This window comes from Pseudomonas sp. CCOS 191 (genome assembly GCF_001007005.1).
In the GTDB taxonomy this organism is placed as follows: Bacteria; Pseudomonadota; Gammaproteobacteria; order Pseudomonadales; family Pseudomonadaceae; genus Aquipseudomonas; species Aquipseudomonas soli.
Genome location: NZ_LN847264.1, coordinates 4,726,098 through 4,840,357 on the forward strand (window position 1 = coordinate 4,726,098; position 114,260 = coordinate 4,840,357).

Below are 114,260 nucleotides of genomic sequence, written 5' to 3' on the forward strand. Positions count from 1 at the left end.
ATGCACGCCGATGCGGTTCCAGCAATCATCGATGGGCTGGTCGTCATTGGCGATCAGTTGCATATGGTATCCGCCGCTCATCGTTCAGACTCCCTGCCGGCCCGGGCGGCACGCTCCTGCAGGCGCCGGGCACCGGCCTCGTCCCCCTGCGCGGCCAGCAGCATGGCCAGGTGCATCAGTGCCTCAGGGTGCTGCGGCTCGAGGTAGAGCGCCTTGCGATAATGGGTGATGGCCTGCGCGGCATCGCCTTCGGTGTCACTGAGCAACCCCAGCCAGTAATAGACCTGCGCCTTGGGGGCGAACTGGCGCAGATAGCGTTCGCAGTCCGCCCTGGCCTGCTGGTTTTCACCGGCATTGGCCTGCCGGGCAATGAGGGCCAGCAACTGCGCTTCGTCTTGCGCCGGTACCGGCGCCGCTGGCACGGCGCTGGACCTGGTGACTCGGGGCGGCAGTGCCACGACACGTGGCGGCAGCGGCGCAGCGACCGGCTGGCGCGCAACCGGCAACGGCTTGGCAACAGGCGGTGGGGCATCATCCTGGCGCACGTAGGCGAATGACTGGGCAATCCCCAGTGGGCGCATGCCCAGGCGCGCCAGCAGGCTGCCCTCGGCGGGGCCGATGAACAGCACGCCCTGGGCGTGGATCAGGCGCTTGAGTACCTCGAACACCCGCTGCTGGGTCGGAACATCGAAGTAGATCAGCAAGTTGCGACAGAACACGAAATCGTACAGCCCTTCACGCGCCTTGAGCGCCGGGTCGAGCACATTGCCCGCCTGCAGGCTGACTTGCTGACGCACCCGCTCATCCAGGCGATGGGTATCGCCGCTTGGGCTGAAGTGCCGCTCGCGAAAGGCCAGCTCGCTGCCGCGGAAGGAGTTGCGGCCGTACAGCGCCTGCTCGCCCTTGGCCACCGAACTGGGGCTGATATCAATGCCATCGACGCGGAAAGCGCCCGGGCTCAGGCCACCGTCGAGCAAGGCCATGGCGATCGAGTAGGGTTCCTCACCCGTCGAGCACGGCAGGCTGAGGATGCGCAGGGGCCGTGCGCCGGCAAGTTCTGCCGCACGCTTGTGCGCCAGCCCCGCCAGCGCGGTGAAGGATTCGGGGTAGCGGAAGAACCAGGTCTCCGGAACGATGACCGCTTCGATCAGGGCCTGCTGCTCATCGCTGGACTGCTGCAAACGCAGCCAGTAGTCGTCGAGATCCGCAGCCTGCACGAGCGTGCAGCGCTGGCGCAGGGCGCGCTCGACCATCGCTGTGCCGACCGACTCCACGTCCAGCCCGATACGTTCCTGCAGGAAACGGAAGAAACGTTGCTCGCTCATGCTGGCTCCTGCCCGGGCTCGACGGGGTACAGCAGCTCACGCACCGCGTCCGACAACAGGTCGTTCACCTGGATGCGCTGCAACAACCCGCGGGCGTCCTGGCGCACCGGCCCGAGGTAGCGCGCGTCGGCATTGTCCAGGCCGTAGGGCTGGAATTCCTCGGGGGCACAGCGCAGCGTATCGGTGGCCTGCTCCAGGACAAGCCCCAGCTGCAGGTCAGGACGGCGCGAGTCAGCGCGGTAGTGCACCAGTACCATCCGCGTACTGCTGCGCGACTGTGCTGGCACACCGAAGCTCAGCGCCGACAGGTCGATCACCGGTACCAGCACACCACGGTGGGCGAGCACGCCGGCCACCCAGCCCGGCGCCTGGGCGATGGGCTTGAGGGTACGGCACGGCAGCACTTCGATCACTTCGCGCACGTCCAGGGCAAAGCGCTGGTCGGCGATGCGAAATTGCAGGTACAGCACGCCCTTGCCGGCTGATTCGCGATCCTCGCGAGGGGACGGTTCGTTCATCGTCGTCAGACTTTGAACCGCGAAACACCGCCACGCAGCCCGGCGGCTACCTGGCTCAGTTCGTCGATGGCGAAGCTGGCCTGGCGCAGCGATTCCACGGTCTGGGTACTGGCATCGCTGAGCTGGGCCAGTGCCTGGTTGATCTGCTCTGCGCCGGTGGCCTGGGCCTGCATGCCCTCGTTGACCATCAGCACCCGCGGCGCCAGCGCCTGCACCTGATGGATGATCTGGCTGAGCTGCTCGCCCACCTGCTGCACCTCGAACATGCCGCGGCGCACCTCCTCGGAGAACTTGTCCATGCCCATCACCCCGGCCGACACCGCCGACTGGATCTCGCGCACCATCTGTTCGATGTCGTAGGTGGCCACGGCGGTCTGGTCGGCCAGGCGGCGTACTTCGGTGGCGACCACGGCGAAACCGCGACCGTACTCACCGGCCTTCTCCGCCTCGATGGCGGCGTTGAGCGACAGCAGGTTGGTCTGGTCGGCGACCTTGACGATGGTCACCACCATCTGCGTGATGTTGCTGGCCTTCTCGTTGAGGATCGCCAGCTTGGCGTTGACCAGGTCGGCGGCGCCCATCACCTGGTGCATGGTCTCCTCCATGCGCGCCAGGCCCTGCTGGCCAGCACCGGCAAGGCTCGAGGCCTGGTCGGCCGACGAGGTGACTTCGGTCATGGTGCGCACCAGGTCACGCGAGGTCGCGGCGATTTCCCGCGAGGTGGCGCCGATCTCGGTGGTGGTGGCGGCCGTCTCGGTGGCGGTGGCCTGCTGCTGCTTGGAGGTGGCGGCGATCTCGGTGACCGAGGTGGTCACCTGCACCGACGAACGCTGGGCCTGCGACACCAGGTTGGCCAGGGACTCGGCCATTTCGTTGAAGCCGCCCTCGATCGCGCCGAACTCATCCTTGCGGTCCAGGCTCAGGCGCATGCTCAGGTCGCCCGAACGCAGGCCGTCGAGGGCGTGCACGATGCGTTGCATGGGGGCGGTGATCGCACGCATCAGCAGCAGGCCGCAAACGCCGGCAGCGACGATTGCCAGCAGCAGCGAGACGATCATGCTGCCTTTGGCGGTGGCCACGGCGCTGACGATTTCATTGGTGGCGTTGTCGGCCGACTCCCGGTTGCGCTCGATCACTTCGTTCAGGTGCAGGCGCCCTTCTCTCCAGGCGGGCGTCAGCACCTCGGCGATCAAGCGCTGGGCTTCGGCATAGTTCTTCTGGCGATAGGTTTCCAGGACCTGATCGACGATCTTGACGTAAGCCTCTTCCTGGCGCGTGAAATCGTCGAACGCGGCCTGGTCGGCCGGATCACGGATGGTGCCCTGGTAACTGGCCATATGCTGCTTGAGCCGGTCGTCGAAGCTCTTGAACAGTTCGGCATCAGTCGTGGTGAACTCGCGGTGGTTCGACAGGCCGACCAGTTGCTGGCTGGTCACGTAGCTGTCGACCCAGGCGCTGCGGATCATCGAGCTGTAGTAGAGCCCGGGAATGCTGTCGGACCCTACCGCCTCCTCGCTGGACTCGATCGCCACCAGCCGCGAGTAGGCGGCCACGATCATCAGCAGCATGATGGCGATGATCACGGCGAAACTTGCCAGGATCCGTTGGCGCAAGGTCCAGTTCTTCACATTCAGCCCTCAGGAATTCGATACGAGCGGGAAAAATCGCCGAAGTATAGCCCAGGCTTCCTACGTATTTGCGGCTGAATGCTGCTGTATTCAGGCCTCCGTGCCCATTGATATGGCCAATTGCAGGCTCATTGATCCGCGGCAAGCCTGACCTGGTTCTCCAACTCCAGGCGCAAGGCAGGGTCCAGGCGCAGCTGGCGCGCCAGTTCGTCGAGGTAGGCGCGCTCCATGAAGTTCTCCTGGTCGACCATCATCACGCTGGCCAGGTACATCTCGGCAGCCATTTCCGGCGTCTGCGCGGCGCGGGCCACTTCGGCCGGATCCAGCGGCTTGTTCAGTTCGGCGTGCAGCCAGTGCTGCAACTCGCGGTCGCTGTCCAGGCGAGTGAACTCGCCTTCGATCAAGGCCCGCTCACGGTCATCGATATGGCCGTCGGACTTGGCTGCCGCCACCAGCGCCCGCAACACGGCCTGGCTGTGCTGCTCGACCTGGGCCGGGGGCAGGCGATCCAGCGTCTGCGGCTGCTGATCGCCGGCGCCCTGGCGGGCCTGCCAGTTGCCATAGGCCTTGTAGGCCAGCACCCCGAGCGCAGCCAGGCCGCCATAGGTGAGTGCCTTGCCGCCGTACTTGCGGGCCTTCTTGTTACCCAGCAGCAAGCCCATGGCGCCGGCCGCCAGCGCGCCGCCACCGGCGCCCGAGAGCAGGCTGCCGAGGCCGCCACTGCCTCCGGGCTTGGGCCCCGCGCCTTTGCCAGCCTGGTTGCCGAGCAGTTCCTGGCCGGACTTGAGCAGTTGATCGAGCAGACCACGGGTGTTCATCTGACGTGCCTCCATGGGTACGAAAAAGAGGCCACCAGAGTAGGACGGCGCACGGGTTTCGCCACCCATGCAAATGCTTCCAGATGTTGCATCAACGATCGATAAAAGCGATCTAGACTCGATTCAGTCGCTGAAACTTCCAGGCAGTCCGCCGCATGGCTGCCCTGCGCCGCGCATATGCGCTCCACTGCTTTGCTTGACGTCTGCCCCCGACCACAACTTCCAAAAAAGAGGGAACACCATGTCAGTGCACAAGACCCTTCTGCTCGGTGCCCTGCTGGCCACTGCCGGCGCCCAGGCCGCCGGGCTGCCCCAGCAGCTCGGTGCCGGTGAAGGCCAGCTGGATATCGTCGCCTGGCCCGGCTATATCGAACGCGGTGAAAGCGACAAGGCCTATGACTGGGTCACCGGCTTCGAGAATGAGACTGGCTGCAAGGTCAGCGTCAAGACGGCCGCCACCTCCGACGAAATGGTCAGCCTGATGACCAAGGGTGGCTATGACCTGGTAACGGCCTCGGGTGATGCCTCGCTGCGGCTGATCGCCGGCAAGCGTGTGCAGCCGATCAACACCGCGTTGATCCCCAACTGGAAAAACCTCGACCCGCGCCTGCGCAACGGCGCCTGGTACGTGGTCAAGGACCAGGTCTACGGCACACCCTACCAGTGGGGGCCGAACGTGCTGCTGTACAACACCGACGTGTTCAAGCAGCCGCCGAGCAGCTGGAGCGTGGTGTTCGAGCCGCAGGACCTGCCGGACGGCAAGCCTAACAAGGGCCGCGTGCAGGCGTACGATGGGCCGATCTACATCGCCGACGCGGCGCTCTACCTCAAGGCCGCCAAGCCCGAACTGGGCATCCAGAACCCTTATGAACTGAACGAGGCGCAGTACAAGGCGGTGCTCGACCTCCTGCGCCAGCAACAGCCGTTGATCCACCGCTACTGGCACGACGCGACCGTACAGATGAGCGACGTGAAGAACGAAGGCGTGGTGGCCACCAGCTCCTGGGGCTACATGGTCAACGGCCTGAAGGCCGACAAGCAGCCGGTGGCCTCGGTGGTACCGAAGGAAGGCGCCACCGGCTGGGCCGACACCACCATGCTGCACAGCGAGGCCAAGCACCCCAATTGCGCCTACAAGTGGATGGACTGGTCGCTGCAACCCAAGGTGCAAGGCGATGTGGCGGCCTGGTTCGGCTCGTTGCCGGCGGTGCCCGCGGCCTGCACCGGCAACGCGCTGCTGGGTGACGAGGGCTGCAAGACCAACGGCTTCGACAACTTCGACAAGATCGCCTTCTGGAAGACCCCGCAGGCCGAGGGCGGCAAGTTCGTGCCGTACAGCCGCTGGACCCAGGACTACATCGCGATCATGGGCGGGCGGTAAGAGCCATCGCGGGCAAGTCGCACCGGTGCGACTTGCCCGCGATCAGCAGTAACCCAAGTGGAGCCCCGGTATGCCCCCAGCAGTCCAGTTCACCCAGGTTTCCCGTACCTTCGGCGAGGTCAAGGCCGTCGACCAGATCAGCATCGACATCGAGGATGGCGAGTTTTTCTCCATGCTCGGCCCCTCTGGCTCGGGCAAGACTACCTGCCTGCGCCTGATCGCCGGCTTCGAGCAACCCAGCAGCGGCTCGATCCGTATTCACGGCAGCGAGGCGGCCGGCCTGCCGCCGTACCAGCGCGACGTCAACACGGTGTTCCAGGACTACGCGCTGTTCCCGCACATGAACGTGCGCGACAACGTCGCCTATGGCCTGAAAGTCAAAGGCGTGGCCAAGGCCGAACGCCATGCCCGCGCCGCCGAGGCCCTGGCCATGGTCGCGCTTGACGGCTATGGCGAACGCAAGCCGGCGCAATTGTCCGGCGGTCAGCGCCAGCGCGTGGCCCTGGCCCGCGCCCTGGTCAACCGGCCGCGGGTGCTGCTGCTCGACGAGCCCCTGGGAGCCCTGGACCTCAAGCTGCGCGAGCAGATGCAGGGCGAGCTGAAAAAGCTGCAACGCCAACTGGGCATCACCTTCATCTTCGTCACCCACGACCAGACCGAGGCGCTGTCGATGTCCGACCGGGTGGCGGTGTTCAACCGTGGGCGCATCGAGCAGGTCGACTCACCCCGCAACCTGTACATGCAGCCGGCAACCACCTTCGTCGCCGAGTTCGTCGGCACCTCCAACGTGGTGCGTGGCGAACTGGCGCAACAGCTCAGCGGCAGCGCAGCCCCGTTCTCCATTCGCCCCGAGCACATCCGCCTGGACGGCCAGCCCGCCAGCGGCGAGGTGCAGGTCGGCGGCGTGCTGCACGACATCCAGTACCAGGGCAGCGCCACGCGCCTGGAGGTACAGCTGGACAACGGCCAACTGCTCGCGGTGACCCAGGCCAACGACCGCTGGCAGGCACAGGCGCAGCCCTGGCAGACCGGCCAGCGCGTACAAGCCAGTTGGCCACGTGAGGCGATGACGGTGCTGCGGGAAACCCAGCCATGAGCCTTGCCGTGAAGCGCACGGCCGGCAGTTCGGCGCTGCGGCGCATCAGCGACCTGTTGTACCGGCGCCCCAACCTGTACCTGCTGATGCTGCTGATCCCGCCGCTGCTGTGGTTCGGCGCAATCTACCTGGGCTCTTTGCTCAACCTGTTATGGCAGGGCTTCTACACCTTCGACGACTTCACCATGGCGGTGACGCCCGAGCTGACCCTGGGCAATTTCGCGGCGCTGTTCAACCCGGCCAACTTCGACATCATCCTGCGCACCTTGTGCATGGCTCTCGCGGTGTCGCTGGCCAGTGCCGTGCTGGCATTTCCCATCGCCTACTACATGGCACGCTACACCAGCGGGCGCACCAAGGCATTTTTCTATATCGCCGTGATGATGCCGATGTGGGCCAGCTACATCGTCAAGACCTACGCCTGGACCCTGCTGCTGGCCAAGGGCGGCGTCGCCCAGTGGTTCATCCAGCAGTTGCACCTGGAGGCCCTGCTGCAGGTGGTGCTGCAAATCCCGGGGGTCGGCGGCAGCACCCTGTCGACTTCGCACCTGGGCCGCTTCCTGGTGTTCGTGTACATCTGGCTGCCGTTCATGATCCTGCCGATCCAGGCCGCGCTGGAGCGCCTGCCGCCATCGCTGCTGCAGGCCTCGGCGGACCTGGGCGCCACGCCGGGGCAGACCTTGCTTCAGGTGATACTGCCGCTGTCGATCCCCGGCATCGCCGCCGGCTCGATCTTCACCTTCTCGCTCACCCTGGGCGACTTCATCGTGCCGCAACTGGTCGGCCCGCCCGGCTACTTCATCGGCAGCATGGTCTACGCCCAGCAAGGCGCCATCGGCAACATGCCCATGGCGGCGGCCTTCACCCTGGTGCCGATCATGCTGATCGCCGTTTACCTGTCCATCGTCAAACGCCTGGGGGCCTTCGATGCACTCTGAAAAAGCCTCGACCGGGCTGCGCCTGGCGGCATGGGGCGGGTTGCTGTTCCTGCACTTCCCGATCCTGATCATCCTGCTCTACGCCTTCAATACCGAGGACGCGGCGTTCAGCTTCCCGCCCAGGGGCTTCACCCTGAAATGGTTCGGCGTGACCCTCGCCCGCCCCGACGTGCTCGAGGCGATCAAGCTGTCACTGCAGGTGGCCTGCCTGGCCACCCTGATCGCCCTGGTGCTTGGTACCCTGGCCGCGGCGGCGCTGTACCGGCGCAGCTTCTTCGGCAAGGACGCCATCTCGCTGATGCTGATCCTGCCCATCGCCCTGCCCGGCATCATCACCGGCATCGCCTTGCTCTCGGCGTTCAAGCGCCTGGGTGTGGAGCCGGGGTTGTTCAGCATCGTCGTCGGGCATGCGACCTTCTGCGTGGTGATCGTCTACAACAACGTCATCGCCCGTCTGCGACGCACCTCGGCGAGCCTGATCGAGGCGTCCATGGACCTGGGCGCCGATGGCTGGCAGACGTTCCGCTACATCATCCTGCCCAACCTGGGCTCGGCGCTGCTGGCCGGCGGCATGCTGGCGTTCGCCCTGTCCTTCGACGAAATCATCGTCACCACATTCACCGCCGGCAACCAGCGCACCCTGCCGATCTGGCTGCTGAACCAGCTCAGCCGCCCGCGTGACGTGCCGGTGACCAACGTGGTCGCCATGCTGGTGATGCTGGTGACCATGCTGCCGATACTCGGTGCCTATTACCTTACCCGCGGTGGAGAAAGCGTCGCCGGCGCAGGCAAATGACCCTGGAGGAGTCCCCCATGCAAACCCGAATGCTGATCAACGGTCATCTGGTGAACGGCGAAGGCCCGGCCTGGACCGTGCTCGACCCGGCCAAGGGCAGCGCCCTGGCGCAGATCAACGAAGCCACCGAAGCCCAGGTAGACACCGCCGTGCGTGCCGCCGACCAAGCCTTCCAGCACTGGTCGCAGACCACCCCGAAGGAACGCGCCAGCGCATTGCTGGCGATTGCCGAGGTCATCGAACGACACGCCGAGGAACTGGCCCGGCTGGAGTCGGACAACTGCGGCAAACCCTATGCCGCGGCGCTCGGCGACGAGATCCCGGCCATTGCCGACGTGTTCCGCTACTTCGCCGGCGCGGCACGCTGCCTGGGTGGCCTGGCGGCGGGCGAGTACCTGCCCGGACACACCTCGATGATCCGCCGCGACCCGCTGGGCGTGGTCGCCTCCATCGCGCCGTGGAACTACCCGCTGATGATGCTGGCCTGGAAGATCGCCCCCGCGTTGGCTGCCGGCAACACCGTGGTCATCAAGCCATCGGAGTTGACCCCGCTGACGGCCCTGCGCCTTGGCGAACTGGTTCGTGAGCTGCTGCCGGCTGGCGTGCTCAATATCCTTTTCGGCCGTGGCCAGACCGTCGGCAACCCATTGGTCACCCATGCCAAGGTGCGCATGGTGTCGCTGACCGGCTCCATCCCCACCGGCGCGCACATCATTGGCGCCACCGCCGACAGCGTGAAACGCATGCACATGGAATTGGGCGGCAAGGCGCCGGTGCTGGTATTCGACGACGCCGACCTCGACGCGGCCATCGACGGCATCCGCACCTTCGGCTTCTATAACGCCGGGCAGGACTGCACCGCCGCCTGCCGGCTGTACGTGCAGGACGGCATCTACGAACGCTTCGTCGAACGCCTGGGCGCGGCGGTGGCGAGCATCAAGCCAGGCCCACAGCAGGCGGCCGACACCGAACTCGGCCCGTTGATCAGCGCCCAGCATCGCGACAAGGTCGCCGGCCTGGTGAACCGTGCCATCGCCCAGCCGCACATCCGCCTGGTCACCGGTGGCAAGGCACTGCCCGGCGATGGCTTCTTCTTCGCCCCGACCGTGCTGGCCGATGCGCTGCAGGACGACGAAATCGTCCGCCACGAGGTGTTCGGCCCGGTGGTGTCGGTCACCCGCTTCAGCGATGAAGCCCAGGCTCTGGAATGGGCCAACGACTCGGAGTATGGCCTGGCTTCGTCGGTGTGGACCCGTGACAGCGGACGCGCCCACCGCCTGGCCGCACGGCTGCAATATGGCTGCACCTGGGTCAACACGCATTTCATGCTGGTCAGCGAGATGCCGCACGGCGGGCAAAAACATTCCGGCTATGGCAAGGACCTGTCGATGTACGGGCTGGAGGACTACACCTGTGTGCGCCATGTGATGTTCAAGCACTGATGCACGACTAGCCGGTGGGGGAAACACTCACCGGCTTTTTTCCTGCAAAGCAACGCGATTTTTCCTGCCTATCGCCTGAGCTACACCCTACCGCCGATCTATTGAGTTCAATGGCGCTGGTATCACAGACTGATACCATGAATAATCGTCAACGTGCGTTACTCGAACTTGTCTTCAACAAGCCCGTTCCCCGAACGCTGGACTGGTCGCGCCTGGAATCCCTGCTGATCTCGCTCGGTGCCCGGGTTGTCGAGGGTAGAGGCTCACGTGTGCGCTTCGAACTCAACGGTGAGGTTGCGACCTTTCATCGCCCTCACCCCGATCGGCACGCCAAACCCTATCAGGTGCGCGATGCCCGCCAGTTCCTGGAGCAGGCAGGAGTTACACCATGAATGTGATGAATTACCGCGGCTACTCGGCGCGCATCGAATACAGCGACGAAGACCAGTTGCTGATCGGCCATGTCGCCGGGATCCGCGACGTGATCGGCTTCCATGGCGAGTCGATCAGTGAATTGCGCCAGGCGTTCGAGGAAGCTGTCGACGACTACCTCGAAACCTGTCGGCGCCTGGGGCGTGAACCGCAGAAAACCTACTCCGGCAAACTCAGCCTGCGCCTGGAGCCTACTCTCCACGCCAGCGTGGCGGCCAAGGCCGAGCTGGCGCAGAAGAGCATCAACCAGTGGGTCAGCGACATCCTCAGCCAAGCCGCCTGCAGCTGAGTCAGTCGCGCAAGTCCGATTCGTGGATCGGGTTGGCCCGGCTTGTCGCGCGTTGGTATTGCGCCGGCCAGGTCGCCTTGTTGCCGCCCAGGTCGTCGTCGGCGTGCAGTGGCCAGTAAGGGTCGCGCAACAGTTCGCGGGCGAGGAAGATCACATCGGCCTGGCCGGTACGCAGGATATGCTCGGCCTGGGCTGGCTCGGTGATCATGCCGACGGTGCCGGTGGCGATCTCCGACTCCTTGCGCACCCGCTCGGCGAAACGGGTCTGGTAGCCGGGGCCGGTGGGGATCTCTGCATTGACCGAGGTCCCTCCCGACGACACGTCGATCAGGTCGACGCCCAGGGCGCGCAGCCGGCGGGCCAGCTCCACGGTCTCGTCCGGGTTCCAGCCATCCTCCACCCAGTCAGTGGCCGACACCCGTACCAACAGCGGCAGTTCCTGTGGCCAGGCCTGGCGCACCGCCTCGACGACCTGCAGGGTCAGGCGGATACGGTTTTCAAAGCAGCTGCCGTACTCGTCGCGGCGCTGGTTGCTCAGCGGCGAGAGGAACTGGTGCAGCAGGTAGCCGTGGGCGGCGTGAATCTCGACCACCTTGAAGCCGGCCTTCAAGGCTCGCTCGGTGGCGGCGACGAACGCGTTGACGACCTCCTGGATCTCGTCCTTGCTCAGTTCATGGGGGACGGTGTGCTCGGGGTCGAAGGCAATCCTGGAGGGTCCTACCGGCTGCCAGCCGCCGTCTTCGAGCTTGACGCTGCCGTGCTTGCCCAGCCACGGCCTGTGGGTGCTGGCCTTGCGTCCGGCGTGGGCCAGCTGGATGCCGGGGACGGCGCCCTGGGCGGTGATGAAGCGGGTGATGCGCTGCAGCGCGGGGATCTGCTCGTCGCTCCACAGGCCGAGGTCTTCTGCAGTGATGCGCCCATCGGCGGTGACCGCGACCGCTTCACTGATCACCAGGCCGGCGCCACCGACAGCGCGGCTGCCCAGGTGCACCAGGTGCCAGTCATTGGCCAGGCCGTCGACGGCGGAGTACTGGCACATGGGGGAAACGGCGATACGGTTGGGCAGGGTCAGCTGACGCAGGGTGTAGGGTTCGAGCAGCAGGCTCATGGCGCACCTCCCAGGGACTCCAATGGTTGCCGGGCCGGCATTTGTAGTGGGGCGTGGGCCGGTACCGGTAGGTTTCAGCCTAGACCATGGCTCCGAGGGGCGTTCGCCCATCGCCCTGCGCCACGCGTTCCTCCTCGCGCAAGGTCAGCACCTCGACGCCGCTCTGCGTCACTGCCACGGTGTGCTCCCATTGCGCCGACAGGCTCCGGTCACGGGTAATCACCGTCCAGCCATCGCGCAAACCGCGGGTCCCGCGCCCTCCCTGGTTGATCATCGGTTCGATGGTGAACACCATCCCCGGTTGCAGCTGCATGCCCGTGCCACGCTGGCCGTAGTGCAGCACCTCCGGCGCCTCATGCATCTGCGTGCCGATGCCGTGCCCGCAATACTCGCGCACCACGCTGTAGCCAGCGGCCTCGGCATGAGCCTGGATGGCGTGGCCGATATCACCGAGGGTCGCGCCGGGGCGCACCTGCTCGATGCCCTTCCACAGCGCCGCATAGGTGGTGTCCACCAGCCGCTGGGCCTCTTCGCCGATCTGGCCGATGCTGTACATCTTCGACGAATCGGCGATATAGCCGCCCTGCTCCAGGGTGATGTCGACGTTGACGATCGAACCCTCCTTCAGCACCTCGTCGGCCTTGGGCATGCCATGGCAGACCACATGGTCCACCGAGGTGTTCAGGGCAAAGGGAAAACCATACTGGCCCTTGCTCGCCGGCCGCGCCTTGAGGGTCTGGACGATGAAGGCCTCGGCGCGGTCGTTGATCTGCATGGTCGTCACGCCGGGGCGGATGAAACCGTCGAGGTCGGCGAATACCCGCGCCAGCAACTGGCCGGCACGGCGCATCAATTCGAGCTGGGCGGGGTCCTTGAGGATGACCTTGCTCATTGCAGCAGCTCCTTGAGATTGGCCTGCTCCTGGCGCAGCAACTGGCGCAGCAGTTCCTGGTAGGTGGCCTGCGGGTGCAACTCGGCCAGCATGCCGATGCGGATCCAGTGCTCGGCCTGGGCGTTGATCGAGCGCGACAGCGCGGCGCTGGCCACGCGCAGGTCTTCGTGGAGGTCGTCGGCGATCTTGACGATGCCCATGTGCGGTTACCTATATATGAAACGTATGCGAATCATATATCCATAAGTCGACCGGCGCCATCCACTGGTGCACCGCTCCCCATATCGGTGCGCGCCCCTCGCCGGGCGAGCCCACTCACACCGCACAGACGCGCCCCACCGTGATATGGCCCGGGATTTGCTGCCGGCAAGGCATCGAGGCCATCAACGCCGATGGTCCTCCCTCCACGACAAAGGCGCCGTGTTGCCCCGCTTGCCACTTGCAGGCCGGGCAGCCGGCGCCTTTGTCGTTTCGTCAGCAGGAGATCGTGATGAGCGGCAGTGAAGTGCGCAGTGTTTGCCCGTATTGCGGGGTCGGATGCGGCATCGTCATGCACGTGAGCGAAGGCAAGATCGTCAAGGTCAGCGGCGACAAGCAGCACCCCAGCAACTTCGGGCGCCTGTGCACCAAGGGGCTGACCGCCCATGTACCGCTGGAGGCCGGGCGCATGGCCCACGCGTTCGTCCGTGACCAGCGCAGCCAGCAACCAGCCCGTCGCCCGCTGGAGACCGCCATCGCCGAGACGGCCAGGCGCCTGCGCACGATCATCGATACCCATGGCGCCGACGCCGTGGCCCTCTATGTCTCCGGGCAGATGTCGCTGGAGGCCCAGTACCTGGCCAACAAGCTGGCCAAGGGTTTCATCCGCACCCGCCATATCGAGTCCAACTCACGCCTGTGCATGGCCAGTGCCGGCAGCGGCTACAAGCAATCGCTGGGCGCCGACGGCCCACCCGGCAGCTACCAGGATTTCGAGCGCGCCGAGGTGTTCCTGGTGATCGGCGCGAACATGGCCGACTGCCACCCGATCCTGTTCCTGCGCCTGCTCGACCGGCTCAAGGCCGGCGCCAGGCTGATCGTCGTCGACCCTCGGCGTAGCGCCACTGCCGACAAGGCCGACCTGTTCCTGCAACTGCGCCCGGGTACCGACCTGGCCCTGCTCAATGGCCTGCTGCACCTGCTGCACGCCAATGGCCATACCGACGCGGATTTCATCGCCCACCACACCGAAGGCTGGGAGGCACTGCCGGCGTTTCTCGAGGACTACACCCCCGCACGCGTCGCGGCCATCACCGGGCTGGCCGAGGCCGACATCCGCGAAGCCGCCCGTCTGATCGGCGAGGCGGGCGAATGGATGAGCTGCTGGACCATGGGCCTGAACCAGAGCATCCACGGTACCTGGCACAGCAATGCCCTGTGCAACCTGCACCTGGCCACCGGCGCCATCTGCCGCCCCGGCAGCGGGCCGTTCTCGCTGACCGGCCAACCCAATGCCATGGGCGGCCGCGAAATGGGTTACATGGGGCCGGGCCTGCCCGGCCAGCGTTCGGCGCAGGTGGCGGCCGACCGCGCCTTCGTCGAAGCGCAATGGCAACTGCCCCCCGGCACCCTGCACAGTGAAGGGGGCGAAGGCACCGTGGCACTGTTCGAGCAACTCAAGCTTGGCGAGGTGAAAGCCTGCTGGATCATCTGCAGCAACCCGGTGGCCAGCGTCGCCAACCGCCAGCAGGTGATCGACGGCCTGCGCCAGGCACAACTGGTGATCAGCCAGGACGCCTTCCTCGACACCGAGACCAACCGCTACGCCGACATCCTGCTGCCGGCGGCACTGTGGGCCGAGGGCGAGGGGGTGATGATCAACAGCGAGCGCAACCTGACCTTGATGCCCCGCGCCGTCGAGGCGCCCGGCGAAAGCCTCGAGGACTGGCGCCTGATCGCGCGCATCGCCTGTGCCCTGGGTTATGCGCACGCCTTCGACTACCGCGACGCCGAAGCGGTGTTCGATGAGATCCGCCGCTTCCACAACCCGCACACCGGTTACGACCTGCGCGGCATCGACTATAGCGACCTGCGCCAGGGCCCGCGGCAGTGGCCAAGCGCGCCGGGGCGCAAGGATGCTCGCAGCCCGCTGCGCTATGTCGCGCCAGACGCCCCACAGACGCCGGTGTTTCCGACGCCCACCGGCAAGGCCCGATTCTTCGCCCGCCCCTGGCTGCCGCCGGCGGAGCTGCCCGACGATGCCTACCCCTTCGTGCTCAACACCGGCCGCGTCCAGCACCAGTGGCACACGCTGACCAAGACCGGCCAGGTACCCAGCCTGAACAAGCTGGAGCCCGGCCCCTTCGTCGAGATCCATCCCGACGACGCCCGGCGCCTGGGTATCGCACCCAAGGACCAGGTGGCGATCCGCTCGCGCCGTGGCCAGGCCGTGCTGCCGGCGCGGCTCAGCGAGCGGGTACTGCCAGGCAACTGTTTCGCCCCGTTTCACTGGAACGATCTGTACGGCGAGCAACTGGCAATCAACGCGGTGACCTGCGACGCGGTGGACCCAACCTCGCTGCAACCGGCCTTCAAGCATTGTGCCGTGGCCCTGGAGCGGGTCGCCGGCGAGCGCATCGAAGCCCTCGAACTGACGCTTCCCCCGGAGCCCATCGCCATGCCCACCGCCACCCTGTCCCGCCTTCTCGGCCTGGAGGCTTTGCCGGCTCCGGTCCTGGCCGAGGAAGAGCGCCATTACCTGCAAGGTTTCCTGCTCGGCCTGAGCCAGGCCAGCACCGAGAACGTGCCTTGCCTGCCGCCCGGTGCGCCCCTGGCGCCGGAACGACGCCTGTTCGTCGACGGCCTGCTGGCCGGCCTGTTCGCCCGGCCCGCGCCGGCGCCGCAAGCAGCGCTGGAAAGCCCTCGCCACCACGTGCTGTGGGCCTCGCAGACCGGCAATGGCGAGCACCTCGCCGAACGCTGCGCCCAACGCCTGCGCGAGGCGGGGCTGATGGTCGTGCTCAGTTGCATGGAGACGGTCCGTCCATCCCAACTGCGAGGAGCCGCCAGCCTGCTGCTGATCGCCAGCACCTTCGGCGACGGTGATGCGCCGGACAGCGGCACCGCGTTCTGGCGGGCGCTGCAGGACGACGAAGGCGCCAGTTGCGCCACCCTCCCTTACGCCGTGCTGGCCCTGGGCGATTCAAGCTACGATCAGTTCTGCGGCTTCGGCCGCAAGCTCGACCAACGCCTGGCCGACCTGGGCGCCCGGCGCCTGCTGGACCGGGTCGACTGCGAGCCGGATTGCGAGGCGGCCTTCGGCGCTTGGCTCGATGCCCTGTTGTCCGAGCTTGGCGGTGGCCCGGTAGCCCCTGCCGCGCCGGTCGCCGCCCACGGCAAACATCAGCCCTGGCCTGCCACCTTGCGGGAGAACCGCCTGCTCAGCGGGCCCGGTTCAACCAAGGAGACTCGCCAACTGGTTTTCGACCTGTCCGGTAGCGACCTGCGCTATCAACCTGGCGATGCCCTGGGCGTATGGCCGCGCAATTGCCCGGATCTGGTCGACGAGCTGCTCACGCTGATGCAGCTGGAAGGCCAAATCGAGATCGAACTCGAGGGCCATGCCCCAATGCCCCTGCGAACCGCGCTGGAGCGGCACCTGGACATCACCCAGGTCAGCCGCCAGCAGCTAGAAACCTTCAGCCAGCACGCTCCCGACCTGCAACGCCTGCTGCTGCCAGAATGCAAGGACGAACTCAAGGAATGGCTGTGGGGCCGCCAGCTGGCCGACGTGCTGCGCGAACACCCCCAGGCCTTGCCGCTGGGCAACTGGTTGTCGCTGCTCAAACCCTTGCAGCCGCGCCTGTACTCGATCAGCTCCAGCCCCCGGGCTCATCCCGGCCAGGTGCACCTGACCGTGTCCATCGTGCGCCATGGCGAGCGCAAGGGCGTCTGTTCGAGCTTCCTCGCGGACCGGGCAGCGGCGCTGGAGGTCGGGATATTTGCCCAGCCATCGAAACACTTCCGCCTGCCCGAGGACGACGGGGTGCCCATCGTCATGATCGGCCCTGGTACCGGTATCGCCCCCTTCCGCGCCTTCCTTGAAGAGCGCGAGATACGTGGGGCCAAGGGGCGCAACTGGCTGTTCTTCGGTGAGCAGCATGCCGCCTGCGACTTCTATTACCGCGAACAATTGCAGGCCTGGGAGGCCAGCGGGCATGTGCGTCTGAGCACTGCGTTCTCGCGTGACCAGCCGCAAAAGGTCTATGTGCAGCACCGCCTGCTGGAGCACGGCGCCGAGCTGTGGCGCTGGTTGCAGGACGGCGCGCATGTGTATGTCTGTGGCGATGCCCGGTTTATGGCCCGGGATGTGGACGCGGCTTTGCGTCAGCTCGTGGCGCGGCACGGCGGCCTGGACGAGGGCGCGGCAGCGGCGTTCGTCGAGGGGTTGGCGCGGGACAAGCGCTACCGACGGGATGTGTATTGATGCACCAGGCTGGTGAGGCTTGCACCTTCGTTGTGCCCGTAACGGCCTCATCGCCGGCAAGCCGGCTCCCACAAGGGTACGCCGCAAATGGGTCCGCAGCCCTGTGGGAGCCGGCTTGCCGGCGATGAGGCCCGTGAGGACTGCCGTTGAGTGGCCGCTTGGCACACTCCCTGCTTTTCAACGAAGTACAACAGCCCCAACGACCAACGGCGGTCGACAGGGGCCTCACACTGATGAGTACAGGCAAAGGCGCCTGGAGCTTCGGCTCCAGGCGCCTTTTTCGTTTTTCCGTGATCGAGGATCGGCTATGCAGGCAACAGCGAACGAAGCACAACGAGCGCGACTGGTCATCGTCGGCAACGGCATGGTCGGCCATCACTGCGTCGAGCAACTGATCGAGCGCGGCGCCTTGGCGCGCTTCGAACTGCACGTATTCGCCGAGGAGCGTCAGCGCGCCTATGACCGAGTGCACCTCTCGGAATATTTCACCGGCAGTTGCGCCGAAACCCTGGCCCTGTGCGACCGCGACTACTATGCGAGCAACGGCGTGCACCTGCACCTGGGCGAGGCGGTACTGGACATCGATCGCGAACGCCAGGAAGTGATCACCGCCGAAGGCCGCCTCGGCTACGACCAGTTGATCCTGGCCACCGGTTCCTACCCGTTCGTGCCGCCCATCGAAGGGTCCAGCGGCAATGCGCGCCTGGTCTATCGCACCCTCGAAGACCTCGATGCGATCCGCGCCGCCGCCGGCAGCGCCCGCCGTGGCGTGGTGGTCGGCGGCGGCCTGCTCGGCCTCGAAGCCGCCAACGCCCTCAAGTCGCTAGGCCTGCAAGCGCATGTGGTGGAGTTCGCGCCGCGCCTGATGCCGGTCCAGCTGGATGGCGAGGGCGGCGCGGCGCTCAAGGCGCGCATCGAGGCGCTGGGCGTGGGCGTGCACCTGGCCCGCGCCACCCAGTCGATCAGCGCTGGCGAACACTACCGCTACCGCATGAACTTCGATGGCGGCGAACACTTGGAAACCGACCTGATCGTGTTCTCCGCCGGCATTCGCCCGCAGGATGCCCTGGGCCGCGCCTGCGGCCTGGAGATCGCCCCTCGCGGCGGCGTGGTGATCGACAGTCAGTGCCGCTCCAGCGACCCACGCATCTTCGCCATTGGCGAATGCGCTTCGTGGAACGGCAGTGTGTTCGGCCTGGTCGCCCCGGGCTACGCCATGGCGCGTAACCTGGCTGCCCTGGTGATGGGCGAATCGGCGGGCGAATTCAGCGGCGCCGACATGTCGACCAAGCTCAAGCTGCTGGGGGTGGACGTCGGCTCCATCGGCGATGCCCAGGGCGTCACGCCGGGCGCGCGCAGCTACCGCTTCATCGACGAGGCCACGGCTTCGTACCGGCGCCTGGTGGTCGATGCCAGCGGCAAGCGTGTGCTTGGCGCGGTACTGGTGGGTGACAACAGCTACTACGACACCCTGCTGCAATACGCCCAGAACGGCATCAAGCTACCGGCCGACCCGGCCGCGCTGATTCTGCCCCAGGGCAGCGGCGCACCGGCGCTGGGCGCCGATGCCTTGCCCGACAGCGCAACCATCTGCTCGTGCCACAACGTCAGCAAGGGCGCGGTGTGCGCTGCCATCGACAGTGGCTGCGGCGACCTCGCCGCCGTCAAGTCCTGCACCAGGGCGGCCAGCGGTTGCGGCGGTTGCGCGGCGCTGCTCAAGCAAGTGTTCGAGCACGAACTGACTGCCCGCGGCGTGACCGTCGACAAGAGCCTGTGCGAACACTTCGCCTACACCCGCCAGGAGCTTTACGGGCTGGTGCGTGTGGAGGGCATCCAGACCTTCAGCGAGCTGCTCGAACGCCATGGCAAAGGCCAAGTGGGGTGCGCCATCTGCAAACCGGCGGTGGGCAACATCCTCGCCTCGTGCTGGAACCAGCCGATCATGGACCCGGCGCTGGTGCCGCTGCAGGACACCAACGACACCTTCATGGCCAACATGCAGAAGAACGGCACCTACTCGGTGGTGCCGCGCATTCCCGGCGGCGAGATCACCCCGGAAAAACTCATCGTGATCGGCCAGGTGGCAAAGAAGTACGACCTCTATACCAAGATCACCGGCGGCCAGCGCATCGACCTGTTCGGTGCCCAGTTGCACGAGCTGCCGCTGATCTGGGGCGAGCTGATCGACGCCGGCTTCGAGACCGGGCACGCCTACGGCAAGTCGACGCGCACGGTGAAATCCTGCGTCGGCAGCACCTGGTGCCGCTATGGCGTGCAGGACAGCGTGGCCATGGCCTTGCGCCTGGAGGACCGCTACAAGGGCCTGCGCGCGCCGCACAAGCTCAAGTTCGCAGTGTCTGGCTGCACTCGCGAATGCGCCGAGGCGCAAAGCAAGGACATCGGCGTGATCGCCACCGACAAGGGCTGGAACCTGTACGTGTGCGGCAATGGCGGCATGCGCCCGCGCCACGCCGAACTGTTCGCCACCGACCTGGACGACGAGACCCTGGTGCGCCTGATCGACCGCGTACTGATGTTCTACATCCGCACCGCCGACAAACTGCAGCGCACCTCGGTGTGGCGCGAGGGCCTCGAAGGCGGGCTCGACTACCTCAAGCAGGTGGTGATCGACGACAGCCTGGGCCTGGCCCGCGAACTCGAGACGCAGATGCAGCAGGTGGTCGACCGCTACGAATGCGAATGGGCCAACGCCTTGGGCGACCCGGAAAAGCTCAAGCGCTTCCGCACCTTCGTCAATGACCAACGCGCCGATCCGGATGTGCACTTCGTGCGCGAGCGAGGCCAACGCCGGCCGGCGGCGCCCCTGCAGCTGATTCCCACCCATGAGGAGACAATGTGATGAACCTGTCCAACACGGCTGTAGCAAGTGAAACCCGCTGGCAGGCGGTGTGCCAGGCCAGTGACCTGGTCGCCGACTCCGGGGTGGTGGTGTGGCATGAAGGCGAGCAGGTCGCGTTGTTCTACCTGCCGGGGCGGGATCGACAGGTCTACGCGCTGGAAAACCGCGATCCGCGCTCCGGCGCCAATATCATCGGGCGCGGGCTGCTGGCCAGCCTGCAGGGCGAACTGGTAGTCGCGGCGCCACTCTACAAGCAGCATTTTTGCCTGCACGACGGGCGCTGCCTGGAGGACCCGACACAAGCCTTGCGGGTGTGGACGGCGCGCCTGCGCGGCGCCGAAGTCGAACTGGCCCGTAGCTGATGCTCGCACGGAGCAACCAGACGTTGCAGGTCTGGCCTGCGCGGATACACTGCCGGGCATGAACCTCGATACCCGCATCAAGTTCCGCCATCTGCTGTGCTTCCTGGAGATTGCCCGGCAGGGCAGCCTGGCCAGGGCCGCCGACGTGCTGGCGATCAGCCAGCCAGCGATCTCCAAGACCCTCAAGGAGTTGGAGGATCTGCTGGAAGCTCGCCTGTTCGAGCGCAGCCACCAGGGCGTCGCCCTGACCCCGGCCGGTACCCGTTTCATGCGCTATGCCGGCCCCAGCGTGCAGGCACTGCGTGACGGGGTCGGCAGTGTGCGCGGTGAGGCTCGAGCGCCGTCGCAGGTGCGTATCGGCGTGCTGTCGACAGTCGAAGGGCTGCTGATGCCCGAGGTGCTGTGCCGCCTGCACCAGCAGCACGAGGCATTGGTAATCAGCGTGGTGACCGGGGCCAGCGCCCAGCTGCTTGGGCAGTTGCACCTTGGCGAGCTGGAACTGGTGATCGGTCGCATGACCGACAGCCCGCAGATCCAGGGGCTGTCGTTCGAGCACCTGTATAGCGAGTCGATGACGCTGGTGGTGCGCCCCGGGCATCCACTGCTGGCGGCCCAGCCCATTGACCACAGGCAGGTCGGTGCCTATCCACTGGTGCTGCCGCCACCCGGCACGACCATTCGCCAGCACGCCGACAGCTTGTTCGTGCAATGCGCCATCCCGCTGCCGGCACAACGCCTGGAAACCCTGTCGCTAGCCTTGAGCAGGCGCTACGTGCTGGGCAGCGAGGCGGTCTGGGTGGCCCCGCGCGACGCCGTGCTGATCGACCTCGGGCGGGGCGAACTGGCCGAACTCGACCTGGGCGTGCGCGAACCAGGCGGCTCGGTGGGGATCTGCCGCAATGCCGCCCTGGCACAGAGCCTGCCGGCGCAGTGGGTGTGCGAGGTGCTCCGGGAGGTGGCCGAAGCTTATCGGCTCGGGGCATACCCCTGACAACCCAGCCCGCGGATTCCTATACAATCCACGCCAGTTCCCAGCGCCTCCAGGACCCCTTTCATGGACGAAACCGCGCAGCACTGGCTGCATGCCCTCTCCGCCCCCATGGCCGCCCTCAACGGCGCCAGCTACACCGCCCCCGACTACTTCGAAGGCGAAGACCAGACCGATCTGGAGCGCTGGTGGGGGATCAGCGACCGCGCCCAGTTGCTGGACATGCTGAACATGGCCGACAACGGCCACGCCACCGAAATGAGCGAAGCCTACTGGCAGTACCAGCGCTGCCTGCCCAGCCAGTGGCAGGCCCTGCTCGACACCCTGCCCCCACGCGAACGCATCCGCCACGAATATGCCGCCCGCACCTTCCCCGACTGCGGCCCGGGCGGCACCCGCGCCTGGGACCTGGGGCGCATGAGCTTCCTGCTGCGCGCCGGGGTCAAGAAAGGCCTGATCGATCGCGACGAAAGCCTTTACCTGCACTACCGCCTGGCGCTGCGCGCCCGCCACTACTACAACCGCTGGGATTGCTACCTGGCCGGCTACCTGTTCGGCAAGGCGCTGTGGAATGTCAGCGACAGCAGCGACGAGACCCTGGCTGCCGATCTCGAGCGCCAAGGCAGCGAACACTGGAACCGCTGCATCCTGCTTAACCTGCGCCTCGGCGCCCATGAGCTGCTGGCCGGGCTGCCCTGGGACATGGACCTGCCGGAGCCGGCGCGCCCCACCACCCTGGAAGAGGACTGCTGGTCATGAGTTGCTGGATTCGCCTGGGGATCGAACCGACCCAGGACCTGGACGCCATCCGCCTGGCCTACCGCGGCCGCCTGCCCGCGCACCATCCGGAAACCGATCCGGAAGGTTTCCAGGCCCTGCGTGCGGCATACGAGGAAGCGCTGCGCCTGGCCCGCGAGCAGGAAACCCACGAGGCCGAGCCAAGGGTCGCCGAGGACACTCCCCATCCGGCGCTGCAGCACTTCCATCGCCTGCTCGAGGAGCCGTCCCTGCGCTTCGACCCACAAGCCTGGCAGGGCTACATCGCCGAGCTGGACGAACTGCCACTGGACGAACTGGACGATCTCGGCTGGCAACTGTTGCACACCTTGCGCGACTGCGGGCCGCTGTCCCATCACTGCGCGGGTCTGCTGGCCCGGCGCCTGGGCTGGGCCGAGCAATTGCTGCGCCTGGACAACCCCCACGAAGTGGAAGCCTTCCTCGACCGTCTCGCGCAGCCGGATCCCTTCGATACCGCCTGCGTGCGCGACTGGCCAGCCCCGGCGCAGATGGAGAGCCTGTGGTATTTCCGCAGCCTCGAGTACTGTTACCAGCACCGCCCATTGTTCGAGTACGAGCAGTTCGCCAGCGTGCATACCTGCCTGGCGATCCCGGACGACCCGGCACTGGTACAGCGCCTGCTGGTGCAGTTCAGCCAGGCCGGCATCGCCAGCCGGACCTTCCACGGACTGCTCCAGGCACAACAGGGGCAAACCCCGGACGATGCCGACCTGCTCTACCTGCTGGCCCGCCAGGCCGATGCCCTGGGGGCCGAGCAACAAGCCCTGGACTGCTGGTTGCGGCTGTACCGCCAACACCAGCATCCACAGGCCGAGCGCTGGCTGATCGACCTCTGTGCCCGCCATCAGCCCCAGCGCCTGCCCCTGCTGATCCAGGCCTTCGACCGCCTGCACACGCCAGCCGGCTGGCCCCAAGACCTTGGCGACCCGGCCCAGGCATGGGGCAGCCCGGGGCAGTCAGCGCAGACCTTGGCGCGCTGGTCCGAAGCCTCGCGCCTGGGGCTGGACGGCATCGCCAGCACCTTCGTCGACTGGCATCTGGACGGCGACGACGAACTGCCGCTGCTGGCCTGGCTGCTGCAGGAGCAGCCGGAGCAGAATCTGCACCGCTTGTATTGGCATGCCTGGGCCCTGCAGCGCGGCGAGGCCGGTTTGCTGCGCCTGGTCCTCGCCCAGCCACCGGCCGAGGACGCCCTCGACGCGCTGATCCTCGAAGGCTTCCAACGCCAGGCGAACCAGCAGTTGCATTGGCTCGACCAGGCTCCTGTGGTCCAGGCGCTGACGCAGCTCAGCGCCAGCGATGATCCGGCGGCTACCTTGCCCGAGGCCCTGACCGAAGATGCCATTCGCCCGGTCTGCCGTGAATGGCTGCGCCGCATGCGGGTCTACCCGGCCCATGCCCTGCACACGCTCAACCGTCAGTTCGACATGCGCCGCCTGTTCACCACGCCATTCGCCCTGCAACTGCAGGACCGCCTGGCCGAAGCCGGGGTCCTGTTACCCCCGATGCCCGAAGGGGAGGCACTGTGGCAGTGGCACCGCCAGCAGCTGTTCATGCTGGCGCTGCTGGAGCAACCTTCACGTTGGCTGGCAATGATCGAGCCGGCCTTGCCCGGGCAGTTGCACTACCCGGCCGAGCATCCGTTCGCTCCGACACACGCCCTGCTCGGTCAACTGCTGACCAGCCCCGAAGGCGCCAGCGGGCTGCTCGGCAGCCTGGATATCCGCGACCCGGTACAAGCCCTGATCTCGGCACGCCTGCTGACCTTGCAGCAGGCGCTCAACAGCACGCGCCTGCCAAACGCCGCGCAACTGCTGGCTTGCCTGGACAACGACGACGGCGGGCTACGTACCGATTATGCGCTGGGCTACCTGCTGTTCTGCGCAGTGCTGCACCACGATCCGTCGCTGGATGAACCACAACGCTGCGCGTTGCGCGACCGCATGCAGGCGTTGGACCTGCAAGACGACTGGTTCGAAGCACTGCGCCGGGGGCTGCTGGACGGCCAGGCCAAGCACCCGCCGGCTGCCGCGATACGCGCGCAAGGTCTCGACAGCCGCACGGTCGACGAGGTACTGGATGCGCTGCACAGCCTGCTGAACACTTGCACCCCACCCAAGACCCGGGTTCTGCGCGCCCTGCAAAAGATCAAGGACGACCCGGAACAGGACCCCGGCCTGCGCTGCGCGATCATGGCCGTGCTGTCATGGAGCGAACGCCTGCTGCTGGACATGGTCAAGGAGCCGCCGGCGCCGATGTGGGCGTTCTGGAAGCTCAAGAGTCGACTGAACCGCACGGGCCTGGCGGTGCACGTGGCAATCATCGCCTTGGGCGCCAGCCTGATGCTGCATATCCCGGCGATGTTGGTGGCGATCAGCATCCTTTCGATCAGCGGCTTCCTGCGCCGCCTGCGCGACCTCGGCCACGGCGTGCCGGCACTGCTGCTGATGATGGTGCTGACCCGCGTGCTGCCGTTCTCGTCACTGGTGCTGCTGGGCCTGCCCGGCGACAAGCTGCCAAACCGTTACGGCCCGGTACCGGGCAAAGGGCAGCCGCTGGAGGGCGGCCTACAGGCCACCCTGCGCCGGCTCAACGCTCAGTAACGCAGCTCGTCGAGCGCCTGGCTCAATGCCAGGCGCTCACGGCTGATCTCGCCGGCCTGCTGCCCGGCCAGCACGGCATTGAAGGCGTCCAGCCAGCTGCCGATCAGCTCGCGCTCGTCGCCCAGGCTCTGCATCCAGGCTCGCTCCAGGCGGGCCAGCAAGGTGCGGTTGGGCAGCGTGTCACGTGGGTGGATCTTCAATTTTGCCAGGCGCTCCTCACTGGCCTGGCGTGCCTGCGCATCCAGCCCGGTGGGGCTGCGGTCGATACTGTGGCTGTGCTTCTGGCCGCTCTCGAGGAAGGTCACGTCCACTTCCAGCAGGCCGTTGATGTCGTAGCTGAAGCGCACGTCCAGCGACTGGATCTCGCCGGTCGGCTGCAACGGAATCTCGAAACTGTCCACCAGGATGTTGTCCCGCACCCATGGCCGCTCGCCCTGGTACACGGCGATGCGCACGAACTTCTGTTCCGGGTGGCTGCTGTAGAAACGCTGCACCTTGGAGGTGGGGATGATCGTATTGCGCTCGATGATCGGCGAGAAGGCGCCGGTGACATCTTCGCCCCGGGACGAGGCCACGCCGAGGGTATAGGGACAGACATCGGTCAGGATCAGTTCGTCGATGGCCGCGTCGCGGGCCTTGCACGCTGCCTGGCTGGCGGCGCCTAGGGCGACGATGGTATCCGGGTCCAGGTGCCGGTACGGCAGGCGACCAAACAGCTTGGCCACCAGTTGCTGCACCTGCGGCATGCGCGTGGCACCGCCGACCAGCACCAGGCTGTCCAGCTCGCGCGGGCTCAAGCGGGCATCGCGCAGGGCCTGTTCGATGGGGGTGCGTACCCGTGCCAGCAAGGGTGCCCAGATCGCCTGCAGCTTCTGGTCGTCCAACTGCCACTCGCGGGGCTGGCCATCCATGCTCCAGGCAAAGGTGCGACTGCCCTCGCCCACTTCGCACTTGAGCTGCTCGATGGCGTCGTGCAGGCTGGCCAGGGCCTGGGGCTCCAGGTCTTCGGCCTTGAGGTTCCAGTCACGCAGGCAGGCCTGCAGCAGCGCCTCGGTGAAATCCTCGCCGCCCAGGTAGTTGTCGCCGGTAGAGGCATGCACCTCGATCAACGGCAGGGCGTACTCCAGCACCGTGACGTCGAAGGTGCCACCGCCCAGGTCGAACACCAGGGTGCGCTCGAACTTCTGCTCATGCAGGCCGTAGGCCATGGCGGCGGCGGTGGGCTCGTTGATCAGCCGCTGGACCTTGAGCCCGGCCAGTTCAGCCGCGAACACCGTGCGTTTGCGCTGCTCGTCGCTGAAATAGGCCGGCACCGAGATCACCGCTTCGCTCACCGGGCAGCCCAGATAGGCCTCGGCGTCCTGCTTGAGCGAACCCAGTACCAGCGCCGACAGTTCTTCAGGGGTGAAGCGGTGTTCGCCCAGGGCATAACGCTTGTCGCTGCCCATGAAGCGCTTGAACGCCGCGGCGCTGCGTTGCGGGTGGGTGGTCAGGCGCGCCCGGGCGGCCTGGCCGACGAGGATGCTGCCATCGTCATCGACGCTGACCACCGACGGCGTCAGCACCTCGCCCAGGGAATTGGCGATCAGCCGCGCTTCGCCATCCTGCCAGACGGCGATCAGGCTGTTGGTGGTACCCAGGTCGATTCCCAGCAAGGGAGTGGCGTGTGGCGGAGCGGGAGAGAGGCTGGCATCCTGCATGGTCGGTCTCTTGCTTGCGGTAGGAACCGGCGCAAGGCCTGCTGGCCACTTGCGGCGGACAGGGGGATTCTGACGCAACGCCAGAAACAAAAAAAGCGACCCTAAGGTCGCTTTCTCTGTTGCTTCCGGGTGTTCAGTGGGCCCTGGAAGCTTAATATGGCGCGGCGGACGGGACTCGAACCCGCGACCCCCGGCGTGACAGGCCGGTATTCTAACCGACTGAACTACCGCCGCGCTATACATCGAGTGGTGGGTGATGACGGGATCGAACCGCCGACCCTCTGCTTGTAAGGCAGATGCTCTCCCGGCTGAGCTAATCACCCTTCGTCTCGGTGTGGCGCGCATTCTACGGAGGACCTCCTACCCTGGCAAGCACTTTTTTCAAAAATTTTGAAAAAAATTTCCAGGCCTTTCAAAGACCTAGCCGCGCCGCGATTTTCTTCCTCTATATAGGACTGCTGGCCCTCTGACAGGGTTGGCCTGGAACCGTCGCTCGGAGAATAATGCCCGCCTTATGTATTAAGGAGAGATTCCCCCTCATGTGGTTCAAGAACCTGCTGTCCTATCGCCTGACCCAGGAAGTACCGTTCGAGGCCGAGGCTCTGGAGGCCGCCCTGGCCAGCAAGCCGGCCCGCCCCTGCGCCAGCCAGGAACTGACCACCTACGGTTTCGTCGCACCGTTCGGCAAGGGCGAGGATGCCCCCCTGGTTCACGTCAGTGGCGAATTCATGCTGATCGCCGCACGTAAAGAAGAGCGCATCCTGCCCAGCAGCGTGGTCAACGACGCGGTCAAGGAGAAGGTCGAGGAGATCGAGGCCGAGCAGATGCGCAAGGTCTACAAGAAGGAACGCGACCAGATCAAGGACGAGATCATCCAGGCCTTCCTGCCGCGCGCTTTCATTCGTCGTTCGATGATCTTCGCCGCCATCGCCCCGCGCCTGGGCATGATCCTGGTCAACTCGGCCAGCGCCAAGCGCGCCGAGGACCTGCTGTCGACCCTGCGTGAAGTGATCGGTTCGCTGCCGGTGCGCCCGGCCACCGTGAAGATCGCGCCAAGCGCGACCATGACCGACTGGGTCAAGTCGCAACAGGCCGCCGAAGGCTTCTACGTCCTCGACGAGTGCGAACTGCGTGACACCGCCGAAGACGGTGGCATCGTGCGCTGCAAGCGTCAGGACCTGACCGGCGAGGAAATCCAGCTGCACCTGAGCACCGGCAAGGTGGTCACCCAGCTGGCCCTGGCCTGGCAGGACAAACTGTCGTTCGTGCTCGACGACAAGATGGTGATCAAACGCCTGAAGTTCGAGGAGCTGCTGCAAGAGCAGGCCGAGCAGGATGGTGGCGACGAGGCCCAGCAACAGTTCGACGCCAGCTTCCTGCTGATGATGATGACCTTCACCGAGTTCCTGCCGGTGCTGTTCGAAGCACTCGGCGGCGAAGAGATCCCGCAGGGGGTCTGACCCTTCAGGCCGGCGCGGCCCAGCGGCGCCGGCTGAACTTCAGCCGCACCCGCAGCCTTCTATGCTGCTCCTGCGCCAGGGCGTCCTTGGGGATGCACTGGCTCTGGCTGAACCATTGCCCCTTGCGCACGAAGCGCAGCACTACCACTGCGGGCAAGGCAACGCTGTCACGGCACAGGCGCGCCGGCTGCCACCCCCGGGCACGGCTGTATATATGCCAGCCACGCGGCTCACGACGCAGGCCGGTGACGGCGCCAGGGTGGGACAGCAGGATTCGGCGGGGGATGGCCCAGCAGGCGTGGGCAAGGCAGGCAATGACCAGCAGGCCCTTTAGCCAACCGGGCAACGCGACCACAACGCCGGCGATGAGCGCCAGCGCCAGGCAGGCGAGGTAGGCCGCCAGCAACAGGCGTGAGCCCTGCCAACGGCACTCGAAACAATCACTTGGGCTGGACACGATCCAGGATGATGCGGACCATGCGCTGCAGCTCCGGATCTTCGGACTCGGTACGCTCCATGAACCAGCCGAACATGTCCTGGTCCTCGCAGGTCAGCAGGCGACGGTACAGCTCGCGGTCCGCTTCGCTCAGGCTCGGGTAGACTTCCTGGGTGAACGGTACCAGCAGCACGTCCAGTTCCAGCATGCCGCGACGGCTGTGCCAGAAAAGCCGATTGAGTTCAGTTTGTTCGACCATGGGGCCCTCCTCGAATGGTCGCGCAGTATACCGCGCAGCGAATGAAGCGGCACAAGGCGTTGGTCTACTCACCTACCTATTTTGTTACCGGCGTTCTATGATGGCCGCCAGTCTTTTAGCTACCGCGATGACCCATGGCCGATTCCGCTTTCTTCTGTTCCCTCTCCCATGAGGGCATCCTCGCCGTCCGCGGCTCCGACGCCGGCAAGTTCCTGCAGGGTCAACTGACCTGCAACATCAGCTACCTCAGCGAAGCCCATGCGAGCCTTGGTGCCCGCTGCATGGTCAAGGGCCGCATGCAGTCGAGCTTCCGTATCCTGCCCGAGGGCAACGGCTACCTGCTGGCCATGGCCAGCGAGCTGCTCGAGGCGCAGTTGGCCGACCTGAAGAAGTACGCGGTGTTCTCCAAGGCCACGCTGAGCGACGACAGCGCCGCCTGGGCGCGCTTCGGCTTGCAGGACGGCGACGCGGCCCTGCAGGCGCTGAGCCTGAGCGTGGCGGACGAGGCTGGCGCGACCGCGCGTCATGATGGCCTGATCGCCATCCGCGCCTCGGCTGGCCGGGTCGAACTGTGGGCGCCTGCCGATCGGGCCAGCGCCGTGCGCGAGACGCTCGTCGCCGCGCTCCCGGAGGGCACCCTCAACGACTGGCTGCTCGGCCAGGTGCGCGCCGGCATCGGCCAGGTCATGGGCCCCACCCGCGAGCTGTTCATCCCGCAGATGATCAACCTGCAGGCCGTCGATGGCGTGAGCTTCAAGAAGGGCTGCTACACCGGCCAGGAGATCGTCGCCCGCATGCAGTACCTGGGCAAGCTCAAACGCCGCCAGTATCGCCTGGCGCTGGCCGAGACAGCGGTACCTGAGCCGGGCGCCGAGATCTTCTCGCCAACCCACGGCTCGTCGGTCGGCGAAGTGGTGATCGCTGCCAGCAGCGGCAGCGCCGTCGAACTGCTGGCCGTGCTCAGCGCCGATGCGGTGGTGGACGACAACCTGCACCTGGGCAGCCTCGAAGGCCCGCGCCTGACGCTGCTCGACCTGCCTTACGAACTGGACCGCGACCGGGAAATCCAGCGCTGACCAGCCCGCCCCGGCTTCACGCCGGGGCTGCACCACCTTTGCCGTAGAGAAGTCCATGAACAAGCTGGCCGAGAAGGTCCAAGCGCAATTGCTCGCCGCCATCGACCGGGACGACCTGGTCCTGCCGACGCTTCCGGAAGTTGCCCTGAGCATTCGCGAAGCCGCCGAAGACAGCGAGATCAGCGTGTCCGCCTTGAGCAAGGTGATCGGCCGCGACGCCGCGCTGTCGGCACGCCTGATCAAGGTGGTCAACAGCCCGTTGCTGCGCGCCGCCGTCGAAGTCACCGACCTGCACACCGCGATCACCCGCCTGGGCATCAACTACAGCTGCAACCTGGCCATCGGCCTGGTGATCGAACAGATCTTCCATGCCCGGGCCCCGGCGGTCGAACACAAATTGCGCGATATCTGGGCCAACAGCCTGGATGTGGCGGGCATCAGCTATGAACTGTGCCGACGCTACACCCAACTCAAGCCCGACCAGGCTACCCTCGGCGGCCTGGTGCACCAGATCGGCGCGTTACCGGTGCTGATCTATGCCGAAGAGCACAACGAACTGCTGTCCGACCCGATCTGCCTGCATTTCGTGATCGAGCAGATCCAGCCGGTGCTGGGCGACAAGATCCTCAGTGCCTGGGAGTTCCCCGAGCAGCTGGTCAACCTGCCCAGCCAGGTGCAGGACCTTGACCGGCGCACCGACCAGATCGACTACATCGACATCGTCCAGATCGCCCGCTGCATCAGCCAGCGCGAGCGCAGCCGGCCACTGGCCGCCCTGCCCGCCTACCGGCACCTGGGGCTGCCCTATGGCACCGAACTGGATATCGCCGAACTGCTGGATGCGCGGAGCATGTTGCGCTGAATCGACAGGGCTGATCGCGGGGCAAGCCCCGCGATTGCCGACATCAATCCGCGATAAAACTCACCCGCACCTTCAACCCGCCGCGCTCGCCGTCATGCAGGCTGATCTGCGCCAGGTGCGCCCGGCAGATCTCGCCGACGATGGCCAGCCCCAGCCCGCTGCCCTGGGCGCTGCGCCGGTAGAAGCGCTCGAACACCCGCTCACGCTCGTCCTGCGGGATCCCCGGCCCGTCGTCCTCGACTTCGAGCACGGCCGGCGCCAGTACCCGCAGGACCACATCACCGCCGGGTGGGGTGTGGGCCAGGGCGTTGTCCACCAGGTTGCTGAGCAGCTCGTTGAGCAAGGTTGGTTCGCCTTTGAGCCATACCGGCGCCTCGGCCTCCAGCGCCAGGGCAACGCCGCGGGCATGGGCCAGCGGCGCCATGGCCATGCCCAGCTCGCGGGCCAGCTGGCTCAGGTCCAGGCGCTGGGCACCGCCCTCGGCGATGGCCCGGGCGCCGTTCTCCACCCGCGCCAACGACAACAGCTGGTTGGCCAGGTGGGTGAGCCGGTCCGTGCCCAGGGCTGCCGCCTCCAGGGTCTTGCGCCACTCCTCCGGCTCCCGTGAACGCAGGCCCAGCTCGACCCGCGCCTTGAGCGCCGCCAACGGCGTGCGCAGCTCGTGGGCGGCATCAGCGATGAACTGCGCCTGGCGCTCGAACTGGCCACGCAGCCGCTCGGTGAAATGGTTGAGGGCACGCACCAGCGGCCCCAGTTCGCGCTGCACCTGCACCACCGGCAAGGCGCGCAGGTCGTCCGGCTGGCGCTCTTCCACCGCCGTGCGCAAGCGCTCCAGGGGACGCAGGGCGGCGCTCACCGCGAACCACACCATCACCAGCGCGCCGAAGGCCAGCATCCCCAGGCGCAGCAGGGTGTCGGCCATCAGCCCGCGGGCCATGCGCACCCGAGCTTCCTCCGTCTCGGCCACGCGGATCTCAGCCATGCCGTTCATGTTCGGTTCGCTCACCGCCTTGAGCAGGCTGACCACGCGCACATCCTGGCCCAGGTAGGTGGCATTGTAGAAACGCGCCAGCGCCGGGTAGTCGTCGGTGCGCGGCGTGCCCGGCGGTGGCGGCGGCAGGTGCTCGTAGCCGGAGATGAGCTTCTGCTGGATGTCCAGCACCTGGTAGTAGATACGCCCGGCGCTGTCATAGGCGAAGGTGTCCAGGGCCACGTAGGGCACATCGGCGCTGAGGGTGCCGTCGCGCTGCGACAGGCCGGCGGCGATGGTCCGCGCCGACGCCAGCAAGGTCCGGTCATAGGCGGTGTCGGCGGCTTCGCGGCCATTCCAGTAAGCGCTCAGGCCGCTGGCCAGCATCAGCACCACCAGCAGCAGCGCCAGGTTGCCCAGCAGGCGCCCGCGCAGGCTGACGTTGTCACGCATCGCGGTGCTCGAGCAGGTAGCCCAGGCCACGGAAGGTGACGATGGCCACCGGGTGGCCGTCGAGCTTCTTGCGCAGGCGGTGGATGTAGATCTCGATGGCGTCGGGGCTGGCCTCCTCGTCGAGGCCGAACACCTGCGCCGCCAGCTGCTCCTTGCTCATCACCCTACCGGGGCGGGCAATCAGTGCCTCGAGCACGCTCTGTTCGCGCTGGGTCAAGGTCAGCGGCTCGCCGTCCAGGCCGAAGCGCCGGGTATCCAGGTCATAGACCAGCGGGCCGCAACGCTGCTGGCGCTCGCCGCCGAGCACGCTGCGCCGCAGCAAGGCCTTGACCCTTGCTTCCAGCTCGGTCAGCTCGAAGGGTTTGGCCAGGTAGTCGTCGGCGCCGAGGTTCAGTCCGTGCACCCGGTCCTTTACATCGCTGCGGGCGGTGAGCATCAGCACCGGCAAGGTCTTGCCGCGACTGCGCAGGCGCGCCAGCACTTCGAAGCCGTCCATGCGCGGCAGGCCGACATCCAGCACCGCCACGGCATAGTCCTCGCTGGCCAGGGCCAGGTCGGCGGCCACGCCGTCATGCAGCACGTCCACGGTCAGGCCCTGGCTCTTGAGGGCCTGGGCCACGCTTTCGGCCAGTTGCAGATGGTCTTCGACCAGCAGCACACGCATCGGATTCTCCCTGTTCGGCTGGGCTTTTTGCGCGGAGTGTACCGCCGTGGCGAGTGCTGTGAAGCCCTCGCAACAAACCTTTCACGCTGAAAGGTTAGCGAAAGGTTGGTTACCTAGCATCGCACCACGGCTGCCCCGCGCGCCGCAAAAAGCACCAGCAAGGTGCAAACACATAAGAACAATAAATGGAGTCACCGACGATGCTGTCCACGCAGCCGCAGGCGTACGCGCCTATCCGTTCCCTCGCCGCCCGACCTTCCGCCCTCGCCAGCGCCTTCGCCCTTGCCGGTGTCGCGCCCATGAGCCAGGCCGCCTTCTTCGAAGACAGCACGGCCACCTTCGAAACCCGCAACATGTACTTCAACCGCGACTTCCGCGACGGCACCAGCGCGCAGCAATCCAAGCGCGACGAATGGGCCCAGGGTTTCATGCTCAACTTCGAGTCCGGCTATACCGAAGGCACCGTGGGCTTCGGCCTGGACGCGCTGGGCATGCTCGGGGTCAAGCTCGACTCCAGCAAGGACCGCACCGACACCGGCCTGCTGCCGACCCACGACAACGGCAAGGCTGCCGACGAATACTCCAAGCTCGGCCTGACCGGCAAGGTCAAGGTCTCGCAGACCGAACTGAAGGTCGGCACGCTGATCCCCGAGCTGCCAACGCTGCAGCCCAACGACGGGCGCATCCTGCCGCAGACCTTCGAAGGCGGCCTGGTCACCTCGAAGGAGATCAAAGGCCTGACCTTCACCGGCGCCCGCCTGGAAAAAGCCAAGGACCGCAACGACACCAACTGGGAAGACCTGGCCCTCAACAACAAGAACAGTCGCTTCGGCGGCACTTTCAGCGCCGACCATTTCGACACCGGCGGCCTGGACTACCAGTTCACCGACCGCATCACCGGCAGCTACCACTTCGCCCAGCTCGACGACATCTACCGCCAGCACTTCCTCGGCATGCTCGCCACCCAGCCGTGGGGCCCGGGCACCCTGGGCGCCGACCTGCGCCTGGCGATCAGCGACGATGCCGGCGCGGCCAAGGCCGGCAAGATCGACAACACCACCGTCAACAGCATGCTCAGCTACACCCTGGGCGGGCACAAGGTCAGCGGCGCCTGGCAGCAGCTCTCCGGCGACAGCGCCTTCCCCTACGTCGATGGCGCCGACCCCTACCTGGTCAACTTCGTCCAGATCAATGACTTCGCAGGCGCCGACGAGCGCTCCTGGCAGGCACGCTACGACTACAACTTCGCCGCCCTCGGCATCCCCGGCCTGACATTCATGACCCGCTACATCAGCGGCGACAACGTCAGCCGTGCCGCCGGCGGCGAGGGCAAGGAGTGGGAACGCAATACCGAACTGAAGTACGTGGTACAAAGCGGCCCGTTGAAGAACGTCGCCGTGCGCCTGCGCAACGCCACCTTCCGCTCCAACTTCGCCCGCGACGCGGACGAGGTGCGGCTGCTGGTGAGCTACAGCGTGGCTCTGTGGTAACCCATAACAACAACGCTCACGGAGATAGACGATGACTTTTTCACTGCGCCGCCTCGTCCTGGCCACCGGCTGCCTGCTGCTGGCCGGCAACGCCCTGGCCGCCGAACCCAAACGCCCCGAATGCATCGCCCCGGCCTCGCCCGGCGGCGGTTTCGACCTGACCTGCAAGCTGGTGCAAAGCGCCCTGGTCAACGAGAAGATCCTCAGCAAGCCCATGCGCGTGACCTACATGCCCGGCGGCGTCGGCGCGGTAGCCTACAACGCCGTGGTTGCCCAGCGGCCAGGCGATGCCGGCACTCTGGTGGCCTGGTCCAGCGGTTCGCTGCTGAACCTGGCCCAGGGCAAGTTCGGCCGCTTCGACGAGAACGCAGTGAAATGGCTGGCGGCGGTCGGCACCAGCTATGGCGCCATCGCGGTGAAGAGCGACTCGCCCTACAAGACCCTCGATGACCTGGTCGCGGCCCTGAAGAAGGACCCGAGCAAGGTGGTGATCGGCTCCGGCGGCACCGTCGGCAGCCAGGACTGGATGCAGACCGCGCTGATCGCCAAGGCCGCCGGCATCAACCCGCGCGACCTGCGCTACGTGGCCCTGGAAGGCGGCGGCGAGATCGCCACCGCGCTGCTCGGCGGGCACATCCAGGTGGGTTCCACCGATATTTCCGACTCCATGCCGCACATCCAGAGCGGCAACATGCGCATCCTCGCGGTGTTCTCCGAGAACCGCCTGGACGAGCCGGAGATGAAAGACATCCCCACCGCCAAGGAGCAGGGCTACGACATCGTCTGGCCGGTGGTGCGCGGGTTCTACCTCGGGCCGAAGGTCAGCGACGAGGACTACGCCTGGTGGAAGGCCTCGTTCGACAAGCTGCTGGCCTCGGAGGAATTCGCCAAGTTGCGTGACCAGCGCGAACTGTTCCCGTTCGCCATGACCGGCGAAGAGCTGGACGGCTATGTGAAGAAGCAGGTGGCGGACTACAAGGCGCTGGCCCGGGAATTCGGCCTGATCCAGTAAGCCATGCAGCCTGTACTGGCCCCATCGCCGGCAAGCCGGCTCCCACAGGGCCTGCGCGAGGTTCTGAAGCGACGGATGTCCTGTGGGAGCTGGCTTGCCAGCGATACGGCCAGCACAGATCCCGAGTTGTGCTTCGGCAATCCTTTTCGAGGATTTCTACATGATCCTGCAACGCCTCTTCGCCCTCGTCCTGCTGGCGCTGTGCGCCGTGCTGGCCGTGATGGCCTGGCCCTACCAGGCTGCCTTCTCCTATGAACCGGTGGGCCCACGCGCCTACCCGCTGCTGATGCTTGGCCTGATGAGCCTGGGCCTGCTGTACCTGGCCATTCGCCCTACGCCGATCGTGCGCAAGGACGACGAACCGGAGCTGGACCGCGAGACCCTGATCAAGATCGCCGCCTGCGTCGGCCTGCTGATCGTCTTCGCCGCCACCTTCGAAGCGCTGGGCTTCATCCTCAGCGCCATCCTGGTCGGCCTGCCCATGGCCCGCCTGTACGGTGGCCGCTGGCTGCACAGCGCCATCGTGGTGGTGGGCATGAGCATCTTCCTCTACTGGCTGTTCGACCGGGTGATGGACGTCCCCCTGCCCCTCGGCCTGCTCGACGTACTGGAGAACTGACACATGGATACCTTGAGCTACCTGGGCCAGGGCTTCGGCGTCGCCCTGAGCCCGTACAACCTGGTCACCGCCCTGACCGGCACCCTGATCGGCACCGTGGTCGGCCTGCTGCCGGGCCTGGGCCCGATCAACGGCGTGGCCCTGCTGATCCCTATCGCCTTCGCCCTCGGCCTGCCGCCGGAGTCGGCGCTGATCCTGCTGGCCGCCGTGTACCTGGGCTGCGAGTACGGCGGGCGGATCAGTTCGATCCTGCTGAACATCCCGGGCGAAGCCTCCACCGTGATGACCACCCTCGACGGCTACCCCATGGCCCGCCAGGGCCTGGCCGGCGTGGCCCTGTCGCTGTCGGCCTGGAGCTCGTTCATCGGTGCCTTCATCGCCACCTGCGGCATGGTGCTGTTCGCCCCGCTGCTGGCGAAATGGGCAATCGCCTTCGGTCCGGCGGAGTACTTCGTGCTGATGGTGTTCGCCATCGTCGCCCTCGGCGGCATGGCCGGCGACAAACCACTGAAGACGTTCATTGCCGCGCTGATCGGCCTGTTCCTCTCGGCGGTGGGTATCGACGCCAACAGCGGCGTGTACCGCTTCACCGGTGACAGCGTGCACCTGGCCGACGGCATCCAGTTCGTGGTGCTGGTGCTGGGGCTGTTCTCGATCAGCGAGATCCTCCTGCTGCTGGAGAAGACCCACCATGGCCATGTGGCGGTCAAGGCCACCGGGCGCATGCTGTTCAACCTCAAGGAAGCGGCGTCGGTGTTCGCCGTCAACATCCGCTGCGGCCTGCTTGGCTTCTTCATGGGTGTGCTGCCGGGCGCTGGCGCGACCCTGGCCAGTGCCGTGGCCTACATGACCGAGAAGCGCATCGCCGGCGAAAAAGGCAAGTTCGGCAAGGGCGACGCCCGCGGCCTGGCTGCCCCGGAAACCGCCATCGGCGCCTCCTGCTGCGGCGCCCTGGTGCCGATGCTGACCCTGGGCGTGCCAGGCTCGGGCACCACCGCGGTGATGATCGGCGCCCTGACGCTGTACAACATCACCCCCGGCCCGCTGTTGTTCGAACAGCAACCGGACATCGTCTGGGGCCTGATCGCCTCGTTGTTCATCGCCAACATCATGCTGGTGATCCTGAACATCCCGATGATCCGCATCTTCACCCGCATCCTTGCCGTGCCGAACTGGGCACTGGTGCCGGTGATCGCGATCATCACCGCGATCGGCGTGTACGCGGTGCATGCCACCACCTTCGACCTGTTCCTGATGGTCGGCATCGGCATCATGGGCTACATCCTGCGCAAGCTGGACTTCCCGCTGTCGCCGATCCTGCTGGGCTTCATCCTCGGCGGGCTGATGGAGCAGAACCTGCGTCGCGCGCTGTCAATCTCCAATGGCGAGCTGGGCATCCTCTGGTCGAGCCCGATCAGCATGGGCGTGTGGGTGCTGGTGGTCTGCATGTTGAGCCTGCCGCTGCTGCGCATCTGGCGCAAACGTGCCCTGCAGCGCCGGGCCATGGCCGATGCCTGACCGGTCGTTGCCACTGTTCTGGGCCACCGGGCTGGTCGGCCTTGCGGGCGGTTTTGCCGCCAGCAAGGTCGGCTGGCCCTTGCCGTGGATGGTCGGCTCGTTGCTGGCGATCATCCTGGTGCGCTGCCTGACCCCCTGGCAGCTCAGTGAAATCCCCAATGGCCGCAAGTGCGGGCAGTGGATCATCGGCATCGGCATCGGCCTGCACTTCACCCCGGCGGTGATCGAACAGGTGGCCAGCCACTTCGCGCTGATCTTTTTCGGCGCGCTGTTCACCACCGTCTCCAGCGTGATCAGCGTGTGGCTGCTGCGGCGCACCGGTGAAGACCGGGCAACGGCGTTCTTCGCCAGCATGCCGGGCGGCTCGGGCGAGATGGTCAACCTCGGCGCGCGCAATGGCGCGGTGCTCAGCCAGGTGGCCGCGGCGCAGAGCCTGCGGGTGCTGGCGGTGGTGCTGTGCGTGCCGGCGCTGTTCAAACTGCTGCTGGGCGATGGCGTGCCGCTGAACCATGCCGGCAGCGTGAGCTGGGGCTGGCTGGCGTTGATTGCGCCGCTTGGGGTGCTCATGGCACTGCTGTGGCAACGCCTGCGCCAACCCAACCCCTGGCTGTTCGGGCCGTTGCTGGTGGCTGCCGGCATAAGCCTGGCGGGTAACCTGCAGATCGGCCTGCCCAACGGCGCCAGCCAGATCGGCCAGTGGTTGATCGGCAGTGGCCTGGCCTGCCACTTCAACCGGGCGTTCTTCCGCCGGGCGCCATCGTTCCTGGGGCGCACCCTGCTGGCCACGGCGTTGTGCATGCTGATCGCCGCCGGCGCGGCCTGGGCGCTGAGCCTGCTGACGCACCTGGACCTGCGCTCGCTGACCCTGGGCATGATGCCCGGGGGCATCGCCGAGATGAGCCTGACGGCCGAGACCTTGCAACTGTCGGTGCCGCTGGTGACGGCGCTGCAGGTGATGCGCTTGCTGTTCGTGCTGTTCCTGGCCGAGCCGTTGTTCCGGCAGTGGGCCAGGCACTGAGCAAGATGGGCCGCTTCGCGGCCCTCTTTTCAGGTCACAACGGTGGCAACGCCCAATTGATCGGCGCCATGCCGCGCTGCTCGAGGAAGCTGTTGGTGCGGCTGAAATGCCCGCAACCAAAGAACCCGCGGTAGGCCGACAACGGCGACGGGTGCACCGACTTGAGCACCAGGTGCTTGCTGGCATCGATCAGCTTCTGCTTGCTCTGCGCATGCGCGCCCCATAGCAGGAACACCACGTTCGGGCACTGCTCGCTGACCACCTGGATGATCCGGTCGGTGAAGAATTCCCACCCCTTCTTCGCATGCGAAGCCGCATTGGCCCGCTCCACGGTCATGGTGGTGTTGAGCAGCAACACGCCCTGCTCCGCCCAGCTCTGCAAGTAGCCGTGGCTGGGGATCGGCAGGTTGAGGTCGCGCTGCAGCTCCTTGTAGATATTGACCAGCGACGGCGGCGTGGCGATGCCCGGCTGCACCGAGAAACACAGGCCATGGGCCTGGCCCGGGCCGTGGTACGGGTCCTGGCCGAGGATGACCACCTTGACCTGCTCCAGCGGCGTGGAGTTCAGGGCGTTGAAGATCAGCGGCCCGGGCGGGTAGATCTCCTTGCCGGCGGCGTATTCGCCGCGCAGGAACTCGCGTAGCTGATGCATGTAGGGCTGGTCGAACTCGGCACGCAGCGCGGCTTTCCAGCTGGGCTCGAGTTTGATGCGATCGTCGTCGGTCATGGGGGCATCCAAAAGCAAAGTGCCGCGACACTAGGAAAGCCTGGCCGGCTTGTCAATCGATCCGACCGACGACCGGCAGCTTCGGCGCGGCAGGCCATACTGAGGGGATGATTTGCGCGAGGTAGCCCATGTCCATTCAATGCGAGGTATTGACCGGTGCCGACGGCGCCCGTATCGGCATCGCCACCCTTGACGCGCCCAAGGCGCTCAATGCCCTGACGTTGCCCATGATCGAAGTGCTCGACGAACGGCTGCGCGCCTGGGCCAGCGACCCCGGGATCGTCTGCGTGCTGCTGCGCGGCAACGGGCCGAAGGCCTTCTGTGCCGGCGGCGACGTGCGGGCGCTGGTCCAGGCGTGCCGCGAACACCCCGGTAGCGTACCGCCGCTTGCGGCCACCTTCTTCGCCAGTGAGTACCGTCTCGACCATCACCTGCACACCTACCCCAAGCCCCTGCTGTGCTGGGGCCATGGCCACGTGCTGGGCGGCGGCATGGGCCTGCTGCAAGGCGCCGCGGTGCGCATCGTCACCCCCAGCAGTCGCCTGGCCATGCCCGAGATCAGCATCGGCCTGTATCCCGACGTCGGCGCCAGCTGGTTCCTGGCCCGCCTGCCCGGCAAGCTTGGCCTGTTCCTGGGGCTGACCGGCGCGCCCCTCAATGCCCGCGACGCGCTGGACCTGGGCCTCGCCGACCGCTTCCTGGGCGAGCACCAGCAGGAGGCGCTGATCGAAGAGCTGCTGCAGTTGAACTGGCAGGAGCAGACCGCCCTGCAGCTCAACAGCCTGCTCAAGGCCGAACAGCACCGTGCCTGCGTGGAGCTGCCCGATGGGCAATGGCTGGCACGTCGGGCCGTGATCGACGAAGTGCTCGACGTGGCCGACCCCGTCGCGGCCTGGCGGGCATTGGCCGGCCTGGCCCGGCATGCCGATCCGTTGCTGGCGGCGGCGGGTCAGCGCCTGCATGAGGGCTGCCCGCTGACGGCGCACCTGGTATGGGAACAGATCCGCCGGGCACGGCACCTTTCGCTGGCCCAGGTGTTCCAGATGGAGTACACGATGAGCCTGAACTGCTGCCGTCACCCGGAGTTCAGCGAAGGGGTGCGCGCCCGCCTGCTGGACAAGGACAACACCCCGCACTGGCACTGGCCGGATGTGGCGCAGGTGCCAGCGGCGGTGGTGGAGGCACATTTCAGCAAGGTCTGGGAGGGGCGGCACCCGCTGGCGGAACTGGGATGACGCATCGCGGGGCCTGTCCGCACGCGGTCAACGCGACCAGCCCCGCTCGCCACCTCGTCCGCCGTCTGGTCGACGGTCGCGATTGCCCTGCCCGTTCGAATGCCAGCGATCACCTCCTCGGCGATCGTCATTGCGATAGTCGTGGCGGTCGCGATCGCGCCCATAGTCGTAGCGCTGGCGGTTGCCATAGTCGTAGCGCGGGTTGCCTTGCCAGCGCGGCTGCACGCCGGGCGCCGGATAAGGGCGGTACTGCGGCACCGGTGCGGGCCGGTAGTAACGCGGCGCGGGCTGGTAGTAACGCGGCGCGGGCTGGTAGTAATAGCGTGGCTGCGGCGCCACATAGTAGCGATCCTGGCGGTAGTAGCCAGGGTAAACGTAGCGATCGCTGGTGTAGTAGTCACGGCGGTAGTAGCCGTTGTCCGCATAGTAAGGGGCGCAGGCGGATGTCAGCAGTCCGAGCAGGACGATGAGCAGGATTCGTGGGTACATGGCGGCCTCCTGGACCGCAGGGGTGCCCGGCACAGCGGCGCTGGCGGGCGTCGACGGCAATGCGTTCATCGACACTGGATAAGACAGTCGCGCCAGGGTTCGGTGCCATTTCTGCAACAAATTGAAACAGGTCGTATAACCCTGAAAAACATGCAGTCATTTTTCGGTCATCTCACTAGAATGTGGCCACCGGCACACTTCACGGGAAGATCATGCCTTCGCCCTCCGCCCTGTTCTCGCAACGCTCGCTGATCCTTGCCCTGCTGCTGTTGCTGGCCTGCGGCTTCCTGGCCACCTCGCTGTTGAGCTACTACGCCTCGCGCGGGGCGATCCGCGACGGGATCGTCAACACCGAACTGCCGCTGACCTCCGACACGGTCTATTCGGAAATCCAGAAAGACCTGATTCGCCCGGTGCTGATCTCATCGATGATGGCCCAGGACACCTTCCTGCGGGACTGGGTGCTGGGCGGCGAGCAGGACACCACGCGCGTCACCCGCTACCTCGGCGAAGTGATGGGCAGCCAGGTCACCTGCACCAGCTTCTTCGTTTCCGACCGCAGCCTCACCTACTACCAGGCCAAGGGCGTGCTCAAGCAGGTACGCCCCGATGCCTGGCGCGACGCCTGGTACTTCCGCCTGCGCCAGTCGAACAAACCCTACGAGATCAATGTCGACCTGGACATGGCCAACCAGGACAAGCTCACCGTGTTCATCAACCACCGCGTGCTCGACTACCAGCAACGCTTCATCGGCGCCGCCGGGGTGGGCCTGAGCGTGGAGTCGGTGGTGCGCCTGATCGACGACTATCAACGCAGGTACCAGCGTTCGGTGCTGTTCACCGATGCCCAGGGCAAGGTCCTGCTGACCGGCTCCGACGGTGGCCCCCACGGCCTGCGCGCCGGCCAGCAACTGGCCGACAGCAACCAGTGGCAGGCGTTGCTGGCGCGCATGCCGACACCCACCACCGGCAGCCATGAGTACACCGACAACGACGGCCACAGCCACTTCCTCAACGTGCGCCTGCTGCCGGAGCTGGGCTGGTACCTGCTGGTGGACAAGCGCGAGACCGGCGCCCTGGAGCGCATCCGCCAGTCGCTGTACCTGAACCTGGCGATCTGCGCGATGATCACCCTGGTCGTGCTGTCGCTGCTCAACGCCATGGTCAAGCGCCACCAGGACAACGCCGAGGCGCTGGCCACCCTCGACAGCCTCACCGGCCTGCCCAACCGCCGCAGCTTCGACCTGCTGGCCGGCCAGGCGCTGGTCGAGGCCCAGCGCGACAGCGCGCCGCTGGTCGCCCTGCTGATCGACCTCGATCATTTCAAGGCCCTCAACGATACCCACGGCCACCTGGCCGGCGACGAAGTGCTGCGCCAGTTCGCCAATGTGCTGCAGAGCAGCCTGCGCCAGTCCGATATACTCTGCCGCTGGGGCGGCGAGGAGTTCATCGTGCTGCTGCGTGAAGCCGAAGGCCGCCAGGCCATCGAAGTGGCGGAGAAGATCCGTCGGCGCACCGAGCAGCTGACCTTCAGCTATGCCGACCAGCCACTGCGCCTGACCGCGAGCATCGGCCTGTCCGCCCTGCAGCGCGGCGACAGCCTGCACAATCTGCTGACCCGCGCCGACCACGCCCTCTATCGTGCCAAACAAGGTGGACGCAACCGCGTCTGCAGCGAGATGCCCGGAACCGACCATGCCTGACCCCCAACGCTGCCCCGCCTGCGGCGCCCTCAACCAATGCGGCCTGGCCGATCCGCGCAACGCCACGCAAGGCTGCTGGTGCTTCGAGGTGGTCATCGACTCGGCAGTCATCGAAGCCCTGCCCGCCGAACTGCGCGACAAGGCCTGCCTGTGTCCGCGCTGCGCACAGGTGGACGCGCAGCTCAAGGCAGCGCAGGCGCGCACTATCCGTTAGACTGCGCGCCGATTTCCCGCAAACGACCCTCCATGCGCCTCGACCGATTCCTCGGCAACCTGCCCTGCTACAACCGCCAGCAAGTGCGCTTGCTGCTGGCGCAAGGGCGTGTGCGCGTGGACGGCATGACGACCGCCGACCCGCTGCTGGAAGTGCGTGAATTCAGCCGCGTCGAAGTGGACGAGCAGGTCCACCAGGCCGGGCGCCCGGCACGCTACCTGATGCTGCACAAGCCAAGCGGTTGCGTCAGCGCCACCCAGGACCCGCAGCACCGCACCGTGCTCGACCTGCTGCCGGCGGCGCTGCGCGATGAGCTGCACATCGCCGGGCGCCTGGACTACAACACCACCGGGCTGATGATCCTGACCAACGATGGCCAGTGGTCGCGGCGCCTGACCCAGCCCCTGACCAAGCAGCCCAAGACCTATCTGGTGCACACCGAGGACGAGATTGGTGCGCACTACGTCGACAGGTTCCGTGAAGGCTTCTACTTCGCCTTCGAAGACCTCACCACCCTGCCCGCGCAGCTGGATATCCTCGGCCCGCGCAGCGCGCGCCTGACCATCGTCGAGGGCCGCTATCACCAGGTGAAGCGGATGTTCGGACACTTCCAGAACAAGGTGGTGGCGCTGCATCGGGAAAGCATGGGGTCGATCACACTGGACCCGATATTGCATCCCGGAGAGTTCAGGGCGCTGACCGACGCGGAAATCGCCTCGGTCTGAGCCGATCACCATTCGGCGGTTTCCCACGAAAGATTGTCCCGACGGCACTTGCGCGATCCTGCCCGCGCTGCTTGACTGCTAACTCGTCGGTCTGCATGTGACCAACCAGTCACAACCGTAGTCCAAGACGCCCTTTACCGGCCACCCGGGGTCTCGATGCCCTGGGGCACGGTAATCGCCCGCCACAACAATACCGTCGACACCAGCGTCAAGGATCGACACAAGGGCCCACCGGTTTTCAGTTCCAGGCGAATGCCTACCTGTCATAAAGCACGTGCACCCTGATGGCCATTCCGGTCGGTTCGGCGCCAGCCCGCCAAGCGACCACGCAGGCCACAAGGTGACGCGAATACCCTTTTTGCGCCAGGAGTCGATGACATGAGGCCAGAAATCGCTGTACTTGATATCCAAGGGCAGTACCGGGTTTACACGGAGTTCCATCGCGCGCAGGGCGCCGAGAAGACGATCATCCTGATCAATGGCTCGTTGGCCACGACGGCGTCCTTTGCACAGACAGTGCGCAACCTGCACCCGCAGTTCAACGTGGTGCTGTACGACCAGCCATACGCCGGCAAGTCGAAACCCCACAACCGCCATGAACGGTTGCTGACCAAGGAGACCGAGGCGCACATTCTGCTCGAACTGATCGAGCACTTCCGTGCCGATCACGTGATGTCGTTCTCCTGGGGCGGCGCCTGCACCCTGCTGGCCCTGGCGCACCAGCCGCGGCTGGTGAAGAAGGCCATCGTCAGCTCGTTCTCGCCGGTGATCAACGAACCGATGCGCGACTACCTGGACCGCGGTTGCCAGTACCTCGCCGCCTGCGACCGCTACCAGGTGGGCAACCTGGTCAACGACACCATCGGCAAGTACCTGCCGTCGTTGTTCAAGCGCTTCAACTACCGGCACGTCAGCAGCCTGGACAGCCATGAGTACGCGCAGATGCACTTCCACATCAACCAGGTACTCGACCACGACCTGGAGCGGGCACTGAAGGCCGCGCGCAACATCGACATCCCGGTGCTGTTCATCAACGGCGACCGCGACGAGTACACCACTGTCGAGGATGCGCGCCAGTTCAGCCGCCATGTGGGGCGCAGCCAGTTCAGCGTGATCCGCGGGGCCGGCCACTTCCTGGACATGGAGCACAAGAGCGCCTGCGAGGATACCCGCGATGCCATGCTCGGTTTCCTCAAGCCGGCCTTGCGTGAATCCCGCCAACGCTACGCACAGGAACCGGGGCAGCATGCACTGGCGATCTGAACGCATCGGCGTCCTGTAGCCCTCGCCACCCGCAGGCTACGGGCCGCCGACAGGCTTTTTTACAAGCTTGGGGCTTCTCATTCGAGGAGGGTTCTGGTAAAAAGTCTGGCTTCGAAGCGGGTATAGTTTATTGGTAAAACTATAGCTTCCCAAGCTATTGAGGAGGGTTCGATTCCCTCTACCCGCTCCATCTCGCATTCCCCGCACGACGTTCCAATAACGTCGTCGCTGTCAAAAGGAGCCTCGGCTCCTTTTTTCGTTTCTGCGCTTGAAATTCAAAGCACCGCTGAGAATGCCAAGGTCAATCCTCATTGCCCTTCTCGGTCTTCAAACGCCGACCGAACGGCATCCACAATTCGCGCTGCGAGGCGCTCGTCGTCGAGCTGCGGATATTGCTTCTTGAGCTTGCCTGAAACATTCCAGCCATTCTCCTTCACCGCGCGAATGATGCGGCTTGCATCCTGGTCTGGCATCTCCACAACATCTTTTAAACGCTCTTGGGCGAGCTGGAAGATGACAAGGATCCTGGCTTCTTCCGCCATCTGCGTTCGAATCGTGTGTTCCACGACGCGCGCGGTATAGAGAACATGTGCGGTCAGATCCGGATAGCGCCAGGCGAAGCGCGCATCTTCGTAATCGTCGAACTCGAAGTTGCTCGGCGTACCGTCTTCGTAGGCCACAAGCGTGCCAAAGCGACAGGATGCCGCATAACGCCGCATGAATGGTCGGGAGAACTGCTCCAGTGTCGCATCATAGCCGGCACGGAACTCGGTCGAGCTGGTAATGGTTGCTGAAACAGGCAATATCACGCCATTCGGAACCGCCTGGTCCCGAACCAGAGTGTCGTTGATCAGGAAACGGTGGATTCGCCCATTTCCGTCTCTCATCGGATGGATGTAGACGAAGCCGAACGCCAATGCCGCGGCGCGCGCAAGCGACTCGGCGCCCCGGGTGGCCATCTCGAATTCGTTGAGGCCAGCAAGCATCGGGGCAAGGTCGTCAAAATGAGGGGCGACGTAGTGCACGATGTTCTCGCGCATCGTGGATTGCCCGACAAAAACGGGGGAGCGCCGCAACCCCAGGCCAAATGCATCGTGCCCCAGGATACCTACCTGCAAGAGACGCAGACTTCGGTCACTCAATGGTTCATCGATATGGCCGCAGTGTTGCGCGATGACATGTGCAAAGCGCTGGATGCGGCCAGCTTGGCCTTCCTCTTTCTCAATCAGAAAGCTGGCGCGCGACTCTTTCAACGTCAACCAACTCGCCGTCCGCATCAGGATGTCGGGGCCGAAGGTCTGATCGAGCTCTCCCAAAGCGGCTCTCAGGTCAAACTGCAAGGCTTGCTGCACGGTGTCGGTTCGCCGGATAAGCGGGCAAAACCCAGGCGTGCCTGGCAGATTGTCGTTGACCCGCCAGCGGCGAGATCGAAGCGGCGCCGTGCGGATCAGGTAGTGGGCGGGCGGCACGGCATCGATATAGGCGCCATTGGTCACATCAGGCACATCCAGATGTTGCCCCGTCAGCCACTCGTATAGAAAACCGGTGCGCCGAGCGTACTGGCCAAAAGGGGAACGCCGGCACCAAGCTTCGATTGGCTCGGGTCCTACGACGGCAAACAGGCGGGCGAAGAACTCAAGGTGAATCTCCTCGTATTTGAGCCCGAACTCGAAGTGGCCTGCAAAATCATCGTCGGGCCGGTAGTTGGGCGGAAACCTGTTTTCTACTTGACTACCGGTGTCGCGGCTTGCTCGCACTGTGCCGATGGCCGAATCGACGCGCAGAGGTTGTACCGGATTAACTCCGTACCGAGTGGCTAACGCCTTGAAACCGACCTGCATGGAAAAACCTCTACCGGAAGCCCAAAAACGCTAATATTTTTTGACCGTAACCGCAAAACGATACCGTCAGCCGTCAGACGCAAAAATACTACGGAACACTCAAATTCGCTACCGATCCAGATGGTTTACTCAAAAACGATAATGAAAGCGCTCCTCGCGAATTCCTTGGCCGCTCATCTCCCCTGCCCGAAGTTTGTCCTATAACCGTTCGATTCACTCTCCCGCTCCAACTCGTATTCCGTCCACGTCGTCTCTGTCAAAAGGAGCGTCGACTGTTTTTTCGTTTCCAACGTGCCTTTGTTGATCTGGCCCATAGCCATCGCCGCGCCAATTGGCTTGAATGCCCAGTCGTTCGTGGCGCCTGACCGCTACGCTTTGTGAAACACCTCCAAAGGACTGCGCATGTTTCTCTCCCGCTGGCTACCGGGCCTGGCCAACCTGCTGCACTACCGCCGCGAGTGGTTCCATGCTGACCTGCAGGCCGGCCTGTCGGTGGCCGCGATCCAGATCCCCATCGCCATCGCCTATGCGCAGATCGTAGGCCTGCCGCCACAGTACGGCTTGTATGCCTGCGTGCTGCCGATGATGGTCTATGCCCTGGTCGGCAGTTCACGGCAATTGATGGTCGGCCCCGACGCCGCCACCTGCGCCATGATCGGCGGCGCCGTGGCACCGCTGGCCATGGGCGACCCGCAACGCATCGCCGAGCTGTCGGTGATCGTCACCGTGCTGGTGGGCGCGATGCTGATCGCCGCCGGGGTGGCGCGAGCCGGCTTTATCGCCAGCTTCTTCTCGCGGCCGATCCTCATCGGCTACCTCAATGGCATCGGCCTGAGCCTGCTCGCCGGGCAGTTGTCGAAGGTGGTGGGTTTCAAGATCGAAGGCGACGGTTTCATCCTCAGCCTGATCAACTTCTTCCAGCGCCTGGGCGAGATTCACTGGCTGACGCTGGCCATTGGCCTGGCCGGCCTGGGCCTGCTGATCTGGCTGCCACGGCGCTATCCGCGGCTGCCGGCGGCGCTGGTGACAGTGGTGGTATTCACCGCCCTTGCCGGACTGTTCGGCCTGGACCGTTTCGGCGTGGCGATCCTCGGCCCGGTGCCGGCGGGCATTCCCGAGCTGGCCTGGCCACAGAGCTCCCTGGCGGAAACCAAGAGCCTGCTGCGCGACGCCCTGGGTATCGCCACCATCAGTTTCTGCAGCGCCATGCTCACCGCCCGCAGCTTCGCCGCCCGCCACGGCTACGCGATCAACGCCAACCATGAGTTCCTCGCGCTGGGCGTGAGCAACCTGGCCGCCGGTATTTCCCAGGGCTTCGCCATCAGCGGCGCCGACTCGCGCACCGCAGTCAACGACATGGTCGGCGGCAAGAGCCAACTGGTGGGCATTATTGCCGCACTGGTGATCGCCTTGATCCTGCTGTTCTTCACCGCGCCAATGGCCTGGATTCCCCAGGCTGCGCTGGGCGCGGTGCTGCTCATGGCCGGCTGGGGGTTGATCGACGTGAAGTCGCTCAAGACCATCCGCAAGCTCAGCCGTTTCGAGTTCTGGCTGTGCCTGCTGACCACGGTCGGCGTACTCGGCCTGGGCGTGTTGCCGGGCATCGTGTTCGCCGTGACCCTGGCCATCCTGCGCCTGCTCTACAGCATCTACCAGCCCACCGACGCGGTGCTTGGCTGGGTGCCGGGCATCGAGGGCCAGGTGGACGTGCGCCAACACAAGGATGCCCGTACCGTACCCGGCCTGCTGGTGTACCGCTTCGACGACGCGATCCTGTTCTTCAACGCCGACTACTTCAAGATGCGCCTGCTCGAAGCCGTGCAGAACGTGGAGAAAACCCAGGTGGTGCTGTTCGATGCGGAAGCTGTGACCAGCATCGACGTCAGCGGCATCGCCGCCCTGCGCGAGGTGCGCGACACCCTCGCCGCCCAGGGCATCCACTTCGCCATCGCCCGCGCCCGCGGCACCTTCCTGCGCATGCTGGTGCGTTCCGGGATGGCGCGGGAGATGGAGGAGAAACTGCTGTTCGGCTCGGTACGGGCGGGGATTCGGGCGTATCGGGTATGGCGCAACAGGGCTCGGCGGGAGGGTGCTGCGGATTGAGGGAGGGGGACTACATTGCTAACAGAAGCGAATGACATATCCACGCACGCAATGATCAGTAGGCTTCGGGGAACGCCATCAAATCTAAAATAGAAGCGCGGTAGTCATATGAACCACCTGTTCGACAAACTGATGGAAAGCGTTGAACAAATGGATGAGATCATCCAAGGTCAACGCCCTCCCTCCCGTCAGTTCGAAATCGACGCCCTCCAGGTAAAGAGCATCCGCAAGGCGACCGGGCTATCACAGCTACGCTTTGCCGAGATGATCGACGTGCAGGTGGCCACCTTGCGTAACTGGGAACAGGGACGTCGAGAACCTACAGGGCCCGCCAAAGCCCTGTTGAGGGCCATCCACAACGATCCTGACCACGTTCTGAAAGCACTTTCCCACTGATCACGCACGACGTCCCTTGAACTGGACGTGGGCTCGGTATTACGGCACACAAGCCCGCGCAACAGCCTGTGTCCCCTGCCCAAGCAAGCTGATCAACCCACAGGGCAGGCTCCCCCGCCACTGCAGATAGTCATGCCCAGCCGGAAACTCCACCTGTTCCACACGGTACCCTTTGGCCAGCAACACATCGCGCAAGTGGCGGTTGGTGTCGAGAATTTTCGGTCCTTCGAACAGACCCGACTGCATGTAGAACCGCAACGGCTGGCGTGGTGCCTTGACGTACTCGCGGGTTAGCCAGCCAGATTCGTCACCGGCCATCGGCCACCAGTAGGAACCGGACATGCTCAGCACATTGCCGAACAACTCCGGGTGCCTGAGGCCCAGGTAGGCCGACCCCAGGCCGCCGTAGCTGGACCCTGCCACCACGGTGCGCGAGGCTGGTGCCGCGAGCCCCTGGTGGCTGGCCCAAGGCATCAGTTCCTCGGCCATGAACCTTGCGAACAGTGGGTTGGGCGGCAACTCCCGCTCACGGCTTTCGCTGCTGGGGTTGGCGATGATCAGCGCTGCGGTGGGCGGGATCAGGCCGTCAGCAATCAGGTTGTCGAGTATCGTCGGCGTCGGCACCTGGCGGGTATAGGCATGGGCATCGAACAGCACCAGCAAGGCCTGGTCGGCCTTGCCCGGGCGCCAACCTGCCGGGCGGTAGAGGTAGATATCGCGCTCGTTGCCCAGCACCTCGCTGGCCAGGCGCCTGCGCTCCAGGCTGCCACGGGCCACCCCGGCACGCTCGGCCACCCACGGCTGGGGTGGGGCATCCGCAAGTTCCAGCCGTGAGCGCGACAACCAGGCGTCGCCACTGCCGTCGGCGAAGGTATTCGGGTTCAACGGATCGCGCCGGGTACTGGCCAGGATCACCCGGCGGTCGTCGGACACCGGCACATCCGGCGCCATCTGATAACTCAGGCGGGTCGTCGCAGGTACCTCGAAACTGTGGAACCAGACATCGCTCGTGCCCAGCCGGGACAGCGGTTCGTGATTGCCTGTGGGGGCGCCGAACATCCTCACGTTGTCCCGTGCCCCGCGCCAGAGGAAGGTGACCAGGCGCTTGGCGGGTTGCCCAGCAATGGCCTCGACCAATGGCGTTCCCTCAACGGCACGGGCCTGCCAGAAGGCCTCGCTGGCGCCACCCGTTGCCAGGTGCTGCTGCAGGGCGCGCAGGGTCGGGCTGAGCAGCGCCGCCGGTGTACGGCGTTGCTCGCCGGCAGGCAGGACCTGCTCCAGGCTCAGGCTGAAACGCGCTGCCGGGCGGATCGCCAGGGGTTCGGCGCGCACCGCGTAGCGACCGTCCTGCGCCGCGACGAACAGGAACTCGCGGGGCTGGTCCAAGCCGTCGATCAGCAGGCGCAACGGACGCCCTTCGGCGTCCAGCAGGCGCAGGCTGACGTCACCGTCGAGCCGACCACGCACCAGGTCCCCAGCCTTGAGCGCCACTTGCCAGGCTGGCGGATGCGCTGCGCCGACCTGGCCGGCAACCGGTTTTCCAACCTCGAGATCGGCGTACGTGCTCGCCAGGGCCAGGTTCGAATAGAGCGTGGCCAGCAGGCATGCTCCGCCCAAGCGCTTCAATCGCTGCATGTTCACCTCAGAAGTCGACGCTGGCGGAGAGTTTGAGCGTGCGCGGTTCGCTGACCGTCGCATAACCATCGTTGAACACACCGGCCCAGTAGGCGCGGTTCTCGACGTTCTCCAGGCTGGCGCGCAGGGTCACGTCCTTGCTCAGCACCTTGGTCGCATAGCGTGCGCCCAGGTCATAACGAGTCCACTGCGGGATCTTCAGCTGGTTGGCGGAATCGAGGTACTGGGAGCTGCTGTGAATACCCAGGGCGGTCAGGGTCAGGCCCTCGACCCCAGGCAGGTCCCACTCGGCGCCGAGGTTGGCCGACCAGGCCGGCACGCCGCGGGCGGTGTTGCCGTCCATGGCGCCATTGGCGGTCTTGCTCAGCACCGCGCGGGTGTAGGTCACGCCACCGAGCAGGCGTACGCTGGGGACGACTTCGCCGAACATCGTCCACTCCACGCCACGGTTGCGCTGCTCGCCGTCATCGTTGTAACGATTGCTGGGCTTGTCGTAGATCATGCTGGGCTTGTCGATCTGGAACACCGCCAGCGTGTGGGTGAAGTCGCCCAGGTCCCACTTCACCCCGGCCTCCATCTGCTTGGCGACATAGGGCGCGAACTGCTCGCCGTAGTTGGCGGCCTTCTGGTCGGTGACCATGCCTCCCTGGGTCAGCCCCTCGATGTAGTTGGCATACAGCGATACCGGTGCCTCCCAGGGCTTGAGCACGATACCCACGGCGGGGGTCAGCTTGCGTTCGTCGTACGAAGGGTTGCTCATCTTCTGTCGCACGCGCTGGGAACGCACGCCGAGGGTGAGCAGCACACGCTCGTCCATGAAGCCCAGGGTATCTGCCACGGCAAAGCTCGACAGGGTGTTGTCGCCGGTCTTGTCGCTGCTGCCGTGGTCACCCGCAATGATCGCCTTGCCCGGGTGGTAGATATTGGTGGGGTACTTGGCGCCGGTGACCGTCGGCGCACGGCCGATGTCCTGGTGCAGCAAGGTGGTGCTGAGCACCAGTTGGTGGCTGACCGGACCGGTCATGAAGTTGCCGCGCAGGCCGGCCTCGGTGGAAAGACTGTGGGTGTAGCCGGCCTGGTTGTAGGTTTCCCCCGTGGCCGTGCCGTCGGCCTTGTTCACCACCACCCGGGTGCCGTTGAGGAAGCCGTCGTATCGGGTGCGGGCACCACCGACGCTGGCGTAGGCGGTCCAGCTGTCATCGAGCTGGTACTCGCCACGCACCACCACGGCCTTGCTGATCTGCCGGGCGTGGATGCCTTCGAGGATGTTGGTGTCTGGCTTGGGTGCGCGGGTTACGTGATTGAGGCCACTGAAGCCGGCCATCATCGGGCTGCCGTTCTCCAGTTTCTCGTGGCTTTCGTAGGCATCCAGCTCGAGCTTGAAGTCGTCCCCTCGGTAATCCAGTGCCAACGCCGCCAAGGTGCGGTCCTTGGACTGCTCGTCGACGCCGGTGTCGCCGCTGCCATAGACCCCATTGAAGCGAATGCCGAAGCGCCCCTCGGCAAAGCGCCGCCCGACATCGACATGCTCGGCGACATAGCCATCGGACACATAGCTGCTGGTCAGCCGGGTCAGCGGCGTATCGCCGGCGCGCTTGGGTACCAGGTTGACCACCCCGCCCACGCCACCGTTGGGCGCCATGCCATTGAGCAGCGCGCCCGGCCCCTTGAGCACTTCGACGCGCTCGAGGAATTCGGTCGGCACATGGCCATCGGGCGCCAGGCCGTAAAGGCCACCCAGCGCCAGCTCGGTGGAGTCCAGCGCATAGCCGCGGATCATGAAGTTCTCGTAGGCATGCCCTTCGCCGGTGCTGAAGCGGATCGACGGGTCGTTGCGCAGTACCGCGCCGACCGTGCCGCTTTGCTGGTTCTCGATGGTCTTGGCGGTGTAGGCGGTGACGCTGAAGGGGGTGTCCATCAGGTCGCGATTGCCCAGCATGCCGATGCGCGCGCCGCGGGCCACCTGGCCGCCACTGTAGCTTTCCGGCAGGTCACTGTTGAAGCCAGAGGCGTTGACCGTGGTCGCCCCCAAGGTCAGGGCACCTTGGTCGGTCGGGCCGCGCAGGATGATCACGCCGTTTTCCTCCACCGCCACCAGGTCGCTGCCGGCCAGCAGCTGGCGCAGCGCCTGCAGCACGGTGTAGCACCCCTGCAAGGCAGGCGTGCTGCGCCCGGCCAATACACGGCTGTCGGCGGCGATCGCCACTCCCGAGGCATGGGCCAGGGCATGCACCGTGGCCTCCAGCGACTGGCCCGGCAAGTCGAGGTTCAGCGGCTGGCTATCGGCCAGGGCCAGGCCGCTGCCACCCAGGGCGCAGGCCAGTGCCAGGCGCCGCAGGGTGCCGGGGAAGCGGGAGGTGAAAAGCGACATGATCAGTCCTTGCAGGAGGTGGGTTCACAGCTGATGACGCGGCAGCGGCGGTTTACCCCTCAAACGTTTTTCAGAGGATCAGCGCGGCACGATCAGACGTTGCCCGCCCAGCGCCTGCACGCTGACCGGCAGGATGCCCGGCAAGGCATCGAGCAATACCTCAGGCTGGTCACTGGGGAAACTCCCGGTCAATCGCAGGTTGACCAGCCCGGGGTCGACCTTGACGGCCTGCGCTGCATAAGCGTTCAGCTCACCGATCACCTCGACAAGCGGCTGGTCGGTGAACGACCACCAACCGCGCTGCCAATGCGCCTGGTCTGGCCCGTACTGGCCACCGGCGCGCAGGCTGCCCAACCGCCCTTCGCCCTCCAGGCAGATGCGCTCGCCAGCCTGCAGCACCTGTTCGCCACCCTGCAGGTCGCGTACCTGCACCCGCCCCCTGGCTACGGCCACCTGGACCTGACCACCCCGGTCGCTGACCGTGAACGCGGTACCCAGCACCTGTACCACGCCCAGGCGGGTACTGATCAGGAATGGCCGCCACAGCTCATGAGCCACATCGAAGAAGACATTGCCGTGCAGCAGCAGGACCTGGCGCTGGCCGTGATCGAAGCGCACCCGCAGGTTGCTTTCGGCCGCCACCAGCAGCTGGCTGCCATCGGGCAGTGCCAAGGCCTGCGGCGCTTGCGCGTGGGCCGTCTGCAGGTCCTGGCCGAACGCTGCGGTGCGCTTGTACATCCAGCCCAGCCAACCACCTGCGGCCAGCAGCAAGGCCAGCGCGCCGCCCTGGCGCAGCACCCGCCGACGCCCCACATCACAAGCCTGCGGTTGCAAGGCGCCACGCAGTTGCGGGGCGAGGCGGTGAACCAGTTGCCAGCGCTGCTCGGCCTCCAGCCAGGCGCGCTCATGCTCGGCGCTGCGACCGCGCCAGCGCTGCGCCAGGCCATGGGTCTTGCGCACGCGTTCGGGATCATCCCCTTGCAGCGCCGCCAGGTAGACCAGCGCCTGCTGCACCTTGCGTGGCGCGGCCGGCTCAGTCATGACGGCTCGCCAGACGCAGCTCGGACAGGTCGAAGACCGCCCGGGCGATATGCAACTCGACCGACTTGGCCGACAGCCCCAGGGCCTCGCACACTTCACGGTGGCTGTGGCCGTGCAGACGCACGCGCACGAACACTTCGCGGCGCAGTTTGGGCATGCGTTCAATGCGTGCGATCAGGTGCTGCAACTGTTCGCGCGCGATCATGATTTCTTCAACGCTGGGGCTGAGCCAGTCAGCCCGTGCCAGCCAGTCTTCCAGCGCCGCCAGTTCGGTGCTGCGCCGCCGGTACTGATCGATGCACAGGTTGCGCGCCGCCTGGAACAGCAAGGCCCGGGCATTGATTACCGGTGCGTTGAGCGCATGGGCGTAGGCCTGGGCGAAGCTGGATTGGGCGATATCAGCGGCGTCGTCAGGGTTGCGCAGCCGCCCGCAGAGGTAGCGGCGCAGATCACTGTAATGGGCAAGCAGGTCGTCGACGGCTGCCTGGAGGGCTGGCCGGGCCTGCCAACTGGAAAGGGAGGTCATTGCGGATGTGGCGAGGGCCTTTAATAGGAATTCCTATCATTCTCACACATGTCATTCGGCCATCGCCAGCATCATGTTGCCGATCAGTAACCCAGCTTGCGCAGCAACTGGCCTTCGTTCTGTGGCATCGGTCGTTTATAGAAACGCATCAGCTCACCGGCACGGTTGGTGAAGATGCCGTCGACGCCGGCTTTCATCGCCTTGTCGAAGTCCACCGCCTCGTCGAGGGTGTACACGTGCACCAGCAGCCCCTTGTCGTGGCTGGCCTGGTTCATCCACGGCTGGATCAGGTCGGAGTAGCTCTGCTCGCCGAGGTGAGTGCGGATTGCCGAAGGGCCGGTACCAATGGCGCCGCCGGCCTTGGCATAGTCGAGCCAGCGCTGGAACTCGGCACGGTCCTTGGGTTGCTGACGGGCGTAGAAGGCCGACTTGTCCTGCTCACCGGACTCGGCGAAGTCCTGCCCCGAGGCCGGCTCGATGCTGCCCTTGGCCACCCACAGCAAGAGGATCTTCGGCACCTGCGGCATGGCCTCGTGCAGCAGCTTGAGGCTGTTGCGATCGAAGGTCTGCAAGATCACCTTGCCCGGCTTGTCGAGCCAGCCACGGGCTTCGAGGCGCTTTTTCAGGTCCTGCTCGATACCGGGAAACTGCGCCGGCTCCTTGGTCTCGATGTACAGGCCCGGGTGACGCTCGGGGTTGCCTTCGGCGATATCGATCACTTCGTCCAGGGTCAGGATACGCTGGCCCTTGAACGCTTCGCGGGCACGCTGTGGATAGGCCTTGTTGAACCAGCTGCCGGCGTCCAGCGCCTTGAGTTCGGCCAAGGTGAAGGCGCTGACCGGGCTCGCCTTGCGCTCGGGGTAACGTTCGGCGACGTCGCTGGTGCGGGCCAGCACATCGTCGTGGAGCACCACCAGCACGCCATCGCGGGTGCGTTGCAAGTCCATTTCCAGGTAGTCGGCGCCCAGTTCACGGGCCAGCAGATAGGCGGGGGTGGTGGACTCGGGCGCGTCGAACGAGGCGCCACGATGGGCGATCACGGCCGGATGCGGGATGTCCTGGGCCTTGGCGAGGGCCTTGCCGTCGGAGGCATGGGCCGCGGTACTTGCCAGCAAGGTGGCCAGGAGAAGGGTCTTGTACATGGGTAGTCCTTTGCAGATCGGGGCCGGCCTCTGGAAGACGCCGGCAAGGTCAACGGTGCAGTCCTTGAGGGCGCAAGCCTCGCACACTCTGCATGACATGCTAAAGTCCCCGGCGTTTTCCGCCACACCCAATGGACCGCCCATGCCCGCACTCGACGCCCACTTGCCCACCTGGGCCGACCTCAACCAGCGCCACCCCAGCACCGCCCTGCTGCTGGGCAATGGTGCCAGCCGCGCGCTGTGGAAACCGTTCGGCTACTTCTCGCTGTTCGAGGAAGCCCAGCGGGTGCGGCACAAGGCATTGGGGGTGAGCGACCAGGCATTGTTCAAGGCCTTGGGCAGTGAGCTGTTCGAGCCGCTGCTCAGCACCCTGAACACCACGGTGCGGGCCAACGCCGCGCTGGCGATCAACTCCACCGCGCCGCTGAACCGCTACTACTCGATCAAGGAAGCGCTGATCCACGCGGTGCGTGCCGTGCATCTGCCCTGGCCGCGCTTCCCCGGCGCGACGCGCACGGCCATCAACCGGGCGCTGCGCCAGTACCGCAACATCTACACCAGCAACTACGACCTGATCCTGCCCTGGGCCGTGGCCGAGGATACGCAAGGTTTCGCCAACCTGTTCGACGAACAGGGTTTCTTCGACGTGCGCCGCAGCCAGGCCGACGGTATCCGCATCCTCCACCTGCACGGCGGCATGCACCTGCTCAAGTTGCCCGACGGCAGTACCCGCCGACGCAGCGCGGAACAGGCCGAACTGCTCGAAGGCTTCGCCGTGAACATTCCCGGCGAAGTACCGCTGTTCGTCAACGAAAGCCGCAGCGAAGACAAGCTGCGCGCCATCCGCAACTCCGACTACCTGTCCTGGAGCCTGGGACAGCTGGCCCGCGAACACGACGGATTATGCTTGTTCGGCCAGCACCTGGACGCCAGCGACCAGCACCTGCTCGACGCCATTCGCCAGGCGCGGCCCAAGCACCTGGCCATCGCGATCCGGCCGCTGAGCGAGGCATCGGTCATCAATCAGAAGCAGCACTTCATTGATCGCTTTGGCGATCTTTCGCAGGTTCCGCTGCACTTTTTCGATGCTTCCAGCCACCCCCTGGGCTTGGCTGAACTGGCCATCCCCGTTCCGGCCGCACAGGATCGACGGCGCTGAGCCGCACACTTTGCAAATGTAAATAATTCTCGATAAGATCCGCACCCTTTCCTCTCCGCCAGCCCCGGAAAGCGTGCATGCAGCGCCCCAAACCCGACCCCGTCGCCCACGGTTTCTATGCCGACATCCTGCATTTCCTGCGCAAGCGCATGGACAATGCCAGTGACGCCGCGGACATGACCCAGGATGTCTTCGCCCAATGGCTGGGTTACCGGGATCGGGCCAAGGTGGAGCAGCCGCGCGCGTTCCTGTTCCAGGTGGCGCGCAACCTGCTGAGCGACCATTGGCGCAGGCAGAAAGTGCGCCATGCGGCGCTGGCCGACGACACCCTGCCCGAGCAGCAGAGCGCGCCTGCCAACGACCCGCTGGACCACGCCCAACAGCAACAACGGCTGAATCAATTGCGTCAGGTGCTCGCAGAACTCTCGCCGCGACGCCGCGAAGCCCTTATGCTGCACCGTTTCGAAGGCCTGACCCAGGCCCAGATCGCCGAACGCATGAACATTTCCGTCAGCATGGTCGAAAAGCACATCGCCGCCGCCCTGCTGCAATGCAAGCAACGCCTGGACAGTGACAACGGCACGGAGCAGTTCCCATGACCCCCACCGACGAGCTCGACCCGCGCCCGATCGACGCCCAGGCGGCGAGCTGGTTCAGCCGCAACCGCAACCAGCCTTCACGGCAGGACCGCAAGGCGTTCGCTCGGTGGATGCAGACGCCCGAGCACACCCGCGCCTATCGCCAGTTCGAACAGCTGTGGGATGACCTGGCCGCACTCAAGCAAGCCAATCGCCCCGTGCCCTTGCCGGTACGCCGGGCGCCACGCTGGCGTCCGGCCCTGGCAACGGCGGCGGCCCTGCTCTGCGCGGTGCTGGCCGGCAACCTGGGGGCGGGCAGCGAAGCCCTCAGCCAACGCATCAGCGCCAGCCAGGCCGTGCAGGTGCTGCAACTGCCCGATGGCAGCCAGCTGCATGTCAACGCCCAGACCCGCCTGCGCCTGGACTTCAGCGCCGAACAGCGACTGATCCAGCTCGAACATGGCCAGCTGTATATCGAGGTGGCACCCGACAAGGAGCGACCGCTGTTCGTCGATGCGGGCAGCGGCCGCGTGCGCGTGGTCGGCACCGGCTTCGATGTGCGCCGGGGCGACCGCGAACTGGCGGTGGCGGTCGCCCACGGCCAGGTAGCGTTCGACACGCCCGGCGAACGACAACCGCCGTTGTTGCTCGGTGCCCGCCAAGGCGCCACCTACGACCTGGCACGCGGCACCCTGACCCGCCGTGAACTGGGCGAGCAACAGGTGGCCGACTGGCGCGAGGGCCACGTGAGCTTTCGCAACCGCGAACTGGCCAGCCTGATCGACGAGCTCGGCCTGTATCGCCAGCAGCCGGTGGTGCTGGCCGACCCGACGCTTGGCCGCTACAAGGTGTCCGGCAACCTCGACGTCCACGATCCGGACGCCCTGCTCAATGCCCTGCCCGCCCTGTTGCCGGTCAAGACTACCTTGCTGGCCGACGGCCGCCTGCGCATCGAGCGACGCTAAAAAAATAATTTGAGAATTTTTATCATTCGCAGGTGAGGTTTTGTCGCAACATCGCGTCTTCCTCCCCGCCTGCCGCGTGATGGCGGGCTTTTTCCGGCCTTTTGCCGTTTGGGGGAAACCATGTTGTCCGCGTTGCGTCCATTGCACTGCCTGCCTGTCCGACCCACATTGCTGGCCCTGTGCCTGGCCATGAGCCTGGCCGCCGAAGCCGCACCGGTACCGTTCGACCTGCCGGCGCAACCGCTGGCGCGCTCGCTGAGCCAACTGGCCCAGCAGGCCAAGGTCCAGCTGCTGTTCGACGAGGCCCTGCTCGGCAGTGCCCAGGCTCCGGCGCTCAAGGGCGACTTCGAAGCCGAAACGGCCATCAGCCGCCTGCTGGTGGGCAGCCGCTTCAGCGTGGTGCGCATGGGCAACACCTATGTGGTACGCCTGCGCGAGGACGACCCGACTGCCGACAACAGCCTGCAACTCGGTGCCGTGAGCATCGTTGGTGACGGGCAGCAGGTCGATGCCAGCAACGTCGGCCGCTCGACCCTCAACCAGGAACAGATCGACCGCTACCAGCCCAGCAACATCCCCAGCGTGCTGGCCACCCTGCCTGGCGTGAACATGGGCGGCTCCTCCAAGCCAGGCGGCCAGACCATCAACATCTGGGGCATGGGCGATGCCGAGGACGTGCCGATGACCGTCGACGGCGCGCCCAAGAGCGGTTTCGAACGCTACCAGCAAGGCACCATCTTCATCGAACCCGAGCTGATCAAGTACATCGAGGTCGAGAAAGGCCCGCACTCGGTCAAGACCGGTAACGGCGGCCTGGGCGGCAGCGTGCACATGGAAACCAAGGATGCCACCGACCTGCTGCAGGAGGGCCGCAACAGCGGTGCCATGCTCAAGTACGGCTACGGCAGCAATGACCATCAGCAAGTCTACAGCTCGGCCGTGTTTGGCCGCACCGATGACGGCCGCATCGATGGCCTGGCGTACTTCACCAAGCGCGATGGCGGCGACCTGAAGATGGCCGACCGCTTGCCCGACCCGACCAACCAGTGGCCAATCAATCCACAGCGCCTGCCCAATAGTGCTCTGGACCTGGAAGGTACGCTGCTCAAGACCAATATCCATTTCACCGACGAGCACAGCCTGGGGTTTTCCTGGTCGCGCTCGGAAAGCGAGCGTTGGGCCACCTTCGCCGCCACCGCCTTCTCGTCGCCACCCTCGGCGGCGGACATCAAGAAGTATGGTTATGCCGACGCCCTCAAGCGCTTCCTGGCCCACCGCACGACTATCGACACCACGTGGTCGACCACCTACAAGTACCAGCCAATCGAAAACCCGTGGGTCGATCTACAGGTCAAATATTCCGAGTCGGACACCAAACAGACCGACAAGCGCAATGCCAACGCGGTGACCCAGCCTTCCACCGGCGGGCGGCAGATGGATACCGAATACCAGGACCGCATGCTCGACGTACGCAACATCAGCACCTTCCTCACCGGCCCGCTGGAGCACGCGCTCACTGCCGGCGTGCAGATCCGGCGCCATGACCGCGACACCCAGATGTGGATGCCCGGCAAGAGCTACGAGATTCCTCGCTACAACTATGGCCACTACCAGCCGTATTTCATGCCCAGCGGCCAGGTCGACAGCCAGGGCTACTACCTGCAGGACGCCATCACCCTGGGCGATCTGACCATCACGCCGTCGTTGCGCTATGACCACGTCACCAACGAAGGCAAGCCCAACCAGGCGCCCTACTACAACAACCCGGCAGCCGGCCACGACTACAGCGCCAAGACCTACACCGGCTGGTCGCCACGCCTGTCGCTGTACTGGAAGATGACCGAACAGACCGCACTGTACGCCGACTACAGCAAGACCTGGCGCGCGCCGGTGCTGGACGAGCAGTTCGAAGTGCAGGGAATCGGCAGCCGCACCGCCACCAGCCGCAACCTCGACCCCGAACGTATCACCGGCTTGCGCGCAGGCAGCATCAGCAGCTTCTCCGATGTGTTCGCCCGGGGCGACAGCGCGCAGGTGCGCACCACGCTGTTTCGCAACAAGGTCACCGATGAAATCTTCAAGGCCACCGGCGTTGGCTGCCAGGAGCAGTTGGTCACCGGCGGCAACATCGCCGATACCTGCGGTGGCGGGCTGATGGGCAACTACCGAAACATCGGCGAGGTGGTCTACAAAGGCTTCGAGATCGAAACCTTCTACGATTCCACCTATCTGTTCGGTGCACTGTCTTACTCGTGGATGGAAGGTCGCCACGAGGGCGCGTACACCAACCCCTGGGGGCCGGATGTCTGGGCCAAGGATGTACCGGCACCGAAATGGATCACCACCCTTGGCGTGAAGATCCCGGCCTGGGACGCCCGGGTCGGCTGGACCGCGCAGTTCGTCGGCGCCACCCACCACCTGCCCAGCGACAAGTACTTCGAGGGCCCCGCGAGTGCGCTCGGTGACCGTTACTACGACAACTTCGGCAACGAGAAGTACCAGATCCACGGCCTGTTCGCCAACTGGAAACCGCAGCAACCCTACCTCAAGGGCACCGAGGTCAACCTGACCGTGGACAACCTGTTCAACAAGGCCATCCGGCCAGAGCTGTCGGGCGAGAACGCCTATACCCAGGGGCGTAATGCCAAGATCAGCGTGACCCGGTTCTTCTGAGCCCGCTGGCAGGCAATGATGCAACGGAGTGCATCACCTGCCGTTCGCCACCCGCTCCTGGGCCCTGGCGACATTCACCTGCATCGCCACGATGGCCAGCTCATGGACTGCCTGGGCAACGGCATGCGTGCCGCGCGCCTGCATCCACGACAGGATGTCGGCGAGGTGCCAGAGCGAGAGCGTGCCGTCATGCACCGGGGCCGGAAAGCTGCGGTGATGGGTGAGCATGAGCTTGCGCATGTTCTGCCGGGAAACCCCCACCAGCTCCGCCACATCGGTCAGGCCGACCAGGTCGGGGCTGGCCTCGATCAGCCGGGCATCCGGCAACACTTGCCGCACATCCGCCAGGGCGCTGTGCAGTGCCTCCCGCGCCGTGCCGCCCTCGCGGGCGAAGGCAAGGGCCAGACGGCCCGGTTGGCCGCTACCGACCACTGCATCATCGCATCCGGCCTTCCCCAGGCGCTCGATCAGCGCATCGACGTCCATGTCCTCGGTCAATTGGTATTTGAGGGTGAACTCGTACTCCATCACTTTCGCTCCACTGACTGATTGGCTATCGCGCTTGTATTGGCTTCGGGGATCGACTGCGCGCTAGTATGGGCGAGAGGACATGGTTGTCAAATGACAACCAAAGAATAACGACCGGCGACCCTCGGAACAGACCGACTCCATTACATCCCGGAGCCATGAGAGCCATCGTATGAGGGCTGCCAGGTGCTTGGCGACAGCCTTTCACCGCCTATCAGATCGAGCGCCGCCCGCGCGGCGCATCGCGGATGAATCCGCTCCTACATTTGTTGCAACGTGACCATGCCTGATAGGCCATGGTTGTTAGCCTTGTGCGCTCGACACGATTTTTCGGCGGGCATTGCTGCCGCCCCACCTGTCTCAAGCCCTGCGCCAAGGCTGGCAACCATGGCGTGACAGGTTCGGTACGTTGCAACAAATGTAGGAGCGGATTCATCCGCGATGCGCCGCGCGGGCGGCGCTCGGTATCCCAGGCGCTGCATCTTTCCAGTCAACCGACCGGTAGCCCACGCAAAGCATGAATGAACCTTAACCAGCGATCAGCCCATCCGCCTTCAGCAACGTCTCCAGGCAATGCTCGCGCACCCCATAAAACGCCTTGAGCTCGGCTATTTTCTCCAGCAGACCCGCATTGTCCTGGGGCTGGCGGCGCTTGACCGCAAGGATCATCTTGTTCTTGTTGGTGTGCTCGAGCGAGATGAACTCGAACACCTTGGTCTCGTAGCCGCAAGCTTCCAGGTAAAGGGCGCGCAGGCTGTCGGTGAGCATCTCGGCCTGCTGGCCCAGGTGCAGCCCGTACTGCAGCATCGGTTGCAACAAACCCGGGCTGTGCAACTGCGGGCGGATCTGCTTGTGGCAGCACGGCGAACACATGATGATCGCGGCGTTGCAGCGAATACCGGTGTGGATGGCATAGTCGGTGGCGATGTCGCAGGCATGCAAGGCGATCATCACATCGATGGCCTCAGGCACCACGCTGCGCACATCGCCGCATTCGAACACCAGTCCCGGATGCTCCAGGCGCGCGGCGGCGGCGTTGCACAACTCGACCATGTCCGGGCGCAGCTCGACACCAGTAACCAGCGCCTCACGGGCGAGGGTGTTGCGCAGGTAGTCGTGCATGGCGAAGGTCAGGTAGCCCTTGCCCGAACCGAAGTCGGCAACCTTCAGGCTCTGCTGGGCGTCCACGGGCGCGTCGCTCAAGGCATGGTCGAAGACCTCGATGAACTTGTTGATCTGCTTCCATTTGCGCGACATGGACGGGATCAGCGCGCCCTGCGCATCGGTCACCCCCAGGTCACGCAGGAACGGCCGCGACAGCTCCAGATAACGCTTCTTCTGCCGATCATGGCCACCCGCGCCCGCCTCGCGGGGCGCCTGCTGGGCCAAGTGCCGGCGCAGCATCGGCTTGCCCTTCTTGCTGAACTCCAGTTGCACCTCGCCGGCAGCGGTAAACAGGTGCGCGTTGCGAAAACCCTCGGGCAGCAGTTCGGCCACCAGCGTCTGCGCCTCGTCCAACCCCAGGTTTCGGGTGATATCGCGAGTCTGATGGCGGTAGACCAACGACAGGCAGACCTGGCCCTTGATCTGCACCGGCTTGGCGATGATCCGCTGCAGGGTCTGGTCGGCGCCGACATGGCGGGCCAGCACCAGCTTGCTCAGGCTGCCGTCGCCCAGGGCATCGGCGAGCAGGCTCAGGAACTGGGCGCGCGCGTCCGGCGCGCCAGGGACGGAGGAAGGGGAAGACATGGGAACGGGTGCCTCGAAATACGGGGAGCGCGATGCGCAATGCCGGGCATTCTACGTCGATGGTGCCCATGGCGAAACATACCCTCGCTCGCCAACGGTCAGTCGAGAATCACCAGGCGGTTGGGCAGTTCGTTGCGCGCATGGGTCGGGGGGACATGTTCGCTGAGCAGCTCGCCGCAGGCCTCGATGCATTCGACGAAGCCCTGCAAGGTATGGCCCTGGCGCACCTGGTCGGTGAAACGGGCGACGATCGCCTCGCGCGCCTGCTCGGGCAGGTGCCGGGCGATGCCCTCGTCGACCAGAATCTCGACATGGCGCTCGGCTTCGCTGACGAAGATCAGCACGCCCGTGGCCCCGGCGGTACGCTGCAGGTTGAGCTCGAGAAACTGCTGGCGGGCCAGGCCCGAAGCGCGCCGGCGGCGCAACATCGACGGCACCACCCAGGCAGCCAGGCGCGGGTGGCGCAACACCAGGCACAGGCTGATGAAAGTCAGCATCTGCGCCAGCAACAGGCCATTGACGCCGATACCACCCAGCCACAGGTGCAACACGCCGGGTACCAGCAACGCCAGCAAGGCGGCCCAGAGCAACGGCAGATAGGGGAAGTCATCGGCGCGGCGGGCCAGCACGGTCACCAGCTCCGCATCGGTGCGCCGCTCGGCGCGGGCGATCGCCTCGGCGATCTGGCGCTGTTCGTATTCGGTCATGCCATCGTCTCTCGAGCGTTCTTATCGTTGTTATCCCGGCAATCGGGTGGGCGAGAGTGTATCTCAACAAGTGCTTCATATAAGGCATAATCCGCGACTGCGTCGGATCATGGATGAATGATCCACAAAACGGCCAGCGGACACGACAACAACAGGCGTACGAAACGTCTCGGCCCCCCGCTATCACTCGACAACGGAATTGATGATGAAACTGTCTTTGCTGGGCCTGGCCATGGGCCTTGCCAGTCAGGCGGCCCTTGCCGCCCCTATCGCCCCGCCCCTGCAGGACAAGCAGGCGTTCGTCGACCATCTGATCAGCCAGATGACCGAGGCCGAGAAGATCGGCCAGCTACGCCTGATCAGCATCGGCCCCGAAATGCCGCACGCGAAGATCCGCGAGGAAATCGCCGCCGGACGCATCGGCGGCACCTTCAACTCGCGCACAGCCCCCGAGAACCGTCCGATGCAGGACGCGGCCATGCGCAGCCGCCTGAAGATCCCGATGTTCTTTGCCTACGACACCATCCACGGCGAGCGCACCATCTTCCCGATCGGCCTGGGCCTGGCCTCGTCGTGGGACATGGACGCCATCGCCAAGGTCGGCCGCACCTCGGCCATCGAGGCCGCCGCCGACTCGCTGGACATGACCTTCGCACCGATGGTCGATATCGCCCGTGACCCGCGCTGGGGCCGCACCAGCGAAGGCTTCGGCGAGGACACCTACCTGACCTCGAAGATCGGCCAGGTGATGGTCAAGTCGTTCCAGGGGTCGAGCCCGGCCTACGCCGACAGCATCATGGCCATCGTCAAGCACTTCGCCCTCTACGGCGCGGTCGAGGGCGGACGCGACTACAACACGGTCGATATGAGCCTGCCGAAGATGTACAACGATTACCTTCCGCCGTACCGCGCCGCGCTCGACGCCGGTGCCGGCGGGGTGATGGTGGCGCTGAACTCGATCAACGGCGTGCCGGCCACCTCCAACACCTGGCTGATGAACGACCTGCTGCGCAAGGAATGGGGCTTCAAGGGCGTGACCATCAGCGACCACGGCGCCATCCAGGAACTGATCCGCCATGGCGTGGCCCGTGACGGCCGCGAAGCCGCCAAGCTGGCGATCAAGGCCGGCATCGACATGAGCATGAACGACACCCTCTACGGCGAAGAACTGCCCGGGTTGTTGAAGTCCGGCGAAGTCAGCCAGGCCGAACTGGACCAGGCGGTGCGTGAAGTGTTGGGTGCCAAGTACGACATGGGGCTGTTCAAAGACCCCTACGTGCGCATTCCCAAGCCTGAAACCGACCTGAAGGACTACTACGCCGAGAACCGCCTGCACCGCGAAGCCGCGCGTGATGTGGCACGTCGCGGCCTGGTGCTGCTGGAAAACCGCGAGCAGACCCTGCCCCTGAAAAAGGCCGGCACCATCGCCCTGGTCGGCCCACTGGCCGATGCGCCGATCGACATGATGGGCAGCTGGGCCGCCGACGGTAAACCACAGCATTCGGTCACCGTGCGCGAAGGCCTGCGCCGCGCCGTGGAAGGCAAGGCCAAGCTGGTGTACGCCAAAGGCTCGAACGTCACTGGTGACAAGGCGATGTTCGACTACCTGAACTTCCTCAACTTCGACGCCCCGGAAATCGTCGACGATCCGCGCCCGGCCGCGGTGCTGATCGACGAAGCGGTCAAGGCCGCCAGGCAGTCGGACGTGGTCGTGGCCGTGGTCGGCGAATCCCGTGGCATGTCCCACGAATCCTCGAGCCGCACCACACTGGAAATCCCGGCGGTGCAACGCGACCTGATCAAGGCGCTGAAAGCCACCGGCAAGCCCCTGGTGCTGGTGCTGATGAACGGCCGTCCGCTGTCGATCGCCTGGGAGCGCGAGCAGGCCGACGCCATCCTCGAAACCTGGTTCAGCGGCACCGAGGGCGGCAACGCCATCGCCGACGTGCTGTTCGGCGACTACAACCCGTCCGGGCGCCTGGCCATCACCTTCCCGCGTTCGGTCGGGCAGATCCCGATGTACTACAACCACATGCGCATCGGCCGACCGTTCACCCCAGGCAAGCCGGGCAACTACACCTCGCAGTACTTCGAAGAGCCCAACGGCCCGCTGTATCCGTTCGGCTACGGCCTGAGCTACACCAACTTCGAGCTGTCGGACCTGACCTTGTCGCAGACCGAGCTGAAGCGTGGCGCGACCCTCAAGGCCAAGGTCGTCGTGAAGAACACCGGCAAGCGCGACGGCGAGACCGTGGTGCAGCTGTATATCCAGGACCAGAGCGCATCAATGAGCCGCCCGGTGAAGGAGCTGAAGAACTTCCAGAAGCTGATGCTCAAGGCCGGCGAGTCGCGAACCTTGACCTTCGACATCAGCGAGCAGGACCTGAAGTTCTACAATGGCCAACTGCAGCACGTTGCCGAAGCTGGCCAGTTCAACGTGCAGGTCGGCCTCGATTCCGAGGCGGTGCAGCAGCAGAGCTTCGAGCTGCTGTAAGCCAGACCCGGCCCCATCGCGGGGCAAGTCCGCACCCACGCATCACGCTGTGGAAGCGCGCTTGCCCCGCGATGAGGTCGGCACAGACAACCGCAACCCCGGATCCGCCCCATGCCCTCATCCTTCCGCGCCCTGCGCCTGGGTTTGATCATCCTGTTGATCCTGGTCGGCACCACGCTCAGCGCTGGCTGGGCCATGCACCAGGCCAAGCGCGAGGCGATGGCAACCGACGCCCGCCGGGCCAGCCAGCAACTGGGCCTGTATGCCAACGCCCTGCATACCCTGATCGAGCGCTACCGTGCATTGCCTGCGGTACTGGCGCTGGACCCGGAGCTGATCGCCGCCCTGCGCGGCCCGGTTAACGAACAGGTGCAGGACGCCCTGAACCGCAAGCTCGAACGCATCAACGGCGCCGCCAACTCCTCCACCTTGGAGTTGCTGGACCGCACTGGCCTGGCCATCGCCGCCAGCAACTGGCGCCTGCCGACCACCTATGTGGGTTCCAACTACGGTTTTCGCCCCTATTTCAAACAGACCCGCAGCCAGGGCAGTGGCCGCTTCTACGCCGTCGGCGTGACCAGCGGCGTGCCAGGCTACTTCCTGGCGAGCGCGGTGAACGATGAACACGGCCGCTTCCTCGGCGCCATGGTGGTCAAGCTGGAGTTCCCGGAGCTCGAGCGCGAGTGGCGCCAGGGCAGTGACATCCTGCTGGTCAGCGATGCCCGCGGCATCACCTTCATCGCCAACCAGGACGGCTGGCGTTACCGCGAGTTGCAACCACTGTCCGGTGCCGACCGCGCCGAGCTGGCCGAGACGCGCCAGTACGACAAGCAGCCGCTGGTGCCCCTGCAGCACCAGGCCCTGACCCGCTTCACCGACACCAGCCACCTGACCCGCGTGCAAGGCCCGGATGGCACCGCCGAGTACCTGTGGGAGCGCCTGCCGCTGGAGGCCGAAGGCTGGACCCTGCACCTGCTGCGCAAGCCGCAGGTCGCCGAGGATGGGCGCAACGCCGCCCTCGCCGCCGCGGCGATCTGGCTGAGCCTGGTGTTCGCCGCTCTGTTCGTCAGCCAGCGCCTGCGCCTGGCCCGGCTGCGCCAGCGCAGCCGCGAGGAGCTCAAGCGCCAGGTCGAGGAACGTACCCGCGAGCTGCGCACGGCCCAGGAAGGCCTGGTGCAATCTGCCAAGCTGGCGGCGCTGGGGCAGATGTCGGCCGCGCTGGCCCACGAGATCAACCAGCCGCTGACCACCCAGCGCATGCAACTGGAAACCTTGCGCCTGCTGCTTGATCATGGCCGTCATGACGAAGCCCGCCAGGCCCTGGAACCGCTCGAGCAGATGCTCAGCCGCATGGCCGCGCTCACCGGCCACCTGAAGACCTTCGCCCGCAACAGCCCCGGAGGCCTGCGCGAACGCCTGGACCTGGCCACTGTGGTCGACCAGGCACTGCACCTGCTGGACACCCGCATCCGCGCCGAAAGCGTCGAGGTGGCGCTGTACCTCGCCCGCCCGGCGTGGGTCCGTGGCGATGCGATCCGCCTGGAGCAAGTGCTGATCAACCTACTGCGCAACGCCCTCGACGCCATGGCCGACAAGCGCTACAAACGCCTGGAGATCCGTATCGAGGCGGACGATGCGCAGTGGCGTTTGAGCGTGCTCGACTCCGGTGGCGGCATCCTCGACACCGACCTTTGCCGGGTCTTCGACCCGTTCTTCACCACCAAGCCGGTCGGCGAGGGGCTGGGCCTGGGCCTGGCGATCTCCTACGGCATCGTCATCGATGCCGGCGGCCACCTGCAGGTCGAGAACCTGCCGGGGGGCGCGCGCTTCAGCCTCACCCTGCCCCGCGACCTGGAGACGGTATGTTGAATTCAGTGATCGTCGTCGATGACGAAGCCAGCATCCGCGCGGCGGTGGAACAATGGCTGAGTCTGTCGGGCTTCAACGTGCAACTGTTCGAGCGTGCCGAGGAGTGCCTGGCGCAACTTCCCGCGCACTTTCCCGGCGTGATCCTCAGTGACGTGCGCATGCCCGGCATGTCCGGCCTGCAGCTGCTCGACCGATTACAGCAGGCCGACCCTGATCTACCGGTGATCCTGCTCACCGGCCATGGCGATGTACCCATGGCGGTGGAAGCGATGCGCAACGGTGCCTACGATTTCCTGGAAAAACCCTTCACCCCGCAGCACCTGATGGGCAGCCTGCGCCGGGCCCTGGAAAAACGCCAGCTGGTCCTGGAAAACCGCCGCCTGCATGAGCAGGCCGACCTCAAGGCACAGCTGGAGAACACCTTGCTGGGCATGTCCCAGGGGCTGCAGCAGCTGCGTCGCCAGGTGCTCGAGCTGGCCAGCCTGCCGGTCAACGTGCTGATCCGGGGTGAAACCGGCAGTGGCAAGGAGCGCGTGGCCCGTTGCCTGCACGACTTCGGCCCGCGCGCCGACAAACCCTTCGTCGCGCTCAACTGCGCGGCCATTCCAGAAACACTGTTCGAGGCCGAGCTGTTCGGCCATGAGAGCGGCGCCTTCACTGGCGCCCAGGGCAAGCGCATCGGCAAGCTGGAGTACGCCAATGGCGGTACGGTATTCCTCGACGAGATCGAGAGCATGCCCCTGGCCCAGCAAGCCAAGCTGCTGCGGGTGATCCAGGAGCAGAAGCTCGAGCGCCTGGGGGCCAACCAGAGCATCGCCGTCGACCTGCGCATCATCGCCGCGACCAAACCGGACCTGCTTGAAGAGGCCCGTGCAGGGCGCTTCCGCGAGGACCTGGCGTACCGCCTCAACGTTGCCGAGCTGCGCCTGGCGCCGCTGCGCGAGCGCCGTGAAGACATCCCCCTGCTGTTCGACCACTTCGCTCGCACTGCCGCCGAACGCCTGGGCCGCCATGCCCCAGCGGTCACTGGAGGACGATTGGCGCAGCTGCTGGCCCACGAATGGCCGGGCAATGTGCGTGAGCTGGCCAATGCTGCCGAACGTCATGCCTTGGGGCTGGACTCGCCGAACCTTGAGAGCCTGCCAGGCGGGCAGTCGCTGGGCGAACAGATGGAAGCGTTCGAAGCCCAATGTCTGCGTGCGGCGCTGCGCCAGCACAAGGGCGAGATCAAGGGTGTGATGGAGGCGCTGCAACTGCCACGGCGTACGTTGAACGAAAAGATGCAGCGGCATGGCCTGGTGCGTGAGGACTTTCTCGACAACGAGTAGGCGGATTTCCGCTTATCGATTCAGGCAAATGAGCGGAAGTTCGCTCACTGCATGCTAAATCGCCGGGGCTGCCTGGCAGCCCATCGCTGGCAAGCCAGCTCCCACAAAGCACCATGCAAGCCAGATCCGGTGGGAGCTGGCTTGCCAGCGACAGGGCACAAGACGCCCCCAAATGGATCACCCAGCACCCATTTGGCACACCTCCTGCAAAACCCTTCTCAAGCTGCGCCCCGAGCGCGCTCCACAAAAACAACGAGAAGGTATCCCTGATGGATAACGCCAGCACTCTGCCCACCGGGGCGGCCGTTGCGCCCGCCGCGGAAAAGTCCACCGCCAGCCGCCTCAAATCGATCTTCAGTGGTTCCATCGGCAACATGGTCGAATGGTACGACTGGTACGTCTACGCCGCATTCTCGCTGTACTTCGCCAAGGCGTTCTTCCCCGCCGGCGACACCACCGCCCAACTGCTCAACACCGCCGCAATCTTTGCCGTGGGCTTCCTCATGCGCCCGATCGGTGGCTGGCTGATGGGCCTGTACGCCGACCGCAAGGGCCGCAAGGCGGCGCTGATGGCCTCGGTGCTGCTGATGTGCGCAGGCTCGCTGGTCATCGCGCTGACGCCTGGATACGAAACCATCGGCGTCGCAGCACCGGTCCTGCTGGTCATCGCCCGCCTGATGCAGGGCCTCTCGGTAGGTGGTGAATACGGCACCTCGGCCACCTACCTGAGTGAGATGGCCAGCAAGGAACGCCGCGGCTTCTTCTCCAGCTTCCAGTACGTCACCCTGATCTCCGGCCAGCTCATCGCCCTGGCGGTGCTGATCGTCCTGCAGAACACGCTGACCACCGAGGAGCTGTACGCCTGGGGCTGGCGTGTGCCGTTCGTGATCGGCGCGCTGTGCGCGGTGGTCGCCCTGTACCTGCGCCGCGGCATGGAAGAGACCGCCTCTTTCACCAAGAAGGAAAAGTCCAAAGAGAACCTGATGCGCACCCTGATGCGTCATCCCAAGGAACTGATGACCGTGGTCGGCCTGACCATGGGCGGTACCCTGGCCTTCTACACCTACACCACCTACATGCAGAAGTACCTGGTCAACACCGTGGGCATGAGCATCAGCGACTCGACCACCATCTCGGCGGCCACGCTGTTCCTGTTCATGTGCCTGCAGCCGATCATCGGCGGGCTGTCCGACAAGATCGGCCGACGCCCGATCCTGATCGCCTTCGGCGTGCTCGGCACCCTGTTCACCGTGCCGATCCTCAGCACCCTGCACACCATCCAGACCTGGTGGGGCGCGTTCTTCCTGATCATGGCCGCATTGATCATCGTCAGCGGCTACACCTCGATCAACGCCGTGGTGAAAGCCGAGCTGTTCCCCACCGAGATCCGTGCCCTGGGCGTCGGCCTGCCGTACGCGCTGACCGTGTCGATCTTCGGCGGCACCGCCGAGTACGTGGCCCTGTGGTTCAAGAGCATCGGCATGGAGACCGGCTTCTACTGGTACGTCACCGCCTGCATCGCCTGTTCGCTGCTGGTGTACGCAACCATGAAGGACACCAAGCAATATTCGCGGATCACCACTGACTGATCCCTGCTCGCGAACGTGAAAAAGGGGCGCTGCGGATGACGGAGCGCCCCTTTTTTAATAAGCGCGAGCCGAATAACAGCACTATTCGGCTCACATAATGAGCTGAATAGCGCTATTATTCGGCTCATGAAGCCAAAAGAGCACACCGCTGCGGACGCCTTCTGGGTGTGGCAGCAGGCCGACTGGCCCGGCTTTCGCTGGGACGAGTCGCAACTCGCACCCTTGCTCAGAGACTGTGTCCAGGCGCAGGGCTGCCTGCTGGGCAGAGCGGGAGCGGTGACCGAGGCCAATGCCAACCTGGACACGCTCGATACCCTGCTGCAGAACATCGTCACGTCCTCGGCCATCGAGGGTGAACAGCTCAACGTGGAGTCCGTTCGCTCGTCCCTGGCCCGACGGCTTGGCATTGCCGAGCCGGGGACAACCACGACGCGCAGCGAGGGCCTGGCCGAGCTGATGGTGGACGCGACCATGGGCTATGTTCGTCCGCTGGATCAACCGCGCCTGTTCCTCTGGCACCGCTGGCTGTTCCCGGAAACTGGCGACTCGCTCGCACCGGCCATGCCCATTGGCCAATGGCGCGACAGTGCACTCATGCAGGTGATATCGGGGCGTATCGACAAACCCAGGGTGCATTTCGAAGCACCGCCACGTACCGGCCTCGAGCAGCAGGTGCAGCAGTTTCTCGACTGGTTCGAGAGCAGCCGCCATGATCGGCAACTCGATCCCCTGCTGCGTGCCGGCCTGGCCCATTTCTGGTTCGTCACCCTGCACCCCTTCGCCGACGGCAATGGTCGCCTGACCCGCGCCATCACAGACCTGGCATTGGCCCAGGGCGAGCAGCGAGCGGTGCGTTTCTACGCCATGTCCAGCAGCATCCTGGAAGATCGCTCCGGCTACTACGCAGCCCTTGAAAACAGCCAGCGCGGCGACCTGGACATCACCCACTGGCTGGCCTGGTTCCTTGCCACCTTGCTGCGCAGCCTCCAGCAAGCGCTGGTGCGCATTGACCGGGTGCTGGCCAAGTCGCGCTTCTGGCTGATCCATCGGGGCGATGGTTTGTTGCCCGAGCAGGTCAAGGTGCTCAATCGACTGCTCGATGGCGGGCCTCGCGGCTTCGAGGACGGCATCAGCGCCAGCCAGTACCAGGCCGTGGCCAAGGTCTCCAAGGCCACGGCCACCCGGCACCTGGCCGACTTGCTGGAAAAGAATTGCCTGATGCGTCTGCCTGGCGGTGGGCGAAGCACCCGCTACAGGATCGATACCCGACAGGTCTGAGCAAGGCCGGCCAACCCACGGTCAAGACAGCTCGGCCAACCGCTGCGGCTCGCGACGCTGGTAATAGGTGGCCATCAGCACCAGTACCAGCAGCAGGCCGCCAAGCACCAGCGATGAACCTACCGTACCGAAGTCCAGCCCCCCTTTTTCGTGCGACTTGGTCAGCACGTCGCCCAGCGTGGCACCGAACGGACGGGTGAGGACGAAGGCGATCCAGAACAGCACCACGCCGGAGATTTTCGTCCAGTAGCGGGCCGCTGCCACCAGTGTGATCGCCGAACCGATCAGCAGCGCGCCACCGGCGAAGCCCAGGCCGGAATCGTCGGCCAGGTAATCGCCCAGGGCAGTGCCCAGGGTGTTGGAAAACAGGATCGCCACCCAATAGAACATCTCGCCAGAACGATTGCGAATGCGGCTGACGTCCAGCGGGTTGCCGCTCAGACGCCACAGGGCGAAGGTCAGCAGAAGAATGCCGATCAGCAGTGCCGAGCCCATGGCATAACCCAGGCCCAAGGTCCGGTCCATGAAATCGGACATGGTAGTACCGGCGGTACTGGTGGAGAGGATCACCAGCCAGTACAGCATCGGGTGATAACGGCGCGAACAGAGCTGGGTGACCAAGGTCAGCAGGAACACGCTGATGAGCAACAGCGAACTCATGGCGTAGCCGATGTCCAGGGTCATCGACAGCAGGTCGCCGGCCGTCTCGCCGAGCGTGGTGGCGCAGATCTTCATGACCCAAAAGGCCAAGGTGATTTGCGGGAGTTTGTTCATGAGTGTGCGGCTCCAGGGATTCAAGTGCGGCGATGTTGGCGAGCGAAGCCTGAAAAATCGGTTTGAGCCGCATGAAAAATCCGTTGTTGGCTTAACCCCTAGGCTCGCGCGCCCTTACTTAATTCCCCATTAATTTCCAGCTTTCATCTTTGCCGAACTGGAATTACTCATCGGCGGTCGTGCTGCTCGCCACACGCGATGCTCACTGCCACTGAGGCGTAGCCACACCCAATTCAATCGAATTTATGAATTCATTAGCGCTATTTTTTGCGCTTTTTAATCGATTTTATAGGCGTAACATTGAACCCATGGACACAACAACCCCTAGCAACTCACCGGAGCAACGACCATGAAAAACAAACTGATCCTCACCCTCGCACTCTCTGTTCTGACCACTGCTGCCTTTGCCGAAGACGGCTTCGACCGTACCGGCGCCCACACCTTCGCTACCGTGCAGAGTCAGTCGGCCACCTACGCAGAAGATGGCTTTGATCGTACCGGCGGCCAGCGCTTCGCTGAAGACGGCTTCGACCGTACCGGCGGCCAGCGCTTCGCTGAAGACGGCTTCGACCGTACTGGCGGCCAGCGCTTCGCAGAGGATGGTTTCGACCGCACCAACGGCCACCGCATCAGTTGATCACTGATGCGCGCTACCAGCCCGGCTTCGGCCGGGCTTGATCATTTGCAGTTGAGCCAAGCCTTGGCACACTAGGCGCCTCGTCCCCCACCAGGAAGGGCCTCACGGCCTTGCGCAGATGTACTACTACGAACCCGCCAAAGGCCACGGCCTGCCTCACGACCCGTTCAACGCCATCGTCGGCCCACGGCCCATCGGCTGGATCTCCAGCCACGATCGCGAAGGCCGCCTGAACCTGGCGCCCTACAGCTTCTTCAACGCCTTCAACTACATCCCACCGATCATCGGTTTCTGCAGCGTCGGGCGCAAAGACAGCCTGAACAACATCGAGCAGACCGGCGAGTTCGTCTGGAACCTGGCTACCCGGCCGCTGGCCGAGCAGATGAACCAGAGCTGTGCCGCGGTGGCGGCAGATATCGACGAGTTCGCGCTCAGTGGCCTGACCCCGGCCATGTCCAACGTGGTCAAGGTACCGCGCGTGGGCGAGAGCCCGGTGAGCTTCGAATGCAAGGTCAGCCAGATCGTCCAGCTCAAGCGCGCCGACCAGGAACTTGTGCCCAGCTGGCTGATCCTCGGAGAGGTAGTGGCGGTGCACATTGCCGAGCACCTGCTCAAGGACGGCATCTACGACACCGCCGCCGCCGAGCCGATCCTGCGTGGCGGTGGCCCGGCCGACTACTTTGCGCTGGGCGAGCTGTTCAAGATGGCCCGTCCACAGGTCTGATCAGAAGACCAATTCACCTTCCTCGTCCACGCCCTGCAGGCGTTCGAGTTCAGCACAAGCGGCCGCGTCGGCCGCGATCGCCGACTGGAACACCTGCCCATCGAGCACTTTGTGAAAGCGCGGCGCACCGCCCATGCCCAGGGCCTTCACGGCGATCGCCGCGTGGTAGCCGCCGCCTTGCACCGGGACCATCGCCGAGACCGCTTCGAAGTGGGGGAATTCTCTACGTGCCATGCTGCACTCCGCCTGAATGATGTAGGGGCGGCATTCTACACATCAGGCGAAGGTATGCAGGTCCAGGCTGCTGACCACCTGCGCCTGGACCAGCTCGCCGAACACCTCCAGGGTGGGCGAGGCAAAATAGCCGCTCATCGCCTGCTGGTCGCTCCAGCTGCCGCTGAGCAGCCACAGATCGGCATCGACCTGCGAACGCTGCACACTGAAACTCAGGCAGCCGGGCGCCCGCAGCGACGGCTCCAGCAGGTCGCGCAGGCGCATGCCGAGTTCCGCCGAACGACCGTTGCTGGCGCGGATGAAAGCCAGGTGAGTGACCGGTTGAGGCTGGGTCATGAACGATCTCCTTGAAGCGCTACGGACGGGAAAACAGGCTGCCAAGATTAGGGCCCCGCCCTCGCGCGACGTTAGGCCATTACTGCCGAGCGATTGCCTGATCCTGCCGCGCGACAGGATCAGGCAATCGAACGACAGCATTCGACTAGCGCCCGACATTGCCCATACCTATGCTGGCCCGGTCAGTAGAGGAACCATGCCATGACCACGCTCCCGCCACCCGACTCGACCCTTGAGCTGCAGCGCCAGGAACTGGCCGCGCTGATCCAGCGCCACGCCGGCCAGCCCCATGGCCCGGCGTCGGCCATCGAAGACCTTTACCTCACGTGCTACCAAGAGGAAATCCGCGGCATGCCCGCGCTGGCCCAGCCGGCGTTGTGCATTCTTGCCCAAGGCAGCAAGACCCTGATCCTCGGCGACGAACATTACGCCTATGATCCGCTGCACTACATGGTGGTGTCGGTCACCTTGCCGATCAGCGGCGCCCTGCTCAAGGCCAGCCCCGAGCATCCCGCATTGGGCTTGCGCCTGGACATCGACCCGGCGCAACTGAGCCAGCTGATCGCCGAAAGCAGCCCGATGGTGGTGCCCAACCGGCCATCAGGTCTGGGCCTGTACGTGGAGAAAAGCGATCCGCAGCTTCTGGATGCGTTGATCCGCCTGATCAAACTGCTGGACTCGCCACGCGACATTGCCATCCTCGCGCCGATGATCCGCCGGGAAATCTTCTACCGCCTGTTGCGCGGCCCACAGGGTTACCGGCTGTACGAAATCGCCCTGGCCAACAGCCAGACCCATCGGGTCTGCCAGGCGATTACCTGGCTCAACAACCATTACCACCAGCCATTGCGTATCGAGGACCTCGCCCGGGAAGTGAACCTCAGCGTCTCCACCTTGCATCACCGCTTCAAGTCGGTGACGTCGATGAGCCCCTTGCAGTACCAGAAGCAACTGCGCCTGCAGGAGGCCCGACGCCTGATGTTCAACGAGGGTTTGGAGGCTGCCGTGGCCGGCTACCGGGTGGGCTACGAGAGCCCATCCCAGTTCAGCCGCGAATACAGCCGGCTGTACGGCGCGCCGCCGATCCGTGACGTGGCAAGGTTGCGCGCCAGCGCCAGCTGAGTGACCAACCACACCTGGGGGAGCAACAATCTTGTGTGGTTTGTAATGGCCTCATCGCTGGCAAGCCAGCTCCCACAGGGATGGCGCTTAACCTGAGGGCGGCGCGATAGGGGGGAGCCGGCCTGCCGGCGAATCGAGGGCATAGCCCCCGTGGCGCAGTCAGCCTTGCACCGCCAACTGCCATTGCCCCTGATCCACCTGGATCAAGGTCGGCCCCAGGCGCTCCACCGCTCGGCCCAGCGCCGCCTGCAACTGCGCCACGTCAGCCACCGACTCGGCATCGGCCCCAAGCGCCCGTGCCACACCGATGAAGTCCGGGGTGTGGATGTCCACACCGACCGGCTCGATCGCCCGGTTGACCATGTATTTCTTGATTTCCTCGTACCCCTGGTTGTTCCACAGCAGCACGATCAGCGGCACCTGCGCCTCGACGGCACTGGCCAGTTCGGGCAGCGTGAACTGCAACCCGCCATCACCGATCAGGCATACCGTGGGCACACGTGCGGCGCGCGCTTCGGCACTGCCGAGCCAGGCCCCCATGGCCGCCGGCAACGCATAGCCCAGCGTGCCGTAGCCGGTCGAGGCATTGAACCAGCGACGCGGTCGGGTCATGTCCAGGGTCAGGTTGCCGGTGTAGACCGGCTGGGTCGAATCACCCACCAGCACAGCGTCCGGCAGGGTTTCCAGGATGCTGTTCAGCAAACGGGTCTGGCTCAAGGTCGGCTGGTCCCAGGTTGCAGCATTGTCCTGGCGAAGCCGGGCGGCCCGAGCAGCGCCCCAGTGATCATCACGCGGGGGTTGCGCCTGCATGTGCAAGGCTACCAGAAGGGCCTCGGTCGCCTGTGCGGCATCGGCCACCAGGGCCAGCTCGGGCAGATAGTTGCGCACCGTCTGGTCCGGGTCGATATCGATCCGCAGCAGGCTGCCGGGGATCTCGAAACCGCCCTTGAACGTCACGTCGTAGTCGGTCTCGGCCAGTTCGGTACCGATGGCCAGCACCACGTCGGCCTCGGCGACCAACGCACGGGTGGCCGGCAAAGTCTGGGTCGAGCCGATCTGCAGCGGATGGTTGGCCGGCAGCAGCCCCTTGGCATTGATGGTCAGCGCTACCGGCGCCTGCAGGTGCTCGGCCAGCCTGGCCAACCCGGCGGCGGCTTCCAGGGCACCACCGCCGGCGAGGATCAACGGTCGGCGCGCCTTGGCCAGGCGCATGGCCATCTGCTGCACGGTCTGCGGCGCCGCACCCGCGCGCGCTGTGCGCACCGGGCGGCCCGGCAGCAGGTGATCGGCGGGCTCCACCAGCACATCCAACGGGATCTCGATATGCACCGGACGCGGGCGGCCACCGTCGAACACGGCAAAGGCACGGGCCAATACCTCGGGCAGGTCATCGGCACTCATAAGGGTGTGCGAAAACGCCGCCACCCCCGCCACCAGCCCAGCCTGGTTGGGCAGTTCGTGCAACTTGCCGCGCCCGCCACCCAGCTGGCTGCGCGACTGCACGCTGGAAATCACCAGCATCGGGATCGAGTCGGCGTAGGCCTGGCCCATGGCGGTGGTGATGTTGGTCATGCCCGGGCCGGTGATGATGAAGCACACCCCAGGCTTGCCCCGGGTACGCGAGTAGCCATCGGCCATGAACCCGGCGCCCTGCTCGTGGCGCGGGGTGATGTGGCGGATCGAGGAGGCAGCCAGGCCGCGGTAGAGTTCCACGGTATGCACGCCGGGAATGCCGAAGACATGATCGACACCATAGCCTTCGAGGAGTTTGACCAGCACTTCACCACAGGTTGCCATCATCGAGTACCCGATTCTTGTTGAGACTTGTGCTCATGGAAACAAGCGCCGACTACCGCCACAATGCAAAAAAACACATACTAGCCATGATCCCATATCATGGCTTGTCACGATGAAACGTCTGCCGCCCCTCCCCGCCCTGCACACCTTCCTGGTGACCGCCCAGCACTGCAACTTCACCCGCGCCGCGCAGCAGCTGCATATCACCCAGGGCGCGGTCAGTCGGCAGATCGCCGGGCTCGAGGAGCACCTGGGCTACGCGCTGTTCCAGCGCCAGGCCCGAGGCCTGGCGCTGACCCGCGAAGGGCAGGACTGGCTGCCCCGAGTGCAGCAGGTCTTTGCCCTGATCGAGCAAGGCGTGCGCGAGGTCGGCGGACGCAGCACGACGCTGCAGCTCAAGGCGCCGACCTGCGTGATGCGCTGGCTGCTGCCGCGGCTGTTGGAATGGCAGGCGCTGCGCCCGGACGTGCCGGTGGAGTTGACCACCACGGTGCAGCATGGCGTGGATTTTCGCCGCGAGGGCTTCGATGCGGCCGTTGTGTATGGCGCGGTGCCGAACCATGGACTGCAGGTACGCAAGCTGTTCGATGAACAACTGACACCAGTCTGCGCACCATCGCTATCTAGCGTCCCCTTGCAGTTGCAGGACCTGGCGCGACAGATGCTGCTGCACCCCTCTCGGGACGAGCACGACTGGCGGTTGTGGTTGCAGGCGGCCAATGCCGGCGTCGAACCCCAGGGGCCGAAGCAGCACTTCGAGACACTGGACATGGCGATGGCCATGGCCTCCCAGGGGACCGGGATCGCCATCGGCGACTTTTCGCTGATTGGCGACGACCTGCGCGCCGGGCGTTTGTGCATGCCATTCGAGCTGAAGGTGACGACCGGGAAGGGGTATTACCTGGTCAGCCCGTCGAAGAGCATGCCCACGGGGCTGGTCGAGTTGATGGAGTGGCTGCAGGCGCGTGCCCGCACATGACATCAATCGCGACCCGACTCGCCCCGTGGTGCAGACGACTCAGTAGCCGACCGTGAACCGTGCCCGTGAATGCGCCGGTTTTTCCAGTTCATCTAGCATGGCGATGGCATAGTCGGCAAAGGTGATCCAGCTTTTGCCATCGGCACCGATCAGCAGGTGATCCTTGCCCAGGGTATAGTGCCCGCTGCGCTGACCTTCGACGAACTCCGCCGACGGCGACAGGAAGGTCCAGTCCAGGGTCGGCTCCTGGCGCAGCGTATCGAGGAAGCGCACACCGGCATTGGCCTCGGCCTTGTAGGCTTCCGGGAAATCCGGGCTGTCGATCACCCGGTGCCCGGACGGTAGCAGCAGGCTGCCGGCCCCGCCCACCACCAGCAGGCGCTTGACCCCGGCACGCTTGACCGGCTCGATGATCGCTTCAGGCTCGATGGTCGAGAAATGCGCCGCGCTCAGCACCGCATCACAGCCTGTCACGGCCGCCTGCAGGGCGGCACTGTCCTTGGCATCCAGCGCCTTGACCGTCACGCCGTCACGGCCTTGCAGCGCACTCGGATTGCGGGCGATGGCCACCACACTGTGACCCCGACGCAGGGCCTCTTCCAGCAACTGGCTGCCGGCGCGCCCGGTGGCGCCGATGATTGCGATCTTGCTCATGGGAAACACTCCAACAGGTTGAAAGGGGTTACCACTTCATCTCGCCCTTGGCGACCTTGGCACCCAATTCAAGGGAGCTCTCGTCACCCAGGTTCGGGTAGCGCTGCTTCATCGCCGCGATCAGCGCGGCGGCATTGGCCGCCTTGGCGGCCTCGGTATCGAAGTCACGAATGTAGCCGGCGGTGAAGCGCACCGCGTCCAGCGAACGGCTGCTGTCGCCCAGGTAGTGCCCCGGGATCACCGTGCGCGGTGCGAGCTGTTCGATCTTCGCCAGGGTCTTCAGCCAGTCGGCGTGGGATTGCGCGGTCTGGGTGTCGGCCATCCACACATGGATGCCTTCGGAAACCACCACGCCACCGACCACTGCCTTGATCGAGGGAATCCACACGAAGCTGCGGTCCGGCTGCGGACCGTCCAGGCCGACGACCTGCAGTGCCTGGCCTTCCAGTTCCAGGCGATCACCCTGCAGTACCTGGGGCACCACCAGGCGTGCCGGCTTGTCCGCGCCCATCTGCGGGCCCCAGTAGGCCAGCTTGGCGTCCATGGTCTTGCGGATGTGCTCGACCGTGGCGGCCGAGGCGACTACGCGGGCCTTGGGGAACGCCTGGGTGATGGTGTCCAGGCCGAAGTAGTAGTCCGGGTCGCCATGGCTGACGTAGATGGTGGTCAGCTGCTTGCCGCTGGCACGCAAGCGCTCGACTACCTGCTCGGCCTGGGCCTTGCCGAACTGGGCGTCGACCAGGATGGCGTCGTGGGCACCACTGACGATCACCGAGCTGACCGGAAAGATCGCCGCGTGACCGGGGTTGTAGGCGTCCAGTTTGAGCGGTTCGGCAGCCATGGCCTGGCCGCCGAGGGTAAGGCAGGCCAGCAGCAGGCCGCGAAGGGGCGTGAAGAGAGACATTGCAAGATCCTGTGAGTGGGACGATGGGTGCAAGCTTAGTTGCCCGAACCGATACAAAAAATGCGATGCTTCGACATAGTTTGTTTCTGAAATCGGACAGATCATGGATCGGCTCAACGCCATGCGCGTATTCGTCACCGTCGTCGACCTGGGCAGCCAGTCGGCCGCCGCGGACCATCTGGAACTCTCCAGGCCCGTGGTTTCCCGCTACCTGGCGGAGCTGGAGGACTGGGTCGGGGCACGCCTGATGCAACGCACCACCCGCAAGCTCAGCCTGACCGCGGCAGGCCTCGAAACCCTGCCACGCTGTCGGCAGATGCTGGAGCTGGCCGGCGACCTGCAAAGCGCCGTGCGCCAACCGGACGACGCGCCCCGTGGCGAGCTGCGCATCAGCGTCAGCACCTCGTTCGGCCAGGCCCAGCTGGTGGAAGCGTTGGCGGCCTACGTCAAACGCTACCCCGGGGTGAAGGTTGAGCTGCAGATGCTCGACCGCACCGTCAACCTGGTGGACGAGCGCATCGACCTGGCGATCCGCACCAGCAACGATGTCGACCCCAACCTCATTGCCCGGCGCCTGAGCGTGTGCCGCTCGGTGGTCTGCGCCAGCCCCGCCTACCTGCGCGAGCACGGTACGCCGGACCGGGTCGAGGCGTTGAGCCAGCACAACTGCCTGACCCACGCCTACTTCGGTCACAGCCTGTGGCACTTCGAGGTGGACGGGCAGAACGTCGCCGTGCCGGTGCAGGGCAACATCAGCGCCAACGAGGCCATGACCCTGCAGAAAGCCGCCCTGGCCAATGCCGGCATCGCCATGCTGCCCACCTACCAGGCAGCTGCCGCGCTGCGCAGTGGCGAGCTGGTGCGATTGCTGCCGCAAGCCAAGCCACGGGAACTGACCCTGAATGCGGTGTACACCTCGCGCAAGCACATGCCAGCGACGTTGCGCAGCATGCTCGACTTTCTCGCGCAGCGGTTTGGCGACGAACCGGAGTGGGACAAGGGATTGAGTTGAGTCAAGACGGTGCAGTTACGCGCATTGGGCCTATGCTTGTAGGTATCACCTGTTGCATCAACAGGAGGTCCGCACCATGAGTATCAAATCCAGGCGTTGCGCCCTCGTCTTCGCCCTGGTCGCAGTGGCCGGGCTCTACGGCTCGGCCTGCTGGCGGGTGGAGCTGCTGCGCAGCCAGCCCAACACGGCCAACAGTTGCGTACATGAGCATTGCGTTCCCCACAGCGCCACGCTGAGCGCCGTCAGGTAGGTCGGATCACTCCTCGACGCTCATGTACTCTTTCGCCCAGCGGATGTAGTCCTCGGGCTGGGTGTAGGTGTGCGAAAGCTCGGTGGCGCCGAGGCTGTCCGACTTGTGCTGCAGGCCACGCTGCTGGCGCAGGCAGTCGTAGGTGGCCTTGATCGCGGCGAAGTAGGCGGCATGGCCGTCGACCACGATACGCACGCCCAGGCGCGCCAGACGCTCGTCGTCGCGCAGGTTGGGGTTGGCGTAGGTCACCAGCATCAACGGCACGCTCAGGTGCTCGGCGATCTGCTCGAGCTGCTCGAAGTCCTTGACCCCCACCATGCAGATGCCATCGGCGCCGGCCTTCTGGTAGCTCTGGGTGCGCACGATGATTTCCTCGGTGGTCAGCACGCCGGCATTGGTGCGGGCAATGATCGCCAGGGCCGAATCGACCCGCGCCTCCAGCGCCGCGCGAATCTTGCCCACGCCCTCTTCCACCGAGATCAGGTCGGTGGACTTGCGACCGAACTGGGCCGGCAGCAGGGTATCCTCGATGGTAAGCGCGGCAACGCCGGCGCGTTCCAGTTCGATCACCGTGCGCATCACGTTGAGCGCATTGCCGTAGCCGTGGTCGGCGTCGGCAAGTACCGGCAACTGGGCGACACGGCCGATACGGGTAGCCTGCTCGACGAACTCGCTCAGGGTGATCAGGGCGAAATCCGGCGCGGCCAGGACCTGCAGCGAGGCGACCGAACCGCCGAGAATGCCGACTTCAAAACCAAGGTCGGCGGCAATACGGGCTGACATCGGGTCGAAGACCGAAGCGGTGTGATAGCACGAACCTGAAGCAAGCAGTTCGCGGAAGGCAAAACGCAGATCGTGGTGGGAAGCCTTGGGCATGATCACTCCGCTTGTAATGAGAAATTGTGAACGGCTGACAACCGACCCCTGTATCGGGTCTACCTGACTGTTCCAACCGTCGCCATCAGGGCGGTCATGCTCGACATGCAGGCAGAGGAATAGAAGGTGTGGACATACAGCAACGCGAAATCCTCTGGAAAATACTTGCACCAAGCTGGTGCAGGCCCCGGATTTCAGCCTCTGCGGCCAAGCCACGATATCACGCGGCCATGCAGCACTGGATGAATGCGCCAATGCCGATCTTGCATAGGGGATGCACGGAGTACATAGGTAGCTATGTAACTCAGCGTACAATGCCCTACCATGAATGAGCCCATCGCGGGGCACGCCCGCTCCCACGATGCCTCGCGATCGCGCCAGCTCTGACCACAAGGTACCCACCGTGACCGCCGCCCTGCCCCCCACCGTCCTGCGCAGCGTCCTCACCGCCCTGATGCTGGCGATATTCCTTGGTGCCCTCGACCAGACCATTGTCGCCGTGTCCATGCCGGCGATTTCCGCGCAGTTCAACGATGTCGGCCTGCTCGCCTGGGTCATCTCCGGCTACATGGTCGCCATGACCATCGCCGTGCCGATCTACGGCAAGCTCGGTGACCTGTACGGGCGGCGGCGCATGATCCTCACCGGCACCGCCCTGTTCACCCTGGCCTCGGTGGCCTGCGGCCTGGCCCAGGACATGCCGCAACTGGTGCTGGCCCGAGTGCTTCAGGGTATCGGCGCAGGCGGCATGGTGTCGGTCAGCCAGGCAATCATCGGCGACTTCGTGCCACCTCGTGAACGCGGTCGCTACCAGGGCTACTTCAGCAGCATGTACGCACTGGCCAGCGTCGCCGGGCCGGTGCTGGGCGGCTGGCTGACCGAGTACCTGTCCTGGCGCTGGGTGTTCTGGATCAACCTGCCGCTGGGGCTGACCGCGCTGTGGGTGATCCACCGGGCGCTGGACGGGCTGCCGGTCAAACATCGCCAGGCCCAGGTCGACTACCTCGGCGCGGTGCTGATGATCCTCGGCCTGGGCAGCCTGCTGCTGGGCATCACCCTAGTCGGCCAGGGACATGCCTGGCAGTCGTCCGAGGTCCTGGTGTTGCTGGCCTGCGCGCTGCTGGGGCTGGCGGCGTTCGTAGTCCACGAGCGGCGCTGCCGCGAGCCATTGCTGCCTCTGGGCCTGTTCGGCAACCGGGTCGCGGTGCTGTGCTGGTGCGTGATCTTCTTCGCCAGTTTCCAGTCCATTTCGCTGACCATGCTGATGCCCCTGCGCTATCAGGGCATCACCGGCGCCGGCGCCGACAGCGCGGCGCTGCACCTGCTGCCACTGGCCATGGGGTTGCCCATCGGCGCCTTCACCGGTGGACGCATGACCAGCCGTACCGGGCGCTTCAAGCCACAGATCCTCACAGGCGCGCTGTTGATGCCAATGGCCATCGCAGCCATGGCGCTGACGCCGCCGCAAGCCTGGTTACAGAGCGCGCTGTTCATGCTGCTGACAGGCATTGCCTGCGGCCTGCAATTTCCCACCTCGCTGGTGGGCACGCAAAGCGCGGTGGACAGCCAGGACATCGGCGTGGCGACCAGCACCACCAACCTGTTCCGCTCGCTGGGTGGGGCAATAGGGGTGGCGTGCATGTCCAGCCTGTTGCTGGCGTGGTTGCACCAGGGTGGCTTCGAAGTGCTGGGCAACCCGCTGCTGGGCAGCCTCAAGGCGGGCGAGGCGGATCCGCACACCCAGGCGCGTTTGCTGGAAACCTTCCGCGACCTCTTGCTGGTCAGTGCCGGAGCTTCGCTGATCGGCCTGTTGGCGGCGCTGGCCTTGCCGGACAGACAGTTGCGCGGGCGCTGAAAGTCGTGGGAGCGGGCTGGCTCCGCGATAGCTCCGCCCAGGCGACATCACGGCCTGAAGGTTGTCATCACCGGGCAAGCCCGCTCCCGCGCTATTAATCCTGCGTTAACCGAAAAGGGATAACACTTCCTCACAATCGTTAACAAAGTGTCATTTGCGCAAGCCAGGGCTCAAGCGCAGCATATCCAGCCCGGTGTCGACCCATTTCTCGACATCGCCCAGCAGGTCGAAGCTCTCCGGGAGCAGCAGCCAGCGGCCAATCAGGCCATCCACATAGGCAAACATGGCCACCGCAGCCCGGTCGATCTCGAGCTCGGCGGGCAACTGGCCACGACGTACTGCATTGCCCAAGGCCAGGGCAATGCTTTGATGGCAGTCCAGCACCGCGCCCTGACGCTGCTGGCGAATCTCACACATGTCGTCGGTGAACTCGCACTTGTGATGCAGGATTTCATTGATACGCCGGGTTCGGGCATCGAGCACCAACTCGTTGAATACTTGCAGCAACAGCTTGCGCATGCAGCCGAGCGGGTCGAGCTCATCCTCGCTTTCACTGGCGCGGGCCAGGTGGTCATGGGTCTCGTGCAGGCTGTCGAGCAGCGCCTGCACCAACTCGGCCTTGTTGCTGAAGTGCCAGTAGATCGCCCCGCGAGTGACGCCGGCGAGCTCAGCGATGTCGGCCAGGGTGGTACGCGCTACCCCGCGCTTGTAGAAGGCCTTCTCCGCCGCCTCGATGATCTGGGCACGGGTTTCCTGGGCTTCTTCTTTGGTTCGACGGACCATGGCAGTACAACCTCATCAGGCCCCGCGCGCTCGATCTGGCGAGCGGGAATCAGGCCGGGGCAGGCTCTTTCAGGGCCGCTCCCGGGTGGATTTGGGCGATCAGCGGTGGTCACTCACGACGCACCGGCACTATTTACAAACAACCATGAATGTAAGTATATTCCTTAGCAAGCTATTTATCCACCGGATAGCGTTTTTCTGACAAAGCACTTCCACTATATTCTTGAGCTCCCCTGCTCCTGCGACCCGAGGATCCTCATGCAATTCAAGCCAGCCGTAACCGCCCTGGTTTCCGCCGTGGCCCTGGCAACCCTGCTCAGTGGCTGTAAGAAAGAGGAAGCAGCGCCTGCGCCGCAGGCTCCTCAGGTCGGCGTCGTGACCGTACAACCGCAAGCCTTCACCCTGACCTCGGAACTGCCGGGGCGCACCAGCGCCTACCGTGTGGCCGAGGTCCGCCCACAGGTGAACGGCATCATTCTCAAGCGCCTGTTCAAGGAAGGCAGCGACGTCAAGGAAGGGCAACAGCTCTACCAGATCGACCCAGCCGTCTACGAGGCGAACCTGGCCAACGCCCAGGCCAACCTGCAGGCTACCCGCTCGCTGGCCGAGCGTTACAAGCAACTGATCGACGAGCAGGCCGTTTCCAAGCAGGAATACGATGACGCCAATGCCAAACGATTGCAGGCCGAGGCGTCTCTCAAGAGCGCCCAGATCGACCTGCGCTACACCAAGGTGCTGGCCCCGATCAGTGGCCGCGTCGGCCGCTCCTCGGTCACCGAAGGCGCCCTGGTGAACAACGGCCAGACCAACGCCATGGCCACCATCCAGCAGCTCGACCCGATCTACGTCGACGTCACCCAGTCCACCGCCGAGCTGCTCAAGCTGCGCCGTGACCTGGAAAGCGGCCAGCTGCAGAAGGCCGGCGACAATGCCGCCCAGGTTCAGCTGGTGCTGGAAGACGGCAGCCTGTTCAAGCAACAGGGCCGCCTGGAGTTCTCCGAAGTCGCGGTCGACGAGACCACCGGTTCCGTCACCCTGCGCGCGATCTTCCCCAACCCCGACCACACCCTGCTGCCCGGCATGTTCGTGCATGCGCGGCTCAAGGCCGGGGTCAACGCCAACGCCATCCTGGCCCCGCAACAAGGCGTGACCCGTGACCTCAAGGGTGCACCGACCGCGCTGGTGGTCAACCAGGAAAACAAGGTCGAACTGCGCCAGCTCAAGGCCAGCCGTACCCTGGGCAGCGACTGGCTGATCGAGGAAGGCCTGAACCCGGGCGACCGCCTGATCACCGAAGGGCTGCAGTTCGTGCGACCCGGCGTCGAGGTCAAGGTCAGCGAAGCCACCAACGTCAAGAAGCCGGCCGGCCCTGCTCAGGCCAACACGGCCAAAGCTGACGCCAAAGCGGAGTAAACCATGTCGAAGTTCTTTATCGATCGCCCGATCTTCGCCTGGGTGATCGCCCTGGTGATCATGCTGGTCGGCGCCCTGTCGATCCTGAAGCTGCCGATCAACCAGTACCCGAGCATCGCCCCACCGGCCATCGCCATCTCCGTGACCTACCCGGGCGCCTCGGCGCAGACGGTGCAGGACACCGTGGTACAGGTGATCGAGCAGCAGCTCAACGGTATCGACAACCTGCGTTATGTGTCGTCGGAAAGTAACTCCGACGGCAGCATGACCATCACTGCCACCTTCGAGCAGGGCACCAACTCGGACACCGCGCAGGTCCAGGTACAGAACAAGCTGAACCTGGCCACCCCGCTGTTGCCGCAGGAAGTGCAGCAGCAAGGTATCCGCGTCACCAAGGCAGTGAAGAACTTCCTGCTGGTGATCGGCCTGGTGTCCGAAGACGGCACCATGACCAAGGACGACCTGGCCAACTACATCGTCTCCAACATGCAGGACCCGATCTCGCGGACCGCAGGCGTGGGCGACTTCCAGGTGTTCGGTGCGCAGTACGCCATGCGTATCTGGCTGGATCCGGCCAAGCTGAACAAGTTCCAGCTGACCCCGGTCGACGTGCGCACCGCGGTCGCCGCGCAGAACGTGCAGGTATCCTCCGGCCAGCTCGGCGGCCTGCCGGCACTGCCAGGTACCCAGCTCAACGCCACCATCATCGGCAAGACCCGTCTGCAGACCGCCGAGCAGTTCGAGAAGATCCTGCTCAAGGTCAATGCCGACGGCTCCCAGGTACGCCTGGGCGACGTGGCCCAGGTTGGCCTGGGCGGCGAAAACTACGCCATCAGCGCCCAGTACAACGGCAAGCCGGCCTCGGGCCTGGCGGTCAAGCTGGCCACCGGCGCCAACGCCCTGGATACCGCCAAGGCGCTGCGCACGACCATCAGCGATCTGGAGCCGTTCTTCCCGCCGGGGGTGAAGGCCGTATTCCCGTATGACACCACCCCGGTGGTCACCGAATCGATCAGCGGGGTAATCCACACCCTGATCGAAGCCGTGGTCCTGGTGTTCCTGGTGATGTACCTGTTCCTGCAGAACTTCCGCGCCACCATCATCACCACCATGACCGTACCGGTGGTATTGCTGGGTACCTTCGGCATCCTCGCCGCCGCCGGCTTCAGCATCAACACCCTGACCATGTTCGCCATGGTCCTGGCCATCGGCCTGCTGGTGGACGATGCCATCGTCGTGGTGGAGAACGTCGAGCGGGTGATGTCCGAGGAAGGGTTGCCGCCCAAGGAAGCGACCAAGCGCTCCATGGAGCAGATCCAGGGAGCCCTGGTGGGTATCGCCCTGGTACTGTCGGCGGTACTGCTGCCGATGGCCTTCTTCGGCGGTTCCACCGGTGTGATCTATCGCCAGTTCTCCATCACCATCGTCTCGGCCATGGGCCTGTCGGTGCTGGTCGCGCTGATCTTCACCCCGGCCCTGTGCGCCACCATGCTCAAGCCGCTGAAGAAGGGCGAGCACCATGTGGCCAAGCGCGGCTTCTTCGGCTGGTTCAACCGCAACTTCGACCGTAGCGTCGTCGGCTATGAGCGTAGCGTCGGCACCATCCTGCGCAACAAGATCCCGTTCCTGCTGGCCTACGCGCTGATCGTGGTCGGCATGATCTGGCTGTTCGCACGCATCCCGACCGCATTCCTGCCGGAAGAAGACCAGGGCGTGCTGTTCGCCCAGGTACAGACCCCGGCCGGCTCCAGCGCCGAGCGCACCCAGGTGGTGGTCGACCAGATGCGTGAGTACCTGCTCGACAAGGAAGCCGACACAGTGGCGTCCGTGTTCACCGTCAACGGCTTCAACTTCGCCGGCCGCGGCCAGAGCTCGGGCATGGCATTCATCATGCTCAAGCCTTGGGGCGAGCGCTCGAAGGAGAACAGCGTGTTCGCCCTCGCCCAGCGCGCGCAGATGCACTTCTTCAGCTTCCGCGACGCGATGGTGTTCGCCTTCGCCCCGCCGGCGGTACTCGAACTGGGTAACGCCACAGGCTTCGACGTGTTCCTCCAGGACCGCGCCGGGGTCGGCCACGAGAAGCTGATGGAAGCGCGCAACCAGTTCCTGGCCAAGGCCGCGCAGAGCAAGATCCTCAGCGCCGTGCGTCCGAACGGCCTGAACGACGAGCCGCAGTACCAGCTGACCATCGACGACGAACGCGCCAGTGCCCTGGGCGTGACCATCGCCGATATCAACAACACCCTGTCGATCGCCCTCGGCGGTAGCTACGTCAACGACTTCATCGACCGTGGCCGGGTCAAGAAGGTCTACATCCAGGGTGCGCCAAACGCCCGGATGAGCCCGGAAGACCTGCAGAAGTGGTACGTGCGCAACGGCAAGGGCGAGATGGTGCCGTTCTCCTCCTTCGCCAAGGGCGAGTGGAGCTATGGCTCGCCGAAACTGTCGCGCTACAACGGCGTGGAAGCGGTCGAGATCCTCGGTACCCCGGCCCCGGGCTACAGTACCGGTGAGGCCATGGCCGAAGTCGAGCGTATCGCCGGCGAACTGCCAACCGGCATCGGCTACTCCTGGACCGGCATGTCCTACGAGGAAAAACTCTCCGGCTCGCAGATGCCGGCGCTGTTCGCCCTCTCGGTGCTGTTCGTGTTCCTCTGCCTGGCGGCGCTGTACGAAAGCTGGTCAATCCCGATCGCGGTCGTGCTGGTAGTGCCACTGGGTATCATCGGTGCCCTGCTCGCCACCAGCCTGCGCGGCCTGTCCAACGACGTGTACTTCCTGGTCGGCCTGCTGACCACCATCGGCCTGGCGGCGAAGAACGCCATCCTGATCGTCGAGTTCGCCAAGGAGCTGCACGAACAGGGCAAAAGCCTGTACGACGCAGCCATCGAGGCCTGCCGCATGCGTCTGCGCCCGATCATCATGACCTCGCTGGCGTTCATCCTCGGCGTGGTACCGTTGACCATCGCCAGCGGCGCTGGCGCCGGCAGCCAGCACGCCATCGGCACCGGTGTGATCGGCGGCATGATCAGCGCCACCGTGCTGGCCATCTTCTGGGTACCGCTATTCTTCGTCGCAGTGTCGTCGCTGTTCGGCAGCAAAGAGCCGAAAGAACACGCCACCCCTGAAACTCCACGTTATGAGGCTGGGCAATGACCAAGTCTTTGTTGTCCCTGGCGGTAACCGCCTTCATCCTCGGCGGTTGCTCGCTGATCCCCGACTACCAGACGCCAGAGGCGCCGGTGGCCGCGCAGTGGCCGCAAGGCCCTGCGTACTCGCCGACCCAATCGGCCGACGTCGCCGCGGCCGAACAGGGCTGGCGCCAGTTCTTCCACGACCCGGCGCTGCAGCAACTGATCCAGACGTCGCTGGAAAACAACCGCGACCTGCGGGTCGCGGCGTTGAACATCGACGCCTACCGCGCGCAGTACCGCATCCAGCGCGCCGACCTGCTGCCGGCGGTTTCCGCCAATGGCAGCGGCAGCCGCCAGCGGATGCCGGCGAACATGTCGCAGACCGGCGAATCCACCATCAGCAGCCAGTACTCGGCTACCCTGGGTGTCAGCGCCTATGAGCTGGACCTGTTCGGCCGGGTGCGCAGCCTGACCCAGCAGGCCCTGGAAACCTACCTGTCCAGCGAACAGGCGCGCCGCTCCACGCAGATCAGCCTGGTGGCCAGCGTGGCCAACGCCTACTACACCTGGCAGGCCGACCAGGCGCTGCTGAAGCTGACCGAAGAAACGCTCAAGACGTACGAAGAGAGCTACAACCTGACCCGCCGCAGCAATGAGGTGGGCGTGGCCTCGGCCCTGGACCTGAGCCAGGCGCGCACTGCCGTCGAAGGCGCTCGCGTCAAGCTGTCGCAGTACCAGCGCCTGGTCGCCCAGGACCTGAACAGCCTCACCGTGCTGGTAGGTACCGGCGTGCCGGCCAACCTGCCCAAGCCGCTGGAGCTCAATGCCGACCAGCTGGCCGAAGTGCCGGCCGGCCTGCCGTCCGACATCCTGCAGCGCCGCCCCGACATCCAGGAGGCCGAGCACCTGCTCAAGGCCGCCAACGCCAACATCGGCGCGGCGCGGGCCGCGTTCTTCCCGAGCATCAGCCTGACCGCCAACGCCGGTACCCTGAGCCCGGATATGGGCGGGCTGTTCAAGGGCGGTTCGGGCACCTGGCTGTTCCAGCCGCAGATCAACCTGCCGATTTTCAACGCCGGCAGCCTGCGCGCCAGCCTGGACTACTCGAAGATCCAGAAGGACATCAACGTCGCCAAGTACGAAAAGACCATCCAGACTGCCTTCCAGGAAGTCGCCGATGGCCTGGCCGCACGCAAGACGTTCGAAGAGCAGCTGCAGGCGCAACGCGACCTGGTCGCGGCCAACCAGGACTACTACCGCCTGGCCGAGCGCCGCTACCGCATCGGTATCGACAGCAACCTGACCTTCCTCGATGCCCAGCGCAACCTGTTCAGCGCCCAGCAGTCGCTGATCGGTGATCGCCTGTCGCAGTTGGTCAGCGAGGTCAACCTGTACAAGGCCCTCGGCGGCGGCTGGTACGAGCAGACCCAGCAGCAGGCTTCGATCCAGACACCGAAAGGCTGACTGGCCCGCTGACAGCATCAAGCCCACCCTTGCGGTGGGCTTTTTGTTGCGCGGTCACATTGCGTTCGATAACCGCCCCGTTCCGCTTGCAACGAATTGCCTAGCCCCCACCCTCCCCCGCACCATCGCCCCCGCAACGTTGCACAAGTTCTCTCTAAAGATGCCCATCCCTGCGGCCGCACCCGCAGCGACCCGGCTCGCCCAATAAAAACAAGAGATCCACGACAGATGAGCACTTTGCAACCCGCACGCCAGCTGCTGCCCGGCCTGTTGGCCCTGTCCTGCGCCCTGCCCGGCGTGGCCGCCGAAGGTGGCTTCCTGGAAGACGCCAAGGCCAGCCTCAACCTGCGCAACTTCTACATCAACCGCAACTTCGTCGACCCGGCCAACCCCCAGGGCAAGGCCGAGGAATGGACCCAGAGCTTCATTCTCGATGCCCGCTCCGGCTTCACCCAGGGCACCGTCGGTTTCGGCATCGATGTGCTGGGGCTGTACTCGGTCAAGCTCGATGGCGGCAAGGGCACAGCCGGCACCCACCTGCTGCCGGTACATGACGACGGCCGCCCGGCGGACGATTTCGGCCGCCTGGGGGTGGCGTTCAAGACGCGCCTGTCGCAGACCGAAATCAAAGTCGGCGAGTGGATGCCGGTGCTGCCGATCCTGCGTTCGGACGATGGCCGCTCGCTCCCGCAGACATTTCGTGGCGGTCAGCTCACCTCGAAGGAGATCGACGGCCTGACCCTGTACGCGGGCCAGTTCCGCGGCAACAGCCCGCGCAACGATGCGAGCATGGAAGACATGTTCATGCAGGGCCGCGCCGGTATCACCTCCGACCGCTTCAACTTCGCCGGCAGCGAATACAGCTTCAACGACAAACGCACGATGCTCGGTCTGTGGGATGCCCGGCTGAAAGACATCTATCGCCAGCAGTATCTGAACCTGGTGCACAGCCAGCCGTTGGGCGACTGGACCCTGGGCGCCAACCTGGGCTACTTCCTCGGCAAGGAGGATGGCAGCGCCCGCGCTGGCGACCTGGACAACCGCACCGCCTCGGCCATGCTCTCGGCACGCTACCAGGGCCACACCTTCTATATCGGCCTGCAGAAGGTCAGTGGCGACGACGCCTGGATGCGGGTCAACGGCACCAGTGGCGGCACACTGGCCAACGACAGTTACAACGCCAGCTTCGACAACGCCAAGGAGCGCTCCTGGCAACTGCGTCACGACTTCAATTTCGTCACCGTCGGCATCCCCGGCCTGACCTTGATGAACCGCTACATCAAAGGCGACAACGTGCATGCCGGAGGAGTGGACGATGGCAAGGAATGGGCCCGGGAGACCGAGCTGGCCTACGTGGTGCAGGCCGGGACCTTCAAGGACCTGTCGGTGAAGTGGCGTAACTCGACCATGCGCAGGGATTTCAGCAGCAACGCGTTCGATGAGAACCGCTTGATTGTCAGCTACCCGTTCAATCTTCTTTGAAGCCAAAGCGGGGCAAGTCGGGTCGCCGCATCGCCGCTCCCACGCCGCCCGCACAACGCAGGAGCGGCGTGGGAGCGGCGATGCGGCGACCCGACTTGCCCCGCGATTGGACCTGCCGCCCGGTAAATAACTAGAAGGCATATTTAAATCAAATAACATTCTTTGACGCTATATGTAACAAGCCGCTAAAACCAAGCTCCGATCCCCGCACCAGAGCCCGAGCATGGACCTCCGCCAACTGCGCTATTTCATCGCCCTCACCGAATACCGCAGTTTCGTCCGCGCCGCCGACGCCATGGGCATCACCCAACCCGCCTTCAGCCGCGCAATCCAGAACCTCGAACATACCTTTGGCTGCTCTCTGGTCGATCGCGCCAGCAAGGCATTGCCCCCCACCCCCGAGGGCCAAGTGGTGTTGCAACATGCCCGTCGCCTGGTCCAGGGCGCCGCGCAACTGAACAACGACGTCCTGCAGATGACCAAACTCGATGCCGGAGAGCTGCACTTCGGCAGCGGCCCGGCCCTGGCCGTGCGCCTGGTGCCCCAGGCCCTGCAATATTTCATCAGCACTCATCCCGGTATCCGCACCGACCTGCTGGTGGACAATGCCGAGCGCCTGGGCCAGGCCCTGCGTCGCGAGCAGATCGAGTTTTTCGTCGATGATGTGCGGCCCTTCGAGGCCGATCCCAACTTCCACACCGAGGCACTGTCCCCGCGTCCCGGCCTGTTCTTCTGCCGCCCCGGGCACCCATTGCTGGCCAAGGACAGCCTGTCGACCAACGATCTGTTCGCCTACCCGCTGGCCAGCGCCCTGCTGGCCCCCGGCGTGCGCAAACGCCTGGCCAATCTCAGCGGACGCACCGACTTCACCCCGCACCTGCAGACCGAGCACCTGGCGGTGCTGCGCAGCGTGGTGCTGGCCAGCGACGCCATCGGCACGGCCAGCGAAGAGGCGGTGGTCGAGGACCTGGCCGCCGGCCATCTGGTGCGTCTGCACTGGCGCAACCTGCCGCCAGGTCTGGAAGTACTCAGCGTGCGCTGTGGAGTGATCAGTCGCAGTGGCCAGCGCCTGTCACCGGCGGCGCGGGCAATGATCGACACCCTGGTCAGCCTGGATGCTGCCCCATAGCCCGCAGACGTGGCGCATCGACAATCTCCACCTCGCCATAGCCCAGGCGCACCACGCCGGCCTGTTCGAGGCTCCTGAGGATCTGGTTGATGGTCTGGCGCGATAGCGACAGCATCAAGGCCAGCTGTTCCTGGGACACCTGCAGCCGCCATTGGGCGACATCGCGCTCACCGTAGCCCTCGGCCATCTGCACCAGCCGTTGCGCCACCCGCGGCGCGGCGGCCAGCAGGCTCTGCTGCTCGAGGGCGACGAACACCCAGCGCAACTTGTGGCTCATCAGCAGGGCCAGGTCGCGCCAGTGCTCTGGCTGGCAGGCCAACCATTCCAGCAACGGCGCCTGGGGAATCCACAGCAGGCGTGTCGACCCCTCGGCATAGGCGTCATGGGTGCGCGGCTGGCCATCGAACAGGCTGATCTCGCCGAACCAATGGGGTGACTCGACCAGCGTCAGCAACGCCTCCTTGCCTGCGCTGCTGACCGCCCCGACCCGCATCGCCCCTTCGAGTACCGCATACAGGCCACACGGCGCATCGCCGCGCTGGAACAGACGCTGCCCTGCTGCCAGCTCACGCGGACGGCCCAGGGCCAGCAGACTATCCTGAACGGTAACGGGCAACTGCCGGAACCATTGGCCATGCAGCAGCTGAGTACGCGGATCGTGCATGGCACCTCGCAAAGCGAACTCTGTCGGCCAGGCGACAGACGACGATGAATGAACAGGGGCAAGCTGTGCTTACCCCTGATGGAGGAACAACAATGAAAAACCTCGTCGAGCACCTGAGTCAATATGCGGCCTACCACCGCGATCCACGCAACATCGCCACCCACTTCATCGGCATTCCGCTGATCGTGCTGGCCGTGGCCGTGCTGCTGTCACGCCCGGGCTGGGACGTGGCGGGCCTCTGGCTGTCGCCGGCACTGCTGCTGGCGATCTGGTCGGTGTGGTTCTACCTGCGCCTGGACCTGCGCTTCGGCCTGGTGATGGGCCTGCTGCTGGGCTTGTGCCTGTGGGCCGGCCAGGTGCTGGCCGTGCAGAGTACCGGGCTGTGGTTGAGTGCCGGGCTGGGTGCGTTCGTGGTGGGCTGGATCATCCAGTTCGTCGGACATGCCTACGAAGGGCGCAAGCCGGCATTCGTCGATGACCTGAGCGGGCTGATCGTCGGGCCGCTGTTCGTGGTGGCGGAGCTGGCGTTCATGGCTGGGCTGTGCGGCGAGCTGAAAAAGGCCGTGGAGGCCAATGCCGGGCCTGTCGCCGTTCGCCAGAAGAAAGCAGTCATCTGAAGTAATCGCGGGGCAAGTCGCATCGGCGCACCGCCGCTCCCACGCGCCAATTCCAGAGGCGTGGGAGCGATGCGTTACTGCCTGGACTCCACCCCGAGTTCATCCCACACCGACTCGGCCAGGTGGAACGTGGCGTTGGCCGCCGGGATCCCGCAGTAGATCGCGCTCTGCATGATCACTTCCTTGATTTCCTCCCGGGTCACACCATTGTTGGCGGCCGCGCGCAGGTGCAGCTTGAGTTCGTCGTTGCGGTTCATGCCGATCAGCATGGCGATGGTGATCAGGCTGCGGGTGTGCCGGGGCAGGCCGGGGCGGGTCCAGATATCGCCCCAGGCGTGCCGGGTGATCATCTCCTGGAACTCGCCGTTGAAATCATTGAGCTTTTCCAGGCTGCGGTCCACGTGGGCATCGCCGAGCACCGCGCGACGCACCTGCATGCCGGCTTCGTAACGTTGTTTCTCATCCATGGCAGGTTCCTCAGCGGGCCAGCAGGAAATCGAGCACACGGGCGGTGAAGGCCGCGCCGATCTCGACGTTGGACAGGTGCGCCGCCGGGAACTCGGCATAGGTCGCGTTGACGATGCGGCTGTGCATGAAGCGGCCATGCTCAGGCGTGGTGACCACGTCTGCGGTGCCCGCCACCACCAGCGTCGGCACCTGGATGCGCCCCAGCTGTTCGCGGTAATCGGCATCACGTACCGCCGCGCAGTTGGCGGCATAGCCTTCTGGGCTGGTGTGCGCGAGCATCTGGCAGATGCGCTGGGCCTCGGCCGGCTGGGCCTGGGCGAAGGCCGGGGTGAACCAACGGGCGATGGAGCCGTCGCGCAGGTCCGCCATGGCTTGCTGCCCCCCCTTGAGCACCGTGTCGATGCGAGAGTTCCAAACCTCGTCGTTGGCGATCTTCGCCGCGGTGTTGCACAGGGTCAGGCTGTGCAGGCGGTGGCCGGCGTTGATGCCCAGCCACTGGCCGATCAGGCCGCCCATGGACAGGCCGACGAAGTGCGCATGCTCGATGTCCAGCGCATCGAGCAGGGCCAACACGTCGCCCCCCAGCTGTGCGATGCTGTAGGGGCCTTGAGTGACCAGCGAGCCGCCATGGCCACGGGTGTCGTAACGCAGCACGCGAAAGTGTTCGCTCCAGGCGGGAATCTGCTCATCCCACATGCCCAGGTCGGTGCCCAGGGAGTTGGACAGCACCAGCACCTGCGCATCGGCCGGGCCATCGAGTTGGTAGTTCAGTACGCCATCGGCCAGTTGCAAATGCGCCACAGCGGTCTCCTATCAGGCAGTGAAACGTTGATGTTCGGCCACGGCGCGCGCCACCCAGACGCGGGCCTGGCCCAGGTAATGGGTGGGGTCGAGCAGGCGGTCGAGCTCTTCGCCGGACAACTCGGCGTTGACCTGCGGCTCATCACCGAGCACTGCACGCAGATGGCGCCCTTCGGCCACGGCGCGCTGGCAGCACTGCTCCAGCAGGTGATGGGCACGGTCGCGGCCCAGGCGTTGGGCGAGGACGATACTGACCGCCTCGGCCAGCACCAGGCCCTGGGTGAGGTCGAGGTTGCGGCGCATGCGTTCGGCGTCCACCTCCATGCCTTCGGCGATTAGCTGGGCCTGGCGCAGGGCTCCGGAGACCAGGCAGCAGATCTCCGGCAGGGTTTCCCACTCGGCGTGCCACAGGCCGAGGCTGCGTTCGTGCTCCTGAGGCATCGCGCTGAACAAGGTCGAGAGCAGCCCGGGCACGCGGGTAGCGGCGCCGATCAGCACCGCCGCCCCGACCGGATTGCGTTTATGCGGCATGGTCGAGGACCCGCCCTTGCCCGGTGCGGTGGGTTCGAACAACTCGCCCGCCTCGGTCTGCATCAGCAGGCTGACGTCACGGCCGAACTTGCCCAGGCTGCCGGCGACCAGGCCCAGCACCGAGGCGAACTCCACCAGGCGATCGCGCTGGGTGTGCCACGGCTGTTCGGGCAAGGCCAGCTTCAGTTGCGCGGCCAGGGCCTCGGCCACCGGCAGCGCTTTGCTGCCCAGCGCCGCCAGGCTGCCGGAAGCGCCACCGAACTGCAGCACCAGCAGGCGCGGGCGCAGTTCCTTGAGGCGTTGCCGATGTCGAGTCAGGGCGCCGAGCACACCGGCCAGCTTCATGCCCAGCGTCACCGGCGTGGCATGCTGCAGCCAGGTCCGCCCCACCAGCGGCGTGTCGGCATGCTGCAATGCCTGATGCGCCAGGGTGTCGGCCAGCTTGCCGAGATCGTTTTCGAGCAATCCCAGGGCCTCGCGCAGTTGCAGCACCAGGCCGCTGTCCATCGCATCCTGGCTGGTGGCGCCCAGGTGCACGTAGCGCTCGGCCTCGGGTACGCCACTGGCGACCACCTTGCCCAGGGCCTTGACCAGCGGGATCGCCGAATTGCCGGCCACCGCGATGGCGTCTGCCAGCGCCCGGGCATCGTAGCGCTCGGCCTTGCAGGCCGCCTCGATGGCAGTCACCGCCGTGTGCGGCACCAGCCCGGCGGCCGCTTCGGCGCGGGCCAGGGCCGCCTCGAAGTCGAGCATGCCCTGTAACCGGCCCCGGTCCGAGAAAACCTCGCGCATGGCCGGGGCGGTGAAGTAGGCGTCGAACAGTTGGTTGCTCATGCAACGTCCTTAGTGATCGTGGTGCAGGTACGCCGCCTGCTTTGGCAGGCGCAGGCTGAACAGGAAAGCCACCGCCATCATGGCGGTCACGTACCAGTAGAAGGTGTTCTCCATCCCCAAGGTTTTCAAGCCCAGTGCCACGTATTCGGCCGAGCCGCCGAACACCGCGTTGGCCACGGCGTAGGCCAGCCCCACGCCCAATGCGCGAACCTGTGGCGGGAACATCTCGGCCTTCACCAGGCCGCTGATGGAGGTGTAGAAGCTGACGATGCACAAGGCCAGGGTCACCAGCACGAAGGCCATGAACGGGCTGGTCACGGTCTTCAGCGCCATCAGCAAGGGGACGGTGAATAGCGTCCCCAGGGCGCCGAACAGCAGCATCGAATTACGCCGACCGATGCGGTCGGAGAGCATGCCGAACAGCGGCTGCAGGATCATGAACAGGAACAGCGCGCCGGTCATGACGAAACTCGCGCTCTTGGCGTTCATGCCGGCGGTGTTGACCAGGTACTTCTGCATGTAGGTGGTGAAGGTATAGAAGATCAGCGAACCACCGGCGGTATAGCCCAGCACCGTGATGAACGCGGCAGCGTGATTGCGGAACAGCCCGCTGATGCTGCCGGCATCCTTGTCCTGGCGGGTCTCGGCGCTGCTGGTCTCCTTCAGCGAACGGCGCAGCATCAGCGAGATCAACGCGGCAATGGCACCGACCACGAACGGGATGCGCCAGCCATAGGCGCGCAGTTCGTCCTCGGTGAGCAGTTGCTGCAGGATCACCACCACCAGCACCGCCAGCAACTGGCCGCCAATCAGGGTGACGTACTGGAACGAGGCAAAGAAACCGCGTTGGCCACGCAGCGCCACTTCGCTCATGTAGGTGGCGGTAGTGCCGTACTCGCCGCCCACCGACAGCCCCTGGATCAACCGCGCCAGCAACAGCAGCGCTGGCGCCCAGGTGCCGATGCTGGCGTAGGTGGGCAGGCAGGCGATGATCAGCGAGCCGCCACACATCATCAGCACCGAGATCATCAGCGAGTTCTTGCGCCCGTGACGGTCGGCCAGGCGGCCGAAGATCCAGCCGCCGATGGGGCGCATCAAGAAGCCTGCTGCGAACACACCGGCGGTGTTGAGCAACTGCACCGTGGGGTCGTCGGAGGGGAAGAAGGCCGGGGCGAAGTAGATGGCGCAGAAGGCGTAGACATAGAAGTCGAACCACTCCACCAGGTTGCCCGACGAGGCGCCGACGATGGCGAAGATACGCTTGCTGCGTTCTTCACCGGTGTAATAGGTTGAGGTCATGGTGCGTTTGCTCCTGGAGGGTCACAGGTAATTCTAGACATACCTGGTTACACACTCGTTCCGCCTTGCCCGTGCGTCATGGCTACCGGCCTCTTCGCGGGAGCGCTGGGTTCCAAAGGATCAGATCCTTTCAATAGCCAACGCCAAGCCCTGCCCAACGCCCACACACATGGTCGCCAACCCCTTGCGCCCGCCGCTCTTCTCCAGCTGATGCAACGCCGTCAGCACCAGACGTGCCCCGCTCATGCCCAGCGGATGCCCCAGGGCGATGGCGCCACCGTTGGGGTTCACCTGCGGTGCGTCGTCTGCCACACCCAGCTCGCGCAACACCGCCAGGCCCTGGCTGGCAAAGGCTTCATTGAGCTCGATGACATCGAAGTCGGCCACGGCAATGCCAAGGCGCTCGGTCAGCTTGCGCACCGCGGGTACCGGGCCGACGCCCATCACCCGTGGCGCCACACCGGCGCTGGCCATGCCCAGTACCCGAGCACGCGGGGTCAGACCGTGCGTCTTCACCGCCTCGGCCGACGCCAGAATCAGCGCGGCGGCACCGTCGTTGACACCCGAGGCGTTGCCAGCGGTAACGGTCTTCGCCGGGCCGTTGACCGGTTTGAGCTTGGCCAGGGCCTCCAGCGTGGTCTGCGGGCGCAGATGTTCGTCGTGCTCGACCACCGTCTCACCCTTGCGGTGCTGGATACGCACCTGCACGATTTCCTCGGCGAAAAAGCCGGCGGCCTGGGCGGCGGCAGCCTTCTGCTGGCTGCGCAGGGCGAAGGCATCCTGGTCGGCACGCGATACCTGGTAATCATCGGCGACGTTGTCGGCGGTCTCGGGCATCGAGTCCACACCGAACTCAGCTTTCATCAACGGATTGACGAAGCGCCAGCCGATGGTGGTGTCCTCGAGCTTCATGTTGCGCGAGTAGCCGCTCTCGGCCTTGCCCATCACGAACGGTGCGCGGGACATCGACTCGACGCCACCGGCAATGGCCAGCTCCATCTCGCCGCTGGCGATGGCCCGGAAGGCGCTGCCGACGGCGTCCATGCCCGAGGCGCACAGGCGGTTGAGGGTCACGCCCGGGACGCTGTGTGGCAAGCCGGCCAGCAACAGCGCCATGCGCGCCACGTTACGGTTGTCCTCGCCAGCCTGGTTGGCGCAGCCGAAGAACACTTCGTCGAGCCGGTCCCATTGCACACCCGGGTTACGCTCGATCAATGCCTTGAGCGGCACTGCCGCCAGGTCATCGGCGCGTACGCCGGCCAGGGCCCCGCCGAAACGGCCGATAGGGGTACGAACAGCGTCGCAGATGAAGACGTCACGCATCAGGCTTCTCCTGCCGTCTGGCCATGGGCGGCGGCGGTACGCGCTTCAAGATCGCGCAAAGCGGACAGCTCTACCTCGCTTGGTGCCGCGGTTTGCTGCACGTCCTCGGCAAAGCGGATCGCCCAGCCAGTGGCTTTGATGATCTGCTCGCGGGTCACGCCTGGGTGGATCGAGGTGACCACGAACTCGTGGGTCCCCGCCTCCGGCTCCATGATGCACAGGTCGGTAATGATGCCGACCGGCCCCTCACCCCGCAGGCCCAGGCGCTGGCGCGAATCGCCGCCTTCGCCATGGCCGACCGAGGTGATGAAGTCGAGCTTGTCGACGAAGGCCCGCGGCGACTGCTTGAGGATGATCAGCACCTGCTTGGCGGAACCGGCGATCTCCGGCGCGCCGCCTGCACCCGGCAGACGGGTCTTCGGTGCGTGGTAGTCACCGACCACGGTGGTGTTGATGTTACCGAAGCGGTCAACCTGGGCGGCGCCGAGAAAGCCGACGTCGATGCGCCCGCCTTGCAGCCAGTAGCGGAAGATCTCGCCGGTCGGCACCACGGTGTCGGCGGTCTCGGCCAGCTCGCCGTCCCCGATGGACAGCGGCAGCACGCTGGGTTTGGCACCGATCGGGCCGGACTCGTAGATCAGCACCACGTCAGGCGACGAGGTCAGGCGCGCCAGGTTGGCGGCCTTGGACGGCAGGCCGATACCAACGAAGCAGACAGCGCCGTTGCGCAGGCGACGGGCGGCGGCGACGGTCATCATTTCGGAAGTGGAATAGCTCATTGCGCGGCCTCCGCGGTGCTGGCCATCCTGGCCTGGAATTCGGTGAAATCGGCGGTGCCACGGATATAGGTGTCGATCCAGGCAGTGAACGACTCACGGTTACGGGCAATCGGGTCCCAGGCCTGGTAGAAGCGGTTGTCGCGCTCGTAGTAGCCGTGGGCGTAGGACGGGTGGGCGCCGCCGGGCACCAGGCACACCGCGCTGAGGGCCCAGGTCGGCAACACACAGGCATTCATCGGTGCCTGCAGGTCATCGACGATCTCCTCCACGGTGACAATGCAGCGCTTGGCTGCCAGCGCCGCTTCCTTCTGCACGCCGAGAATGCCCCACAGCAGCACGTTGCCCTTGCGGTCGGCCTTCTGCGCATGGATCACGGTGACGTCCGGGCGCACCGACGGCACGGCGGCGAGCACTTCGCCAGTGAACGGGCAAGTAACAGACTTGATCAGCGGGTTGACCTTCGGCAGGTCGGAGCCGGCGTAGGCGCGCAGCACCGCGAACGGCAGGCCGGAGGCGCCGGCGACATAGGCGTTGGCCAGGTCGGCGTGGCTGTGCTCCTCGATCTCGATGGCGTGGGGCCACTGTTTCTCCACCGCGTCGCGCAGGCGGTGCAGCGAACCGACGCCGGGGTTGCCGCCCCAGGAGAAGATCAATTTGCGCGCGCAGCCGGCGCCGATCAGTTGGTCGTAGATCAGGTCCGGGGTCATGCGCACCAGGGTCAGGTCGCGCTTGCCCTGGCGAATGATCTCGTGGCCGGCGGCGGTCGGGATCAGGTGGGTGAAACCTTCGAGGGCGACACTGTCGCCATCCTGGATGAACTGCTTCACGGCCTCGTGAAGCGAGAGGATTGCTGCCATTGGAGACTCCTGGTCAGGTCGAGTCGGGTCAGTGAGCAGCGGACCGATGCATCGCTGCGATGGGCCCAGATTAAGGAGACTGAGGGGGTTATCTCAATCCGATAATCGCACTTTTGTGCGATTATCGAACCATTTGTTACCCTGCTATTTATACGCTCCTGCAGGAGCGAGCCACCCAGACCTCAGGTCGCATCCGCGTGGCTGACCAACCCTTTCACCACGACAGCCACCGCGGCCAATGCCGCTGGCACCAGCAGTGCCGTCAGCACCTGCTCGAAATTCCACCCCAACCCCAGCAGCGTAGCCCCGCTCCAGGCGCCGAGAATCGCGCCGAAGCGACCGATCCCGAGCATCCAGGAAACGCCTGTGGCACGGCCTTGGGTCGGATAGAAGCGCGCCGCCAGCGAGGGCATGGCCGATTGCGCGCCGTTCACGCACATGCCGGCAACCAGCACCAGGGTCGCCAGCAAGGTGATGTTGCCCAGGCTTTGCCCAACGGCGTAGGCGAACACACCTGCGAGCAAATAGAAGATGCCGATCACCTTGTGCGGGTTGAAGCGGTCCATGGCCCAACCCACTGCCACCGCGCTCAGCACCCCGCCAAACTGGAACAATGCGCCGATGAAGGCGGCCTGCTCCATGCTTGCGCCGCTGTCGCGCATCAGTGTCGGCAGCCAGCTGGTCAGCAGGTAGACGATCACCAGGCCCATGAAATAGGTCAGCCACAGCAATACGGTGCCCAGGCCATAGGTACCCGAGAAGATCACCGCAAACACGTTGCGCGCCGCCACCGCCTTCTGTTCCGGCACACTGAAGCTCGATGCCTGGGCCACCTGTTCAGGATTGATCGGCGCCAGGGTCTTGCGCACCTTGTCGGCGCCGCGATTGCGCACCACCAGAAAGCGCGCCGACTCCGGCAACCAGGCCAACAGCACCACTGCCAGCAGCAGCGGCAGCACGCCACCGATCACCAGCAGGCTGTGCCAGCCGTAGGCCGGGATCAGCTTGGCCGAGATGAAACCACCGCCGGCCATGCCCAGGTTGAAACCACAGAACATGCTGGTCACCAGCAACGACTTGAGGCGCTCCGGGGTGTATTCCGACAACAAGGTGGTGGCGTTGGGCATGCCAGCTCCAAGGCCCAGACCGGTCAGAAAGCGCAACACCAGCAATTGGTCGACATTGCTCGCGTAGGCCGAGGCCAGGCTGAAGCCACCGAACACCAGTACCGCGCCCACCAGCACGCCCTTGCGTCCGAAGCGGTCGGCCAGCGGGCCGGAGCCGAGGGCGCCGAACACCATGCCGATCAGCGCGGCGCTCATCACCGGGCCGAGACTGGCTCGGTCGATGCCCCACTCCTGGGACAGCGCCGGGGCGATGAAACCCATGGCGGCGGTGTCCAGACCATCGAGAAAGACGATCAGGAAGCACAGGATCACCACCCGCCACTGATAACGGGACAGCGGCTGGGCATTGATGAAGGACTGGACGTCGAGGCAGTTGCCGACAGCGGATTGTGGCTTGTTCATTATTGTTATCCGGGAGTTGGGCGCAGGCAGGCTACCGCGCAGGGCGGATGCACTGGAACAGGAAACAGCGGATACGACGGCCGAGGCTCAGCCGGAGTGCAGCAGCACCGTGCGCGGGTGTGACCGCGACAGCGAAGGGACAGTGGTCATGGGGATGCCCTCGGGCCTGTTGTTATTATCCGGTCGGCGCAGCCGACACGTGCGACAGACATTAATCAGCGGGCGTGGGCGGCGCAATTCGTCGAGAGCGACACTGTGCGTTTATCGAACAGGAAACGGCGAAGGCATGCTCAACGTTCCTACGGATGAGCGACTGTCGTTGGCCTCATCGCTGGCAAGCCAGCTCCCACAGGGATGACACTTAGTTTGAGATCAGTGCCGGCGATGGGGCGCAACGCGCCCCCGCCGGGCCTCAGCCAAACAGCTGATGGCACAGGTCCCTGCTGGCCGCCAGCAGGATCGGCAGGAACCGTTGCTCCAGCTCCCCACGGCTGACGCGGCCGACATGGGTGCTGACATTCAGCGCCGCCAGCACCTGGCCGGAGGCGTCATAGATTGGTACCGCAATCGATCGCAAGCCCTGCTCCAGCTCCTGGTCGACCACGCACCAGCCCTGCTCACGCACCTGCTGGATACAGGCGAACAACGAGGCCGGGTCGTGCAGGGTACGGCTGGTACGGGCCTTGAGGTCGGCGCGCTCCAGGTATTCGTGCAGGCTGGCATCGTCCAGCGCTGCCAGGAGGATGCGGCCCATCGAGGTGCAATAGGCCGGCAATCGTCCGCCGACCGAAAGGTCCACCGAGATCAGCCGTTCGACGGTGGCGGAGCGCGCTATATAAAGGATGTCATCGCCTTCCAATGTGGCCATGTTGGCCGCTTCATGGAGCTGGTCGCTGATGCGATCCAGGTAAGGCTGGGCCGACACCGCCAATGGCGTGGATGACAGGTAGGCATGACCAAGGGTCAACACTTTGGGCAACAGCGAATAGGTACGCCCGTCAGTGGTCGCGTAACCCAGCTTCATCAGGGTATGCAGGCAGCGCCGCACCGCGGCCCGCGGGATCTCCGTCCGGTGGCTGATCTGGGCGATGGTCAGGTGGCGCTTGCGCTCCTGGAAGGCCTGGATCACTGCCAGGCCACGGGCCAGGGAGGTCATGAAGTCGGGGTCGCCGGTGAACGCCTGGATACGCTTGGCCGCCGATGCCACGATCGGCGGGGCCAGGGTGGGGCTGCTACTGCGTGCGGACTCGTTGGCTGACTGGCCGCTGGTTTCTTCGCTCATGGACATGCCTCAAAAAAATCGCTACCTCGTGCGATTATCGAACGAACGGCCGATAATCGCAATTGACCGCTGACACTTTTGCTTATACCTTTCCCCTGCCACATGTGGCTTCTTTGGAGAGACTGGTCAGGTACCCACCGTAGAAGTCCCAGGCAACGGCCTCGCCCCTCAGCGAGGCCGTTTTCATTTCTGACAGTGGCCGGCGAACTTTGCTGGCACATCGGCTTGAACCTTTTGAATGCCTGCACGACAAAGGGCTTATAGGCTGCACAACAAACTTCAGGTCTATTGTCAGTTGCAGGTAAAGAACGATAGCCTTCAACCGGGCGATTGCTATAATTGCCGGTGTTGATTGCAAGCACCGTTTAACGGATCCAATCGACGCACTTTCGTTGCCTTTAGACTGCCAGTCCCTGCCTTTGCAGTGGCTCGCCGTGTGCTGCACCGCAGCTTGCCAACTCATACATTGCCATTTCGCTGCAATGAATTGTTCGGCTTGCCGACATATCCGCATTCTGCGTGTGTATTTAAAGGCTGACGCCCAACTTCAACCTAATCAGGTATTACTGTGACGAAAGAAGAACTGCGCGCGGAACTCGAGCGCCAGGCTGAACGTTACAAGGATGTTTACGGTGGTGAAGTCACCACCTATGCCGCGCAACCCGATCCGGAACGCAAGCCCTGGCGTAAACGTGCCAGCGTTCTCGACCAGGCGTTCGCCCAGGAAATCGAGAAGATCGAAAAGGAACTGCGCAGCGACGACAACTGAAGCCGATCAATGCCAATGCGCTATCACCCAGGAAGGGTCTGAGGCCAGGCGGATGAGCAAAAACCTGTGATATGAAATGGAATCACACAAATTTCATACAGTCGTTTTAATTGCGCAAGCCCAGTAAAAATCACCTCAAATAGCTGATTTTTCTGAATTTTATCGTTTTTTTACGGCGTTTTTTTGCGATTACCCGGCACCTGGCTGCTTGTGCCATGTCGGCATTTGCCTGCCATCGGTCAGCCGCAGGTGCATCGATTGCCATCGTTTTCTGGCATAATCCGCCCCCCCTAAGACCGCCAGACAACCTTCATGATCGATTTATTCAGCGGACTGGATGCCTGGGTTATCGTGAGCCTGACGCTCGCTCTGACCTTCGTGCTCGCCTTCGAGTTCATCAATGGCTTTCATGACACCGCCAACGCGGTAGCCACCGTCATCTATACCAAGGCCATGCCACCGCACCTCGCCGTGTTCTTCTCTGGCGTGTTCAACTTCCTCGGCGTTCTGCTCGGTGGTGTCGGGGTGGCCTATGCCATCGTCCACCTGCTGCCGGTCGAGCTGCTGATCAATGTGAACACCGGCCACGGCCTGGCCATGGTCTTCTCGTTGCTGGCCGCCGCCATCACCTGGAACCTGGGCACCTGGTACTTCGGCATTCCGGCGTCCAGCTCGCACACCCTGATCGGCTCGATCCTCGGCGTCGGCCTGGCCAACGCCCTGCTCAGCGACATTCCGCTGGGTGACGGCGTCAACTGGCAGAAGGCCATTGATATCGCCATGTCCCTGGTGCTCTCGCCAATGGCCGGCTTTGCTGTCGCAGCCCTGGTGCTGATCGGCCTGAAATGGTGGCGCCCGCTGTCGAAGATGCACAAAACCCCTGACCAGCGCCGCAAGCTTGACGACAAGAAGCACCCGCCGTTCTGGAACCGCCTGGTGCTGGTGATCTCGGCCATGGGCGTGAGCTTCGTGCACGGCTCCAACGATGGCCAGAAAGGCATCGGCCTGATCATGCTGGTACTGATCGGTATCGTCCCGGCCAAGTTCGTCCTCGACCTGAACAGCACCACCTACCAGATCGAGCGCACCCGTGACGCCACCTTGCACCTGAGCCAGTTCTACCAGCGCAACGCCGCCACCCTGGGCGAGTTCCTGGCGCTGGGCAAGGCGCAGGCAAGCGACCTGCCGGAGCAGTTCAGCTGCAATCCACAGCAGACCGAGCCGACCATCGCCGCGCTGCAATCGTCGCTCGCCGGTGTGACCGACTATCGCGCCCTGAGCGCCGAGAAGCGCGTCGAAGTGCGCCGCTACCTGCTGTGCCTGGACGATACGGCGAAGAAGGTCGGCAAGCTGCCAGGCCTGGAGCCTCGTGAAAAGGCTGACCTGGATAAACTGCGCAAGGACCTGACCGCCACCACCGAATACGCCCCGTTCTGGGTGATCGTCGCCGTCGCCCTGGCCTTGGGCCTGGGCACCATGGTCGGCTGGAAACGCGTGGTACTGACCGTCGGCGAGAAGATCGGCAAGCAGGGCATGACCTATGCCCAGGGCATGTCGGCCCAGATCACCGCGGCCTGCGCCATCGGCATGGCCAACGTGTTCAGCCTGCCGGTGTCCACCACCCACGTACTGTCGTCCGGCGTGGCCGGTACCATGGTTGCCAACAAAAGCGGCCTGCAAGGCGGCACCGTGAAAACCATCCTGCTGGCCTGGGTGCTCACCCTGCCGGCGTCGATGGGCCTGGCGGCCGGCCTGTTCTGGCTGGCCACCAAGGCCATTAGCTGAGTGCTGATGCCGTACTGAAAAAGGCGCCCCTTGCAGGGCGCCTTTTTCGTGGGAGCGGCGGTGCGTCGATGCGACTTGCCCCGCGTTTGGCCCAATAAGGTTTAACGTTTCTTCCCACCCAGCAGTGATCCCATCAACCCCCGCACCAACTGGCGCCCCAACTGATTGGCCGCCTGGCGCACCGCCGACTTGATCGCCTGCCCCGCCGCGCTCTGCAGGAACTCGCCGGCCTTGTCGGCGAAGCTGTCTTCCCCGGCCTTGGCCTGGGGAACCGGCTCCACCGGCGCGCCCTTGCGCTGCGTGAGCATTTCATAGGCCGACTCCCGGTCGATCGGCTTGTCATAACGCCCTGCCAACGGCGACGCCGCGATCAGCGCACTGCGCTCAGCCGCGCTCAAGGGTCCGATCCGCGACTGTGGTGGCGCGATCAACACCCGCTGAACCATGGCTGGCGTGCCCTTCTCTTCCAGAGTGCCGACCAGGGCTTCGCCGATACCGAGCTCAGTGAGCACCGCCAAGCTGTCGAACGCCGGGTTCGGCCGGAAACCATCAGCCACTGCACGCAATGATTTCTGCTCCTTGGCGGTGAAGGCGCGCAGGCCATGCTGGATGCGCAAGCCCAACTGGGCCAACACCGCATCCGGCAGATCCCCCGGCGACTGAGTGACGAAATACACCCCCACGCCCTTGGAGCGGATCAGCCGCACCACTTGCTCCAGGCGATCCTGCAACGCTTTGGGCGTGCTGTTGAACAGCAGGTGCGCCTCATCGAAGAACAACGCCAGCACAGGTTTGTCGGCATCGCCGCGCTCCGGTAGCTGCTCGAACAGTTCTGCCAGCAGCCACAGCAGGAACGTCGCATAGACCTTGGGGGCATCGTGTACCAGGCGGCTGGCATCGAGCAGGTGGATGCGGCCGCGCCCGTCGCCCTCGGGGCGCAGCAGGTCTTCGAGCTGCAGCGCCGGTTCGCCGAACAGCGCCTCGGCCCCTTGTTGCTCCAGGGTCGCCAGCCGGCGCAAGAGCGCCTGCGTGGATGCACTGGTCATCAACGCGCTGTCCTCGCCCAGCAATTGCGGGTTGTCCTTGAGGTGCGCGAGCAGGGCCTTGAGGTCCTTCAGATCGAGCAGCAGCAGGCCCTCACGGTCAGCCACCTTGAACGCCGCATACAAGGCAGCCTGCTGGCTGTCGGTAAGCTCCAGCAGGTTGCCCAACAGCAGCGGCCCCATTTCACTCATCGTGGTGCGCAGGGGATGCCCCGATTGCCCCGCGACATCCCACAGGCTTACCGGGTAGCCCCGGGGCGTGTGGTTCAGCCACGGCATGCCGGCGATCCGCTCGGCCACCTTGCCCTGCGGCGCGCCCGCGGCACCGAGGCCACACAGGTCGCCCTTCACATCCGCCGCGAATACCGCCACCCCGGCGTCACTGAACAGCTCGGCGAGGTGCTGCAGGGTAACCGTCTTGCCGGTGCCCGTGGCTCCGGCCACCAGGCCATGCCGGTTGGCCAGGCGCATGGCCTGGGATACCGGCTGACCATCCGGCCCCGCTCCTACAACCATTCGTAAGGAATCTCCCATCTTCTTTCATCCCCTGCTCAAGTTCTGCCGCGTGACAGCCGATATTTCAAAATGATTCCAACCAGAAAGACAGTAACAACCCGAAAAGGACCCACGGGAATTGTTGCACTGTTTTCCAGCCGTGCTTTGTGCGAACGACCCGATAAAAAACCTTAGCGGACACGATCACGTTATGAATAAAAGCCTTCGTTTCAGCCACAAGATTCTTCTGGCGGCATCACTGATCGTGATCCTCGCCTTCAGTCTGTTCACCCTGTACAACGACTACCTCCAGCGTAACGCCATTCGCGAAGACCTGGAGAACTACCTGGCCGAGATGGGCGAGTCCACCTCCACCAACATCCGCAACCTGTTCGAAGGGCGCATCAAGCTGGTCGACAACGTTGCCCAGAACCTCGCCCAATACCCGCAGAACACCGGCACCCTGCTGGGCCAGAACGCCCTTACCTCAAGCTTCCTGACCATCTACCTGGGCCAGCCCGACGGCACCTTCACCGTGCGCCCGGACACCAAGATGCCTGACGGCTACGACCCGCGCGTGCGCCCCTGGTACAAGGACGGCCTGAACGCCAGCGGCCCTATCCTCACCGAGCCCTACATCGACATGGCCACCAACAAGATGGTCATCTCGATCATCAGCACCGCCTCGCGCTCGGTCGGCGTGGTCGGCGGCGACCTGGCCCTCGACGGCCTGGTGGAGATCATCAACTCGCTGAACTTCGGCGGCATGGGCTACGCCTTCCTGGTCAATGACCAGGGCAAGATCCTGATTCACCCGGACAAGAACCTGGTGATGAAGTCGCTGTCGGACCTGTTCCCGCAGAACACCCCCCGCCTGTCCGGCGACCTGACCGAAGTCACCCTCAACGGCGAAACCCGCCTGCTGACCTTCGCCCCGGTCAAAGGCCTGCCGTCGGCCAACTGGTACATCGGCCTGTCGGTGGACAAGGACAAGGCCTTCTCGATGCTCAGCACCTTCCGCACCTCGGCGGTGATCGCCACAGTGGTGGCGGTGGTGATAATCATCGCCCTGCTCGGGCTGCTGATCCGCGTGCTGATGCAGCCGCTGCACACCATGACCCGGGCCATGTCGAACATCGCCGAAGGCGAAGGCGACCTGACCCGCCGCCTGGAAATCCACAACCACGACGAATTCGGCACCCTCGGCACCGCCTTCAACCGCTTCGTCGAGCGCATCCACGGCTCGATCCGCGAGGTGTCCTCGGCGACTGAACAGGTCAACGAAGTGGCGCTGCGGGTGATCAGCGCCTCGAACTCGTCGATGGCCAACTCCGACGAGCAGTCCAACCGCACCAACAGCGTCGCCGCCGCCATCAACCAGCTCGGCGCCGCCGCTCAGGAGATCGCCGGCAATGCAGCCCAGGCCTCGCAACATGCCAGCTCCGCGCGGCTGCTGGCCGAGGAAGGCCAGCAGGTGGTGCAGCGCAACATCGATGCGATGAACCGCCTCTCGGACCTGATCGTCACCTCCAGCGAGCATATCGAGACGCTGAACAACAAGACCGTGAACATCGGCCAGATCCTCGAGGTGATCACCAGCATTTCCCAGCAGACCAACCTGCTCGCCCTCAACGCCGCAATCGAGGCGGCCCGCGCTGGCGAGGCCGGCCGTGGCTTCGCCGTGGTCGCCGACGAGGTGCGCAACCTGGCGCACCGCACCCAGGAATCGGCGCAACAGGTGCAGACCATGATCGAGGAGCTGCAGGTCGGCGCCCGCGAGTCGGTCGACACCATGGGCCAGAGCCAGCGCCACAGCCAGGACAGCATGGACATCGCCAACCAGGCCGGTGAGCGCCTGGGCAGCGTCACCCAGCGCATCGGCGAGATCGACGGCATGAACCAGTCGGTGGCCACCGCCACCGAAGAACAGACTGCCGTGGTCGACTCGATCAACATGGACATCAACGAGATCAACATGCTCAACCAGGAAGGCGTCGAGAACCTGCAGGCCACCCTGCGTGCCTGTTCGGACCTGGAGCAGCAGGCCGGTCGCCTCAAGCATCTGGTCGGCAGCTTCCGCATCTGACCCCCACCCGCTCCCACCTCTGCGTGGGAGCGGGCCCCGCCAAACCCTGATCGAACAAACTATCCTTCAACAAGGTCAACCCTAAGGCGCGTCATCGCCGGTCCATTACCGCCTGATGACACACCCGAGGACGATCCCGGAGGGATGCTGATCGTGCACATCGCCGACATCACCATGTTCTATGCCCCGGCCAGCGGCGGCGTACGAACCTATCTTGATGCCAAACACCGCCGCCTCGACGCCATGCCCGGCGTTCGCCACAGCCTGCTGATCCCCGGCGCCAGCGCCAGCCAGGTCAACGGCGTCTATCATGTTCCCGCGCCGCCACTGCCCTTCGGCAACGGCTACCGTTTCCCGGTACGCCTGGCCCCCTGGTGCAAGGAACTGCGCCGCCTGCAACCCGACCTGATCGAGGTCGGCGACCCCTATCTCACCGCCTGGGCGGCTCTGGAAGCGCGGCGCAAGCTCGATGTGCCGGTGATCGGCTTCTATCACTCCGATCTGCCGCTGCTGGTGAGCAACCGCATGGGCAATTGGTTCACCCCCAATGTCGAGGCCTATGTCAGCAAGCTCTACGGGCACTTCGACCGGGTACTGGCGCCCAGCCAGGTGATGGCCGACAAGCTGCGCAGGCTGGGGGTCGAGAATGTGCACGTGCAACGCCTGGGCGTGGACCTGGTGCAATTTCACCCCGACAAGCGCGACCCAGGCCTGCGTCGCGAACTGGGCATCGCCGATACCAGCCGACTGCTGGTATTCGCCGGCCGCGGCTCGCGGGAGAAGAACCTGCCGGTACTGCTCGATTGCATGCAGGCACTCGGACAGCCCTATCACCTGCTTCTGATCGGATCGAACATGCCGATCGGCGTACCGGACAATGTCAGCGTGATCGACCACTTCTGCCCACCCGAGGAGGTCGCCAGGCTACTGGCCAGCGCCGACCTGCTGGTGCATGCCGGCGACCAGGAAACCTTCGGTCTGGTCATTCTCGAGGCGATGGCCAGTGCCACGCCCGTGGTGGCCGTGCACGCTGGCGCCTTCGGCGAAATCGTCAACGAGCAATACGGTCGCCTGTGCCCACCTAACGATGGCCGCGCCATGGCCGCCGCCGTGCGCGAAGTCTTCGATCACGGTGTACGCCAGCTTGGCAGCCAGGCACGTCGCCACGTGGAACGCCATTACAGCTGGGACAACGTGGTCAGTGGCCTGCTCCAGCATTACCAGGCGGTGCTGGGTCACGCGTTGCCGGTGCGCGCTCATGGCTGAGCCCGCCGCCACCCGACGCAGCCTGATGCTGGTGCTGCACGATGTCGCGCCGGAGACCTGGCCGGACTACCAACCCTTCGTCCAGGCGATCGACGACATAGGTGGCGTGCCCATGACCTGGCTGGTGGTGCCGGACTTTCACCACCGCAATCCACTCACGCGTTCGCCCACCTTCTGCCGCCTGCTCGAACGGCGCCTGGCCCGTGGCGACGAACTGGCCCTGCACGGCTACTACCATGCCGATGACGGTCCCCCGCCACGCGGGCCGGGCGAGTATTTCATGCGCCGCATCTACACCCACGAAGGCGAGTTCCACGGCCTGGACCAGGCCAGCGCGCTGCAGCGTCTGCATGCCGGGCTGGCGTTGTTCGGGCAACAGGGCTGGCCAGTGGCGGGTTTCGTCGCCCCCGCCTGGCTGATGAGCGATGGCACGCGCCAGGCGCTGCGCCAGCTGCCGCTACGGTACACCAGCACACCACGGCACCTGTACCGGCTGCCGGACTTCACTGCCTTCGATGCCCCTGGGCTGGTGTGGAGCGCTCGCAGCGCATTGCGCCGCGGGCTGTCGAGAGTGGTCAGCGACTGGCAGTTCCGGCGCTGGCGTGAGGCCGACACCCTGCGCCTGGGCCTGCATCCGGTGGACATGCGCCACGCCAGCGCGCGCAACTACTGGCTCGAGACCCTGCGGCAACTGCTGGCGCAAGGCCGCGAGCCACTGACCAAGTCGGCCTGGCTGGAGCGCCAGGCAGCGCCATGAATCGACTGGGCTGGCTGGGCCTGGCATTGCTGCTGGCAGTGTCGGTGCCCGCACTGCTTGGCGGCCGCGATTTGCTCCCACGCCTGCAATCCTTCGCCCCCGGCCTGATGGCGCTGCTGCTGGGCATGATCCTGCTGTGCTGGACGCTCAATGCCCTGCGCCTGCGCTTGCTGCTCGGCGACCAGGGCGCCCGCGTGGGCCGTATCCGCAGCCTGGGAGTGGTCATGGCCACCGAGTTCGCCATCTGTACCACCCCAGGCGGCACGGGCGGCCCGCTGACGCTGATGACCCTGCTGGCACGCGAGCGTATCGCGCCTTCGCGCAGCGGCGCGGTGTTCGCCATGGATCAATTGAACGACCTGCTGTTCTTCTTCTGCGCCATGCTGGCGATCGCCGGGTACGCCTTGTTCCACAGGCTCGGCCATAGCCAGGCGCAGATGTTGCTGGGCAGCGCCTTGCTGTTGTGCACCGCGCTGGCGGGAATCTTCCTGCTGCTACGTTATCGACGCGGGGTAATGCGCGGCAATGGCCGGCTGCTGCGGCACCTGGGCATGTCACCGGCACGGCGGCGGCGCTGGGCACGCAAAGTGCTGCGCTTCGTCCATGCCCTGGCCGATACCTGGCGCATGCCACGGCGTACATTGGCGCTGGTGTTCATCCTGACCTGCGCGCACTGGTGCCTGCGCTACAGCGTGCTGTACCTGGTGCTGCGCGGGTTGGGCGTCGACCTGGCGTGGATTCCGAGCTTCCTGGTGCAGATGCTGTCGCTCAGTGCGGCGCAGTTCAGCCTGCTGCCAGGCGGCGCGGGGGCGGCGGAGCTGACCTCGGCGGCCCTGCTGTCACCGCTGGTGGGGAGTTCGACGGCAGCCGCGGCGATCCTCATATGGCGCGCGGTTACCTACTACTTCTACC

General features: G+C 65.1%; 100 protein-coding genes, 3 tRNA genes and 1 pseudogene (3 of these 104 running past the window's edge). 58 read left to right on the top strand and 46 right to left on the bottom strand.

All coding sequences use genetic code 11. The features are described 5' to 3' along the window. From CCOS191_RS21085 to CCOS191_RS21105, 5 genes are all read right to left on the bottom strand, one after another. A protein-coding gene (locus tag CCOS191_RS21085; RefSeq protein ID WP_046856852.1) for a chemotaxis protein CheW crosses the window boundary here: on the bottom strand, positions 1-81 show its 5' end (the start). Its footprint begins 585 nt before the window's first position; 81 of the gene's 666 nt are visible here — the first part of the coding sequence; it begins with the start codon at positions 79-81; its stop codon lies beyond the left edge, outside the window. Further along, positions 78-1,325 (bottom strand): CheR family methyltransferase, encoded by a 1,248-nt coding sequence (locus CCOS191_RS21090; protein ID WP_046856853.1) that lies wholly within the window; start codon positions 1,323-1,325, stop codon positions 78-80. Before CCOS191_RS21090 ends, CCOS191_RS21085 begins: the two co-directional genes overlap by 4 nt. Further along, positions 1,322-1,843 (bottom strand): chemotaxis protein CheW, encoded by a 522-nt coding sequence (locus tag CCOS191_RS21095; RefSeq protein WP_046856854.1) that lies wholly within the window; start codon positions 1,841-1,843, stop codon positions 1,322-1,324. The genes CCOS191_RS21090 and CCOS191_RS21095 overlap by 4 nt, the downstream gene beginning before the upstream one ends. Before the next feature lie 5 nt (positions 1,844-1,848). Continuing rightward, positions 1,849-3,471, bottom strand: a complete 1,623-nt coding sequence (locus CCOS191_RS21100) for a methyl-accepting chemotaxis protein (RefSeq protein WP_038705554.1) — start codon at positions 3,469-3,471, stop codon at positions 1,849-1,851. A 128-nt stretch (positions 3,472-3,599) separates the two neighbouring features. Next, positions 3,600-4,289: a tellurite resistance TerB family protein gene (locus tag CCOS191_RS21105; RefSeq protein WP_046857895.1), complete on the bottom strand. Its 690-nt coding sequence runs from the start codon at positions 4,287-4,289 to the stop codon at positions 3,600-3,602. 241 nt (positions 4,290-4,530) lie between these two features. On the opposite strand from CCOS191_RS21105, the gene ydcS reads away from it, so the two are divergent. The 7 genes from ydcS to CCOS191_RS21135 all read left to right on the top strand — a co-directional run bounded on the left by ydcS (position 4,531) and on the right by CCOS191_RS21135 (position 10,663). Then, positions 4,531-5,670, top strand: a complete 1,140-nt coding sequence (gene ydcS, locus CCOS191_RS21110; protein ID WP_046856855.1) for a putative ABC transporter substrate-binding protein YdcS — start codon at positions 4,531-4,533, stop codon at positions 5,668-5,670. Between the two features lie 70 nt (positions 5,671-5,740). Next, positions 5,741-6,766, top strand: a complete 1,026-nt coding sequence (locus tag CCOS191_RS21115; RefSeq protein ID WP_046856856.1) for an ABC transporter ATP-binding protein — start codon at positions 5,741-5,743, stop codon at positions 6,764-6,766. Then, positions 6,763-7,704 carry an ABC transporter permease gene (locus CCOS191_RS21120; protein ID WP_046856857.1) on the top strand — a complete coding sequence of 314 codons (942 nt, stop codon included), beginning with the start codon at positions 6,763-6,765 and terminating at the stop codon, positions 7,702-7,704. The genes CCOS191_RS21115 and CCOS191_RS21120 overlap by 4 nt, the downstream gene beginning before the upstream one ends. Continuing rightward, a complete protein-coding gene (locus tag CCOS191_RS21125) occupies positions 7,694-8,500 on the top strand; it encodes an ABC transporter permease (protein ID WP_046856858.1) in 807 nt (268 codons plus the stop codon). The genes CCOS191_RS21120 and CCOS191_RS21125 overlap by 11 nt, the downstream gene beginning before the upstream one ends. A gap of 17 nt (positions 8,501-8,517) precedes the next feature. After that, a complete protein-coding gene (locus CCOS191_RS21130) occupies positions 8,518-9,942 on the top strand; it encodes a gamma-aminobutyraldehyde dehydrogenase (protein ID WP_046856859.1) in 1,425 nt (474 codons plus the stop codon). Positions 9,943-10,079: 137 nt separating this feature from the next. After that, entirely contained in the window at positions 10,080-10,334 is a 255-nt protein-coding gene (locus CCOS191_RS27670) for a type II toxin-antitoxin system HicA family toxin (protein ID WP_082120533.1), read from the top strand. Continuing rightward, positions 10,331-10,663: a type II toxin-antitoxin system HicB family antitoxin gene (locus CCOS191_RS21135; protein WP_023631076.1), complete on the top strand. Its 333-nt coding sequence runs from the start codon at positions 10,331-10,333 to the stop codon at positions 10,661-10,663. The genes CCOS191_RS27670 and CCOS191_RS21135 overlap by 4 nt, the downstream gene beginning before the upstream one ends. Position 10,664: 1 nt before the next feature. Here the strand turns inward: CCOS191_RS21135 and CCOS191_RS21140 are convergent, their stop codons facing one another. The 3 genes from CCOS191_RS21140 to CCOS191_RS21150 all read right to left on the bottom strand — a co-directional run bounded on the left by CCOS191_RS21140 (position 10,665) and on the right by CCOS191_RS21150 (position 12,863). Continuing rightward, a complete protein-coding gene (locus tag CCOS191_RS21140) occupies positions 10,665-11,771 on the bottom strand; it encodes an NADH:flavin oxidoreductase/NADH oxidase (RefSeq protein WP_046856860.1) in 1,107 nt (368 codons plus the stop codon). Between the two features lie 79 nt (positions 11,772-11,850). Then, positions 11,851-12,663, bottom strand: coding sequence for a type I methionyl aminopeptidase (gene map, locus CCOS191_RS21145; protein WP_046856861.1), 813 nt, complete (start codon positions 12,661-12,663; stop codon positions 11,851-11,853). Further along, entirely contained in the window at positions 12,660-12,863 is a 204-nt protein-coding gene (locus CCOS191_RS21150; RefSeq protein WP_046856862.1) for a ParD-like family protein, read from the bottom strand. Before CCOS191_RS21150 ends, map begins: the two co-directional genes overlap by 4 nt. Positions 12,864-13,153: 290 nt before the next feature. Here CCOS191_RS21150 and CCOS191_RS21155 point away from each other — a divergent pair, with 290 nt between their 5' ends. From CCOS191_RS21155 to CCOS191_RS21180, 6 genes are all read left to right on the top strand, one after another. Then, the gene (locus CCOS191_RS21155) at positions 13,154-17,128 is read left to right on the top strand and encodes a bifunctional nitrate reductase/sulfite reductase flavoprotein subunit alpha (protein WP_046856863.1); all 3,975 of its coding nucleotides are present in this window, start codon (positions 13,154-13,156) and stop codon (positions 17,126-17,128) included. 307 nt (positions 17,129-17,435) lie between these two features. Continuing rightward, positions 17,436-19,988, top strand: a complete 2,553-nt coding sequence (gene nirB / locus CCOS191_RS21160; RefSeq protein ID WP_046856864.1) for a nitrite reductase large subunit NirB — start codon at positions 17,436-17,438, stop codon at positions 19,986-19,988. Beyond that, positions 19,988-20,350 (top strand): nitrite reductase small subunit NirD, encoded by a 363-nt coding sequence (nirD, locus tag CCOS191_RS21165; protein ID WP_046856865.1) that lies wholly within the window; start codon positions 19,988-19,990, stop codon positions 20,348-20,350. Before nirB ends, nirD begins: the two co-directional genes overlap by 1 nt. A gap of 58 nt (positions 20,351-20,408) precedes the next feature. After that, on the top strand, positions 20,409-21,341 hold the full coding sequence (pcaQ, locus tag CCOS191_RS21170; protein WP_046856866.1) for a pca operon transcription factor PcaQ: 933 nt from the start codon (positions 20,409-20,411) through the stop codon (positions 21,339-21,341). A 63-nt stretch (positions 21,342-21,404) separates the two neighbouring features. Continuing rightward, positions 21,405-22,097 (top strand): DUF1266 domain-containing protein, encoded by a 693-nt coding sequence (locus CCOS191_RS21175; RefSeq protein ID WP_046856867.1) that lies wholly within the window; start codon positions 21,405-21,407, stop codon positions 22,095-22,097. Next, positions 22,094-24,739, top strand: a complete 2,646-nt coding sequence (locus CCOS191_RS21180; protein ID WP_046856868.1) for a DUF805 domain-containing protein — start codon at positions 22,094-22,096, stop codon at positions 24,737-24,739. Before CCOS191_RS21175 ends, CCOS191_RS21180 begins: the two co-directional genes overlap by 4 nt. Here the strand turns inward: CCOS191_RS21180 and CCOS191_RS21185 are convergent. From CCOS191_RS21185 to CCOS191_RS21195, 3 genes are all read right to left on the bottom strand, one after another. Next, positions 24,733-26,439, bottom strand: coding sequence for a molecular chaperone HscC (locus CCOS191_RS21185; protein WP_046856869.1), 1,707 nt, complete (start codon positions 26,437-26,439; stop codon positions 24,733-24,735). The two genes, CCOS191_RS21180 and CCOS191_RS21185, sit on opposite strands and share 7 nt — an antisense overlap. Positions 26,440-26,596: 157 nt before the next feature. Beyond that, positions 26,597-26,673 (bottom strand) — tRNA-Asp (locus CCOS191_RS21190). A 13-nt stretch (positions 26,674-26,686) separates the two neighbouring features. Continuing rightward, a tRNA-Val gene (locus CCOS191_RS21195) sits at positions 26,687-26,762 on the bottom strand. A gap of 216 nt (positions 26,763-26,978) precedes the next feature. Between CCOS191_RS21195 and rdgC the strand changes: the two genes are divergently transcribed. Next, entirely contained in the window at positions 26,979-27,899 is a 921-nt protein-coding gene (rdgC, locus tag CCOS191_RS21200) for a recombination-associated protein RdgC (protein ID WP_023631647.1), read from the top strand. Between the two features lie 4 nt (positions 27,900-27,903). Here the strand turns inward: rdgC and CCOS191_RS21205 are convergent, their stop codons facing one another. Next, the gene (locus CCOS191_RS21205) at positions 27,904-28,356 is read right to left on the bottom strand and encodes a protein YgfX (RefSeq protein ID WP_046856870.1); all 453 of its coding nucleotides are present in this window, start codon (positions 28,354-28,356) and stop codon (positions 27,904-27,906) included. Continuing rightward, positions 28,340-28,594, bottom strand: coding sequence for an FAD assembly factor SdhE (locus CCOS191_RS21210; RefSeq protein WP_023631750.1), 255 nt, complete (start codon positions 28,592-28,594; stop codon positions 28,340-28,342). The genes CCOS191_RS21205 and CCOS191_RS21210 overlap by 17 nt, the downstream gene beginning before the upstream one ends. 134 nt (positions 28,595-28,728) lie before the next feature. Here CCOS191_RS21210 and ygfZ point away from each other — a divergent pair, with 134 nt between their 5' ends. Both ygfZ and CCOS191_RS21220 read left to right on the top strand, forming a co-directional pair. Next, entirely contained in the window at positions 28,729-29,670 is a 942-nt protein-coding gene (gene ygfZ, locus CCOS191_RS21215) for a CAF17-like 4Fe-4S cluster assembly/insertion protein YgfZ (RefSeq protein WP_046856871.1), read from the top strand. A gap of 55 nt (positions 29,671-29,725) precedes the next feature. Further along, entirely contained in the window at positions 29,726-30,532 is an 807-nt protein-coding gene (locus CCOS191_RS21220) for an HDOD domain-containing protein (protein WP_023632685.1), read from the top strand. Positions 30,533-30,575: 43 nt separating this feature from the next. On the opposite strand, the gene CCOS191_RS21225 is transcribed toward CCOS191_RS21220, so the two are convergent. Beyond that, complete coding sequence (locus CCOS191_RS21225; protein WP_046856872.1) at positions 30,576-31,955, bottom strand: sensor histidine kinase; 1,380 nt, start codon at positions 31,953-31,955, stop codon at positions 30,576-30,578. Further along, positions 31,948-32,619, bottom strand: a complete 672-nt coding sequence (locus CCOS191_RS21230) for a response regulator (RefSeq protein ID WP_046856873.1) — start codon at positions 32,617-32,619, stop codon at positions 31,948-31,950. The genes CCOS191_RS21225 and CCOS191_RS21230 overlap by 8 nt, the downstream gene beginning before the upstream one ends. A 200-nt stretch (positions 32,620-32,819) precedes the next feature. Here CCOS191_RS21230 and CCOS191_RS21235 point away from each other — a divergent pair, with 200 nt between their 5' ends. The 5 genes from CCOS191_RS21235 to CCOS191_RS21255 all read left to right on the top strand — a co-directional run bounded on the left by CCOS191_RS21235 (position 32,820) and on the right by CCOS191_RS21255 (position 38,276). Then, a complete protein-coding gene (locus tag CCOS191_RS21235) occupies positions 32,820-34,109 on the top strand; it encodes an OprD family porin (RefSeq protein WP_046856874.1) in 1,290 nt (429 codons plus the stop codon). Between the two features lie 31 nt (positions 34,110-34,140). Then, the gene (locus CCOS191_RS21240) at positions 34,141-35,121 is read left to right on the top strand and encodes a Bug family tripartite tricarboxylate transporter substrate binding protein (protein ID WP_046856875.1); all 981 of its coding nucleotides are present in this window, start codon (positions 34,141-34,143) and stop codon (positions 35,119-35,121) included. Between the two features lie 160 nt (positions 35,122-35,281). Then, entirely contained in the window at positions 35,282-35,740 is a 459-nt protein-coding gene (locus CCOS191_RS21245) for a tripartite tricarboxylate transporter TctB family protein (protein WP_046856876.1), read from the top strand. A 3-nt stretch (positions 35,741-35,743) separates the two neighbouring features. Further along, positions 35,744-37,258 (top strand): tripartite tricarboxylate transporter permease, encoded by a 1,515-nt coding sequence (locus tag CCOS191_RS21250; RefSeq protein ID WP_046856877.1) that lies wholly within the window; start codon positions 35,744-35,746, stop codon positions 37,256-37,258. Beyond that, on the top strand, positions 37,251-38,276 hold the full coding sequence (locus tag CCOS191_RS21255) for an AbrB family transcriptional regulator (RefSeq protein WP_046856878.1): 1,026 nt from the start codon (positions 37,251-37,253) through the stop codon (positions 38,274-38,276). The genes CCOS191_RS21250 and CCOS191_RS21255 overlap by 8 nt, the downstream gene beginning before the upstream one ends. A 34-nt stretch (positions 38,277-38,310) precedes the next feature. On the opposite strand, the gene ung is transcribed toward CCOS191_RS21255, so the two are convergent. After that, a complete protein-coding gene (gene ung, locus CCOS191_RS21260) occupies positions 38,311-39,003 on the bottom strand; it encodes a uracil-DNA glycosylase (RefSeq protein WP_046856879.1) in 693 nt (230 codons plus the stop codon). 128 nt (positions 39,004-39,131) lie between these two features. Between ung and CCOS191_RS21265 the strand changes: the two genes are divergently transcribed. Then, positions 39,132-40,238: an enoyl-CoA hydratase/isomerase family protein gene (locus CCOS191_RS21265; RefSeq protein ID WP_046856880.1), complete on the top strand. Its 1,107-nt coding sequence runs from the start codon at positions 39,132-39,134 to the stop codon at positions 40,236-40,238. 27 nt (positions 40,239-40,265) lie between these two features. Here the strand turns inward: CCOS191_RS21265 and CCOS191_RS21270 are convergent, their stop codons facing one another. Next, positions 40,266-40,727, bottom strand: a complete 462-nt coding sequence (locus CCOS191_RS21270; protein ID WP_046856881.1) for a hypothetical protein — start codon at positions 40,725-40,727, stop codon at positions 40,266-40,268. Positions 40,728-40,939: 212 nt separating this feature from the next. Here CCOS191_RS21270 and CCOS191_RS21275 point away from each other — a divergent pair, with 212 nt between their 5' ends. The 5 genes from CCOS191_RS21275 (at position 40,940) to CCOS191_RS21295 (ending at position 44,822) form a co-directional block, all read left to right on the top strand. Beyond that, a complete protein-coding gene (locus CCOS191_RS21275) occupies positions 40,940-42,430 on the top strand; it encodes a sensor domain-containing diguanylate cyclase (RefSeq protein WP_046856882.1) in 1,491 nt (496 codons plus the stop codon). Then, a complete protein-coding gene (locus tag CCOS191_RS21280; RefSeq protein ID WP_046856883.1) occupies positions 42,423-42,644 on the top strand; it encodes a cysteine-rich CWC family protein in 222 nt (73 codons plus the stop codon). The genes CCOS191_RS21275 and CCOS191_RS21280 overlap by 8 nt, the downstream gene beginning before the upstream one ends. Positions 42,645-42,676: 32 nt before the next feature. Continuing rightward, positions 42,677-43,369, top strand: coding sequence for a pseudouridine synthase (locus tag CCOS191_RS21285; RefSeq protein ID WP_046856884.1), 693 nt, complete (start codon positions 42,677-42,679; stop codon positions 43,367-43,369). 378 nt (positions 43,370-43,747) lie between these two features. After that, positions 43,748-44,632 carry an alpha/beta fold hydrolase gene (locus CCOS191_RS21290; protein ID WP_046856885.1) on the top strand — a complete coding sequence of 295 codons (885 nt, stop codon included), beginning with the start codon at positions 43,748-43,750 and terminating at the stop codon, positions 44,630-44,632. A 116-nt stretch (positions 44,633-44,748) separates the two neighbouring features. After that, a tRNA-Gly gene (locus CCOS191_RS21295) sits at positions 44,749-44,822 on the top strand. Between the two features lie 118 nt (positions 44,823-44,940). Here CCOS191_RS21295 and CCOS191_RS21300 read toward each other — a convergent pair. Then, entirely contained in the window at positions 44,941-46,473 is a 1,533-nt protein-coding gene (locus tag CCOS191_RS21300) for a Fic family protein (protein ID WP_046856886.1), read from the bottom strand. A 402-nt stretch (positions 46,474-46,875) separates the two neighbouring features. Between CCOS191_RS21300 and CCOS191_RS21305 the strand changes: the two genes are divergently transcribed. Beyond that, positions 46,876-48,576, top strand: coding sequence for a SulP family inorganic anion transporter (locus CCOS191_RS21305; protein ID WP_046856887.1), 1,701 nt, complete (start codon positions 46,876-46,878; stop codon positions 48,574-48,576). A 108-nt stretch (positions 48,577-48,684) separates the two neighbouring features. After that, positions 48,685-48,972, top strand: a complete 288-nt coding sequence (gene nadS, locus CCOS191_RS21310) for a NadS family protein (protein ID WP_046856888.1) — start codon at positions 48,685-48,687, stop codon at positions 48,970-48,972. 39 nt (positions 48,973-49,011) lie between these two features. On the opposite strand, the gene CCOS191_RS21315 is transcribed toward nadS, so the two are convergent. From CCOS191_RS21315 to CCOS191_RS21335, 5 genes are all read right to left on the bottom strand, one after another. Next, positions 49,012-50,607 carry an alpha/beta hydrolase gene (locus CCOS191_RS21315; protein WP_046856889.1) on the bottom strand — a complete coding sequence of 532 codons (1,596 nt, stop codon included), beginning with the start codon at positions 50,605-50,607 and terminating at the stop codon, positions 49,012-49,014. Between the two features lie 7 nt (positions 50,608-50,614). Next, complete coding sequence (locus tag CCOS191_RS21320) at positions 50,615-52,978, bottom strand: TonB-dependent receptor (RefSeq protein ID WP_046856890.1); 2,364 nt, start codon at positions 52,976-52,978, stop codon at positions 50,615-50,617. Positions 52,979-53,056: 78 nt separating this feature from the next. After that, entirely contained in the window at positions 53,057-54,019 is a 963-nt protein-coding gene (locus tag CCOS191_RS21325; protein ID WP_046856891.1) for a FecR family protein, read from the bottom strand. Continuing rightward, the gene (locus CCOS191_RS21330) at positions 54,012-54,545 is read right to left on the bottom strand and encodes an RNA polymerase sigma factor (RefSeq protein ID WP_046856892.1); all 534 of its coding nucleotides are present in this window, start codon (positions 54,543-54,545) and stop codon (positions 54,012-54,014) included. Before CCOS191_RS21330 ends, CCOS191_RS21325 begins: the two co-directional genes overlap by 8 nt. A gap of 83 nt (positions 54,546-54,628) precedes the next feature. Continuing rightward, positions 54,629-55,687, bottom strand: a complete 1,059-nt coding sequence (locus tag CCOS191_RS21335) for a glycerophosphodiester phosphodiesterase (protein ID WP_046856893.1) — start codon at positions 55,685-55,687, stop codon at positions 54,629-54,631. Between the two features lie 142 nt (positions 55,688-55,829). Between CCOS191_RS21335 and CCOS191_RS21340 the strand changes: the two genes are divergently transcribed. The 4 genes from CCOS191_RS21340 (at position 55,830) to CCOS191_RS21355 (ending at position 61,062) form a co-directional block, all read left to right on the top strand. Further along, positions 55,830-56,846 (top strand): DUF4917 family protein, encoded by a 1,017-nt coding sequence (locus tag CCOS191_RS21340; protein ID WP_046856894.1) that lies wholly within the window; start codon positions 55,830-55,832, stop codon positions 56,844-56,846. A gap of 77 nt (positions 56,847-56,923) precedes the next feature. Beyond that, complete coding sequence (locus CCOS191_RS21345) at positions 56,924-57,445, top strand: RNA polymerase sigma factor (RefSeq protein ID WP_046856895.1); 522 nt, start codon at positions 56,924-56,926, stop codon at positions 57,443-57,445. Continuing rightward, entirely contained in the window at positions 57,442-58,389 is a 948-nt protein-coding gene (locus tag CCOS191_RS21350) for a FecR family protein (protein ID WP_046856896.1), read from the top strand. The genes CCOS191_RS21345 and CCOS191_RS21350 overlap by 4 nt, the downstream gene beginning before the upstream one ends. 120 nt (positions 58,390-58,509) lie before the next feature. Further along, positions 58,510-61,062 carry a TonB-dependent receptor gene (locus tag CCOS191_RS21355; protein ID WP_046856897.1) on the top strand — a complete coding sequence of 851 codons (2,553 nt, stop codon included), beginning with the start codon at positions 58,510-58,512 and terminating at the stop codon, positions 61,060-61,062. A gap of 33 nt (positions 61,063-61,095) precedes the next feature. Here the strand turns inward: CCOS191_RS21355 and CCOS191_RS21360 are convergent, their stop codons facing one another. From CCOS191_RS21360 to CCOS191_RS21370, 3 genes are all read right to left on the bottom strand, one after another. Continuing rightward, a complete protein-coding gene (locus tag CCOS191_RS21360) occupies positions 61,096-61,590 on the bottom strand; it encodes a helix-turn-helix transcriptional regulator (RefSeq protein ID WP_046856898.1) in 495 nt (164 codons plus the stop codon). Positions 61,591-62,118: 528 nt separating this feature from the next. Next, positions 62,119-63,339 carry a class I SAM-dependent methyltransferase gene (locus CCOS191_RS21365; RefSeq protein WP_046856899.1) on the bottom strand — a complete coding sequence of 407 codons (1,221 nt, stop codon included), beginning with the start codon at positions 63,337-63,339 and terminating at the stop codon, positions 62,119-62,121. 98 nt (positions 63,340-63,437) lie between these two features. Further along, positions 63,438-64,046 (bottom strand): TPM domain-containing protein, encoded by a 609-nt coding sequence (locus CCOS191_RS21370; RefSeq protein ID WP_046856900.1) that lies wholly within the window; start codon positions 64,044-64,046, stop codon positions 63,438-63,440. Positions 64,047-64,248: 202 nt separating this feature from the next. Here CCOS191_RS21370 and bglX point away from each other — a divergent pair, with 202 nt between their 5' ends. From bglX to CCOS191_RS21395, 5 genes are all read left to right on the top strand, one after another. Further along, complete coding sequence (gene bglX / locus CCOS191_RS21375) at positions 64,249-66,540, top strand: beta-glucosidase BglX (protein ID WP_046856901.1); 2,292 nt, start codon at positions 64,249-64,251, stop codon at positions 66,538-66,540. A gap of 111 nt (positions 66,541-66,651) precedes the next feature. Then, entirely contained in the window at positions 66,652-68,409 is a 1,758-nt protein-coding gene (locus tag CCOS191_RS21380) for an ATP-binding protein (protein ID WP_046856902.1), read from the top strand. Beyond that, positions 68,403-69,737 carry a sigma-54-dependent transcriptional regulator gene (locus CCOS191_RS21385; RefSeq protein WP_046856903.1) on the top strand — a complete coding sequence of 445 codons (1,335 nt, stop codon included), beginning with the start codon at positions 68,403-68,405 and terminating at the stop codon, positions 69,735-69,737. The genes CCOS191_RS21380 and CCOS191_RS21385 overlap by 7 nt, the downstream gene beginning before the upstream one ends. 269 nt (positions 69,738-70,006) lie before the next feature. Next, positions 70,007-71,326, top strand: coding sequence for an MFS transporter (locus CCOS191_RS21390; RefSeq protein ID WP_046856904.1), 1,320 nt, complete (start codon positions 70,007-70,009; stop codon positions 71,324-71,326). A 126-nt stretch (positions 71,327-71,452) separates the two neighbouring features. Next, complete coding sequence (locus tag CCOS191_RS21395) at positions 71,453-72,604, top strand: Fic family protein (protein WP_046856905.1); 1,152 nt, start codon at positions 71,453-71,455, stop codon at positions 72,602-72,604. A 21-nt stretch (positions 72,605-72,625) separates the two neighbouring features. Here the strand turns inward: CCOS191_RS21395 and CCOS191_RS21400 are convergent, their stop codons facing one another. Next, positions 72,626-73,378, bottom strand: coding sequence for a COG4705 family protein (locus CCOS191_RS21400; RefSeq protein ID WP_046856906.1), 753 nt, complete (start codon positions 73,376-73,378; stop codon positions 72,626-72,628). 349 nt (positions 73,379-73,727) lie between these two features. Here CCOS191_RS21400 and CCOS191_RS21405 point away from each other — a divergent pair, with 349 nt between their 5' ends. Both CCOS191_RS21405 and CCOS191_RS21410 read left to right on the top strand, forming a co-directional pair. After that, entirely contained in the window at positions 73,728-74,015 is a 288-nt protein-coding gene (locus tag CCOS191_RS21405; RefSeq protein ID WP_046856907.1) for a hypothetical protein, read from the top strand. Between the two features lie 118 nt (positions 74,016-74,133). After that, on the top strand, positions 74,134-74,739 hold the full coding sequence (locus tag CCOS191_RS21410; RefSeq protein WP_023630179.1) for a flavin reductase family protein: 606 nt from the start codon (positions 74,134-74,136) through the stop codon (positions 74,737-74,739). On the opposite strand, the gene CCOS191_RS21415 is transcribed toward CCOS191_RS21410, so the two are convergent. Together CCOS191_RS21415 and CCOS191_RS21420 are read right to left on the bottom strand one after the other, a co-directional pair. Continuing rightward, positions 74,740-74,973, bottom strand: coding sequence for a hypothetical protein (locus CCOS191_RS21415; RefSeq protein ID WP_046856908.1), 234 nt, complete (start codon positions 74,971-74,973; stop codon positions 74,740-74,742). 42 nt (positions 74,974-75,015) lie between these two features. Then, positions 75,016-75,309, bottom strand: a complete 294-nt coding sequence (locus CCOS191_RS21420; protein WP_023630181.1) for a putative quinol monooxygenase — start codon at positions 75,307-75,309, stop codon at positions 75,016-75,018. 201 nt (positions 75,310-75,510) lie between these two features. Between CCOS191_RS21420 and CCOS191_RS21425 the strand changes: the two genes are divergently transcribed. Next, entirely contained in the window at positions 75,511-76,431 is a 921-nt protein-coding gene (locus CCOS191_RS21425; protein ID WP_023630182.1) for an AraC family transcriptional regulator, read from the top strand. 159 nt (positions 76,432-76,590) lie between these two features. Here the strand turns inward: CCOS191_RS21425 and CCOS191_RS21430 are convergent, their stop codons facing one another. Continuing rightward, on the bottom strand, positions 76,591-78,228 hold the full coding sequence (locus CCOS191_RS21430; protein ID WP_046857896.1) for a 5-guanidino-2-oxopentanoate decarboxylase: 1,638 nt from the start codon (positions 78,226-78,228) through the stop codon (positions 76,591-76,593). A 112-nt stretch (positions 78,229-78,340) separates the two neighbouring features. On the opposite strand from CCOS191_RS21430, the gene CCOS191_RS21435 reads away from it, so the two are divergent. Next, entirely contained in the window at positions 78,341-79,207 is an 867-nt protein-coding gene (locus tag CCOS191_RS21435) for a LysR substrate-binding domain-containing protein (RefSeq protein WP_046856909.1), read from the top strand. A gap of 39 nt (positions 79,208-79,246) precedes the next feature. Here CCOS191_RS21435 and CCOS191_RS21440 read toward each other — a convergent pair whose 3' ends face one another. Further along, positions 79,247-79,861, bottom strand: coding sequence for an NAD(P)-dependent oxidoreductase (locus tag CCOS191_RS21440; RefSeq protein ID WP_046856910.1), 615 nt, complete (start codon positions 79,859-79,861; stop codon positions 79,247-79,249). 28 nt (positions 79,862-79,889) lie between these two features. Further along, the gene (locus CCOS191_RS21445; RefSeq protein WP_046856911.1) at positions 79,890-80,765 is read right to left on the bottom strand and encodes an MBL fold metallo-hydrolase; all 876 of its coding nucleotides are present in this window, start codon (positions 80,763-80,765) and stop codon (positions 79,890-79,892) included. Between the two features lie 103 nt (positions 80,766-80,868). Here CCOS191_RS21445 and CCOS191_RS21450 point away from each other — a divergent pair, with 103 nt between their 5' ends. Both CCOS191_RS21450 and CCOS191_RS28255 read left to right on the top strand, forming a co-directional pair. Further along, positions 80,869-81,777, top strand: coding sequence for a LysR family transcriptional regulator (locus CCOS191_RS21450; RefSeq protein ID WP_046856912.1), 909 nt, complete (start codon positions 80,869-80,871; stop codon positions 81,775-81,777). Between the two features lie 76 nt (positions 81,778-81,853). Further along, the gene (locus CCOS191_RS28255; RefSeq protein ID WP_023630224.1) at positions 81,854-82,027 is read left to right on the top strand and encodes a hypothetical protein; all 174 of its coding nucleotides are present in this window, start codon (positions 81,854-81,856) and stop codon (positions 82,025-82,027) included. A 6-nt stretch (positions 82,028-82,033) separates the two neighbouring features. Here CCOS191_RS28255 and CCOS191_RS21455 read toward each other — a convergent pair whose 3' ends face one another. Further along, on the bottom strand, positions 82,034-82,903 hold the full coding sequence (locus CCOS191_RS21455) for an isocitrate lyase/PEP mutase family protein (protein ID WP_023630223.1): 870 nt from the start codon (positions 82,901-82,903) through the stop codon (positions 82,034-82,036). 403 nt (positions 82,904-83,306) lie between these two features. Here CCOS191_RS21455 and CCOS191_RS21460 point away from each other — a divergent pair, with 403 nt between their 5' ends. Further along, on the top strand, positions 83,307-84,758 hold the full coding sequence (locus tag CCOS191_RS21460; protein ID WP_046857897.1) for an MDR family MFS transporter: 1,452 nt from the start codon (positions 83,307-83,309) through the stop codon (positions 84,756-84,758). A 150-nt stretch (positions 84,759-84,908) separates the two neighbouring features. Here the strand turns inward: CCOS191_RS21460 and ttgR are convergent, their stop codons facing one another. After that, positions 84,909-85,541 carry an efflux transport transcriptional regulator TtgR gene (gene ttgR, locus CCOS191_RS21465; protein ID WP_023630222.1) on the bottom strand — a complete coding sequence of 211 codons (633 nt, stop codon included), beginning with the start codon at positions 85,539-85,541 and terminating at the stop codon, positions 84,909-84,911. 258 nt (positions 85,542-85,799) lie between these two features. Here ttgR and ttgA point away from each other — a divergent pair, with 258 nt between their 5' ends. From ttgA to CCOS191_RS21490, 5 genes are all read left to right on the top strand, one after another. Continuing rightward, positions 85,800-86,954: a toluene efflux RND transporter periplasmic adaptor subunit TtgA gene (ttgA, locus tag CCOS191_RS21470; protein WP_046856913.1), complete on the top strand. Its 1,155-nt coding sequence runs from the start codon at positions 85,800-85,802 to the stop codon at positions 86,952-86,954. A gap of 3 nt (positions 86,955-86,957) precedes the next feature. Continuing rightward, entirely contained in the window at positions 86,958-90,110 is a 3,153-nt protein-coding gene (gene ttgB / locus CCOS191_RS21475; protein WP_046856914.1) for a multidrug efflux RND transporter permease subunit TtgB, read from the top strand. Beyond that, positions 90,107-91,552: an AdeC/AdeK/OprM family multidrug efflux complex outer membrane factor gene (locus CCOS191_RS21480; RefSeq protein WP_046856915.1), complete on the top strand. Its 1,446-nt coding sequence runs from the start codon at positions 90,107-90,109 to the stop codon at positions 91,550-91,552. The genes ttgB and CCOS191_RS21480 overlap by 4 nt, the downstream gene beginning before the upstream one ends. 228 nt (positions 91,553-91,780) lie before the next feature. Next, complete coding sequence (locus tag CCOS191_RS21485) at positions 91,781-93,034, top strand: OprD family porin (protein WP_046856916.1); 1,254 nt, start codon at positions 91,781-91,783, stop codon at positions 93,032-93,034. A 223-nt stretch (positions 93,035-93,257) separates the two neighbouring features. Further along, positions 93,258-94,163, top strand: a complete 906-nt coding sequence (locus tag CCOS191_RS21490) for a LysR family transcriptional regulator (protein WP_046856917.1) — start codon at positions 93,258-93,260, stop codon at positions 94,161-94,163. Here the strand turns inward: CCOS191_RS21490 and CCOS191_RS21495 are convergent. Next, positions 94,141-94,827, bottom strand: coding sequence for a Crp/Fnr family transcriptional regulator (locus CCOS191_RS21495; RefSeq protein ID WP_046856918.1), 687 nt, complete (start codon positions 94,825-94,827; stop codon positions 94,141-94,143). The two genes, CCOS191_RS21490 and CCOS191_RS21495, sit on opposite strands and share 23 nt — an antisense overlap. A 92-nt stretch (positions 94,828-94,919) precedes the next feature. On the opposite strand from CCOS191_RS21495, the gene CCOS191_RS21500 reads away from it, so the two are divergent. Beyond that, positions 94,920-95,444: an Mpo1 family 2-hydroxy fatty acid dioxygenase gene (locus tag CCOS191_RS21500; RefSeq protein ID WP_046856919.1), complete on the top strand. Its 525-nt coding sequence runs from the start codon at positions 94,920-94,922 to the stop codon at positions 95,442-95,444. A 74-nt stretch (positions 95,445-95,518) separates the two neighbouring features. Here the strand turns inward: CCOS191_RS21500 and pcaC are convergent, their stop codons facing one another. The 9 genes from pcaC to pcaR form a co-directional block, all read right to left on the bottom strand. Beyond that, the gene (gene pcaC / locus CCOS191_RS21505; RefSeq protein ID WP_046856920.1) at positions 95,519-95,911 is read right to left on the bottom strand and encodes a 4-carboxymuconolactone decarboxylase; all 393 of its coding nucleotides are present in this window, start codon (positions 95,909-95,911) and stop codon (positions 95,519-95,521) included. Positions 95,912-95,921: 10 nt separating this feature from the next. Then, on the bottom strand, positions 95,922-96,713 hold the full coding sequence (gene pcaD / locus CCOS191_RS21510) for a 3-oxoadipate enol-lactonase (RefSeq protein WP_046856921.1): 792 nt from the start codon (positions 96,711-96,713) through the stop codon (positions 95,922-95,924). Positions 96,714-96,725: 12 nt separating this feature from the next. Then, complete coding sequence (locus CCOS191_RS21515; protein ID WP_046856922.1) at positions 96,726-98,078, bottom strand: 3-carboxy-cis,cis-muconate cycloisomerase; 1,353 nt, start codon at positions 98,076-98,078, stop codon at positions 96,726-96,728. Between the two features lie 9 nt (positions 98,079-98,087). Continuing rightward, positions 98,088-99,377 carry an MFS family transporter gene (locus CCOS191_RS21520; protein ID WP_023632037.1) on the bottom strand — a complete coding sequence of 430 codons (1,290 nt, stop codon included), beginning with the start codon at positions 99,375-99,377 and terminating at the stop codon, positions 98,088-98,090. 120 nt (positions 99,378-99,497) lie between these two features. Beyond that, positions 99,498-100,703: a 3-oxoadipyl-CoA thiolase gene (gene pcaF / locus CCOS191_RS21525; RefSeq protein WP_172670935.1), complete on the bottom strand. Its 1,206-nt coding sequence runs from the start codon at positions 100,701-100,703 to the stop codon at positions 99,498-99,500. Next, positions 100,700-101,479, bottom strand: a complete 780-nt coding sequence (locus CCOS191_RS21530; protein ID WP_046856924.1) for a CoA-transferase subunit beta — start codon at positions 101,477-101,479, stop codon at positions 100,700-100,702. Before CCOS191_RS21530 ends, pcaF begins: the two co-directional genes overlap by 4 nt. Next, positions 101,476-102,336 carry a CoA transferase subunit A gene (locus CCOS191_RS21535; RefSeq protein ID WP_046856925.1) on the bottom strand — a complete coding sequence of 287 codons (861 nt, stop codon included), beginning with the start codon at positions 102,334-102,336 and terminating at the stop codon, positions 101,476-101,478. Before CCOS191_RS21535 ends, CCOS191_RS21530 begins: the two co-directional genes overlap by 4 nt. 182 nt (positions 102,337-102,518) lie before the next feature. Continuing rightward, positions 102,519-103,865 (bottom strand): MFS transporter, encoded by a 1,347-nt coding sequence (locus CCOS191_RS21540; RefSeq protein WP_046856926.1) that lies wholly within the window; start codon positions 103,863-103,865, stop codon positions 102,519-102,521. A 412-nt stretch (positions 103,866-104,277) separates the two neighbouring features. After that, a complete protein-coding gene (pcaR, locus tag CCOS191_RS21545; RefSeq protein WP_046856927.1) occupies positions 104,278-105,147 on the bottom strand; it encodes a pca regulon transcriptional regulator PcaR in 870 nt (289 codons plus the stop codon). A gap of 568 nt (positions 105,148-105,715) precedes the next feature. Here pcaR and CCOS191_RS21550 point away from each other — a divergent pair. Then, the gene (locus CCOS191_RS21550; RefSeq protein WP_023629966.1) at positions 105,716-105,916 is read left to right on the top strand and encodes a hypothetical protein; all 201 of its coding nucleotides are present in this window, start codon (positions 105,716-105,718) and stop codon (positions 105,914-105,916) included. A gap of 312 nt (positions 105,917-106,228) precedes the next feature. After that, positions 106,229-107,701: an inorganic phosphate transporter gene (locus CCOS191_RS21555; RefSeq protein ID WP_023629967.1), complete on the top strand. Its 1,473-nt coding sequence runs from the start codon at positions 106,229-106,231 to the stop codon at positions 107,699-107,701. Positions 107,702-107,802: 101 nt separating this feature from the next. Here the strand turns inward: CCOS191_RS21555 and CCOS191_RS21560 are convergent, their stop codons facing one another. Continuing rightward, complete coding sequence (locus CCOS191_RS21560; protein WP_046856928.1) at positions 107,803-109,278, bottom strand: helicase HerA-like domain-containing protein; 1,476 nt, start codon at positions 109,276-109,278, stop codon at positions 107,803-107,805. Between the two features lie 316 nt (positions 109,279-109,594). Here CCOS191_RS21560 and CCOS191_RS28815 point away from each other — a divergent pair. From CCOS191_RS28815 to CCOS191_RS21580, 5 genes and pseudogenes are all read left to right on the top strand, one after another. Continuing rightward, positions 109,595-110,467 (top strand): annotated as a pseudogene (locus CCOS191_RS28815) (cache domain-containing protein); the annotation flags it as partial. Positions 110,468-110,560: 93 nt separating this feature from the next. Beyond that, on the top strand, positions 110,561-111,325 hold the full coding sequence (locus CCOS191_RS28820; RefSeq protein WP_371041571.1) for a methyl-accepting chemotaxis protein: 765 nt from the start codon (positions 110,561-110,563) through the stop codon (positions 111,323-111,325). A gap of 144 nt (positions 111,326-111,469) precedes the next feature. Continuing rightward, positions 111,470-112,591: a glycosyltransferase family 4 protein gene (locus CCOS191_RS21570; protein ID WP_046856930.1), complete on the top strand. Its 1,122-nt coding sequence runs from the start codon at positions 111,470-111,472 to the stop codon at positions 112,589-112,591. Continuing rightward, complete coding sequence (locus CCOS191_RS21575) at positions 112,584-113,348, top strand: DUF2334 domain-containing protein (RefSeq protein WP_046856931.1); 765 nt, start codon at positions 112,584-112,586, stop codon at positions 113,346-113,348. Before CCOS191_RS21570 ends, CCOS191_RS21575 begins: the two co-directional genes overlap by 8 nt. Continuing rightward, positions 113,345-114,260 carry the 5' portion of a lysylphosphatidylglycerol synthase transmembrane domain-containing protein gene (locus CCOS191_RS21580; RefSeq protein ID WP_046856932.1) on the top strand. 77 nt of this gene lie beyond the right edge of the window, so only the first 916 of its 993 coding nucleotides appear in the window; the start codon lies at positions 113,345-113,347; its stop codon lies beyond the right edge, outside the window. The genes CCOS191_RS21575 and CCOS191_RS21580 overlap by 4 nt, the downstream gene beginning before the upstream one ends. After that, positions 114,243-114,260: the end of a hypothetical protein gene (locus tag CCOS191_RS28485; protein WP_082120475.1), read on the bottom strand. It continues 216 nt past the right edge of the window; the window shows 18 of its 234 coding nt (coding positions 217-234); its start codon lies beyond the right edge, outside the window; the stop codon is at positions 114,243-114,245. The genes CCOS191_RS21580 and CCOS191_RS28485 overlap by 95 nt on opposite strands.

Coding starts and splice junctions, on each gene's coding strand:
- CCOS191_RS21250 (WP_046856877.1), top strand. CDS start 35,744: ATGGATACCTTGAGCTACCTGGGCCAGGGCTTCGGCGTCGCCCTGAGC.
- pcaR (WP_046856927.1), bottom strand. CDS start 105,147: ATGAGCGAAGAAACCAGCGGCCAGTCAGCCAACGAGTCCGCACGCAGT.
- CCOS191_RS21280 (WP_046856883.1), top strand. CDS start 42,423: ATGCCTGACCCCCAACGCTGCCCCGCCTGCGGCGCCCTCAACCAATGC.
- CCOS191_RS21560 (WP_046856928.1), bottom strand. CDS start 109,278: ATGGGAGATTCCTTACGAATGGTTGTAGGAGCGGGGCCGGATGGTCAG.
- CCOS191_RS21325 (WP_046856891.1), bottom strand. CDS start 54,019: ATGACTGAGCCGGCCGCGCCACGCAAGGTGCAGCAGGCGCTGGTCTAC.
- CCOS191_RS21245 (WP_046856876.1), top strand. CDS start 35,282: ATGATCCTGCAACGCCTCTTCGCCCTCGTCCTGCTGGCGCTGTGCGCC.
- CCOS191_RS21265 (WP_046856880.1), top strand. CDS start 39,132: ATGTCCATTCAATGCGAGGTATTGACCGGTGCCGACGGCGCCCGTATC.
- CCOS191_RS21140 (WP_046856860.1), bottom strand. CDS start 11,771: ATGAGCCTGCTGCTCGAACCCTACACCCTGCGTCAGCTGACCCTGCCC.
- CCOS191_RS21405 (WP_046856907.1), top strand. CDS start 73,728: ATGAAAAACAAACTGATCCTCACCCTCGCACTCTCTGTTCTGACCACT.
- CCOS191_RS21115 (WP_046856856.1), top strand. CDS start 5,741: ATGCCCCCAGCAGTCCAGTTCACCCAGGTTTCCCGTACCTTCGGCGAG.
- CCOS191_RS21340 (WP_046856894.1), top strand. CDS start 55,830: ATGCCCGCACTCGACGCCCACTTGCCCACCTGGGCCGACCTCAACCAG.
- CCOS191_RS21225 (WP_046856872.1), bottom strand. CDS start 31,955: ATGCGTGACAACGTCAGCCTGCGCGGGCGCCTGCTGGGCAACCTGGCG.
- CCOS191_RS21520 (WP_023632037.1), bottom strand. CDS start 99,377: ATGACCTCAACCTATTACACCGGTGAAGAACGCAGCAAGCGTATCTTC.
- CCOS191_RS21125 (WP_046856858.1), top strand. CDS start 7,694: ATGCACTCTGAAAAAGCCTCGACCGGGCTGCGCCTGGCGGCATGGGGC.
- CCOS191_RS27670 (WP_082120533.1), top strand. CDS start 10,080: ATGAATAATCGTCAACGTGCGTTACTCGAACTTGTCTTCAACAAGCCC.
- CCOS191_RS28255 (WP_023630224.1), top strand. CDS start 81,854: ATGAGTATCAAATCCAGGCGTTGCGCCCTCGTCTTCGCCCTGGTCGCA.
- CCOS191_RS21300 (WP_046856886.1), bottom strand. CDS start 46,473: ATGCAGGTCGGTTTCAAGGCGTTAGCCACTCGGTACGGAGTTAATCCG.
- CCOS191_RS21155 (WP_046856863.1), top strand. CDS start 13,154: ATGAGCGGCAGTGAAGTGCGCAGTGTTTGCCCGTATTGCGGGGTCGGA.
- CCOS191_RS21455 (WP_023630223.1), bottom strand. CDS start 82,903: ATGCCCAAGGCTTCCCACCACGATCTGCGTTTTGCCTTCCGCGAACTG.
- CCOS191_RS21135 (WP_023631076.1), top strand. CDS start 10,331: ATGAATGTGATGAATTACCGCGGCTACTCGGCGCGCATCGAATACAGC.
- CCOS191_RS21365 (WP_046856899.1), bottom strand. CDS start 63,339: ATGTCTTCCCCTTCCTCCGTCCCTGGCGCGCCGGACGCGCGCGCCCAG.
- CCOS191_RS21095 (WP_046856854.1), bottom strand. CDS start 1,843: ATGAACGAACCGTCCCCTCGCGAGGATCGCGAATCAGCCGGCAAGGGC.
- CCOS191_RS21275 (WP_046856882.1), top strand. CDS start 40,940: ATGCCTTCGCCCTCCGCCCTGTTCTCGCAACGCTCGCTGATCCTTGCC.
- CCOS191_RS21185 (WP_046856869.1), bottom strand. CDS start 26,439: ATGCAGGATGCCAGCCTCTCTCCCGCTCCGCCACACGCCACTCCCTTG.
- CCOS191_RS21210 (WP_023631750.1), bottom strand. CDS start 28,594: ATGGTCGAACAAACTGAACTCAATCGGCTTTTCTGGCACAGCCGTCGC.
- CCOS191_RS21390 (WP_046856904.1), top strand. CDS start 70,007: ATGGATAACGCCAGCACTCTGCCCACCGGGGCGGCCGTTGCGCCCGCC.
- CCOS191_RS21130 (WP_046856859.1), top strand. CDS start 8,518: ATGCAAACCCGAATGCTGATCAACGGTCATCTGGTGAACGGCGAAGGC.
- CCOS191_RS21335 (WP_046856893.1), bottom strand. CDS start 55,687: ATGTACAAGACCCTTCTCCTGGCCACCTTGCTGGCAAGTACCGCGGCC.
- CCOS191_RS21175 (WP_046856867.1), top strand. CDS start 21,405: ATGGACGAAACCGCGCAGCACTGGCTGCATGCCCTCTCCGCCCCCATG.
- nirB (WP_046856864.1), top strand. CDS start 17,436: ATGCAGGCAACAGCGAACGAAGCACAACGAGCGCGACTGGTCATCGTC.
- pcaQ (WP_046856866.1), top strand. CDS start 20,409: ATGAACCTCGATACCCGCATCAAGTTCCGCCATCTGCTGTGCTTCCTG.
- CCOS191_RS21315 (WP_046856889.1), bottom strand. CDS start 50,607: ATGCAGCGATTGAAGCGCTTGGGCGGAGCATGCCTGCTGGCCACGCTC.
- CCOS191_RS21355 (WP_046856897.1), top strand. CDS start 58,510: ATGTTGTCCGCGTTGCGTCCATTGCACTGCCTGCCTGTCCGACCCACA.
- CCOS191_RS21440 (WP_046856910.1), bottom strand. CDS start 79,861: ATGAGCAAGATCGCAATCATCGGCGCCACCGGGCGCGCCGGCAGCCAG.
- CCOS191_RS21345 (WP_046856895.1), top strand. CDS start 56,924: ATGCAGCGCCCCAAACCCGACCCCGTCGCCCACGGTTTCTATGCCGAC.
- CCOS191_RS21350 (WP_046856896.1), top strand. CDS start 57,442: ATGACCCCCACCGACGAGCTCGACCCGCGCCCGATCGACGCCCAGGCG.
- CCOS191_RS21220 (WP_023632685.1), top strand. CDS start 29,726: ATGAACAAGCTGGCCGAGAAGGTCCAAGCGCAATTGCTCGCCGCCATC.
- CCOS191_RS21415 (WP_046856908.1), bottom strand. CDS start 74,973: ATGGCACGTAGAGAATTCCCCCACTTCGAAGCGGTCTCGGCGATGGTC.
- ygfZ (WP_046856871.1), top strand. CDS start 28,729: ATGGCCGATTCCGCTTTCTTCTGTTCCCTCTCCCATGAGGGCATCCTC.
- CCOS191_RS21240 (WP_046856875.1), top strand. CDS start 34,141: ATGACTTTTTCACTGCGCCGCCTCGTCCTGGCCACCGGCTGCCTGCTG.
- CCOS191_RS21430 (WP_046857896.1), bottom strand. CDS start 78,228: ATGGCAACCTGTGGTGAAGTGCTGGTCAAACTCCTCGAAGGCTATGGT.
- CCOS191_RS21370 (WP_046856900.1), bottom strand. CDS start 64,046: ATGACCGAATACGAACAGCGCCAGATCGCCGAGGCGATCGCCCGCGCC.
- CCOS191_RS21090 (WP_046856853.1), bottom strand. CDS start 1,325: ATGAGCGAGCAACGTTTCTTCCGTTTCCTGCAGGAACGTATCGGGCTG.
- CCOS191_RS21535 (WP_046856925.1), bottom strand. CDS start 102,336: ATGGCAGCAATCCTCTCGCTTCACGAGGCCGTGAAGCAGTTCATCCAG.
- CCOS191_RS21120 (WP_046856857.1), top strand. CDS start 6,763: ATGAGCCTTGCCGTGAAGCGCACGGCCGGCAGTTCGGCGCTGCGGCGC.
- CCOS191_RS21330 (WP_046856892.1), bottom strand. CDS start 54,545: ATGACCTCCCTTTCCAGTTGGCAGGCCCGGCCAGCCCTCCAGGCAGCC.
- CCOS191_RS21540 (WP_046856926.1), bottom strand. CDS start 103,865: ATGAACAAGCCACAATCCGCTGTCGGCAACTGCCTCGACGTCCAGTCC.
- bglX (WP_046856901.1), top strand. CDS start 64,249: ATGATGAAACTGTCTTTGCTGGGCCTGGCCATGGGCCTTGCCAGTCAG.
- CCOS191_RS21450 (WP_046856912.1), top strand. CDS start 80,869: ATGGATCGGCTCAACGCCATGCGCGTATTCGTCACCGTCGTCGACCTG.
- CCOS191_RS21150 (WP_046856862.1), bottom strand. CDS start 12,863: ATGGGCATCGTCAAGATCGCCGACGACCTCCACGAAGACCTGCGCGTG.
- CCOS191_RS21515 (WP_046856922.1), bottom strand. CDS start 98,078: ATGAGCAACCAACTGTTCGACGCCTACTTCACCGCCCCGGCCATGCGC.
- CCOS191_RS21500 (WP_046856919.1), top strand. CDS start 94,920: ATGAAAAACCTCGTCGAGCACCTGAGTCAATATGCGGCCTACCACCGC.
- CCOS191_RS21400 (WP_046856906.1), bottom strand. CDS start 73,378: ATGAACAAACTCCCGCAAATCACCTTGGCCTTTTGGGTCATGAAGATC.
- CCOS191_RS21490 (WP_046856917.1), top strand. CDS start 93,258: ATGGACCTCCGCCAACTGCGCTATTTCATCGCCCTCACCGAATACCGC.
- CCOS191_RS21105 (WP_046857895.1), bottom strand. CDS start 4,289: ATGAACACCCGTGGTCTGCTCGATCAACTGCTCAAGTCCGGCCAGGAA.
- CCOS191_RS21485 (WP_046856916.1), top strand. CDS start 91,781: ATGAGCACTTTGCAACCCGCACGCCAGCTGCTGCCCGGCCTGTTGGCC.
- CCOS191_RS21360 (WP_046856898.1), bottom strand. CDS start 61,590: ATGGAGTACGAGTTCACCCTCAAATACCAATTGACCGAGGACATGGAC.
- CCOS191_RS21230 (WP_046856873.1), bottom strand. CDS start 32,619: ATGCGTGTGCTGCTGGTCGAAGACCATCTGCAACTGGCCGAAAGCGTG.
- CCOS191_RS21480 (WP_046856915.1), top strand. CDS start 90,107: ATGACCAAGTCTTTGTTGTCCCTGGCGGTAACCGCCTTCATCCTCGGC.
- nirD (WP_046856865.1), top strand. CDS start 19,988: ATGAACCTGTCCAACACGGCTGTAGCAAGTGAAACCCGCTGGCAGGCG.
- ttgR (WP_023630222.1), bottom strand. CDS start 85,541: ATGGTCCGTCGAACCAAAGAAGAAGCCCAGGAAACCCGTGCCCAGATC.
- CCOS191_RS21395 (WP_046856905.1), top strand. CDS start 71,453: ATGAAGCCAAAAGAGCACACCGCTGCGGACGCCTTCTGGGTGTGGCAG.
- CCOS191_RS21555 (WP_023629967.1), top strand. CDS start 106,229: ATGATCGATTTATTCAGCGGACTGGATGCCTGGGTTATCGTGAGCCTG.
- CCOS191_RS21305 (WP_046856887.1), top strand. CDS start 46,876: ATGTTTCTCTCCCGCTGGCTACCGGGCCTGGCCAACCTGCTGCACTAC.
- map (WP_046856861.1), bottom strand. CDS start 12,663: ATGAGCAAGGTCATCCTCAAGGACCCCGCCCAGCTCGAATTGATGCGC.
- ttgA (WP_046856913.1), top strand. CDS start 85,800: ATGCAATTCAAGCCAGCCGTAACCGCCCTGGTTTCCGCCGTGGCCCTG.
- CCOS191_RS21290 (WP_046856885.1), top strand. CDS start 43,748: ATGAGGCCAGAAATCGCTGTACTTGATATCCAAGGGCAGTACCGGGTT.
- CCOS191_RS21435 (WP_046856909.1), top strand. CDS start 78,341: ATGAAACGTCTGCCGCCCCTCCCCGCCCTGCACACCTTCCTGGTGACC.
- CCOS191_RS21445 (WP_046856911.1), bottom strand. CDS start 80,765: ATGTCTCTCTTCACGCCCCTTCGCGGCCTGCTGCTGGCCTGCCTTACC.
- CCOS191_RS21180 (WP_046856868.1), top strand. CDS start 22,094: ATGAGTTGCTGGATTCGCCTGGGGATCGAACCGACCCAGGACCTGGAC.
- ttgB (WP_046856914.1), top strand. CDS start 86,958: ATGTCGAAGTTCTTTATCGATCGCCCGATCTTCGCCTGGGTGATCGCC.
- CCOS191_RS21320 (WP_046856890.1), bottom strand. CDS start 52,978: ATGTCGCTTTTCACCTCCCGCTTCCCCGGCACCCTGCGGCGCCTGGCA.
- ung (WP_046856879.1), bottom strand. CDS start 39,003: ATGACCGACGACGATCGCATCAAACTCGAGCCCAGCTGGAAAGCCGCG.
- CCOS191_RS21255 (WP_046856878.1), top strand. CDS start 37,251: ATGCCTGACCGGTCGTTGCCACTGTTCTGGGCCACCGGGCTGGTCGGC.
- ydcS (WP_046856855.1), top strand. CDS start 4,531: ATGTCAGTGCACAAGACCCTTCTGCTCGGTGCCCTGCTGGCCACTGCC.
- pcaC (WP_046856920.1), bottom strand. CDS start 95,911: ATGGATGAGAAACAACGTTACGAAGCCGGCATGCAGGTGCGTCGCGCG.
- CCOS191_RS21270 (WP_046856881.1), bottom strand. CDS start 40,727: ATGTACCCACGAATCCTGCTCATCGTCCTGCTCGGACTGCTGACATCC.
- CCOS191_RS21380 (WP_046856902.1), top strand. CDS start 66,652: ATGCCCTCATCCTTCCGCGCCCTGCGCCTGGGTTTGATCATCCTGTTG.
- CCOS191_RS21235 (WP_046856874.1), top strand. CDS start 32,820: ATGCTGTCCACGCAGCCGCAGGCGTACGCGCCTATCCGTTCCCTCGCC.
- CCOS191_RS21425 (WP_023630182.1), top strand. CDS start 75,511: ATGACCACGCTCCCGCCACCCGACTCGACCCTTGAGCTGCAGCGCCAG.
- CCOS191_RS21570 (WP_046856930.1), top strand. CDS start 111,470: ATGCTGATCGTGCACATCGCCGACATCACCATGTTCTATGCCCCGGCC.
- CCOS191_RS21385 (WP_046856903.1), top strand. CDS start 68,403: ATGTTGAATTCAGTGATCGTCGTCGATGACGAAGCCAGCATCCGCGCG.
- CCOS191_RS28820 (WP_371041571.1), top strand. CDS start 110,561: ATGGCCAACTCCGACGAGCAGTCCAACCGCACCAACAGCGTCGCCGCC.
- nadS (WP_046856888.1), top strand. CDS start 48,685: ATGAACCACCTGTTCGACAAACTGATGGAAAGCGTTGAACAAATGGAT.
- CCOS191_RS21575 (WP_046856931.1), top strand. CDS start 112,584: ATGGCTGAGCCCGCCGCCACCCGACGCAGCCTGATGCTGGTGCTGCAC.
- CCOS191_RS21495 (WP_046856918.1), bottom strand. CDS start 94,827: ATGCACGATCCGCGTACTCAGCTGCTGCATGGCCAATGGTTCCGGCAG.
- CCOS191_RS21530 (WP_046856924.1), bottom strand. CDS start 101,479: ATGAGCTATTCCACTTCCGAAATGATGACCGTCGCCGCCGCCCGTCGC.
- CCOS191_RS21410 (WP_023630179.1), top strand. CDS start 74,134: ATGTACTACTACGAACCCGCCAAAGGCCACGGCCTGCCTCACGACCCG.
- rdgC (WP_023631647.1), top strand. CDS start 26,979: ATGTGGTTCAAGAACCTGCTGTCCTATCGCCTGACCCAGGAAGTACCG.
- CCOS191_RS21285 (WP_046856884.1), top strand. CDS start 42,677: ATGCGCCTCGACCGATTCCTCGGCAACCTGCCCTGCTACAACCGCCAG.
- CCOS191_RS21420 (WP_023630181.1), bottom strand. CDS start 75,309: ATGACCCAGCCTCAACCGGTCACTCACCTGGCTTTCATCCGCGCCAGC.